This is a genomic window from Mucilaginibacter sp. McL0603, assembly GCF_049992945.1.
Lineage (GTDB): Bacteria > Bacteroidota > Bacteroidia > Sphingobacteriales > Sphingobacteriaceae > Mucilaginibacter.
Map to the genome: position 1 here is coordinate 57,457 of NZ_CP188251.1, position 115,343 is coordinate 172,799.

General features: G+C 40.0%; 106 protein-coding genes, 1 tRNA gene and 1 pseudogene (2 of these 108 only partly in view). 46 read left to right on the forward strand and 62 right to left on the reverse strand.

The window, feature by feature from the left end:
- The 4 genes from ACPPVU_RS00300 to ACPPVU_RS00315 form a co-directional block, all read right to left on the reverse strand.
- A protein-coding gene (locus ACPPVU_RS00300) for a carboxy terminal-processing peptidase (RefSeq protein WP_426669688.1) crosses the window boundary here: on the reverse strand, nucleotides 1-969 show its beginning. The gene continues 1,179 nt to the left of window position 1, outside the view; 969 of the gene's 2,148 nt are visible here — the first part of the coding sequence; the start codon lies at nucleotides 967-969; the stop codon falls past the left edge of the window.
- A gap of 180 nt (nucleotides 970-1,149) precedes the next feature.
- On the reverse strand, nucleotides 1,150-1,776 hold the full coding sequence (locus ACPPVU_RS00305; protein ID WP_426669689.1) for a hypothetical protein: 627 nt from the start codon (nucleotides 1,774-1,776) through the stop codon (nucleotides 1,150-1,152).
- A gap of 68 nt (nucleotides 1,777-1,844) precedes the next feature.
- Nucleotides 1,845-2,687 (reverse strand): isoaspartyl peptidase/L-asparaginase, encoded by an 843-nt coding sequence (locus ACPPVU_RS00310; protein ID WP_426669690.1) that lies wholly within the window; start codon nucleotides 2,685-2,687, stop codon nucleotides 1,845-1,847.
- Between the two features lie 143 nt (nucleotides 2,688-2,830).
- Nucleotides 2,831-3,751 (reverse strand): cyanophycinase, encoded by a 921-nt coding sequence (locus ACPPVU_RS00315; RefSeq protein WP_426669691.1) that lies wholly within the window; start codon nucleotides 3,749-3,751, stop codon nucleotides 2,831-2,833.
- 555 nt (nucleotides 3,752-4,306) lie between these two features.
- Here ACPPVU_RS00315 and ACPPVU_RS00320 point away from each other — a divergent pair.
- Nucleotides 4,307-5,359 (forward strand): NHL repeat-containing protein, encoded by a 1,053-nt coding sequence (locus ACPPVU_RS00320; RefSeq protein WP_426669692.1) that lies wholly within the window; start codon nucleotides 4,307-4,309, stop codon nucleotides 5,357-5,359.
- Between the two features lie 117 nt (nucleotides 5,360-5,476).
- Here the strand turns inward: ACPPVU_RS00320 and ACPPVU_RS00325 are convergent, their stop codons facing one another.
- From ACPPVU_RS00325 to ACPPVU_RS00350, 6 genes are all read right to left on the reverse strand, one after another.
- Nucleotides 5,477-6,289: a hypothetical protein gene (locus ACPPVU_RS00325; RefSeq protein WP_426669693.1), complete on the reverse strand. Its 813-nt coding sequence runs from the start codon at nucleotides 6,287-6,289 to the stop codon at nucleotides 5,477-5,479.
- Nucleotides 6,290-6,612: 323 nt separating this feature from the next.
- Nucleotides 6,613-7,617: a 23S rRNA (adenine(1618)-N(6))-methyltransferase RlmF gene (gene rlmF, locus ACPPVU_RS00330; RefSeq protein ID WP_426669694.1), complete on the reverse strand. Its 1,005-nt coding sequence runs from the start codon at nucleotides 7,615-7,617 to the stop codon at nucleotides 6,613-6,615.
- A gap of 32 nt (nucleotides 7,618-7,649) precedes the next feature.
- The gene (locus tag ACPPVU_RS00335; protein ID WP_426669695.1) at nucleotides 7,650-8,597 is read right to left on the reverse strand and encodes a class I SAM-dependent methyltransferase; all 948 of its coding nucleotides are present in this window, start codon (nucleotides 8,595-8,597) and stop codon (nucleotides 7,650-7,652) included.
- Between the two features lie 38 nt (nucleotides 8,598-8,635).
- Complete coding sequence (locus ACPPVU_RS00340; RefSeq protein WP_426669696.1) at nucleotides 8,636-10,225, reverse strand: ABC-F family ATP-binding cassette domain-containing protein; 1,590 nt, start codon at nucleotides 10,223-10,225, stop codon at nucleotides 8,636-8,638.
- A 235-nt stretch (nucleotides 10,226-10,460) separates the two neighbouring features.
- Nucleotides 10,461-11,324, reverse strand: coding sequence for a DUF808 family protein (locus ACPPVU_RS00345; protein ID WP_426669697.1), 864 nt, complete (start codon nucleotides 11,322-11,324; stop codon nucleotides 10,461-10,463).
- A 474-nt stretch (nucleotides 11,325-11,798) separates the two neighbouring features.
- The gene (locus tag ACPPVU_RS00350) at nucleotides 11,799-12,506 is read right to left on the reverse strand and encodes an MBL fold metallo-hydrolase (protein WP_426669698.1); all 708 of its coding nucleotides are present in this window, start codon (nucleotides 12,504-12,506) and stop codon (nucleotides 11,799-11,801) included.
- A 465-nt stretch (nucleotides 12,507-12,971) separates the two neighbouring features.
- Between ACPPVU_RS00350 and ACPPVU_RS00355 the strand changes: the two are divergent.
- Nucleotides 12,972-13,636: pseudogene (locus ACPPVU_RS00355) on the forward strand (sialate O-acetylesterase).
- Between the two features lie 204 nt (nucleotides 13,637-13,840).
- Here the strand turns inward: ACPPVU_RS00355 and ACPPVU_RS00360 are convergent.
- Both ACPPVU_RS00360 and ACPPVU_RS00365 read right to left on the reverse strand, forming a co-directional pair.
- Nucleotides 13,841-15,100: a condensation domain-containing protein gene (locus ACPPVU_RS00360; protein WP_426669699.1), complete on the reverse strand. Its 1,260-nt coding sequence runs from the start codon at nucleotides 15,098-15,100 to the stop codon at nucleotides 13,841-13,843.
- Nucleotides 15,101-15,309: 209 nt separating this feature from the next.
- Nucleotides 15,310-16,161: an SDR family NAD(P)-dependent oxidoreductase gene (locus ACPPVU_RS00365; RefSeq protein ID WP_426669700.1), complete on the reverse strand. Its 852-nt coding sequence runs from the start codon at nucleotides 16,159-16,161 to the stop codon at nucleotides 15,310-15,312.
- 201 nt (nucleotides 16,162-16,362) lie between these two features.
- Here ACPPVU_RS00365 and ACPPVU_RS00370 point away from each other — a divergent pair, with 201 nt between their 5' ends.
- The gene (locus tag ACPPVU_RS00370; protein ID WP_426669701.1) at nucleotides 16,363-16,731 is read left to right on the forward strand and encodes a winged helix-turn-helix transcriptional regulator; all 369 of its coding nucleotides are present in this window, start codon (nucleotides 16,363-16,365) and stop codon (nucleotides 16,729-16,731) included.
- A gap of 245 nt (nucleotides 16,732-16,976) precedes the next feature.
- Here the strand turns inward: ACPPVU_RS00370 and ACPPVU_RS00375 are convergent, their stop codons facing one another.
- Nucleotides 16,977-17,453 carry a hypothetical protein gene (locus tag ACPPVU_RS00375; protein WP_426669702.1) on the reverse strand — a complete coding sequence of 159 codons (477 nt, stop codon included), beginning with the start codon at nucleotides 17,451-17,453 and terminating at the stop codon, nucleotides 16,977-16,979.
- Between the two features lie 249 nt (nucleotides 17,454-17,702).
- Here ACPPVU_RS00375 and ACPPVU_RS00380 point away from each other — a divergent pair, with 249 nt between their 5' ends.
- Both ACPPVU_RS00380 and ACPPVU_RS00385 read left to right on the forward strand, forming a co-directional pair.
- A complete protein-coding gene (locus tag ACPPVU_RS00380) occupies nucleotides 17,703-17,897 on the forward strand; it encodes a DUF2683 family protein (RefSeq protein WP_426669703.1) in 195 nt (64 codons plus the stop codon).
- The gene (locus tag ACPPVU_RS00385) at nucleotides 17,888-18,070 is read left to right on the forward strand and encodes a type II toxin-antitoxin system YoeB family toxin (RefSeq protein WP_426669704.1); all 183 of its coding nucleotides are present in this window, start codon (nucleotides 17,888-17,890) and stop codon (nucleotides 18,068-18,070) included. The genes ACPPVU_RS00380 and ACPPVU_RS00385 overlap by 10 nt, the downstream gene beginning before the upstream one ends.
- A gap of 227 nt (nucleotides 18,071-18,297) precedes the next feature.
- Here ACPPVU_RS00385 and ACPPVU_RS00390 read toward each other — a convergent pair whose 3' ends face one another.
- The 4 genes from ACPPVU_RS00390 to metG all read right to left on the reverse strand — a co-directional run bounded on the left by ACPPVU_RS00390 (nucleotide 18,298) and on the right by metG (nucleotide 21,548).
- Nucleotides 18,298-18,753: a hypothetical protein gene (locus tag ACPPVU_RS00390; protein WP_426669705.1), complete on the reverse strand. Its 456-nt coding sequence runs from the start codon at nucleotides 18,751-18,753 to the stop codon at nucleotides 18,298-18,300.
- Nucleotides 18,754-18,788: 35 nt separating this feature from the next.
- A complete protein-coding gene (locus tag ACPPVU_RS00395; protein WP_426669706.1) occupies nucleotides 18,789-19,190 on the reverse strand; it encodes a hypothetical protein in 402 nt (133 codons plus the stop codon).
- 84 nt (nucleotides 19,191-19,274) lie between these two features.
- Nucleotides 19,275-19,346, reverse strand: a tRNA-Arg gene (locus ACPPVU_RS00400).
- 126 nt (nucleotides 19,347-19,472) lie between these two features.
- Nucleotides 19,473-21,548 (reverse strand): methionine--tRNA ligase, encoded by a 2,076-nt coding sequence (gene metG, locus ACPPVU_RS00405; RefSeq protein ID WP_426669707.1) that lies wholly within the window; start codon nucleotides 21,546-21,548, stop codon nucleotides 19,473-19,475.
- A gap of 126 nt (nucleotides 21,549-21,674) precedes the next feature.
- Here metG and ACPPVU_RS00410 point away from each other — a divergent pair, with 126 nt between their 5' ends.
- Nucleotides 21,675-22,622, forward strand: a complete 948-nt coding sequence (locus tag ACPPVU_RS00410; protein ID WP_426669708.1) for a S66 peptidase family protein — start codon at nucleotides 21,675-21,677, stop codon at nucleotides 22,620-22,622.
- Nucleotides 22,623-22,746: 124 nt separating this feature from the next.
- Entirely contained in the window at nucleotides 22,747-23,163 is a 417-nt protein-coding gene (locus ACPPVU_RS00415) for a DoxX family protein (RefSeq protein WP_426669709.1), read from the forward strand.
- 68 nt (nucleotides 23,164-23,231) lie between these two features.
- Here ACPPVU_RS00415 and ACPPVU_RS00420 read toward each other — a convergent pair whose 3' ends face one another.
- The 4 genes from ACPPVU_RS00420 to ACPPVU_RS00435 all read right to left on the reverse strand — a co-directional run bounded on the left by ACPPVU_RS00420 (nucleotide 23,232) and on the right by ACPPVU_RS00435 (nucleotide 30,178).
- Nucleotides 23,232-24,185, reverse strand: coding sequence for a carboxypeptidase-like regulatory domain-containing protein (locus ACPPVU_RS00420; protein WP_426669710.1), 954 nt, complete (start codon nucleotides 24,183-24,185; stop codon nucleotides 23,232-23,234).
- A 175-nt stretch (nucleotides 24,186-24,360) separates the two neighbouring features.
- Nucleotides 24,361-25,263, reverse strand: coding sequence for a DUF1735 domain-containing protein (locus ACPPVU_RS00425; RefSeq protein ID WP_426669711.1), 903 nt, complete (start codon nucleotides 25,261-25,263; stop codon nucleotides 24,361-24,363).
- A gap of 31 nt (nucleotides 25,264-25,294) precedes the next feature.
- Nucleotides 25,295-26,884, reverse strand: a complete 1,590-nt coding sequence (locus tag ACPPVU_RS00430; protein ID WP_426669712.1) for a SusD/RagB family nutrient-binding outer membrane lipoprotein — start codon at nucleotides 26,882-26,884, stop codon at nucleotides 25,295-25,297.
- 9 nt (nucleotides 26,885-26,893) lie between these two features.
- Nucleotides 26,894-30,178, reverse strand: a complete 3,285-nt coding sequence (locus tag ACPPVU_RS00435; RefSeq protein ID WP_426669713.1) for a SusC/RagA family TonB-linked outer membrane protein — start codon at nucleotides 30,176-30,178, stop codon at nucleotides 26,894-26,896.
- Nucleotides 30,179-30,362: 184 nt separating this feature from the next.
- Here ACPPVU_RS00435 and ACPPVU_RS00440 point away from each other — a divergent pair, with 184 nt between their 5' ends.
- The 3 genes from ACPPVU_RS00440 to ACPPVU_RS00450 all read left to right on the forward strand — a co-directional run bounded on the left by ACPPVU_RS00440 (nucleotide 30,363) and on the right by ACPPVU_RS00450 (nucleotide 35,515).
- A complete protein-coding gene (locus tag ACPPVU_RS00440; RefSeq protein ID WP_426669714.1) occupies nucleotides 30,363-30,701 on the forward strand; it encodes a PadR family transcriptional regulator in 339 nt (112 codons plus the stop codon).
- Between the two features lie 19 nt (nucleotides 30,702-30,720).
- A complete protein-coding gene (locus ACPPVU_RS00445) occupies nucleotides 30,721-32,370 on the forward strand; it encodes a PspC domain-containing protein (RefSeq protein ID WP_426669715.1) in 1,650 nt (549 codons plus the stop codon).
- 691 nt (nucleotides 32,371-33,061) lie between these two features.
- Nucleotides 33,062-35,515, forward strand: coding sequence for a TonB-dependent receptor domain-containing protein (locus ACPPVU_RS00450; RefSeq protein ID WP_426669716.1), 2,454 nt, complete (start codon nucleotides 33,062-33,064; stop codon nucleotides 35,513-35,515).
- Between the two features lie 96 nt (nucleotides 35,516-35,611).
- Here the strand turns inward: ACPPVU_RS00450 and ACPPVU_RS00455 are convergent, their stop codons facing one another.
- Nucleotides 35,612-38,122, reverse strand: coding sequence for a M14 family metallopeptidase (locus tag ACPPVU_RS00455; RefSeq protein WP_426669717.1), 2,511 nt, complete (start codon nucleotides 38,120-38,122; stop codon nucleotides 35,612-35,614).
- Between the two features lie 169 nt (nucleotides 38,123-38,291).
- Between ACPPVU_RS00455 and ACPPVU_RS00460 the strand changes: the two genes are divergently transcribed.
- The 7 genes from ACPPVU_RS00460 (at nucleotide 38,292) to ACPPVU_RS00490 (ending at nucleotide 49,530) form a co-directional block, all read left to right on the forward strand.
- Nucleotides 38,292-41,402 carry a SusC/RagA family TonB-linked outer membrane protein gene (locus ACPPVU_RS00460; protein WP_426669718.1) on the forward strand — a complete coding sequence of 1,037 codons (3,111 nt, stop codon included), beginning with the start codon at nucleotides 38,292-38,294 and terminating at the stop codon, nucleotides 41,400-41,402.
- A gap of 15 nt (nucleotides 41,403-41,417) precedes the next feature.
- Nucleotides 41,418-42,809, forward strand: coding sequence for a RagB/SusD family nutrient uptake outer membrane protein (locus ACPPVU_RS00465; protein ID WP_426669719.1), 1,392 nt, complete (start codon nucleotides 41,418-41,420; stop codon nucleotides 42,807-42,809).
- 107 nt (nucleotides 42,810-42,916) lie between these two features.
- The gene (locus ACPPVU_RS00470; protein WP_426669720.1) at nucleotides 42,917-44,884 is read left to right on the forward strand and encodes a prolyl oligopeptidase family serine peptidase; all 1,968 of its coding nucleotides are present in this window, start codon (nucleotides 42,917-42,919) and stop codon (nucleotides 44,882-44,884) included.
- A gap of 194 nt (nucleotides 44,885-45,078) precedes the next feature.
- Nucleotides 45,079-47,235, forward strand: coding sequence for a DNA helicase RecQ (gene recQ, locus ACPPVU_RS00475; RefSeq protein WP_426669721.1), 2,157 nt, complete (start codon nucleotides 45,079-45,081; stop codon nucleotides 47,233-47,235).
- 53 nt (nucleotides 47,236-47,288) lie between these two features.
- Nucleotides 47,289-48,644 carry a UDP-N-acetylmuramoyl-tripeptide--D-alanyl-D-alanine ligase gene (locus ACPPVU_RS00480; RefSeq protein ID WP_426669722.1) on the forward strand — a complete coding sequence of 452 codons (1,356 nt, stop codon included), beginning with the start codon at nucleotides 47,289-47,291 and terminating at the stop codon, nucleotides 48,642-48,644.
- A gap of 8 nt (nucleotides 48,645-48,652) precedes the next feature.
- Nucleotides 48,653-49,168: a hypothetical protein gene (locus ACPPVU_RS00485; protein ID WP_426669723.1), complete on the forward strand. Its 516-nt coding sequence runs from the start codon at nucleotides 48,653-48,655 to the stop codon at nucleotides 49,166-49,168.
- A 14-nt stretch (nucleotides 49,169-49,182) separates the two neighbouring features.
- On the forward strand, nucleotides 49,183-49,530 hold the full coding sequence (locus ACPPVU_RS00490; RefSeq protein ID WP_426669724.1) for an MmcQ/YjbR family DNA-binding protein: 348 nt from the start codon (nucleotides 49,183-49,185) through the stop codon (nucleotides 49,528-49,530).
- 189 nt (nucleotides 49,531-49,719) lie between these two features.
- Here the strand turns inward: ACPPVU_RS00490 and ACPPVU_RS00495 are convergent, their stop codons facing one another.
- Nucleotides 49,720-50,856, reverse strand: a complete 1,137-nt coding sequence (locus ACPPVU_RS00495) for an NAD(P)/FAD-dependent oxidoreductase (protein WP_426669725.1) — start codon at nucleotides 50,854-50,856, stop codon at nucleotides 49,720-49,722.
- A gap of 60 nt (nucleotides 50,857-50,916) precedes the next feature.
- Here ACPPVU_RS00495 and ACPPVU_RS00500 point away from each other — a divergent pair, with 60 nt between their 5' ends.
- A complete protein-coding gene (locus ACPPVU_RS00500; protein WP_426669726.1) occupies nucleotides 50,917-51,636 on the forward strand; it encodes a zinc metallopeptidase in 720 nt (239 codons plus the stop codon).
- 163 nt (nucleotides 51,637-51,799) lie between these two features.
- Nucleotides 51,800-52,894 carry a YXWGXW repeat-containing protein gene (locus ACPPVU_RS00505; RefSeq protein WP_426669727.1) on the forward strand — a complete coding sequence of 365 codons (1,095 nt, stop codon included), beginning with the start codon at nucleotides 51,800-51,802 and terminating at the stop codon, nucleotides 52,892-52,894.
- 70 nt (nucleotides 52,895-52,964) lie between these two features.
- On the opposite strand, the gene ACPPVU_RS00510 is transcribed toward ACPPVU_RS00505, so the two are convergent.
- The 3 genes from ACPPVU_RS00510 to dusB form a co-directional block, all read right to left on the reverse strand.
- Nucleotides 52,965-53,720 (reverse strand): hypothetical protein, encoded by a 756-nt coding sequence (locus ACPPVU_RS00510; RefSeq protein WP_426669728.1) that lies wholly within the window; start codon nucleotides 53,718-53,720, stop codon nucleotides 52,965-52,967.
- A 77-nt stretch (nucleotides 53,721-53,797) separates the two neighbouring features.
- The gene (apaG, locus tag ACPPVU_RS00515) at nucleotides 53,798-54,184 is read right to left on the reverse strand and encodes a Co2+/Mg2+ efflux protein ApaG (RefSeq protein WP_426669729.1); all 387 of its coding nucleotides are present in this window, start codon (nucleotides 54,182-54,184) and stop codon (nucleotides 53,798-53,800) included.
- Between the two features lie 47 nt (nucleotides 54,185-54,231).
- Nucleotides 54,232-55,224, reverse strand: coding sequence for a tRNA dihydrouridine synthase DusB (dusB, locus tag ACPPVU_RS00520; RefSeq protein WP_426669730.1), 993 nt, complete (start codon nucleotides 55,222-55,224; stop codon nucleotides 54,232-54,234).
- 45 nt (nucleotides 55,225-55,269) lie between these two features.
- Between dusB and ACPPVU_RS00525 the strand changes: the two genes are divergently transcribed.
- The 4 genes from ACPPVU_RS00525 to ACPPVU_RS00540 are packed head-to-tail and all read left to right on the forward strand — an operon-like array spanning nucleotide 55,270 to nucleotide 57,980.
- The gene (locus tag ACPPVU_RS00525; protein ID WP_426669731.1) at nucleotides 55,270-56,205 is read left to right on the forward strand and encodes a CPBP family intramembrane glutamic endopeptidase; all 936 of its coding nucleotides are present in this window, start codon (nucleotides 55,270-55,272) and stop codon (nucleotides 56,203-56,205) included.
- On the forward strand, nucleotides 56,186-56,398 hold the full coding sequence (locus ACPPVU_RS00530; RefSeq protein ID WP_426669732.1) for a hypothetical protein: 213 nt from the start codon (nucleotides 56,186-56,188) through the stop codon (nucleotides 56,396-56,398). Before ACPPVU_RS00525 ends, ACPPVU_RS00530 begins: the two co-directional genes overlap by 20 nt.
- Complete coding sequence (locus tag ACPPVU_RS00535) at nucleotides 56,395-57,216, forward strand: phosphatidate cytidylyltransferase (RefSeq protein ID WP_426669733.1); 822 nt, start codon at nucleotides 56,395-56,397, stop codon at nucleotides 57,214-57,216. Before ACPPVU_RS00530 ends, ACPPVU_RS00535 begins: the two co-directional genes overlap by 4 nt.
- A 23-nt stretch (nucleotides 57,217-57,239) precedes the next feature.
- On the forward strand, nucleotides 57,240-57,980 hold the full coding sequence (locus tag ACPPVU_RS00540) for a phosphatidylserine decarboxylase family protein (protein ID WP_426669734.1): 741 nt from the start codon (nucleotides 57,240-57,242) through the stop codon (nucleotides 57,978-57,980).
- A gap of 150 nt (nucleotides 57,981-58,130) precedes the next feature.
- Here the strand turns inward: ACPPVU_RS00540 and rplS are convergent, their stop codons facing one another.
- The gene (gene rplS, locus ACPPVU_RS00545; protein WP_426669735.1) at nucleotides 58,131-58,478 is read right to left on the reverse strand and encodes a 50S ribosomal protein L19; all 348 of its coding nucleotides are present in this window, start codon (nucleotides 58,476-58,478) and stop codon (nucleotides 58,131-58,133) included.
- Nucleotides 58,479-58,702: 224 nt separating this feature from the next.
- On the opposite strand from rplS, the gene ACPPVU_RS00550 reads away from it, so the two are divergent.
- Nucleotides 58,703-59,482, forward strand: coding sequence for a MerR family transcriptional regulator (locus ACPPVU_RS00550; protein ID WP_426669736.1), 780 nt, complete (start codon nucleotides 58,703-58,705; stop codon nucleotides 59,480-59,482).
- Between the two features lie 12 nt (nucleotides 59,483-59,494).
- Here the strand turns inward: ACPPVU_RS00550 and trmD are convergent, their stop codons facing one another.
- The 9 genes from trmD to ACPPVU_RS00595 form a co-directional block, all read right to left on the reverse strand.
- Nucleotides 59,495-60,172, reverse strand: a complete 678-nt coding sequence (gene trmD, locus ACPPVU_RS00555) for a tRNA (guanosine(37)-N1)-methyltransferase TrmD (protein ID WP_426669737.1) — start codon at nucleotides 60,170-60,172, stop codon at nucleotides 59,495-59,497.
- Nucleotides 60,173-60,305: 133 nt separating this feature from the next.
- Nucleotides 60,306-61,034 (reverse strand): VOC family protein, encoded by a 729-nt coding sequence (locus tag ACPPVU_RS00560; RefSeq protein WP_426669738.1) that lies wholly within the window; start codon nucleotides 61,032-61,034, stop codon nucleotides 60,306-60,308.
- Between the two features lie 10 nt (nucleotides 61,035-61,044).
- Nucleotides 61,045-61,437 (reverse strand): VOC family protein, encoded by a 393-nt coding sequence (locus ACPPVU_RS00565; protein ID WP_426669739.1) that lies wholly within the window; start codon nucleotides 61,435-61,437, stop codon nucleotides 61,045-61,047.
- 50 nt (nucleotides 61,438-61,487) lie between these two features.
- On the reverse strand, nucleotides 61,488-61,688 hold the full coding sequence (locus ACPPVU_RS00570; protein WP_426669740.1) for a helix-turn-helix transcriptional regulator: 201 nt from the start codon (nucleotides 61,686-61,688) through the stop codon (nucleotides 61,488-61,490).
- The gene (locus ACPPVU_RS00575) at nucleotides 61,678-62,124 is read right to left on the reverse strand and encodes a hypothetical protein (protein ID WP_426669741.1); all 447 of its coding nucleotides are present in this window, start codon (nucleotides 62,122-62,124) and stop codon (nucleotides 61,678-61,680) included. Before ACPPVU_RS00575 ends, ACPPVU_RS00570 begins: the two co-directional genes overlap by 11 nt.
- Nucleotides 62,121-63,035: a hypothetical protein gene (locus ACPPVU_RS00580; RefSeq protein ID WP_426669742.1), complete on the reverse strand. Its 915-nt coding sequence runs from the start codon at nucleotides 63,033-63,035 to the stop codon at nucleotides 62,121-62,123. The genes ACPPVU_RS00575 and ACPPVU_RS00580 overlap by 4 nt, the downstream gene beginning before the upstream one ends.
- 74 nt (nucleotides 63,036-63,109) lie before the next feature.
- Nucleotides 63,110-64,417, reverse strand: coding sequence for a hypothetical protein (locus ACPPVU_RS00585; RefSeq protein WP_426669743.1), 1,308 nt, complete (start codon nucleotides 64,415-64,417; stop codon nucleotides 63,110-63,112).
- Nucleotides 64,418-64,539: 122 nt separating this feature from the next.
- Nucleotides 64,540-65,064 carry a ribosome maturation factor RimM gene (gene rimM / locus ACPPVU_RS00590; RefSeq protein WP_426669744.1) on the reverse strand — a complete coding sequence of 175 codons (525 nt, stop codon included), beginning with the start codon at nucleotides 65,062-65,064 and terminating at the stop codon, nucleotides 64,540-64,542.
- Between the two features lie 453 nt (nucleotides 65,065-65,517).
- Entirely contained in the window at nucleotides 65,518-66,066 is a 549-nt protein-coding gene (locus tag ACPPVU_RS00595) for a 30S ribosomal protein S16 (protein WP_426669745.1), read from the reverse strand.
- Nucleotides 66,067-66,215: 149 nt separating this feature from the next.
- Here ACPPVU_RS00595 and ACPPVU_RS00600 point away from each other — a divergent pair, with 149 nt between their 5' ends.
- Together ACPPVU_RS00600 and ACPPVU_RS00605 are read left to right on the forward strand one after the other, a co-directional pair.
- Entirely contained in the window at nucleotides 66,216-66,746 is a 531-nt protein-coding gene (locus ACPPVU_RS00600) for a 5' nucleotidase, NT5C type (protein WP_426669746.1), read from the forward strand.
- A 174-nt stretch (nucleotides 66,747-66,920) separates the two neighbouring features.
- Nucleotides 66,921-69,032, forward strand: coding sequence for a PAS domain S-box protein (locus ACPPVU_RS00605; protein WP_426669747.1), 2,112 nt, complete (start codon nucleotides 66,921-66,923; stop codon nucleotides 69,030-69,032).
- Here the strand turns inward: ACPPVU_RS00605 and ACPPVU_RS00610 are convergent.
- The 5 genes from ACPPVU_RS00610 to ACPPVU_RS00630 form a co-directional block, all read right to left on the reverse strand.
- Nucleotides 69,027-70,079, reverse strand: coding sequence for a hypothetical protein (locus tag ACPPVU_RS00610; protein ID WP_426669748.1), 1,053 nt, complete (start codon nucleotides 70,077-70,079; stop codon nucleotides 69,027-69,029). The genes ACPPVU_RS00605 and ACPPVU_RS00610 overlap by 6 nt on opposite strands.
- Before the next feature lie 55 nt (nucleotides 70,080-70,134).
- Entirely contained in the window at nucleotides 70,135-71,115 is a 981-nt protein-coding gene (pfkA, locus tag ACPPVU_RS00615) for a 6-phosphofructokinase (RefSeq protein WP_426669749.1), read from the reverse strand.
- A 125-nt stretch (nucleotides 71,116-71,240) separates the two neighbouring features.
- Nucleotides 71,241-72,941 (reverse strand): protein-disulfide reductase DsbD family protein, encoded by a 1,701-nt coding sequence (locus ACPPVU_RS00620; protein WP_426669750.1) that lies wholly within the window; start codon nucleotides 72,939-72,941, stop codon nucleotides 71,241-71,243.
- A 39-nt stretch (nucleotides 72,942-72,980) separates the two neighbouring features.
- Nucleotides 72,981-73,433: a protein-disulfide reductase DsbD domain-containing protein gene (locus ACPPVU_RS00625; RefSeq protein ID WP_426669751.1), complete on the reverse strand. Its 453-nt coding sequence runs from the start codon at nucleotides 73,431-73,433 to the stop codon at nucleotides 72,981-72,983.
- A gap of 71 nt (nucleotides 73,434-73,504) precedes the next feature.
- Complete coding sequence (locus ACPPVU_RS00630; protein WP_426669752.1) at nucleotides 73,505-74,305, reverse strand: biotin--[acetyl-CoA-carboxylase] ligase; 801 nt, start codon at nucleotides 74,303-74,305, stop codon at nucleotides 73,505-73,507.
- 15 nt (nucleotides 74,306-74,320) lie between these two features.
- Between ACPPVU_RS00630 and rsfS the strand changes: the two genes are divergently transcribed.
- From rsfS to ACPPVU_RS00675, 9 genes are all read left to right on the forward strand, one after another.
- Nucleotides 74,321-74,695 (forward strand): ribosome silencing factor, encoded by a 375-nt coding sequence (rsfS, locus tag ACPPVU_RS00635; protein WP_426669753.1) that lies wholly within the window; start codon nucleotides 74,321-74,323, stop codon nucleotides 74,693-74,695.
- A gap of 94 nt (nucleotides 74,696-74,789) precedes the next feature.
- Nucleotides 74,790-76,907 (forward strand): ATP-dependent zinc metalloprotease FtsH, encoded by a 2,118-nt coding sequence (gene ftsH / locus ACPPVU_RS00640; RefSeq protein WP_426669754.1) that lies wholly within the window; start codon nucleotides 74,790-74,792, stop codon nucleotides 76,905-76,907.
- A gap of 81 nt (nucleotides 76,908-76,988) precedes the next feature.
- Nucleotides 76,989-77,627: a LutC/YkgG family protein gene (locus ACPPVU_RS00645; RefSeq protein ID WP_426669755.1), complete on the forward strand. Its 639-nt coding sequence runs from the start codon at nucleotides 76,989-76,991 to the stop codon at nucleotides 77,625-77,627.
- 129 nt (nucleotides 77,628-77,756) lie between these two features.
- Complete coding sequence (locus ACPPVU_RS00650; RefSeq protein WP_426669756.1) at nucleotides 77,757-78,104, forward strand: hypothetical protein; 348 nt, start codon at nucleotides 77,757-77,759, stop codon at nucleotides 78,102-78,104.
- Between the two features lie 25 nt (nucleotides 78,105-78,129).
- The gene (locus ACPPVU_RS00655) at nucleotides 78,130-78,798 is read left to right on the forward strand and encodes a hypothetical protein (RefSeq protein ID WP_426669757.1); all 669 of its coding nucleotides are present in this window, start codon (nucleotides 78,130-78,132) and stop codon (nucleotides 78,796-78,798) included.
- The gene (locus ACPPVU_RS00660; RefSeq protein WP_426669758.1) at nucleotides 78,764-79,615 is read left to right on the forward strand and encodes a sensor histidine kinase; all 852 of its coding nucleotides are present in this window, start codon (nucleotides 78,764-78,766) and stop codon (nucleotides 79,613-79,615) included. Before ACPPVU_RS00655 ends, ACPPVU_RS00660 begins: the two co-directional genes overlap by 35 nt.
- Nucleotides 79,584-80,222: a response regulator gene (locus ACPPVU_RS00665; RefSeq protein ID WP_426669759.1), complete on the forward strand. Its 639-nt coding sequence runs from the start codon at nucleotides 79,584-79,586 to the stop codon at nucleotides 80,220-80,222. The genes ACPPVU_RS00660 and ACPPVU_RS00665 overlap by 32 nt, the downstream gene beginning before the upstream one ends.
- Nucleotides 80,223-80,251: 29 nt before the next feature.
- Nucleotides 80,252-81,322 carry a PA0069 family radical SAM protein gene (locus ACPPVU_RS00670; RefSeq protein ID WP_426669760.1) on the forward strand — a complete coding sequence of 357 codons (1,071 nt, stop codon included), beginning with the start codon at nucleotides 80,252-80,254 and terminating at the stop codon, nucleotides 81,320-81,322.
- 449 nt (nucleotides 81,323-81,771) lie between these two features.
- The gene (locus ACPPVU_RS00675; RefSeq protein WP_426669761.1) at nucleotides 81,772-82,083 is read left to right on the forward strand and encodes a hypothetical protein; all 312 of its coding nucleotides are present in this window, start codon (nucleotides 81,772-81,774) and stop codon (nucleotides 82,081-82,083) included.
- A gap of 23 nt (nucleotides 82,084-82,106) precedes the next feature.
- On the opposite strand, the gene ACPPVU_RS00680 is transcribed toward ACPPVU_RS00675, so the two are convergent.
- The 7 genes from ACPPVU_RS00680 to ACPPVU_RS00710 all read right to left on the reverse strand — a co-directional run bounded on the left by ACPPVU_RS00680 (nucleotide 82,107) and on the right by ACPPVU_RS00710 (nucleotide 86,658).
- Nucleotides 82,107-82,442 carry a DUF2809 domain-containing protein gene (locus tag ACPPVU_RS00680; protein WP_426669762.1) on the reverse strand — a complete coding sequence of 112 codons (336 nt, stop codon included), beginning with the start codon at nucleotides 82,440-82,442 and terminating at the stop codon, nucleotides 82,107-82,109.
- Nucleotides 82,443-82,566: 124 nt separating this feature from the next.
- Nucleotides 82,567-83,310: a zinc ribbon domain-containing protein gene (locus ACPPVU_RS00685; RefSeq protein WP_426669763.1), complete on the reverse strand. Its 744-nt coding sequence runs from the start codon at nucleotides 83,308-83,310 to the stop codon at nucleotides 82,567-82,569.
- Complete coding sequence (locus ACPPVU_RS00690) at nucleotides 83,310-84,407, reverse strand: Nif3-like dinuclear metal center hexameric protein (RefSeq protein ID WP_426669764.1); 1,098 nt, start codon at nucleotides 84,405-84,407, stop codon at nucleotides 83,310-83,312. Before ACPPVU_RS00690 ends, ACPPVU_RS00685 begins: the two co-directional genes overlap by 1 nt.
- Before the next feature lie 95 nt (nucleotides 84,408-84,502).
- Nucleotides 84,503-85,453: a nitrilase family protein gene (locus ACPPVU_RS00695; protein WP_426669765.1), complete on the reverse strand. Its 951-nt coding sequence runs from the start codon at nucleotides 85,451-85,453 to the stop codon at nucleotides 84,503-84,505.
- Nucleotides 85,454-85,482: 29 nt separating this feature from the next.
- The gene (locus ACPPVU_RS00700; protein WP_426669766.1) at nucleotides 85,483-85,845 is read right to left on the reverse strand and encodes a TM2 domain-containing protein; all 363 of its coding nucleotides are present in this window, start codon (nucleotides 85,843-85,845) and stop codon (nucleotides 85,483-85,485) included.
- A 98-nt stretch (nucleotides 85,846-85,943) separates the two neighbouring features.
- The gene (locus tag ACPPVU_RS00705; RefSeq protein WP_426669767.1) at nucleotides 85,944-86,252 is read right to left on the reverse strand and encodes a DUF2752 domain-containing protein; all 309 of its coding nucleotides are present in this window, start codon (nucleotides 86,250-86,252) and stop codon (nucleotides 85,944-85,946) included.
- On the reverse strand, nucleotides 86,245-86,658 hold the full coding sequence (locus ACPPVU_RS00710; protein ID WP_426669768.1) for a DUF4199 domain-containing protein: 414 nt from the start codon (nucleotides 86,656-86,658) through the stop codon (nucleotides 86,245-86,247). Before ACPPVU_RS00710 ends, ACPPVU_RS00705 begins: the two co-directional genes overlap by 8 nt.
- 241 nt (nucleotides 86,659-86,899) lie before the next feature.
- Between ACPPVU_RS00710 and mfd the strand changes: the two genes are divergently transcribed.
- The gene (mfd, locus tag ACPPVU_RS00715) at nucleotides 86,900-90,253 is read left to right on the forward strand and encodes a transcription-repair coupling factor (RefSeq protein WP_426669769.1); all 3,354 of its coding nucleotides are present in this window, start codon (nucleotides 86,900-86,902) and stop codon (nucleotides 90,251-90,253) included.
- Between the two features lie 13 nt (nucleotides 90,254-90,266).
- Here the strand turns inward: mfd and ACPPVU_RS00720 are convergent, their stop codons facing one another.
- From ACPPVU_RS00720 to ACPPVU_RS00745, 6 genes are all read right to left on the reverse strand, one after another.
- Complete coding sequence (locus ACPPVU_RS00720; protein WP_426669770.1) at nucleotides 90,267-91,400, reverse strand: glycerate kinase; 1,134 nt, start codon at nucleotides 91,398-91,400, stop codon at nucleotides 90,267-90,269.
- A 2-nt stretch (nucleotides 91,401-91,402) separates the two neighbouring features.
- On the reverse strand, nucleotides 91,403-92,728 hold the full coding sequence (locus ACPPVU_RS00725; RefSeq protein ID WP_426669771.1) for a GntP family permease: 1,326 nt from the start codon (nucleotides 92,726-92,728) through the stop codon (nucleotides 91,403-91,405).
- Nucleotides 92,729-92,794: 66 nt separating this feature from the next.
- Nucleotides 92,795-93,334 (reverse strand): hypoxanthine phosphoribosyltransferase, encoded by a 540-nt coding sequence (gene hpt / locus ACPPVU_RS00730; protein WP_426669772.1) that lies wholly within the window; start codon nucleotides 93,332-93,334, stop codon nucleotides 92,795-92,797.
- A 135-nt stretch (nucleotides 93,335-93,469) separates the two neighbouring features.
- Nucleotides 93,470-93,838 (reverse strand): ASCH domain-containing protein, encoded by a 369-nt coding sequence (locus ACPPVU_RS00735; RefSeq protein ID WP_426669773.1) that lies wholly within the window; start codon nucleotides 93,836-93,838, stop codon nucleotides 93,470-93,472.
- Entirely contained in the window at nucleotides 93,816-95,324 is a 1,509-nt protein-coding gene (locus tag ACPPVU_RS00740; protein WP_426669774.1) for a PIN domain-containing protein, read from the reverse strand. Before ACPPVU_RS00740 ends, ACPPVU_RS00735 begins: the two co-directional genes overlap by 23 nt.
- The gene (locus ACPPVU_RS00745; protein ID WP_426669775.1) at nucleotides 95,324-96,304 is read right to left on the reverse strand and encodes a hypothetical protein; all 981 of its coding nucleotides are present in this window, start codon (nucleotides 96,302-96,304) and stop codon (nucleotides 95,324-95,326) included. Before ACPPVU_RS00745 ends, ACPPVU_RS00740 begins: the two co-directional genes overlap by 1 nt.
- A gap of 281 nt (nucleotides 96,305-96,585) precedes the next feature.
- Here ACPPVU_RS00745 and ACPPVU_RS00750 point away from each other — a divergent pair, with 281 nt between their 5' ends.
- Nucleotides 96,586-97,812 (forward strand): M16 family metallopeptidase, encoded by a 1,227-nt coding sequence (locus tag ACPPVU_RS00750; RefSeq protein ID WP_426672233.1) that lies wholly within the window; start codon nucleotides 96,586-96,588, stop codon nucleotides 97,810-97,812.
- 227 nt (nucleotides 97,813-98,039) lie between these two features.
- A complete protein-coding gene (def, locus tag ACPPVU_RS00755) occupies nucleotides 98,040-98,612 on the forward strand; it encodes a peptide deformylase (RefSeq protein WP_426672234.1) in 573 nt (190 codons plus the stop codon).
- A 102-nt stretch (nucleotides 98,613-98,714) separates the two neighbouring features.
- On the opposite strand, the gene ACPPVU_RS00760 is transcribed toward def, so the two are convergent.
- From ACPPVU_RS00760 to ACPPVU_RS00770, 3 genes are all read right to left on the reverse strand, one after another.
- Nucleotides 98,715-99,362, reverse strand: a complete 648-nt coding sequence (locus tag ACPPVU_RS00760; protein ID WP_426669776.1) for a hypothetical protein — start codon at nucleotides 99,360-99,362, stop codon at nucleotides 98,715-98,717.
- A 112-nt stretch (nucleotides 99,363-99,474) separates the two neighbouring features.
- A complete protein-coding gene (locus tag ACPPVU_RS00765; protein WP_426669777.1) occupies nucleotides 99,475-99,753 on the reverse strand; it encodes a NifU family protein in 279 nt (92 codons plus the stop codon).
- Between the two features lie 30 nt (nucleotides 99,754-99,783).
- Nucleotides 99,784-100,869 (reverse strand): Mrp/NBP35 family ATP-binding protein, encoded by a 1,086-nt coding sequence (locus ACPPVU_RS00770; RefSeq protein WP_426669778.1) that lies wholly within the window; start codon nucleotides 100,867-100,869, stop codon nucleotides 99,784-99,786.
- Between the two features lie 200 nt (nucleotides 100,870-101,069).
- Between ACPPVU_RS00770 and ACPPVU_RS00775 the strand changes: the two genes are divergently transcribed.
- The 5 genes from ACPPVU_RS00775 to ACPPVU_RS00795 all read left to right on the forward strand — a co-directional run bounded on the left by ACPPVU_RS00775 (nucleotide 101,070) and on the right by ACPPVU_RS00795 (nucleotide 105,113).
- The gene (locus tag ACPPVU_RS00775) at nucleotides 101,070-103,244 is read left to right on the forward strand and encodes a transglycosylase domain-containing protein (protein WP_426669779.1); all 2,175 of its coding nucleotides are present in this window, start codon (nucleotides 101,070-101,072) and stop codon (nucleotides 103,242-103,244) included.
- Between the two features lie 64 nt (nucleotides 103,245-103,308).
- Entirely contained in the window at nucleotides 103,309-103,938 is a 630-nt protein-coding gene (locus ACPPVU_RS00780) for an NAD(P)H-dependent oxidoreductase (protein ID WP_426669780.1), read from the forward strand.
- Between the two features lie 202 nt (nucleotides 103,939-104,140).
- A complete protein-coding gene (locus ACPPVU_RS00785; protein WP_426669781.1) occupies nucleotides 104,141-104,629 on the forward strand; it encodes a hypothetical protein in 489 nt (162 codons plus the stop codon).
- A 15-nt stretch (nucleotides 104,630-104,644) separates the two neighbouring features.
- A complete protein-coding gene (locus tag ACPPVU_RS00790; protein WP_426669782.1) occupies nucleotides 104,645-104,884 on the forward strand; it encodes an RrF2 family transcriptional regulator in 240 nt (79 codons plus the stop codon).
- The gene (locus ACPPVU_RS00795; protein WP_426669783.1) at nucleotides 104,877-105,113 is read left to right on the forward strand and encodes a hypothetical protein; all 237 of its coding nucleotides are present in this window, start codon (nucleotides 104,877-104,879) and stop codon (nucleotides 105,111-105,113) included. Before ACPPVU_RS00790 ends, ACPPVU_RS00795 begins: the two co-directional genes overlap by 8 nt.
- A 42-nt stretch (nucleotides 105,114-105,155) precedes the next feature.
- Here ACPPVU_RS00795 and ACPPVU_RS00800 read toward each other — a convergent pair whose 3' ends face one another.
- The 3 genes from ACPPVU_RS00800 to pulA all read right to left on the reverse strand — a co-directional run bounded on the left by ACPPVU_RS00800 (nucleotide 105,156) and on the right by pulA (nucleotide 109,658).
- Entirely contained in the window at nucleotides 105,156-106,085 is a 930-nt protein-coding gene (locus ACPPVU_RS00800) for a hypothetical protein (protein WP_426669784.1), read from the reverse strand.
- Between the two features lie 464 nt (nucleotides 106,086-106,549).
- On the reverse strand, nucleotides 106,550-107,563 hold the full coding sequence (locus tag ACPPVU_RS00805; RefSeq protein ID WP_426669785.1) for a LacI family DNA-binding transcriptional regulator: 1,014 nt from the start codon (nucleotides 107,561-107,563) through the stop codon (nucleotides 106,550-106,552).
- Between the two features lie 100 nt (nucleotides 107,564-107,663).
- Entirely contained in the window at nucleotides 107,664-109,658 is a 1,995-nt protein-coding gene (gene pulA, locus ACPPVU_RS00810; RefSeq protein WP_426669786.1) for a type I pullulanase, read from the reverse strand.
- 90 nt (nucleotides 109,659-109,748) lie between these two features.
- Between pulA and ACPPVU_RS00815 the strand changes: the two genes are divergently transcribed.
- From ACPPVU_RS00815 to ACPPVU_RS00825, 3 genes are read left to right on the forward strand one after another with little or no spacing between them, the layout of a single operon-like run.
- Entirely contained in the window at nucleotides 109,749-111,098 is a 1,350-nt protein-coding gene (locus ACPPVU_RS00815; protein WP_426669787.1) for a zinc dependent phospholipase C family protein, read from the forward strand.
- 40 nt (nucleotides 111,099-111,138) lie between these two features.
- Nucleotides 111,139-112,173 carry a hypothetical protein gene (locus ACPPVU_RS00820; protein ID WP_426669788.1) on the forward strand — a complete coding sequence of 345 codons (1,035 nt, stop codon included), beginning with the start codon at nucleotides 111,139-111,141 and terminating at the stop codon, nucleotides 112,171-112,173.
- A gap of 41 nt (nucleotides 112,174-112,214) precedes the next feature.
- Nucleotides 112,215-113,105, forward strand: coding sequence for a hypothetical protein (locus tag ACPPVU_RS00825; protein ID WP_426669789.1), 891 nt, complete (start codon nucleotides 112,215-112,217; stop codon nucleotides 113,103-113,105).
- Nucleotide 113,106: 1 nt separating this feature from the next.
- On the opposite strand, the gene ACPPVU_RS00830 is transcribed toward ACPPVU_RS00825, so the two are convergent.
- On the reverse strand, nucleotides 113,107-114,864 hold the full coding sequence (locus ACPPVU_RS00830; RefSeq protein ID WP_426669790.1) for an ATP-binding protein: 1,758 nt from the start codon (nucleotides 114,862-114,864) through the stop codon (nucleotides 113,107-113,109).
- A 210-nt stretch (nucleotides 114,865-115,074) separates the two neighbouring features.
- Nucleotides 115,075-115,343, reverse strand: partial view of a class I SAM-dependent methyltransferase gene (locus tag ACPPVU_RS00835; RefSeq protein ID WP_426669791.1) — the final stretch only. The gene runs 544 nt beyond the window's last position; 269 of the gene's 813 nt are visible here — the last part of the coding sequence; the start codon falls outside the window, past its right edge; its stop codon occupies nucleotides 115,075-115,077.

Consider the following 115,343-nt stretch of genomic DNA (forward strand, 5'->3'; position numbering starts at 1 on the left):
GGTACCTTTAGCTAATACTTCCAGCCGAACCAGGGTGCCTTTCGTTCCGCGGATAAGGGCAATCGCATTCTCTATACGCCAACCCACGATATTCTGAAATTCTCCTTCTTTACCTTGTGCTACGCCCACAATGCGGTCTTCAGCGGATAATTGTTTGCCTTTATCAGCAGGGCCGCCCGGCACAATCGATGCTATAGTTACATATTCGTCTTTTGATTGCAGTGTAGCACCAATACCCTCTAATGAACGCGACATCTCAATATTGAAATTGGCGGCGTTTGATGGATTAAAATAATTAGTGTGCGGATCAATAGCATTGGTGAATGCATCCATAAATATCTGGAACACATCCTGGTTATTTAGCTTGTTAGATTGAGACAATAAGTTTTCATATCGTTTTCTCAAAGTCTCCTTATTTTTAGCCATATCTGCATTGGCCAGCTTCAGGTTAAGCATATCATACTTAACACGTTTTGACCAGACATCATTCATCTCCGTTTCAGAAGCAGCATATGGCAAACTGTCTCTGTCGAATGTAAATTTTTCGTTCGTATTAAAATCGTAGTTCTTATCCAGCTGCGCTATTGAATATTTAATGCGTTCGTTGTACCTCTTTTGATACACATTAAATATGTAGAATATATCCGTGAGATTTCCGTCTTTCACATCATCATCCAATACGGTTTTATACTTATCGAAATCTTTTATATCAGATGCCAGCAAATAATTATGGTTTTCATCAAGTGCTTTAATGTAACGATCATAAACTACCTGCGATATAGAATCATTAAGTGTAACCTTTTTATAATTATACTCGGTAATTAAACCGGCAATGTATTTACATACCACTGTTTGTTGTGCATCCGGCTGCAAATCGTTTGATCCGGCAACTTTAATTGGGTGTGATGGGGATGCTTTGCAAGCCAGCGCTGCACCAAGCACCAATAGAATATATAGCTTCTTAAACATATCTTTTACTCTCCTTAAATCTGAATTCCTATAAAACATCAATACTCGTGCCTATAATAAGTTTGCTAATGTAAATAAAAAGAGACAGTGTAAATACTGTCTCCATGTCATAGAAATAACAATATTACAAATAATGTTTTATTTGATTAATATTAACGCCAATAGTTTAAGTGGCGTATGTTATAATGCCTTTTTTTCGCTCCCTGCTGATTCAGCATACTTTACGTCCGGCTTAACGGTAGTCGTATTGTTCTGCGCCAGTAGTAATATCTTCTTTTCTATTTCAGCAGTTTCCGCTTGCATCACCTTTGCGCGTGCCATGTCCCTTGCTTCCAGCAAATCCGCTTTTGCTGACGGCATATCGCCAATGTCTACTTTTACGGCTGCAAGGTTTATTAGGTTTGAGATTGTATGCTTATCGTCATTTTCCTGGCGTGATATATTATTGCTCTGCAACAAGTACCATTTAGCTTCCGAAAGGCGATGTAGTTTGATATAAATCTGAGCCAGGTCACTAAAATTATAGCTGGCATCATTATATATCCTGAAACGCATATTGTGTTTCGCCATTTCCATTACTGTTACCGAAGCCACTTCCAGGCTGAATTCACATTGTTCAAGCACTAATGGCTGCACCTGCAAACCGTTAAGCTTCAATGTATTGGATATATGGCTAATGGAATTGTTTTTTGATAATTGAAGTTCGGGTAAAATGTCGTGCTTTTTTTTGAAACCTATTTTTTGCCAGAATTGAGCTGACGCCGGGAAGCTGATGGCACAAAAGAAAATAATTAATCTTAAACGCATTAAATCTGTCCTGCTAATTTTACGTTAACTAATATACTTATAAAATTGACTAACAATTAATTGCAAAGTTAATTAAAAACTTCCACTTGTCCATCATGCAATGCCCAAATCATATAGGGGTGGGTATCTGCATGGTAGGTTTCGCCATTTGCAGCTATACCTATTACACCGGCAAAACCGTCAAACGGCTTTAATTCATTTAAGGTTTTCATAGTTGCCAATTGCAGGCTCATACCGTCAGTCACCCTTGTTACAATTTTAGGTGCCACGGCACCACTCACAATATCTTCTCCTATACCGGTGCAGGATATACCGGCATATTCGTTTACATAATTACCGGCCGCAGTAGCCGAATCGCTTACCCGGCCCGGTATTTGAAATCCTTTACCTCCCGTGGAAGTGCCTGCGGCCAGGTCACCATAAATATCCAATGCCACGCAACCAACAGTACCCTGGCGGATAGAATCGCTTAACTTTTTTTCATACTCTTGACGCCGTTGTGGAGTAGCGGGATCGTATAAGGCAAAGTCATTGTTCCGTGCAAATTCAATAGCCCCTTTACCGGCCAAAACTTTATCCTCCATGGTTAATAGCTTTTCGGCTACGCGAATTGGGTTTTTTACACCCTCAATATTGATAACACCCGAAAATTGCATGGTTTTGCCATTCATTAATGAAGCGCTCATTCTTATTTTACCGTCATTTTGAATTTGTGAGCCTGTACCGGCGTTGAAAAGGTCGCAATCTTCCAACAGGCTAACGGTATAAACCGTTGTTTCAATGGCATTATGTGTTTCCAGGTATTTATATCCTGACTGAACAATTTCCCCTAACGCGTGCTGCTTGGCATACTTCAGCTCCCGGTTTGTATTTGACTCACTAAAAAATCCCCCGTGAATAATCAGTTTCATCCGCAATTAATTTTGTTAGTCCGTAAGTCGGCAAGTCCGCATAGGTCGGTAAGCTCTAAAACACCACCTCCAAAGTCATCCAGGAAAACATCTTTCCGATTTCCGGTCTTTCTGACTTTCCGACTTAACTTATAAGTAACGGTTTATTGCATGAAATCATTGTCCGGGCCTTTAATAAAAACGCCCTCCTCTACCTTTACGATCTTTTTTATAGATAATCTATGCTGTAGCAGATCATATTTATCAAATATAGACATTACATGCAGCCTCAGGTTTTCAATAGATACTGGTGAGCCCAATTCCACATCATAAATATTGGTTTCAACCATGTTTTTACCATCAACCAATATGACAAGGCCCGGCCCTATTGCTTCCATTATGATCCCGTCTGTAATCAGCAAAGCTGTGTCTTCGCCCATCCCTATACCCAACATACCCGGATTACTCGCCACAGCGTACATTAGTCGGCCAACGCGTCCACGTTGTACAAAATGGGTATCGATAATAATAGCATCAATAAATCCCAATCCGGCAGTGATCTGTACTTCCCCTTTTATCAACGCTTCGTTGTTTTGCCCGCGATAGATCATATGGGCAGAAAGTGCTGCTGCCCCTGCAGATGTACCTGCGATCATGAAATTTTCCTTTTGATAACGGGCTTTTAATATTTGCAAAAACTCTGTCCCGCCGAATATTGAACTAAGTTTTAATTGATCGCCTCCGGTAAATATTACGATATCGGCTTTTCGAACCCTGTCAAGATAACTCTTGTTAGCGGCATCTTCACGCGATTGAATATCCAGTGTATTAATTTTGGGTACATTAAGCTGTTTGAAAGCCTTGTTGTATTCAGCACCTACCAATTCGGGTATCGGGGATGCAGTAGTGATCACTTCTACTACGGAGCCTTCATGCCTAGCCGACTCGTTTATCATCCTTCTGACTATGCCCAGGTCAAAAAACTTGAGGTGATCCTGGGGCACAATACGTTCCTGCGAGCTGACGTTGCTACCTAAATCTACAGCGCCGCCAATAATTACCAGTTTACCTTTTGGAGCAATCATATCTAATTGGTTTAAAATGGTTAAATCTCTGGTTTATAAGCTGACTACCGGGGCATTGAATCAGCTGGTATTACAAATTTAAAATAAAAAGAAGCAGAAAGCTACGGATTTTAAGATAAAATATCGGGATAAAGAAATGACTGACAAGCTTCGTTCACTCAAGAATATAAATCCATTTTCCTTGTAGCGAAAAAGCCAACTATGCCGTATAATAAGTGAGATTGGGGTAAAGCCAGGTTATGTTAAAGATGGAACAAACAAGAACAATTGCAAAACATGCTGTTAAAAGTATTTAAAATTCCCATTTCATTTTTCAGTACAATTGTGATAAATAGAACATGATAGTTGAATGAGCGTTCCTGACAATCAAATGAATGGTCAAATATCTTCAAGCTATTCAAAATATTATTTACACCATAGCGTTTTTATGTATGTTCGTAAAAGCGATAAAACATTTCGCATCCAATTAATAACCCAATAAACCAATTAATATTTTTTTATCTCTGATTGTAAAAGAGATTAAATTGTAAATAATTAATATCCAACAAATAAATTATGAAAAGATATTCTACATTACTTTTAGCATCTACATTGTTTGTAGCGGCTTGCAGCAAAAAAACTCCGATAGCCCCTGGTCCTCCGCCCCCTGCTCAAAGTACACCAACAGTAAAAACCTTTGCAGGCAGCGGTACTCAGGGCTTTGCCGACGGCACTAAAACATTAGCATCGTTTAATTATCCTACGGGTATAGCTATAGCTTCTTCAGGCTTTTTGTTTATAGCTGATAAACAAAACAACAGAATAAGGATCATATCACCACAAGGTGTTGTTAATACCATTGCCGGTACCGGTAAACAGGGATTTTCCAATACAGCCGGCGCTACTGCCTTTAATTTTCCTAATGGTGTGGGTATAGATTTTGCAGGTAATGTTTATGTAGCCGATATGGGGAATGCTGCAATTCGTGCAATAAATACAAATGGTGTTGTAACTACTTTTCCAGTCAACACCACTGGTGCTCCGGTTATAGTTTATACACCAGCGGGGATAGTTTCAGATGCCAGTGGCAATGTTTATGTATCCGATAATAGCACCAGCCTGATAAAAAAAATTACGTCTAAAGGTGTAATAACTACCGTTGCAGGCAGCGGTTCACGTGGCAATGCAAATGGAATTGGCACAGCCGCTTCCTTTAATCAACCCAGCGCATTAGCAATTGACTCTACCGGCAATTTATATGTAGCCGACCAGGGCAATAACCTGATACGTAAAATAACCCCTGATGGATCAGTAAGCACACTTGCAGGTAGCGGCAATGCCGGTGCGACTAACGGTGTTGGAACTGCAGCATCATTTAATGCCCCTGCCGGGGTAACAGTGGATGCGAAGGGTAATGTATATGTAGGTGATTCGAATAATAACCTGATACGCAAAATAGCACGAGATGGAACAGTAACTACACTTGCAGGTACAGGCAAGCCGGGTACAAACGATGGTGCATTAGCCACAGCCACCTTCAATAACCCGCAAGGTGTAGCAGTAGATCAATATAATAGAGTATTTGTTGCAGACACAGGTAACGGACTTATCCGAATGATACAACAATAAGCGCAATCTGTTCGATCAGCAAATTAGCGGATTATAATATCTGCATAAAAATAAAAGGGCTCTCCACTATTTAAATTAAAGTGGAGAGCCCTTTCTGGTTAAATCAAATATGAATTTTTACTGAGTCATTTTACCGGTGAGCAGGTTAACATGGTATAGCTGGTTTTTAATGGTAAAATCAGCCATGTGGTTTCCAAGGAACGTAATAGAACCCTGTGCACTCCAGTTACTGCCATATGCATGGAAAACTGCAGTACCGCTTAAAATATCCTTGTTGATTACGTCAATACTCAAATCTGTAAATTCATAGAAAACACCTCCAACTACCGGAGTATGATTCCCATTATAAGTTACTGTAGTAATTAAATTATTACTCCCGTTTACGCCAATAAATTGGTGGTCATTATCCAGAGCTTTAATAGTGTAAAACTGTTCAACTCTATACTCAGATACCGAAGTGGCGTTGGTTCTGAAAGTGCTTAAAGAGTCATTAGCAGTATAACCTGACAATTTGTTATTAGCATCGCAATTAAAGTAAAATTTTAACTCACCGCCTGTATGTATTTTCACTGAGTCACCTTCCGTAGTATTATAATTCACCAATGAATCAGTAAAAAATCCGCAAAGTGGATTGCTGCTGCCACAACCACAAGCGTGGTGAGGCCCAAGGTGATCTGCTACTGATACAGAATCAACACCATCATTCAGGTTTACACCACCAAATGAACCGGCTAATGATTTTGACAAGTTTACAGCGATCTGGCTGCTCAATGCTTCATTAGAAGGCGGCTGAGTTGTTGTTGAAGGTTTAGACGACGAGCTGTCTTTGCGACATGAAGTGTATACTAATAGCATACAAGCTATGATCAAAACCAGGGGTTTTGTGTAGCTTTTTATAACATTTTGCTTTTTGTAAAATTTTGGTTCCATCTTTTTAAATTATTTAGGGCTATCAATTAATCATTAGATAAACAAACACTGGTGTGTGATAGCCAATTACCAGACCATTAAATGTTTATGTGCGAACTAAAGATGGATTTTCAGTAAACCCGTATAACTTAACCTATATATAACTCAGATAATAAACATCGAAAAACCAGCAGGTTACGAATACAACCTGATGTAAAAAAAATCATTGAAATTTTGTTCTAATAGCTTAATCGCGTAATACAATTAACCCTTATATAAAATGTTTTATAAAATATCCTAAGGGAATTTAGGGGAAATAATTCCACATGACCCCACAAAATATATCAGGAGCCCGGCCAGAATTTACTTCTCCAATCTGTTTGTTCTGCCTGGTTTAAAAATGTCCATGCAACTATGCGGCTCACCTTTTGTCCGTGTGTCATGCTGATGGTTTTAACATCCAGTGCATTAACTTTCTTCAGCGCTCTATAGATGATTGGAAGGGTGTCTTTTTTTGAAACCAATGTAGAGAACCATAAGCATTGGTGTGCCACCATTGCACTTTGCTCAACCATGCGGCGTATAAATCCAGCTTCCCCACCATAACACCACAGTTCTGTTTTTTGCCCCCCGAAATTTAGTGAGGTAGGTTGTTTATTGATCCCTAATTTCTTCCACTTGGCAGCTGTAGAAGCCTGCGCTTCCTGTAGCGATGCATGGAAAGGAGGATTACAGATCGTGATGTCAAAACCCTCGCCCTGTTTAATAATGCCCTTGAAAATATTGGCCTTATTACTTTGTAAGCGAAGTATGATCTTATCCTGAAAACCTTGGTTTAATGAAACGATATCCTTTGCCGTCCGGATGGCGACAGGGTCGATATCGGTACCTACAAATCGCCAGTCGTAAACAGCAGCGCCAATTAGGGGATAAACACAGTTTGCGCCCATGCCAATATCCAAAACATTTATTTTATTGCCACGGGGAATAGTTCCATTGTTAATTTCGCTTAACAGATCTGCTACATAGTGGATATAATCCGCTCTCCCTGGTATTGGCGGACAAAGATATCCTTCCGGGATATCCCAATGATCAACTCCGTAATAATGTTTCAGAAGTGCTTTGTTTAAGGCTTTTACAGCATTGGGATCACTAAAGTCTATCGATTGATCATTATATTGGTTAACAGATACAAACTTTTTTAACTCCGGACTACCCTTACAAAGTAGTTTAAAATCATACCCGGCCCGGTGGCTGTTCCGTGGGTGCAAATTTTCCTTTTCCGCAGGTTTTTGTTTTGGATCTGAAGTCATTTTAATAATGATAATCTTTTCTGCGAAGGTCGGCATTCTTATCTACAATAAAACACTTAGAATTCTCCTCAATTCTGCAAACTGGTAAAAACAGCCAGTTTATAAATATTATCATCTTTCGAAACAGCAGAATCCAGCCAGCTTTGGGAGGCGATTTTGGGAGTGCATGGCCCATAAGTAATGATCTTAATTTTCCTCAACAGCGATTCTTTCCTCAAAATCTCTAAAACCTCTTGCAGAATTTCGCCATTGAAGGGCGTATACATAAAAAATATAGTTCCGTCGGAATAGTCTGCTTGCCGGGCGTCGGCGTTTATAAACGTTATGTGAGATAGATTAAGTTTCTTTACGCAATCCTGTGAATAATCGCAAAAAGCAGGCTCGAATTCTACACCTTTTGCTGTAACTCCGGTAAGGAGATTTACCAGAATTCCTGCCTGACCCAAGCCGGAACCCAAATCGAAAAAAACATCTTCTTTAGCGAATTTGATTTTGTCTGCCAGTTCGAAAATGATCCTTGCAGGCGTTTTTTGATAAAAAACCATTTCTGGTTCTAAATCCTTAGTCTGTTCCGGCATAGTCTTTGGAGACAATAACCCATTAATAAAGATATCCAGATTATCGTACCCCGGTTCTTCCTGGTGTTCGTTATCGTCTAAATTAAAATCGACGTGTTTATTAACCAGGCTTTTGAACTCTTTTCCTGTATACCCCACATTTCGGATATCTTTCTGAAGCTTTCGAAACAGGATAATGTTGATTTTCTCCAGTTCAGACTTTACTTTTTCAGCACGATGTTTCAGCAAAAGCAATTTATCTGATTGATTAGTTTCTCCCAGGAGTCCTTCAATCTGATCAATAATCTGAAATTCGATGAAGTCTATAGCCTCAGTACGCTGATCAAAGTTCTTCTCTTCAAACAGTAATGGATCGTTCTCTATTGCCCCTATATCTGATTGCATTTCAAAGATGGCTTTCTCTGCGGCTAGATTATAATTAATAATTCTTGATTTCATTTTTGTACTAACAAATGAATTTCAATATAGTAAGCAAATTATTCTAAGGCGATAGAACGCTCCACGTTTATCTGTTTCAAAAAATATTTATCGTGCGATACAACTATGAGTGTTCCTTTATATTCATTTATCGCGGTTGTCAAAATTTCAATGTTTTGAATATCCAGGTTATTTGTCGGCTCATCCAATATAATAATGTCAGGGGCTTTATGATCTATTGTTAAAGAACAAAGCATTAACCGCATTTTTTCTCCGCCACTAAGCGCTGTACAAGATTTGTCCCAATATTCCCTGGTAAACAAAAAGCGGTTTAACCGGATCTTTATATCATGCTCTTGTAATACACCGGAATTAAACTGTTGTGCCTGTTCATAAACACTAATACTGTTGTCTATCAATGAATAGTCCTGGTCAATATAAATGGCTTTAAATTCAGCCTTGTCAATTGTTCCTGACTGAAGCTCAAGTTCTCCCAAAATTATTTTTATCAGGGTCGTTTTTCCGGAGCCATTCAGGCCATTAATAACAATGTGTTCGCCACTTGTAATTTGAAAATTCAGGGACTGTTTCCAAAGTAACTGATCGTTATATTTCCAGTTTATGTCTTTTGTAGTCATCAGTATCTTTCCTTTGTGAAGTCGGGAATTGTCAAAACCCATTTTCATTTTGTCTATATCCGGCAATGACGCCCGCAGTTGAGTTAATTCCTGCGAAATAATTCCCACTTTTTCAGCATGCACGCCTTTTGTGCGCGAAGTGCTTTTCTCAGCATTATTTCTAAATGTGTTCATAGAAATTGTAGGAAGTCCTGCCTTTAGCTGCTTTTTCTTTCCACGGGCATCAAGCTTTTGTTGGCGTTCTAAAGACTCCCTTTCCGCATCTTTCGCTTTACGAAGCGCCTTTTCATTATTTTTTACATCCCTGCTCAATGCATCATTTTCAATCATTTTCTGAGCGGCATAGAAATCGTAATTACCCCCATAAATGGTTATTCCATGCTTATCGAGTTCGTAAACAGTATTAAGAAGATTTAATAAAGTTCTGTCGTGGCTTACCACCATCAATGTGTTCGTAGTGGACGTGATAAAATCATAAAGAATATCCCTGCCTTTTGTATCCAGGTGATTACTCGGTTCATCCATTAAAATTATTTTGGGACTGTGGATTATGATCCCCGCCAGGAAAGCTTTTGTTTTTTGCCCGCCACTTAAAGTCCCCATTTTTTGAGATAATTCCAATCCATCAAGACCCCAATGGGCGAATGCTTCTTTACATCGCTCCTCAATTGTCCAATCATCATCAAGCAATTCCATATTTTCATCGGTTACATTGCCCGCGATAATTTCTGTTAATGCTTTTAACTTTCCCTCAACCCCAAGAGCCCCGGCAATACTATAATTATTATACTGGCCAAAAAGCTGCGGCACATAATAAGGCTTCGCTGTCGTTTTTACGAGTCCGTTTGAAGGTTGTAAGGTCCCGGCTAAGATTTTAAGAAGGGTGGATTTCCCCGTACCATTATTGCCAATTAAGGCAATTTTATCTTGTTTATTGATAACGAGATTAATATCATTAAACAATAAATCCCTGTTGGGATGTATGTATGTAACATCTTGTAGAATAAGCATAATTTCTTTTTAAAGAGTTAATAATTACAGGAGCCGCATAGCAGCTTTGTTTATTTTCCCGGAAAGAAATTATTTATTACATAAAGTTTGTTTTGATTACGTTGACAAAAATAAAAAATCTGATGAATATTATATAGGTCAAAACAAAAGCCTTTAAACTTTATCTAACGGCTTTCATCTTAAACGTGCCCTTTCGCAACAAAACTCGTTGCCTTTGTAAAGATTACTCTGAAGATTATCGCTTTAATAATGAAAGTATCTTCTTGCCACCTGTTAGCGTACCTAACACAATTAACCCGGCCGTCAATCCAATCGCAAACTCCTTGATTAACAATGATAAGGTTGGAAATATATGATGCAAATATTCAATATTATGCATGAAAATTCCCCCTGAAACCAAAATCAATGCAACTGTTCCGGTGACGGCCAGAATTTTAATAATAACGGGTAACGATTTAACCAGTAAAAGGCCAAACACCGAAAAAAAACCTTTAGGAAAACGTTGGATCAGTTTATAGCCGGTATCATCCATTCTGACAATAATTGCTACTATGCCATAAACGCCGATTGTTGCCAGAACGGCAACAGCCGAAACAGTTACTATCTGTATCATCAGACTCTTTTCTAAGACAGTTCCCAGCGCAATAATTACTATCTCTATGGATAGGATGAAGTCGGTCATTATAGCAGATTTAACTTTTGCTTTTTCGGCATCGCTATCATTTTTTTTACTTTCTGTAATTACCTGATGTGCTGCTTTTGAGCGATGAAAAAAATATTCAATTATTTTTTCAACTCCCTCATAAGCCAGATAAAATCCTCCTAAAACTAAGATGACCTTAATAACCACCGGGAAAAATACATTTAATAGTAAAGCGATGGGAACAATAATAACCTTATTAAGTAAAGAGCCTTTTGTAATAGACCACAGCACAGGCAATTCCCGTGAAGATAAAAAACCGGTAGATTTTTCTGCGTTCACAGCTAAATCATCGCCTAATATGCCTGCAGTTTTACCCGCTGCAACTTTAGTTGTCACCGCGACATCATCCATCAAAGCACCTATATCATCCAAAATCGCAAAAAAACCTGATGCCATGTTTAATTAGTTATTGCTTTATGCGTGGAATTTTAAATACACACTTTGTCTGCAATAAATATACAAATCTCTAACGCTTTTATGGTTGATTTGCATCGCGCTGCGACGTTGGAAGACAATTTGTACCCGGCAACCGGGCAGCTCTAATTAGAGGTTTTACTACAAAGCCGGCATCAAAATACTGGCTTTGTTTTGCTGTGACAAGTTGACCCGGCCTATTTTGCGCCTTCACGATAATTTGCCTAAACCGGGTAATTTTAAATAAAACAGGACTGCTCTTCACTGCCAATAGTAAAGTGCTTTGATACGCTCTTAGCAACTGCATAACCTTTGATATACAGAGATTCATTAAAGAGGCAAACAAGGTTGGCCCGCAATATTCCGCATATATACATATCAGTTTAAGACCTAAGGTGTAAAGTTTCCGGCCCAGGTTCTTCAGCATTTGACTCACTTTCATATTTTGTGTGCGGATTAAACGAGTGCATAATCATAATTATCGAAAGCCTGCCGCATGATGCTGCCCGCATCCTTCAAAATGGGTCTGCCATGCCCGAAAACCATTTTATCAAAGTCCAGGTTCGTCACTTTCAGGATGCTGCTGATGCCTTCCGCCATATTTTCATAGATGACGCTCAGGCCCAACCCTGTGCTGTTCGACAACAGGTCGCCTGCTATCAGTATTTCTTCGTTTTCCGCAAGCAGGGAGATATGGCCCTTGCTGTGTCCTGGTGTATGGATAACCCGAATCCCGCCCAGCAAGGACAGCAGGTCATGGTCATTTAACTGTTCGTCTATAGTTACAGGCTCGATATTGATGCCGCAACGCTTGATGCCCAGCTCGTAGATCAGCCAGTTTTTCAGCCCTGGCGTCAGGCAGATCTCCTTACGGAAACCAATGCCATATTGCATGATCTTCGCATCTTCGCGGTGTGCCAATACTGGTATCCTTAACAACCTCTTGATCTCTTCGGCACTTCCGGCATGATCCGGATGCGCATGGGTCAGGATGATCCGTTTGATATCATAAGGGTTCTTACCCGCGTTCTTAATTGCGTTGAAAATTTTTCCTGCACTCCCTTTAGTACCGGTATCAATCAGGGTGAGGCCATTATCTTCGATGACAAAAACGTTGACCCGACCTAAGCTGATCTGGTATATATTATTGCTGATCCTTTTCATACGATTATTCATGTTTTATTTTTAATAAAAAACTTATTGATTAATGCGTAAAAAATGAGTTCATATATTTTGCTTTCGGATTTAAGTATTTATTTAACGGTCATCGTTTGTCTTCGCTGAATACCTAAACGTTGTTTTATGATGCAAACGTTCAAAATGTCCATGTTAAACAATGTTAAAATCGACAGTCCGGCATATTTTACCTATTAAAACCCAAATGAAATCGACGGTATCAAGTTGATTTTTAGAAGAAGCCGGGTATCTCAGAAGAATCCCGGCAGCGGGAAATAAACGGGCAGCCATTCCCGTTAAGACTATTAATATTTGTAAATACCATAGCTATAAATGATAAAAATTAAGACTTTGCTTACAATGGTTTGCCTCGCAACTGCCTTATCATTGGCACACGCACAGCAACAACCCGACCCGCATTTTCAGTTGTACATATTGGCAGGTCAATCAAACATGTCAGGCAGGGGATATATAACCGACGAGTTTAAAAACGAAGGAGACAGCAGGGTATTTATGCTCGATAAAGACAATAAATGGGTTTTAGCCAAAAATCCGCTGCATTTTGATCAGCCGTCTATTGCTGGTGTTGGTCCAGGACTGGCTTTTGGGATTGCCATGGCAAAAGCCGCCAGGGATCCAAAGATCAGGATTGGCCTTATCCCCTGCGGGTGGGCGGAACGCCTATTGAGCATTGGCTGCCCGGCGCCTATGATGCGGCTACAAACACTCATCCATATGACGATGCAGTGCTGCGTATAAAAACAGCAATGCAATACGGCGTTATAAAAGGTATAATATGGCATCAGGGCGAAGCCGATAAAACGCCCGAAAAAACAAAGCTTTATCTTGCCCGGTTAAAGGAGCTGATTGAGCGGTTTCGCACATTGGTTAATGACCCCAAACTTCCTTTTATAGCAGGCGAACTGGGCCGGTTTCGCCCGGAATTTTCAGGTATTAATGATGAATTGACCAAATTGCCGGCAATGGTGCCCTACACCGCCGTAGCTACGGCCGAAGCACTCACACACAGGGGCGATACCGTGCATTTTGACAGTCCGTCTGCTGATGAATTAGGAAAACGATATGCTAAAAAGATGCTCAAAGTGCAAAAGAACTGATAGGGTGATTGCAGCCCGTTCCTAAAAAAGAAAAGCCTTCAATCTTCCGACTAAAGGCTTTTCGCTTATCAGTGGTACTGAGACCACAAAACCCAAACTTTTTATAGGCTGATTTGCATTTTGCGGCGGGGGCGGTAATACACCAAGATAAGCTGAATGGCGGCACTTTTTAAATGCCGCCATTGTGGCTATAAATGGTTGTTATTAAAAACTTTGTTCCTGCGATAAACTGTTCAACGGGATGCATTCCATACTTAAAATCTGCTCCATAAATTCAAGAACCGGTTTAACCTGCATATGGCTGGGTGATGTGAGCGCCATATTTATAGAGCCGTTGATGCTTGTAATGCCAACCGTTTGGCTGCACTCATAGCCGGTTATGGTGATAGGCCCCCATACGGCATCTAATTTTAGCTTTCCAATGGTACTTTCAAATGGTAAAGCACCAACATTGGTTATCATATATTCATTGGCCAGGGCGGTATCTGCAAACTGTACTGTACCTTCGGCATTTATACCACTCGTTATAAGTCCGAATACGGCCTTGGCAAATCCGAAAATTTCTTCTTTCGAACTGACGCCGGCTAAGCTTTCTTTGGCATACCGGGCAATATCCCAAAAGTCGCTAATCCTCTCCATATCAAAAGGAACTATACGACCACCACCAATGGATAGACAGATGGTTTCACCGGCACCCAAAGTTTCGCGGGCTGATGAGGGACTAAATAAACGAATTGGCTGCGATTTCCAGGCTTTACCAGCCAGGGCCAGGGCAGCCATCAAAGCGCCTTGAACCGTAGTGCCTTCCTGTTTGGAACGTTTGATGACCTGGCTGGAAAGCTCTGGCGACAGTTGCAAAAGCTGGATCTGCGGGGTTGTCTTAACGGCTTGCGGCTGTTGGCTGAATAAGGCAACGTCCGCATCGCTTGCCGGGAACTGGCTAAGCGTGTTTTTAGGCAGGTCGGTATAATCATCAAGCGATGGCGGCATGGCATAAGGTTCGGCATGTTTTCCGTTCGTGGCATTCAGCAGATCGCGGATAACGAAAGACAAAGACCGGCCATCGGCAATGGAGTGATGGGCAATCAGAGCAATAACGGATTTGTTTTGATATTCATACAAAACGGCCCTTATAAGCGGTGCAGAGGCAGCATGGAACCTATTAATCGCCTCATGCTCTAAGTCTGCTACCCATTCCGTTTCGGATGTGGCTTTCACAATCCTTAACGGGATAGTAGCGCCGGGTTGGCTTACAAATTCAGGGGAGTTATTTTCATTAAGATTAATGCTTACAGAAAGCAAAGGATGCAGTTGCTGCACATCTGCCAGTGCATTTTCCCAGGCCGTAACCGGTAAAGTGCCTGTAATTTCTGCTACCATAGTAAAATGTACTGGTCTTTGCTGATCCAACAACCAAAAAAATCTTTCAAATCCACCAAGCGGACGACGAGTTTGTGTTTTCATAGAAATATCATGTAGGGATGATGAGTTAAACATGATACAATATTATTGACTGGCACATTGGGTTCATATCCCCAATACAGGTGAGACTTATACCCGGATTTAACACATGCTTTCATAATGAGTGATTAGCAACCATTCAATTAAGGCCCGTATTTGGTCCGTCAAACTAAAAAAGCCACCTTACATTAGAAAGATGGCTTTTTCAGCTTCTAGTTTTTCAAGGTATGGTGTAAGTCCGGCGGGTAGCCCAGTGTTTCCCGATAAGAAACAGGTTTACTACCATCTATGTCGAGAATGCCAAACCGTTCGCCAAGCTCTGCACCTATCAGGGCCTGGCCCGAAAGATTTAACAGTTCATCAGACTCATAAAGTGCCGCGATTACCCGCCCTGTAAACTGTGGCGACTCCCGTTTTGTCTTCGGCTTTTTATCTTCAGGTAATGATGATATATAAGCACGCGCTCTTTCTGTATCCAGAAACCCCATCCATACCGACACTGCTGCTACGTTATGAGATCTTAGCTCTTTGGCCATATCTGCAATCATTTTATCGGATCCTGCTTTTTGAGCCCCGTAGGCAGGACCATGATAATACCCAACCGCAGCATATTGCCCGGTATTAACAATAAGGCCTTTCCCGTTAGCGAAAAGCAAAGGAACCGCGTAATAACTGGAGACGTAATGAGAACGCAAGCCAACATTAAGCAGGTCCAGGGGTTTCAGTGAATTTTCCCAGAAAGGGATTGTTTTGGCCACGTCATCATTTGCATTGGCGGCATTATTTACTAAAATATCCAACCTGCCATATTCCCTTTTAACCTGTTCGAATAAGGCGATCACTGAACTATCATCCGCATGATCGACGATTACCGCGATCCCTTTTCCACCGGCGGCAGTTACCGCTTTTGCGGTGTCAATTATTGAGCCTGAGATTTCATCTCCTTCACCGGAACTTCTTCCAGTTACGTATACGACTGCACCTTTTTCGCCAAGAGCAATCGCGATTCCTTTTCCAGCGCCTCTGCTGGCACCGGTTACAACGGCTATAATTTGTTTGTTCATTTTTTTTTCAATTATTAATTAGTACAAAAATCGGTAACCTGCTCCGTACATTTCCGTCACTAACAAAAAGGTAAGCACTAACCTGAATGTTATTGTTTTTACATTCCTGTCACAGTAATGATGACGACGATGCAGGATAATGATTAATTTTGCATTGTAAGACAGACTGTTACCCGCCGACAGCATTAGAGACCCGATAACATGAAAGATTTAGCTAACCAGGATGAAGATACTCCAGCTTCCAATTGCCGGCCGAGCCTAAAGGCTATCGATGATGCACTTTATGTCATCGGGGGTAAATGGAAACTTAAAATCATCGTTATGCTATTCGATGGAAGTAAGCGGTTTAATGATCTGCAGAAAAGCATCCCCGGAATATCAGCCCGTATCCTTTCCAATGAACTGAAAGCATTAGAACTTAACTGCTTTGTATCCCGCACCGTCCATGACGGAGCACCGCTGGCCGTCGAATACTCTTTAACTTCCTACAGTCGCTCACTCAGGACCGTCGTTCATGCTTTAGATGAGTGGGGCACCCAGCATCGGGAAATGATCCGGTTTAACCCGTAATCGGCTGTAACTTTACTGAAGATTTGCGCCCTGTTATAAGGCAAGAAAAAACTGGTGAGTCACACGGCGAGTCAATTCAGCCCGTGGCCGCTGTTTTCACCGCACTACTAATCTGAAATACTTAAAAAACCTCAAGACTTTTGACTTAAATTATAGTGGCCTTAGACTCCAAAACCCGAACTCTTTTATGGGGGATTTGTATTGTGCAGCGTGCTTGACAATTAAACGCTATTTAATAATCATAATCACTTAATAGCTTTCCAATCTATAGTATCGTGATCGTCATAATAATTGGCAATATGCTCAATATTATAAAGTATAGGTTCAGATTTTATCCCAAGCACATTTAAATAATCTCGATACTCTTGATAGCTTACAAAGCCCTTTTCAATGTGTTTTCCAGGAATTATAATATGCCACGATTGCTTAATATCAACGCCGTGAAAGATGCTGTTTATACTATATATCAACATTACTCCACCTACCACATTAGCTTTTTTTATATTAAAAAATCCTGTATCGCCATCCTTTCCATCTAAATTCATGCCCCAGCCAAGTTCTTTACTTGTAATTATAGCCTCGTAAGGTTTTATAAACGGTATTCTACCGGAATCCCATTCCCCTTTCTCCGTATAAAACTTATCAACTGTCGAGATACTGGTGCATGATAATAAGCAAGTAATAACAGATGTCAGAATAATTAATCTTTTAAATATTTTCATGTTATTCGGTAATGATGTTATTGAGTAACTAAAATAGAAAAGAAATCCAACAAAAAAAGCCTCCAGATTTCCATCTAAAGGCTTTCAAAACAATTATTTCCCATGCTATTCCCATGGATGGGTGTAAATGTGGTCCCGACGAGAATCGAACTCATATCTAAAGTTTAGGAAACTTCTATTCGTTGAATTATATATGCAAACCCAAGTGTCCCTTTTATAGTTGCGTTTAAATAATATGTATTTTTGTGTATGGAAACACTAATTGTTCACCCAAAAGATAAAAAACAATTGATGGCCATTACAGCTATTTTGAAAGCTTTAGATGTGGATTTCAAAAAAGAAAGCCCGTACGACCCTGAATTTGTTGCCATGATACACAAGGGGACAGAGGATATAAAGAACGGGAAAGGGACTAAAATAAAACTGGAAGACCTTTGGAAATAAACTTTTCTCCAAAGGCCCTGGAACATCTTAATTTCTGGAAAAAATCAGGAAATAAGGCAGTTCAAAAGAAAATTTATGAACTGATTAAAAGTTTACAAACCACACCATTTGAAGGTATCGGCCAACCGAGGCACTTAAGCACAATCTTTCAGGCTATTCGTCAAGGCGTATAAATAAAGGCATCGTTTAGTTTACCAGGTAAAAGACGAAGCAATAGAAATAACGTCTTTGAAAGGACACTACTAAATTTTAAAACAGAAAGCCTTCCGACTAAAGGCTTTTTATTTAAAAGTAATTCCTTAGATTACAAGACCCGAACTCTTTTATGGCTGATTTGCATTAGTTATAGACATCACAACACCGGTATTTTATTGATAACCGGGAGAAAGAATGTATATTTTCAACTCCCAACAGAATCTATTACAATGCCCCTGGCCCCTTTCATAACGGTCAAATAAATAACCACTTTTTCTTCAATCGGCTTATTAGACGGGTTAGTAGTGGGAGCGATATAAGACACTATGTAAGAATTTCCTTTAGTTGGGGCCTTTGAAACTATTAGCGTTTTTAAATGTCGGACGTCTGTATATTGGTCATTGATTAGCACATCATGATCTAAATCCCCTTTTAGGCAAATCATTAGCGTTATCGCACAATACTTCATTTTTAAAGAGTCTAATTTTTGATCAAGTACCTTGGGTGCAATATTAGCCGACCAAGCGGTATTATATGCGATGTAAAATTCTTTAATGATTTGTATCGCCTGTTTAGACTCAACTTCGTTTTGAGCCTGTACGAAATTGTTTGAACTTAAGATAATTGTACAACTTATTGAAAAAAACTTTATCAGCTTCATCTTACAGATGTTATTTATTAGAATGTTTTAATTGATTATTTACGGAGCCACCTGAAAATCTGATAACTCGGATGATACTTTTTATATTTGGCGCTCGGCCAAAAATTAGCCTCCTTGAAATCTGAAACCCATTGGCGTCCATCGTACATATCTACGTGACCGACAGGCTCTCCGCCTGGATAAGGTTGAAATACTCTTATGTCACCTTTTTGGGGAAGATAATTCGCAGGGGTAATCAAACTAAACCCCAGCTTGGATAAAAAAGGACCATAATTTTTTGAAAGCAAAGGATATCCTTTAGTATTCAATCCACCGGCTTCCAATGCTAACCTTATAGCCCTAGCATGAGAATCTTCAACATTATCCGTGACATTGGCAAAACCAGAGCAAATTAGAATTACTATAACTGGGATCAAAAAATATTTCAAAGCTTTCATTTGTTGTTTTATGGAAATAAAGTTAAAAGAAATCCCACAAAAAAAGCCTTCAATCTTCCGACCAAAGGCTTTTAACTTATTCTGTGGTCCCGACGAGAATCGAACTCATATCTAAAGTTTAGGAAACTTCTATTCTATCCGTTGAACTACGGGACCGTTTTTTGAATGTGCAAATGCGTGGATGTTCAGATGTGCAAATTCTAAGGTGCAAATGTGCAAATTATCAGCGAGTTCGTCAAACACATTTGCATATCTGCATATTTGCACATCTGCACATCAAAATCATCTGACAACTGAACCGTCATGAAGATCGTCATTAGGTGATACAAAAGTTAGTTTGCCATCCCCATCCTCTGCCATCAGGATCATTCCTTGCGATAGGATGCCTTTTATTTCTCTTGGTTCAAGGTTGACTAATATGCTTACTTTTTGACCTACAATGGCGTCCGGCTCGTAATGTTCGGCAATGCCTGATACTACTGTACGCTCGTCAATTCCCGTATCAATGGTCAATTTCAGAAGCTTCTTGGTTTTGGCTACTTTCTCCGCCACTAATATGGTACCGATGCGGATATCCATCTCAGCGAAAGCTTCGTAATTGATATTTGCTTTGGCGGGTATTACTTCAACATTTTTCGCAGGGGCAGTAGCTGCTTCCTTCTTTAAACGCAGTTTTTCTATTTGTTTATCAATAACTTCATCTTCCACCTTTTCAAATAATAACGAAGATGGATTTAGCTGATGCCCGTTTTTGAAAATAACCTCGTCCTCAAACCCAATCTGTTCGCCCGGCCAATTAAGCATGCCTAATATTTTCTTAGCTGTAGCAGGTAAAAACGGCTGTAAACAAGCTGCCAGATGACCGATTAGGATCAAACAATTATGCAGAGCAATTTTAGCATCTTCCGGATCTGTTTTGATAGTTTTCCAGGGCTCTTTCTCAGTAAGGTAACGGTTACCCAGTCGGGCTATCTCCATTACCGTTTGCATACCCTGCCTGAATTTGTAAGTCTCTAAACTGCGTTCCAGCTCATCATAAAAGCGGCCGAGATCCGCATTTATGCCATCATTATTTAATGCAATTATGCCACTGTCGCTTTCCAATTTGCCGTCGTAAAACTTGTGCATCAGTATCATCACCCGGTTCACAAAGTTTCCTAAAATGGCTACCAGCTCATTATTCACCCGCGCCTGGTAATCTTTCCAGGTAAATTCGCTGTCGCTGGTCTCAGGTAATATAGAAGTAAGCACATAACGCAACTCATCCTGCTTGCCGGGGAATTCTTCCAAATACTCATGAAGCCAAACAGCATGATTACGCGAGGTAGAAAGTTTATCACCCTCCAGGTTTAAAAACTCATTCGCCGGCACATTTTGCGGCAGCACATATTCGCCATGGGCTTTCAAAATAGCCGGGAAAATAATACAATGGAAAACTATGTTATCCTTACCAATAAAGTGTATCAGGCAGGTTTCATCTTCTTCTTTCTCTTGTTTTTTCCAGTAAAGCTTCCAGTCTTTACCATGGTCAAGCGCCCACTGTTTGGTTGCCGATATGTACCCTATCGGAGCATCCATCCAAACATATAGCTTTTTCCCTTTTGCTTCCTCCAATGGCACATCAATACCCCAATCCAGGTCGCGTGTCATTGAACGGGGCTGCAAGCCAGATTTAAGCCATGATTTACACTGCCCAAATACGTTTACCTTCCAGTCATTCTCCTTGGTATCTATCCATTTCTCCAACCATGGCTGATATTTATCCAGCGGTAAATACCAATGTTTGGTAGGCCTTAAAACAGGTGGCTTCCCACTCAGGGTTGATACCGGGTTGATCAGATCAGTAGGATTAAGCGACGTACCGCAGTTTTCACACTGATCGCCGTAGGCATTTGGGTTGCTGCAATTAGGGCAGGTTCCTATAATATATCTGTCGGCTAAAAACTGCTGAAAATCCTCGTCAAAATATTGCTCGGAGTATTTCTCAACAAACTCCCCTTTCTCATACAGGTTTAAAAAAAACTCTTTAGAAAGATCGTGGTGAATCGGTGAGGAAGTGCGGTGATATATATCGAAGGCTATACCAAAATCCTCAAAGCTTTGCTTTATCTGGTTGTGGTATTTGTCAATAATAGCTTGTGGGGTAGTACCTTCTTTTTTTGCTTTAATAGTAATGGCTGCACCATGTTCGTCTGAACCGCAGATGTATACCACATCCTGTTTTTTAAGACGAAGGTATCGTACAAAAATATCTGCGGGCAAATAAGCGCCCGCAAGGTGACCAATATGCAAAGGGCCATTGGCATAAGGCAGCGCAGAGGTAATGGTGTATCGTTTAAATTTATTAAGTTGTGACATTAAATGTGCATCCTTAGTAATAATTTGGCAAAGATAATTTATTTTAGTCGGAAAGACGGGAAGACCGAAAGTCCGAAAGTTTTTCTGATTATGTTTTTACAAACAGGGAGTTTTTTACAATAGATCATGAATAAATCTGCACCTAACTCCGGACTTACCGACTTTCGGACTTCCGGACAAAAAGAAATTCCCTATCTAAAAAAAGGAGATAAAATAGCGATCACCTGTCCCGCTAAAAAACTGCCCAATCCGATGGGTGATGCTGTGGCGTTGTTACAAAAATGGGGGTTGGAAGTTGTATTGGGCGAAACCATTAATGCCTCTTACCACCAGTTTGCAGGTGATGATGAATTGCGTGCCAAAGACCTCCAACGTTTTATTGATGACGATAGTATAAAAGCAATTATAGCTGCACGCGGTGGGTACGGTACTATACGCATAATTGATCAAGTTGATTTCAGCCGATTTGCCACCCATCCCAAATGGCTGGTTGGTTTTAGCGATATTACTGTGCTTCATGCACATCTATTTGCCAATTATAATGCGCAAACCATACACGGGCAAATGCCGATAAACATTCCCGATGCATCAGCCTATTCTTTAGAAACACTGAGAAGGGCATTATTTGGAGAGGAGATAAGCTACTCTTTTACCTCACATGGCCTCAATCGTAGCGGTAAAGCTACAGGTACATTGATAGGCGGTAATCTGAGCCTGCTGGTTGCTGTATTAGGTTCCGTGTCTGATTATAACTATGATGGTAAAATACTTTTTATTGAGGATGTAGGCGAATACCTGTATTCTATCGATCGTATGATACGTGCGCTTGACCGGGCAGGTAAATTAAAAAACCTCGCGGGCCTGATCGTTGGCGGATTTACAGAAACAAAGGATAATGATATCCCTTTCGGTCAAACTGTGCTGGAGATCATTATGGAAGTAGTTAAAAACTATAACTATCCCGTATGCTTTGACTTCCCGGCAGGTCATATTCCCGATAATCAGTCCCTGGTGCTTGGAAAATCTTTTAATCTATCAGTAATTGATAATCAGGTAGTAGCAGGCTACAATTAAAGTGGATTAAATCGATTGGGGTGCAAAAAGCACTATTCTATCAATTCTGATAATTAAATTTGAATTAATCAATACGCAATTATTCACTAATTCACTCATTCATTAATTCAATAATTATATACACATGGCAATCTTAGACAATTTAGGCAATTACAAAAATTTCGGGCTATTAATTATCCGCATCGGGCTGGGTATTATGTTCATCTATCATGGGTTCCCAAAATTGGAAGGCGGCGTAAAAACCTGGACAATGTTAGGTAGCGCAACCAACAATGTGGGCATACATTTCTGGCCGGTGGTATGGGGTTTATTATCAGCCTCGGTTGAAACCTTCGGAGGCTTTTTACTAATTATAGGCCTTATATTCAGACCAGTGTGTTTACTGCTGGTGATCGATCTTATAGTAGCCGCTTTATTTCATTTGCATCAACACGGGCCCGAGGGCGGTTTGGGTGCAGCATCACATGCTATTGAAGACGCTATCATGTTTGCCGGCTTGCTGTTTGTAGGGCCTGGAAAATATAGTGCAGATAAAAAATAGCTGCCTTATTACATAAAAAATGGCCTGAGTATTTCTACTGAGGCCATTTTTTAGGCAACTGATAGTTCTTACTGATTCATATAATCGCCCAGACTTTTCAAGTAATCGTCATCAATATCCCTGTCGTTATCAGATAGAAATTTATTCGCTTTATCTGCATCGGCAGCAAATACAGTTTTAATCGACTTCTTTTTAAGCAGCACTTTTTGCGGTTGGCCGCCAGGTAACTTTACAACATAATAAACACTTTCGTCTTTAAACTCATCGTAGTTATTACCGCTTGAGGTCATTCCGTTGCTAACATAATTATTTGGAAGATACTTAGTGCCCAACTGCTTATAAATTTTGTATTTACTGCCTGTCGAAATTACCTGCACAAAATGAAGCGGATCAATTTCAGGCCTGTTTTCAAAAACATAGGTTTGCCCCTGGTCATCTACTAACGTAAACATTTTTATGGAGTGCCTGTTAATGCCGGTCATCGTTTTTCCGTCATCTGTAAATATCAAATTGCCAGCCATCTTTTCATAATTGAAAAGGTAATTATCATTTTGTTTAACAGAATCTTCCGTAGTTAAGGCATAACCATGTACCCAGTTTTCAAAAAGATAACGGCTTCCATGTATGGTATTTTCATGCACGATATAACCGCTAGACACATCTTTGGTCATACCCTCTGTGCTGAGTTTTTCCTTAAAATCACCAGTGGATTTGGTTAATTTAGCACCTGCAGCATCATCGCCGGTCAATACCACATTTACATTATTAGGATCACCAATTTTTATTACTGTTTTTTTAAAATTCTGGGCAGATACAATGAGCCTATCTACAGAATCAACTTTAAGGTTAAACGCCCCATTTAGATCTGTAAATGTAGCGTAACTGCGTTGAGCGTCTTTAATAAATGCAAAAGGGATAGGTTTACCTTGTTTATCATTAACAGTACCAACAACTGTGTTTTTTTGAGCAAAAGTAAAAGTGGTAATTAAAGCGACCCAAGAGGTCAATATTATTTTTTTCATGTTAGACATTAAAATGCAGTACTATATATGCTAAAATATGAATTAAAGTAAATCCTGCTGTATAATCATTGTAACAATAATAATATACAATGTTGACTCTAATACAGTCAAGCGTAAATGAAAAAAACCGCCTCATAACCAAATATGAGGCGGTTTGCAATTCAGAAAAGTTTTATTATGGTTTGTAATATTTATCAACAACTGCTCTACCTGCTCCTGCTGAATTAGTAACAGAATAAGTAAATGAAAGTAAACCATGTGTTACTTCTGTTAAAGTATATGGATGGGTTGCATCATAGCTAACAAATGCAGGTGCATTTATTACAGTGATACCATTACCGGTGAATCCAGATTTTACATCATCAGGATTAAAAGCAACTGTAAAATTAGAGTAAGTTGCCGATGCACCTGATCCAGTCTTTGTGAAATTTACGACATACCTTACTCCAAGAGCGGCATAACCACTAGGCATCTCAATTTGTGTAGGCGAATCAGGAATAAGAGTTACTGCAGTTCCTGCAAAATCCCCTCCAGGCGGTGTTCTGATAAAATCCTGAAGATATGCACCTGCAAAGTCATTACCAATGATATGGAAGTAATGAACATTTAGGTTTGCGGCAATAGGCAAACTTGGTGTAGAGCTCACAATTTTAACCGGAAGCAAATAGCTTAAAGTAGGATCCAATTTCGTTATGTTAATAATTACTGTTGTAGTGGCATTATTTTTACCTGCGGGTATAGTTACTTTAGTAGGTAAAACGTATGCGTCTGCCGGTATTGGAATGTAATTTATTCCATTGATAGTAGTAACAAGCGTATTATCAACACCAATGGTAACTGTTGTTGCCGCTGACGGCGGATTAGCCGCAGTAACACCTACTGCAAATGTTATAGTATCTAACCCCGATCCGGTTACGGCATCATGGCCAAAGTTTTGCATGTTGCTATTGAAGAATTGAACAACGTTAGGCGTCGTTGCCTCCGGGTTAAAAACCCGGGCAGAATCCTTCAGACATGAGCTGAATAACAGCGCCGAAATACTTAGCGCCATGATCCTTTTTATATATTTTGCTTTCATCTTTTCTTTAGATTAAATTTTATTTATGAGCTTACTTGGCCCAGAATATCTTTGACTTGAATATATCTATTGTGCCCTCTGCCGCAACATTAGCCGCATTTGTTGAATATTCAATAAACGGATAAGGGATTCTGGTTATTTGGTTTGGAGCATTGGCACCCGAATAAATAGACAACGGAATATCATCAGGATATCCTGTTCTGCGATACTCGTTAAATGCTTCAAATGCACCATAAAGATTTAAAGCTGCCCATTTCTGAACGATGATGGCCTTTATTTGTGCTTGCAATGTGCCGCCTGTTGGATAAGCTATTGCAGGCCGTGCAGCATAAGTTGCCGCTGCCGTTGCCGGGTTGGTAACAAGGTCATCAGTAAATGATGCTACAATACCAGCATTATAAAGAGCTGCTGCGTTTCCAGTTGGTAGATATCCCCGTACAACACCTTCGGCTTGCAAAAATAAAGCTTCAGCCGAGGATAATAAATTAGCTCCTGCACCTGGGGTTTTTAATACACCAGGGCCAAACTTACTTGGGCCCATGTTAGCAACTTTTGTAGCCGGAGGCACAAGTCCCTGTGGTGGCGAGTTGCTGCCAAAAGGTGATGAAACAACTACCCAGGAAGAATTATAGGTAACAGAGTCAACACTTGCATTGGCAAGTGAAGTTGCATTTGCTGCATTAGCTGTGGAGGTTGCGCTGTAAATCTGAGCAAGCCTTGGATCATTATTTTTACCATAGAAATGAGCACCATAAGCATTAGCCTGGTAAGTAGCATTGTTGCCTGATGAACCGCCTGAGGCTGTAAGGCCGTAAGCTATAACCATCGGAGTTTGCTGGCCGCCATTCGCATCAGAGTTAAAATAACCAGGATTGGCTACGGCACCGTTAGTAGCATCTATATAACCTAAAGCCTGTGTAGCTTTAACTGCAGTTATCGCAGCAGCATTCCCTAAACCACCATTTAAATTTGACTGCCGAATTGCCAACTTTAATTTTAAGGTATTGGCAAATTTTAACCAATTTCCCATATTGCCACCGTAAACAATATCAGCAGCTTTGGTTGGTATAAGTGCAGTTGCACTGCCTTGTGCACCCTGAATTAAAACAATAGCTGCATCCAGTTGCTTCATCAGATCTATATATATATCTGATCCTTTATCATAAGCAGGCGTGAAATCTCCTGTACCCTGCTCAGCTTTAGAATAAGGTACGTTATTGTAATTATCAACTAAGGCCTCATAATTATATGCCTCCATGATCTTGGCGATAGCAGTATAGTTTGGACCAGAATTGGTAGCTATAAGCGCCTGATAGTTGGCAATGTTAATATAATAATCACTCCATACATCATAAGTACCAGATGTAATAACATACTGCTCTAAGGCGGTGTTAGCCTGGTAACCAGTACTCCAGCTTAGATAACCTATCCATCCTGCATACATGGTGTATTTAGTACTATTTGGGAATTGGGCCGACATTTTCAACGCACCGGCCAATATTAAGTCTGGCGATGCTGCGGACGGAGTATTGGGGTTTTTCTCCAAACTCAGAAAGTCCTTTTTACAACTGCTCCCGGCAATTGTAAGGGTTAATAAAATAACTGATATATACTTTTTCATTATCTTTTCTTAAAAAGTTAAACTTAAGTTAGCACCAAAGAAACGGGTTGGCGGCAGTTGGTTTGTTGAAAACCCAATAGCGTTACCACCACCTGTACTAGATGAAAATTCAGGATCTGACCAGTTGTTTGATTTTGGCCTCAACATGATCAAGTTTCTGCCTATTAAAGAAAAAGTGGCTCCTTTAATAAATCCTGATTGCTTAACAAACTGGTTCAGGTTAAAGGCCAGGTCTGCTTCTCTTAATTTCCAGAATGCAGCACTTGTTACATAAGTGCTACCTGCAGTGTAGAAAGCTCCTGAATCAAAGAAGTTTATACCGCCATCACTGGTCAAAGTGCTGGTGTTTTTCGCATAAACTCCAGGTGATGTCTGAATTACTGAATTAGGGAATACAAATTGCTGGCGCCCGCTTGATGCAGATAACAGGGAAGTACCAGCTGCAGTAGCCTGCAATAGTCCCTGGTTATAAATTACGTTGCCAGTGCGGAATTCGCTGGTTATAGACAAGGTAACAAACTTATAACTTACTGTTTGTGTTAAACCCAAAAGATACTTAGGGGTTGTACGACCCAAATTGGTTAAATTAGGGTTCAGCGATGGATTACCTGTAACAGCATCTACTATAGGATTTCCTTTTGGATCGCGAACCAAATCAGTAGCCACTAAACTTGGGTAAGGCTGGCCTACTACTGCCTGAATTGCTGCGTTACCGTTAACAGTAGCTAAAGTAATTGAAGATAAGCCATTAGTTAACGAAATTACTTTTGAGTTTTGTATAGTAAAGTTACCACCCAGGGTTAAACCAACTTTATTTTCCGCTTTAGTAAGCACCTGGATATCTAACTTGGTTTCAAGACCGGTATTTTGTACCTCACCTATATTAACCAGTGAGTTGTTATATCCTGTTTCTGGCGCAACTGTAATGGGAAGCGTCTGGTTTGTAGTATTACTTTTATAATAAGTTATGCTACCATTGATACGGTTATTTAAGAAACCTAAATCAGCACCAAATTCAATTTCCTTAGTGAACTCTGGTTTCAATTCGGGGTTATTTAAAGTAGTGCTCAAGCTTAGACCACCGGTATTTCCATAAGGAAAACCACTTGTTACACCAAAGGTAGGAAGCGTACTGTAAGGAGCTACGTTTACATCACCCACTTTGGAGAATGAGGCACGTAATTTAGCATAGCTTAAAATTTTATTATCCTTTAAAACAGGTATCGCATCCGTTAATACAAGTGAACCTTTTACTGAAGGGTACCAGAATGAACGGTTTGCAGCAGAAAGTCTTGAATCATGATCATTACGATCTGAAGCTTCTAAGAAAGCGAAATCCTTGTAGCTAACTGTCAAATCACCAAGCCAGGCTATCTGGCGGATAGTACCTTGCAATTGACCAGTTGATGGTACACCCAAAATTGAACCGATGTTATAAAATCCGTCTACCAATAACTGGGTGCTGCTGTTTGATACCTGGTTGAACTGTTCTTGCCAAACTGTACTACCTAACAATAAGTTAGTTTTAAAGTCATTAAAGAAGGTATGGTGGAAATTCGCGAAAACATCTTGTGTTAAACGTGAATATCCCTGAGGGCCTGCTGGTGCAGCTAATGGATTAGGAGCCACAGGGAGCGGAGTTATTGATCCGTCACCAAATTGTGTAATGTTTTGAACCTGGCCCGGAATGCTGCCCGGAGTATTTGCAGCGCCACCTAACGCGCCATAAGCTTGGTTTTGCGTGCCTCCCGGATCTGAGTGGTAATAAGCGCTGAAATTAACTTGCGCACGTGTATATTGTTGTTGACCTACACCGTAGTTATCGGCAAGGCGGTATTGCATATTAAACCATTTTGTAGGTGTTAACGTACCGCTAAAGCTGCCATTGAAATTATCACTGCGTGTATTAATGCGTGAATTGGCAATTACCCAGTAAGGGTTAACACTATAAGAGTTATAAAAACTGTTTACATCAGAAAACTGGGCATTGATGTCCTTATAGTTTTCTAAAGGAGCCCATGATGGTGAATTTAACAAGCTTGACAATAATGTACGGCCACCGTTAAGTGATGATCCGTCAAAACCGGCACCGTAAGTGCTTGTTTGTTGATTTGAATAACTTGCAGTGAAATCGGCTTTAAATATTCCGTATGTTTTTGTAGCAGAAACACGTACAACAGTTCTGTCTTTTCTGTCATTAGGTGTAACGCCTTTCTGCGCAAGGTTATTTACTGATAAGTTAAAACTGTTAGCAGCATCACCCGCAGCATACGAAAGATTGTTTTGGTCAGACCATCCGGTTTGGAAGAAACCTAAACGGGGATCTTTACTTGGGGTTGAATAAGGAACCATCTGCACAGGGCCGTTAGCCGCGTAAGCAGGTAAACCCAATTGTTGTATGTGACCATCGTAACGGGGACCATATGATTGATTTTCATAAGGAACCGGACTTGTTACCTGGTTAGTCAATGGATCAAGATAAGGCGCGCCTTCACCACCATAGCTACCAAAGGTTGTTTGCAATCCCGGGAAATAAGATACTTTTTCAGACAATAGCGTATTTGAATACGATATCTGTGGAGCACCCGAAGACGATCCATGTTTGGTAGTGATACTTAATGCACCATTTGATGCTTCAGAACCATAAAGTGCAGCTGCACCAGCACCGTTCAAGATATCAACAGATTCGATATCGTCCGGATTGATGGTATTAACATCATTTGGTGAAATAGGCACACCATTTAAAAGCACCAATGCATAGTTATTGCCAATAATGTGACGATTACCACGCAGTGTGAAACGTGTTTGCGGGTCAATACCGTTATCAAGAGTATTGATAACAAGGCCTGGTGCCTTAGCGGTTAACCCATTTGTAAAGTTTGTTGGGTGGGTCGCGGTAATCTGTTTGGCGCTAATATTGGTAGCAGCATAGCCAACCTCTTTAGATTGGCGCTTAATACCTAATGCGCCTGTTACAACAACTTCGCCAAGCTGACTGCTGCTTGCAACCAAAGCTACATTTAGTGTGCTTTGAGTCCCGACAGCAATGTCTTGAGCGGCGTAACCTACGAAGGAAACTACGATGGTAGCTCCGTTTGGTACGCTTAGGGTAAATTTACCGGCCGTGTTGGTCTGGGTACCAACAGTCGAACCTTTTACCTTTACTGTGGCTCCCGGTATGGGTAGGCCATCCTCTTTGGCCGTAACCGTACCAGTAACAGTACGGTTTTGTGCAAACACCTGCGTTACGCATAACATCAGAAAGCACAAACTTACTAGTAGAAGTTTTTTCATTTCGTTAATAATAAGATCAGTTAATAGTTAATTAGTGCTAAAAGTAGTATTAGATTATTAAAAAGTCAAATAAAATATTACAAAAAGATGAAAAATCTTTAAAAAAGAGACTTTCTGAACTTAAATATAATAATTTTAGTACTATGTATTGCATAATACAATTTAAAACATATATCTTTGTGGTATGATTGTTGAAAATACACAAACCCAGATGAGGAAGGGTGTTTTGGAATATTGCATTCTTTCCACCATAGCCAAGGGCGAGATCTATGCTTCGGACATAATTGCCGAGTTAAAGAAAGCCCAACTGCTTGTAGTTGAGGGTACTTTGTATCCTCTGTTAACCCGTTTAAAGAACAATGGACTCCTCAGTTATAACTGGGTTGAGTCAACTTCGGGCCCACCCAGAAAATATTATGTCCTATCGGAGGAAGGCACAAAAGTATTGGAACAGCTCGACAAAACCTGGCAGGAGCTGGCTTATGCCGTGCAAACATCCATCGGAGACAGGAAAGTAAAATAATTAGAAAAAAACCAAGATCATGAACAAAACAATTATCATCAATATAAACGGCATCGTATTTCATATAGAAGAGGATGCCTACGAGGTACTAAAAAATTACATGACGGATGTAAAACGTCATTTTATGAATTCGGCCGATAGCCTGGAGATTACTACGGATATTGAAAACCGCATCGCCGAAATGTTTAACGAGTTACTGGCAAAAGAAAATAAACAGGTTATTGTTGAACAGGATGTTAGATCAGTAATTGAGCAGATGGGCACAGTTGAAGATTTTGAACACGCCGAAGAGGATACTAAAGCATCTTTTAGCAATACCTATTATAATGCAGAAGCACGCAGACTGTTTCGTGACCCTGACGATCACTTGATAGGCGGTGTATGTGCAGGTATAGCTAACTACTTTGATATGAGTGCCGTTTGGATAAGACTAGTATTTGCGGTGTGTATTCTTTTTGGAGGTTCCGGCCTTATCTTATATATCATATTGTGGATAGTGATCCCCAAAGCCGTTACCCGTGCAGACCGGATGACAATGAAAGGCGAAAAATTAAACTTGCAGGGCTTTAAAAAGAATTTTGAAGAGGAATTGGGCTCTATGCGTGACAACATATCAAATTTCAGACATGAGGCTAAACCTTTTGTTTACAAAACCCGCGATTTTATAGGCGATTTCTTTTATCACCTGGGTATATTCCTTAATGGTGCCGGTAAAATACTTGTTAAACTTATAGGGCTCTTTATACTTCTGTGCTGTTTTAGCGGATTGGTATTCTTTATAGTTGCGTTTGTAGCGCTGCTCGGATTTGGAGATTTTGCACCATTTCATGATCTGCCTTATGGCTTATTAAGACATCATCATCCTGAATACCTTTATACTGCGGCTTTTGTGGTTGTTGTTATACCAATTGTAAGTATTATACTCCTTACATTAAAAGGTATATTTAATACAGGCTCGGTAAGCAGATCGGCAGGTACAACTATCTTAGTTATATGGTTATTTGCCATCGCAGTATTTGTATATGATGTCACCAAAATAGCGTCAGACTTTAGCTCATCTGCAAGTTATAGCGAAACTATCAATTTGAAGGCGGCGAAGAATAATACTTATCACCTTAAATTAAATGATCTTAAATATTTCACTGCAGAGGACAGCGCTCGTTTAAATATTAAAAACCTGTCACCTAATATGAAAATAACAGATGACGAGGATAATGATTTTAACCATTTCCATCAGCGCATCGGTCTATCCATTGAAAGAAGCGATATCGACCAGCCTGTTTTGATTGAATCATATCATGCAAGAGGCAGGAATTATGACAATGCATTAGCTAATTCGCGGAATATAAAATACATATTCACGCAACAGGATAGTTTATTAAAGTTTGATGAAAGATTTTATCCCAAAAATGACGAGCTATGGCATGATGAGGATGTTTACCTTACTTTGAAGCTCCCCCTGAATGCTAAAATTATTATTGACCGCGATCTCGATAGAATATCTAACATAAATGTTTACGGGTGCAATGAGATCAACAAGCGGGATGGCGGTAAATTAAACGAAGCCACATTTATAATGACTGATAACGGCCTGCAATGCAAGGTGGATACTTTGGTAACCGATACCGTTATAAGAAAGCACCTGCCCTTGGACAGTACAAAAAAATAAAAATGAAACACTCAATCAAATACATAAGCTTGCTATTACTTGGCGGGCTTATGTTATTTTTTTATCCTGATAAGACATCCAATACAGGTAGGATTGATACTCCCTGCTCCCATTTGGCAAAAAGCCAGTCGACTAAACAGTGCCGGAGCAAAGAAAACAGTTTTTCATTTTTTAAGGATGTTATCGCAAACATATTACCTGAATTGAAAAAATTGAACTAGTGTCAAGTCAACAGTCTTTAGTCGCAAGTCTTAAGTCAGTTTTGTGCGTTTCTGACTCCAGACTTTCGACTGAGGACTAAACGTCAATCCATAATTGATACGACACTGGCCCTTCATCAATAAAATGGGGCTAATGAACAGCCTATTATTACTTTTTGTCAAAATCTTTAAAAATATCTGTAACCAAACACCCCCTTATTGCATCTTATATAAAACAACATAAAACGCCGGATAATACCAGCAAGCCCATTCTTATTACGTATGCAAAAAAGAGGAGTACCCTTTTATAGGATGGTATTGCCGCCAAAAAAAACGAAAACAACAACACCTATGAGAATACATTTTTAATCCCGGTACCTGAATGAACAATAGATAACCGGTAAGCCAAAACAATTTTATTAACTATTTAAAAAAGAGAGTAATCTCTCTGAGGACATTTTTTGCCAAAACTTTTACAACAACTACAACTCATGAAATTAATTATCCTTAAAATATATTATACGTTACTACTAATGGTCGTCGCGGCAGGCGTCGCGTTAGCGCAGACAAACTCACAATCGGCCAGTGTTTCAGGTTCATTATTAGATGAACAGGGAAAACCCATGATGTATGCAACCGCCAGCCTGTTAAATGCACAAGACTCATCTATAGTAAAAGGCGTTATCAGCAATGAACAGGGCGTTTACACTTTTGATCATATTAAAAAAGGACAGTACATTATAAAAGCAAGTACTATTGGATATGTAAAGGCAACCAGCCAGCCTGTTACAGTTGCTGATAACTCAGCCAGGATTACCGTTCCTGAAATAAAAATGAAACCCAACGCACGCAGTTTAAATACAGTAAGCATAACCGCCGCAAAACCATTAATAGAACACAAAGCAGACCGTATAGTGATGAATGTGGAAAACAGCGTACTTGCGGCAGGCAATTCGGCGATGGATATTTTGGAAAGGGCGCCGGGCGTAACCGTTGATAAGGATGATAATGTTAGCCTTAAAGGTAAACAAGGGGTTACCGTGATGATCAATGATAAATTGACCTATCTTTCAGCTGCCCAGCTGGCAACACTTTTACGCTCTACGGATGGTAATACGATCCAGTCGATAGAGATCATTTCTAATCCTTCGGCAAAATATGATGCTGCTGGTAATTCGGGCATCATCAATATCAAGCTAAAGAAAAACAAACAAACAGGTACTAACGGCAGCATTGTTGCCGGTGTAGGATATGGTGCTAATTGGAAAAATAACGAAACGTTTAGTCTGAACCACAAGGAAGGTAACTTAAATGTATTTGGTTCATTTAGCCATAACGATGGCGGGCGTGAGCAAAACATCCAGATAAAACGCGTAGTTACTGATACGTTAGGAAACAAAACTTACTTTGATCAATATTCTCCACTTAGGCAAACGAATCATAACAACAGCTATCGTTTGGGTGCCGATTATGATCTATCTTCAAAGAACACACTTGGTTTTGTTGTAACCGGTTACTTTAATACAGAAGATGATAGTAATGATAACTGGACATATATAGGTTCCACCCCTACTAAGGTTGATTCATCTTTAAGAACTGTATCTACCAACCATCAAACTTATAAGGATTTTGCAGTCAACTTAAATGATACTTATAAATTAGATACAGCAGGGCAACAATTAAGTGCTGATCTTGATTACTCGAAATTCAGAAATACTGCAATTGCAGAATACAACAGTGACTACTTTTTACCCGATGGCAGCATTCAGCACCCCTCAACATTTTTGGGAAACAACACGCCATCGACCATAAGCATACGTACTGGCAAGGTTGATTACGCAAAGCCTATAACCAAATCGTTAAAGTTTGAGTCCGGTTTAAAATTTAGTGATGTAAAAACTGATAACGACCTGATGGAAACGCATTCACCAAATGATCCATATGTAAGCACCAATCATTTTGTTTATGATGAAAAGATTGATGCGGGTTATATAAATTTCAGTCAAAATTTTAAAAAGACTTCTGTACAGCTGGGTTTAAGGGGCGAGTATACCTCATCAAAAGCTGTGGGAGATTCGTCAGGCATTGTGAAAAGTATACCTAATAGTTACTTCGACTTGTTTCCAAGCGTATTTATAAACCAGACCTTGAATGATAAAAATGAGATAGGCATCAATTATAGCCGCCGTATTGATCGTCCGCAGTACGATAATATGAATCCATTTGTATTTTACCTTGACCCTTATACCTATGTAGTAGGTAACCCATACTTAAAACCGCAATACACCAATAATTTTGAACTGAATTACACCTATAATAAGCAGCTTGTAGTAACATTGGGTTACAGCCGCACTACAGATGTTATTACTGAAGTACCCGGAACAGACCCGGTAACCAAAGTTTCATTTATAACTAACGAGAATCTGCAGACACAAAATAGCTATAATATTAATGTCTTCACTCCATACACCATTGCAAAATGGTGGGAGGGTAATGTCAATGCAACGGGTTTCTACCTTGGCTTTAAATCAAATGATTTACAGGGAGCAAACCTGGATCGCGGGCAGGCGGCCTTTCAAATAAGGACGACCCAAACGTTCACGCCGATCAGCGGCTACAAATTTGAGATAACATCTAATTATCAATCAGGATTAACTTATGTACTATATTATGTTAAGCCTCAATACTCAACAGATGCTGGTATAAGCCATTCTTTTGCTAACAAAAGAGCTAACATTAAATTATCTATGAGTGATATATTTAACACACTCACAAATAATGTAACCAGCAATTACCAAACCAATGACCTGGACATTCATCAAAAACGTGAGACCCGCATTACCAGGTTAACATTTACCTACAACTTTGGCAGTACTAAGATTAAAGCACGTGAGCATCAAAGCGGCGCTGACGATCTGAAAGGAAGAGTGAAAGGAAGTAATTAGTTTGCAGTTTTAAGTTTGCAGTTGGCATCGAAAATTATATGCTAACTGCAAACTTATATACTCTGCTAACTGCCCACTGGTAACTGCAAACTGAAACTATTGGTTCCCTACTATAAATACCGCATTACTAAACAACAGTTTACCGTTTTGCCAAAAACTGCGGAACAAGGGATCATCAACCAGATAAACAACTGAGCCACGGCCCAGGGATTGCACACCGAATAAAAGCCCGTCCTTTAATTTATCTTTTGCTTTTTGCCCGACGAAACCTTCTACGTAAGCATTCTTTTTGATTGTGCCCACATTCCATCCATCATCACCCAGGTAACTATATAATTCGTCATTTAATTTGAGTGTGAAGTAATATTTATTAAGCCCATACCCCAGAGGATGTGTATTATCCATATCTACCTTATAAATAGCGCCGGGTACGCTTGATCTTATGGCCTCATGGTCACGGTCCGCAAAGTTTTTTACAAGTCCGGGCGCATTTTTAGTAGTATCACGCTTGTCAGGCGGGTGGTTTTTAATAGAAAAGCCTTTTTTATCAACCAGCAATGATACCGTAGTTTCCATAGCAATCAGTTTTCCGCCATCGTGCACCCAATTCTGAAATTTCTCAACCGGCAGATCTTCATAATAGCCATCCGGAAATATCACTACATCAAAATCATTCAGGCGAACACGGTTCAGGTCGTGATATTTGACCAATGTTACCGGGTAATTGATCTGCTGCTCAAAAAAGTGCCAAACCTCGCCCATAGCCTCTGCCGAAGAACCTTCACCTGTGATCAGCATAACTTTAGGAGGTTGAATAGACCTGATCTCACTCGAACCTAAATCCACGCCTTTGTCTACAAAGCCCGAACTTAATGGAGCTAGCTCAATATTACAGTCTGCAGCTGTTCCGGTTACAACGCTGTCAAAATCTTCCTTATTATTTCCTGCTCTGGCTATGATCAACGAACCAATAGCGAACTTCTTTCCTCCGGATTCCAATGGAACTTCTGTAGACCGCACTTTAATATTCTTTTTGAGTAGTGCTGCCAAAAATTTAACATCGCACACAGAACGCCATGGCGCGATATAAGCATAAACACGTGTTTTATTTACAGTTGTTGGTGCCGGCGATACTATATTGTTTGTTTTTTCGGTTGATGGCTTTACTGATTCTTTAAGCGCATAGGCCTTTAACCCATAAGCATAGGGTAATGCCCATGCTGTAATATCATAGGTATTGGAGTCGGTTATAAACGTTCTGGGCTCAAGCAATACATTCAGCAATACCGATTTGGGTTGATGGGTATTAACTACCATATCATTAGGTTCAATGTTAAACTGCTCGGTCTTGCCGCTAATATAATTATAGCCGATATAACCACCTTTTGCACCATAAGTATACTCTATCCCGTTTCTGCTAAGCAAAGTACCAAGCAAAGCAATATTATCCGGGTTATCGTTTTTAATTACATAAGCTTTGTATTCGCCCGGCGGGTTATTGCGGCTGTTCTCATAATATTTCTTAAATTCATTAAGCGCCTTTGTTGCATTTGCAGAAGTTGTTTCAACTGTGCTTAAGCTATTGGATAAGTGATGTGCCACACGATCAACAAGGGTTAATGTATCGCCACTGCGTGTTATTACCGTTAAGCCCGCACCAATACCTCCCTGTTCGTAAGTCATACCGACAGAACCATTATATATAGGATAGGTATCGCCATAAGAAGGATATAGCAGATCGAATTCCTCTTTGGTAAAATACATCCAGCCATTCTGGTCAAAATACTTCGCGTTGTTTTTACCGATGATTGTTTGAAACTCCCTTTGCCAGGGTGTGATATCCCTGTGAAAAGGCTCTGCCGCCGGTGCAAAATAATATGGTGCATTATAGCCCTGCTCGTGGAAATCAACATGTACTTGTGGCAGCCACTGATCAAATAACGCTACGCGCGCCTGGGTTTCCTTCTGTGTTTGCCAGGCCCAATCGCGGTTAAGATCAAAATAGTAATGATTGATCCGCCCGCCCGGCCATGGTTCAGAATGCTCGCGTGCTGACGGGTCGGCATCCGGCACCACACCTTTTACAGAATTATAATAATTAATATACCGTTCGCGTCCATCCGGGTTTAAACAGGGATCGATCACAACAACTGTATTTTTTAACCAGGGTTGCGTACGGGTGTTGGTGGTATTAGCCATTTCAAAAAGGGTTTGCATTGCCGCTTCGCTGGAACTTGGCTCATTTCCGTGTACGTTATAACTTAACCATACTATTGCGGGTGTATTAGTTAAAGTAGTATTACTTGCAGTTAATCCGGCAAGCGACAAGTTATGCTGTCTGATCTCTTCCAGCCGGCCTATATTTTCATCCGATGCTATAAACATGGCCATCAATGGGCGGCCCTCATTGGTAGTACCATATTGCTGCAGCTTTACATTTTTTGATATGCCGGCTACATATTTAAAGTAATCGATGATACGAAAGTGTGGCGTAAACTGTGAACCGAGTTTATATCCTAAAAATTCGGACGGAGATTGCAGCCCCTGCGCAAACGCTATACAGGCAAAGCTTAAACAAAGCAGTGATAAAGAGATCCTTTTTAACATATTGAGATAGTCAGCCTAAAAATAATATTCTAAATACAAGTATTGGTAAAAACGAACAATAATACATGTAAAAGCGTATTTTTTTATTAAATAATTAAAAAAATATTAAAATCTTTGCTTTTATCATATCAAATTCCTACTTTATCCTCTTAATCTATAACCACACAATATGAAAAAAAATTTACTCTTATTCTTTCTCTTATTTTCAGGTTATCATTTTGCTTTTGCGCAAACAAAAGTAATAACCGGTAAAGTAATTGATTCGAAAGACGGATCACCCATACCAGGGGTAAGCGTGATCGTAAAAGATGTACCCTCTGTAGGTACACAAACAGATCCAAATGGATCGTACAGCATCTCCGTTCCGGCTGGTACGCATTCATTAGTATTTAAATACATAGGGTATAAAGAATCTATTATACCTATAAAAGGTAACGTACTTAATGTACAATTGGAAGTAGATCCAAAGCAATTGACAGAAGTAGTTGTGGTTGGTTATGGTACGCAAAAACGTGCTAACATCACAGGAGCAATCACTTCTGTAACTGCTAAAGATGTCGCGAACACTCCAGTGACCACCTTTGAACAGGCTTTGCAAGGTAAAACGTCCGGCGTAAACATCCAGGCAAATAATGGCAAGCTTGGCCAGGGTGTGAGCATTAATATACGCGGTGTAGCAAGTATTTCTGGTACCACACAACCATTGATAGTAATGGATGGAATAGTAATTAACCAGGCAGATCTTTCAAGTAATGGAGCTGCAACCAACCCACTTGCAGACATCAACTTTAACGACATAGAATCTTTTGAAATTTTAAAGGACGCCTCGGCTTCCGCCATATATGGTTCAAGAGCTTCAGCTGGTGTTATCCTTATCACGACCAAAAGGGGTAAGGCCGGGACCGCAAAAATTGATATTAACGCTCAATTTGGTTATGATCAGCCTTCCAGGCATCGCCAGTTTTTAAATTCTCAGCAATGGCTGCAAATAGAAGAGCGTGCCGGAGTGGGAGCTGCCAAGCAAGATTATGCGGCAGGGCTTTACGATTCTCTCTCTACTGCTCTTGCTGACTATAAATCATACGTAGAAGGCGAGTTTACTGCTTTAGCAGCAGGCAATACAAATTGGGCCTCAACTAATACAGATTGGGAAAAGCAAGCTTTTCAAACGGCTCCTCATCAGCAATACGATCTTAATTTTTCGGGCGGCAACGATAAAACAACCTACTATTTTGGTGGACAAGCACTTAATCAAACAGGTATATTAAAAGGAAATGCATTCCAAAGGTATAGCGGAAGGGTTAATGTGGACACAAAGATTTCCAGCACTTTTGATGCCGGGATAAATCTAAACTTTACTCATACTTATAATGAGCGTATAGCTAATGACGATAACTTTAATACGCCTTTGCAAATTGTAGCCTTATCACCGATAACTCCTGTGATAGACCCCCGTTCCGGCTTGATAAGCGGTACGCCTCCGGGAGCAAGCAGCAGTTACCCGCTTTATTATAACCCATTGGTAAGTGTTGACAATGAATATTTCCACACCAATGTCTATCGCACATTGGGCAACATGTATGCGAACTGGGAAATAGTAAAGCACCTGACTTTCCACTCAGATCTGGGTGTCGATCAGCTCAATCAAAACGAAGATAGTTACGCCAACAGCCTTACGGCCCGTAACACCGGCACCAATCACGGATCAGGCACTAACGCTGAAAACATACTAGTGCATTTTACGATAAACAATTATCTGACCTATAAAAATACTTTTAACAAAGATAATACGCTGGACGTAACTGTAGGTACAGGTTATGAAAACAACCACTCGACAGCTAACAGCGTTTCAGGGCAACAATTTCCTTCTGATGCCTACAAAACCATCGCCTCTGCTGCCCTTATCAATGCTGGTACATCAACCCAAAGTGCAAGCACGCTTATATCTTATTTTGCCAGAACAAATTATGCCTATAAAAACAAGTATCTGCTTTCTGCAAGCATACGAGCGGATGGGTCTTCCAATTTCGGTGTAAACAATCGCTACGGTTATTTCCCAGGAGGCTCTTTAGGATGGGTAGCAAGTGAAGAGGATTTTATGAAAAGCTTAACAGCCATAAGCAGTCTGAAAATCAGGGCGAGTTATGGTTTGACAGGTGATAATGGTGTGCCAAACTATTCGGCTTTAGGATTATTTTCTGGATCAACACCAAGCGGATCACCGGCAGGCTACAATGGCGCAGCCGGGCAGCGATATGCGCAGATTGCCAATCCAAACTTAAAATGGGCTACCACTAGCCAACTAAACCTTGGAATTGACTGGGGACTATTTAATAACCGCTTGTCAGGAAGCGTGGATTATTATAAAAAGAACACTAGTAATCTATTCCTGAATGTTAATATTCCTGAAACATCTGGTATTGCTACGCAACTTCAAAACCTGGGTAAGCTTTATAATCAGGGCTTTGAATTCCTGATAACCTCAGAGAACTTTATTGGTAAGTTCCGGTGGTCAACCAGCTTTAACGCCGCTTATAATAAAAACAAAGTTACCTATACTGCTGGTCAGCAAATTGCAGGAGGATCGGATTTAAACTATGTAATTGAAGGTCAGCAGGTGGGTGTTTTCTACGGGCGTCAATATGCAGGGGTTGATCCTGCAAACGGTGATGCATTGTATTACCTGAACACTAAAAATGCCGATGGCTCAGTTAATCACGGTACTACCAACAATTTTAACGATGCCCAAAATGTAGTATTAGGTAACGCGCAACCAGATTGGACCGGAGGAATAACTAATAATTTTTCATATAAAGGATTTGATTTATCCTTTACGTTCTATGGTTCCTTCGGCAATCAAATATACAACGGGGGTGGTCAATACATGAGCGCAGAGGCAAGCAATGGTTTTGATAATCAAACCGTTGATCAGCTCAAGTACTGGAACAAGCCTGGAGATATAACTAATGTTCCGGAGCCGCGACTATTTTATGCCAACGGAACCGGAGCATCCAGCAGGTATTTGTCAAGCGGATCTTATGTCAGGCTAAAGTCAGCTACTATTGGATATAACATTCCCAAGTCAGTACTTTCTAAAATAAAAGTAGATCGAGCAAGGGTTTTTGTGAATGGATATAACCTGTTTCTGATAACCAATTACAAAGGATGGGACCCGGAAGTAAACACAGATTTTTTGGCAAGCAATATCAATTTGGGTAATGATTTTTATTCGGCGCCACAACCGCGTACTATTACTTTCGGACTGAATGTTGGATTATAATTTAAAAATAAGACAATGAAAAAAATGAAAAAAATATATATAGGCGCTGTATCTTCACTGTTGATACTCAGTGCCTGCAATAAGCAACTTGACCTAAAACCTTATCAGTCTATCGATCAGGGATCGGCAATACTAACTGCTCAGGACGTCCAAATAACATTGGTAGGCGCATATAACCGCGCAGGTTTGACCGACCTATACGGCGGTGGGGTCTTTCTGTATCCCGACCTGATGTCCACACAAAGCATTTTGAACTGGCAAGGAACTTTTCAGACCCTTACCGATATGACCAACCAGGCCATAACAATTGATAACTCTGATGTTAATTTAACCTGGCTGGATGGTTACCAGGTAATTAACCAGACGAACAATGTTTTGGCTAACATAAGCAAGGTGGCCAGTGCAGATAAAAATCGTGTGGAAGGGGAAGCGAAATTTTTGAGAGGGATGACCTACTTTGACCTGACAAGGCTTTTTGGAAGAGCCTGGAACGATGGAGATCCGGCAGCCAACCTGGCTGTACCTATAATTTTAACACCAACTACCTCCATTACACCGGCATCCTATGTTGCCAGAAGCACGGTAGCGCAAGTATATGCACAAGCCATTGCAGACCTGACCGATGCGGAGGCAAACTTACCCGCCAGCAACACCTTTTTTGCAAATTCATACTCCGCTTCAGCAATCCTTGCCCGCTTGTATCTTCAACAAGGAGACTTCGCAAACGCGGCAAAGGAAGCTAATACAGTGATCAGCTCCAAAGTGTTTACCCTTAATGCTAATTATGCTGACGAATTCCCATATCCGGGTCAACAGCATGTGGATAACACGCCGGAGGATATTTTTGCAATCCAGGTTACCCCGCAACAGGGCGTAAATTCACTAAATACATTTTACGCATCTTCAGACAATGCAGGCAGGGGTGATATTGTTATAAAGGACAGCTTTGTAGCCGGCTTTGAAACTGGCGATCTGCGTCTATCAATGTACAATGATGACAGCGCAGGTATTTTAAGATGCAACAAATTTGATAACGTAGACGGGAATGTTCATATAATACGTTTGGCTGAGCTTTACCTGATCCGGGCAGAAGCAAATTTAAGGTTAGGCGCAGTTACAGCGGCTCCAAACAGGCCAATTGACGACGTAAACACAATCAGAGCAAGAGCAGGACTAAAGCCTCTTTCAACAGTGACAATAAATGATGTATTAACTGAACGGGTTCATGAACTTGCTTTTGAGGGCGGATTCTTTTTACATGATGCCAAAAGAACCAATAATTTGCCGTCAGCTACATATGCCGGTACTTTACCAAGTTTCTCACCACGGCTGGTGTTCCCTATACCGCAGGTAGAATTAAATGCTAATCCGAAACTGGTGCAAAATCCAGGTTATGGCACTCATTAAAAAATGCTGATTTTAAAAGCCGGAGATCTGAATATCTCCGGCTTTTTTTTCTGCCATAAATGTGCTTATATTTAACAACAGTCTTATTTCAATTCCTCAATAATTTTATGAAAAAAACTTTGCTACTGGCAATTTCAACAAGTATATCAACCCTTATTTTTGCTCAAAATAAATCCACGTTAAAGCCGGCAGATTTCTTAAAAGTAAGAGCTCTTAGTGATGCACAGGTATCGCCGGATGATAAGTGGGTGGCTTACTGTTTATCAGAGGTAGATACAGCCAGGGACAAACGCATTTCAAACTTATGGATGCAAAGTCTTAACGGCCCAGAATCTATCCAGCTAACTCATGGACCCGAACCTGCATCGACACCGCGCTGGAGCCCGGATGGAAAATATCTTTCCTTCCTGTCATCACGCGAATCAAAAAACACCTCACAGGTATGGCTGCTTGACCGTCGCGGAGGCGAAGCAAAAAAATTAACAGATATTAAAGGTGATATGGATTTTTATGCCTGGTCTCCCGATTCAAAAAAACTATTATTGCTGATCCAGGACCCTGAAAATAATGGCAAAGAGGAGCCTAAGACCCCATCGCCGATATTGATCGACCAATATCATTTTAAACAGGATATAGAAGGTTACTTACTCCATCTGCATAAACATCTTTATCTTTTTGATGTTGAAACCAAAAAATTAGATACGCTAACCAAAGGAAAAACTGATGAGAGCGCAGCTGAATGGTCACCGGACGGCAAAAAAATAGTCTTCGTAAGCAATCATACAGCTGATCCTGATAGGGATGATGATTACAACATATATACGATCGACGCCAAAGCGGGCGGTACAGTTAATCAGCTAACTACCTGGAAAGGTCATGATGTTAGTCCCAAATGGAGCCCTGACGGCAAATTCATTGCTTATCTGCGCTCAACAAGTGATGTGGAATACACCATGTATGACCAGGATATATTGTGCATAATGGATGCTGATGGCAGCAACAGCAAGATTTTAACACAACAGTTGGATCGCCCGGTTGCCAGCCCAACCTGGAGCAAAGACAGTAAATCCATTTCATTTATAGTTAGTGATGACCGTAAAGGTTATTTAGCCAAGTATGATGTCGGCTCAAAAAAAATTAGCACAGTTAACACCGGGGATTACGCTTTTCTTAGCGTACGCTCCTTCGGGCCGGATAATTGGGTAACGGAGTTAAGTACGCCCTATTTGCCTACTGAATTATTTGCTATTGAACATGGTAAAATACGCAGACTTACCTATCACCAGGATTGGCTAAACGATGTTAAACTGGCACATGTTGAAGGATTTCAGTCAAAAAGCAAAGACGGTACGCTGGTTTCGGGATTAGTGTATACCCCGGACAGTATAAAAGGTAAAAAAATGCCGTTTATATTATTTATACATGGCGGCCCGGTTGACCAGGACGACTATACTTTTGACGAAACAAGACAAGTTTTAGCAAGTGCCGGTTTTGCTGTTGCGGCAGTAAATTATCGCGGCAGTTATGGCCGCGGACTTGACTATTGCAAAGCAATTAGTGCTGACTGGGGCAATAAAGAGGTTGTTGACCTTTTAGGCGCGGTAGATGAATTAGTGAAAGAAGGCATAGCCGATCCGGACCACCTGGGTATTGGCGGCTGGAGTTACGGCGGCATACTAACAGACTACACTATAGCTTCTGATACGCGTTTCAAAGCGGCATCAAGCGGGGCAGGGAGTGCCTTACAAACCAGTATGTATGGCGTTGACCAGTATGTGCTGCAATATGATAATGAAATAGGCCCGCCATGGAAAAGCCAGGACAAATGGATAAGCCTTTCTTACCCTTTCTTCCATGCCGATAAAATAAAAACCCCGGTAATGTTTATGTCCGGCCTAAAAGATTTTAATGTGCCTACCGCTGGAAGCGAGCAAATGTATGAAGCGTTAAGGTCACTGAATATACCAACTCAGCTGATACTTTATCCCGGTCAATATCATGGCATTACTACACCGAGTTATCAGGTCGACCGCCTGAAAAGGTATATAGATTGGTATAGTAAATACCTCAAATAAGAACTTATTCAAAGCCCGGATAGTAAAAATTCCGGGCTTTTTTTTCGTGTTGTTGCGTACGCTGTCCACAGATAGATTTTGAATTTTAAGGATAATTCTGCTAGTTAATTTGTTATTTAAATTTTACTAACTATATTAGCATTATTCTTAACCTAAATCTTTCACATTAAAAATCTGCACCTTTGTATATCACTATGACACCTATACAAGCCCTGCAAAAATATTTTGGCTACAGCGAATTCAGGCACCAGCAGGAAGCTATTATTCAGCATGTTTTAAACGGACAGGACGTATTGACACTGATGCCCACGGGCGGTGGCAAATCATTATGTTACCAGTTACCCGCTGTACTGATGGATGGCCTTACCATTGTGATCTCGCCGTTGATCGCTTTGATGAAGGACCAGGTAGACAGCCTGAATGTAAATGGCATACCGGCTGCCTTCTTAAATTCATCACAATCACCAAATGAACAGCAGTATATTACAGATCAGCTAAAAAGCAACAAAATAAAACTGCTTTACCTTGCGCCCGAGCGTTTGTTTGGATCGGGAAGCAACCTGATCAATTTTTTAAAATCGTTGCCAGTTTGTTTGATCGCTATTGATGAGGCACATTGTATTTCGCACTGGGGGCATGATTTCAGGCCTGAATATTTGATGTTAGCCGGCTTAAAAACCGAGTTCCCTAAAATACCGGTTATTGCGCTTACAGCCACTGCTGATGAACTGACCCGCAAGGATATCCTTGAGAAATTAAATCTGCATAAACCTGCTGAATTTGTCTCCTCATTCAACCGGGCGAATATTACTTACAGGGTAATCCCTAAAAAGAATAGTTTTAACCAGTTGCTGGCTTTTCTGAATGAAAGGAAAGAGGATTCGGGGATTATTTATTGCTTATCGCGCAAATCAACTGAAGAATTAGCCGCTGATCTGAAAGAAGAAGGATTTTCTGCCGAAGCCTACCATGCCGGAATGGATAATGCCCAAAAGGCCAAAAACCAGGAAGCTTTTTTGCGGGATGATGTAAAGATCATTGTGGCAACCATTGCATTTGGGATGGGGATCAATAAGTCAAATGTGCGGTATGTGGTACACGTTGATCTACCTAAAAATATTGAGGGCTATTACCAGGAAACCGGTCGTGCTGGCAGGGATGGACTGCCATCGGATGCTTTATTGCTATACTCATACGGTGATGCTATTAAGTTACAGCGTTTTGCCAAGGTAGACGGAAATGAGGACCAAAGCGCCATTATGCTCAAAAAGTTGGATGATATGGTGAAATATTCCCAGCTGCAAACCTGCCGGAGGCAATACCTGATGCATTACTTTGATGAAGCGTTTCCGGATAATTGCGGATCTTGTGATATCTGCCTGAGCGAATATGAAAAATTTGATGCAACGCTGATCGCCCAAAAAGCACTTTCGGCAGTGGCGCGTTTAAATGAACGTTTTGGCAGTACTTATGTAATCGATCTTTTGCGCGGCTCGAGGAGCGAAAAGTTAAGGGAGGAGCATAAACAATTAAAAACTTATGGCATAGGCGCCGATATAAGCAAGGCCGATTGGCAGCGTTACCTGCGTGAACTGGTTTCGCTCGGTTACCTGGCCGTTACTGAAGATGGTTACCACGTATTAAAACTAACCGACAAAAGCAACGCCGTTCTAAAAGGCCAGCAAAAAGTTGAACTGATCGCCTCACAAACTATAGAAGAAAGAGAACAAGAGGTTATTCCATATGAAGCAGGCCTATTAAATGAATTAAAAACAATTCGCAGGGATATTGCCGGGAATGAAAATGTTCCGGCTTATATTATTTTGTCTGATGCTGCATTGATGGAAATGGCTACTTATCTGCCACAGACATTGGATGAGTTGCGCCTGATATCCGGTTTTGGTGACGTGAAACTGGCGAGGTATGGACGGGAATTCCTGATCCCGGTTAAAAATTATTGTGGTAAACATAATTTATCATCACGGATAAAACAAAAATCGACGAAACCTGAGCGGAAAGCTAAAAAAGGGAATAGCAATAGTTCAAAATCCTCTAATACTGCTTCTGATAGTTTTAACTTGTTCAGATCAGGTAAAACAATTGCTGAAATAGCTGCTGCGCGCAACCTGGCTACATCTACTATTGAAGGTCATTTAAGTTATTATATTTTTACAGGTGCAATTGATATATTCGAGATGGTAAATGAAGAAAAGAAACTTTTAATACAGAATGCGGTTGAAAGTTATGGAGGGGAAAAATTAGGCCCATTAAAAGAAGTATTAGGAGAAGACCACAGCTATGGCGAAATAAAAGCAGTTTTAGCGTGGATGCGACGTACGGGGACAATTTAAAAAATAGAAAATACAGATACACAATGCATAACGTATCTACTCATTAAATAATAATGACTACTACTGAAAATCTATATCAAATTTATCTAAAGCATCCTGTTATCAGTACGGATACACGTAAGATTGCACCGGGCAGTATATTTTTTGCGTTGAAGGGTGATAAATTTGATGCGAATACCTTTGCGGAACAGGCGATTGCGGCAGGGGCGGCTTATGCGGTAATCGATAATCCGGCTTATAGTTTGGGTGATCAATATATTTTGGTAGACGATGTATTAACCACCTTGCAGGATTTAGCCAGATTTCATCGCAGGCAATTGAATATTCCTGTTGTTGGCTTGACGGGGACCAATGGTAAAACCACAACCAAAGAACTGATCAATTCTGTTTTATCACAGCATTTTAATACTTACGCCACACAGGGTAATCTGAATAATCATATAGGTGTGCCGCTAACAATTTTATCCATTAACAGTACACACGAGGCGGCGGTCATTGAGATGGGCGCCAATCACCAAAAGGAGATTGAACTATTGAGCAATATTGCTCAGCCATCGCACGGATTAATTACCAATGTGGGTAAAGCGCATTTGGAAGGTTTCGGTGGTGTTGAAGGAGTGAAAAAAGGAAAGGGTGAGCTATATGATTATTTGAGTCAGAAAGTCGGAAAGTCCGGGAGTCCGCAAGAAAGTGTTGCTTTCGTTAATAGTGCTGACAAGGTACTGATGGAAATGCAAGAAGCAAGAAATCTAAAAAATGTAGTGCTTTATGGCGATGATGGCAATCTTACTAATTTGGTTTCAGGACAATTAATAGAAAACTCGCCCTATTTGACCCTACAGTGGACCAATAATGAAACCGGAAAAAGCTACGAGGTTAAATCCCAATTGACAGGGGCTTACAACCTCGATAATATATTGGCTGCAATTTGTATCGGAGTTTATTTTAAATTGACGGCAGAAGAAATTAATACAGGCATTAGCGGCTATCAACCTAAAAACAATCGTTCGCAGATAACTACAACTGCTACTAATACACTAATCTGCGATTATTACAATGCAAATCCAAGCAGCATGTTTGTCGCTATTGAAAACCTGGGCAAGCTAAACGCTGAGTATAAAGTATTGGTTTTGGGTGATATGTTCGAAATGGGACAGGAATCTGCTGCGGAGCATGAGGCAGTGATCAGGAAAGCGTTAGCAACGCCGGTGAATGGACGGATATTTATAGGAGCTGAATTTTACAAAGCAAAAGAAGCCATTGACTATAAGCCATCTGTCCTTGACAAATTCTATCCAACAGCCGAAGATGCCATCATAGGATTAAAAATGAACCCCATAAAAAACGCAACCATACTTATTAAAGGCTCCCGCGGGATGGCGCTGGAAAGATTGGTAGAGTTATTTTAATTTCTCAAATGAAAAAATATACTGTATTGATTTTTGTCTCTCTGACACCGCTTATAACATTTGCTCAAAAAAAATTGCCCATATGGGTTACGGAAGAATTTCAAAATAGCAAACTATCTTTAAAATATTCATTTGCCAATTTTGTTAAACCCAACTATTTAATGGCAGATTTTAATGGGGATAAAATTGATGACGTAGCAGTATTAATATCTGAAAATAATACCAATAAGAAAGGAATATTGATATTATTTGGTGAAAATAAGAAATACACTATTCTGGGTGCTGGCATGAGTTTTGGAAATGGCTCTGATAACTTCATGTGGATGAAAGGTTGGAAAGTTTACAATGAAAAAATAGCATTTCAAACTCAAATTAATAGTGACGGTGATCTGATCGGCTCTAAAAAGATGAAATTAAAAAATCACGGTATTTCAGCATGGGATGTAGTAGATGGCGAACCCAATTCGGGTGGAATAATTTATTGGACGGGACTGAAATTCATTTGGATACAGCAAGGTGAATAACAATCATAATAGATATGTCAGATCCCTTCATATATCTCCAGTTTATCCGTCAGCACATGATGGCTTTACCGGGTGTTACCGAAGGGCTAAGCCACGGCACACCTGCATTTTATGTAAATAAAAGAATGCTAACGCGATTGTGGGAGAACGGTGAAGTTTTAGTTGTACGTACCGAAGAAAGAGATAAATGGATGCAAGCCGATCCTGAAACATTTTTCATTACTGATCATTACCGAAATTACCCAACTATGCTTATTAAAATGGACAGGGTACAGCCGGATGATCTGAAACAATTGTTAACCGATGCCTGGCTCGGTCGTGCATCTAAAATGCAGATCAAAGAGTATGAAAAGAACATTTAAAAACTCTTGTCATGTTGAGCAATAACGAAACATCTTCTATGCCTTGCTCTTCGATATGTCGCTTGCTGAAGATCCCTCGCTACGCAATCGGGATGACAAGGAGAAAAACAAATCCGAAATCGAACATTCGAAACGGCAAAGCCCTCTTGAGCACCTTGAAAAAACAAACCCAAAGCGAAAAATCCGAAATTAACGCAGCGCCAGCTTCGCTACTTCCTCTCCTACCAAACTCCCCATCGCTACGCCCATGCCATTGCACCTTACCGCGCAAAATACATTTGACTGCACTTCTTTAATGATCGGACTAATGTCCTCTCCAAAACCCATAATGCCGCTCCACCAGTAATCTATCTCGGCGTTTTGCCCGGGTAATATTATTTCATTAAGGTATTGGGCTAACTGTGTTTTAACTTCTTCGGTATGGCCAAAATCCAGGGTCTCTTCCTGTTTAAAATCGATATTTCGGCCGCCGCCAAAAAGTACCCGGTTATCAATATTCCTGAAATAATAGTAACCTTCATTAAAATGGTAGGTGCCTTTTATTTTTAATCCGGGTATAGGTTTAGTTACCAGCACCTGTCCCCGACCCGGTATTACATCCAGTTCAGGATATAATTTTGCAGCGAAAGCATTGGTCGCTAATATTACTTTAGCTGTTTTAAAATTGCCCTGCGAAGTATTCAAACGGATATGCCCGTCTTCATTATCGATGGAGTTCACACCACAATCGTTAAGTACTAATATACCTAAACTATAAACTTTGTTCAGCAGTGCACGCATCATTTTGCCGGTATGTATCTGTCCCTCAAAAGGGTTATAGATCATATGGCTTATCTTATTGAAGCCAAATTCAGCTATTTTGGCATCAGCAACTGCATAAATGTCAGCGTTACCGATCACCTGCTTCAGCAAATTGTTAAAGTATGTTAATTGATCCAGGCTCTCTTCGGCAGTTTCAGCCTCATCATCCATAAATAATTCATACCCGCCATATTGATGGTACTCAATGCTGCCATCGCCCAGGTTTTCACGAAGCTTTTGCAGGCCGCGCCATTTGTAATCAACCAGGCGAAGCACCTCTTCTTCCGACGACCGTTTTAAGTAAGAGATCTGCTCTGAAAGTGTACCAAAACAGGCAAAACCGGCATTCTTAGTACTGGCGCCGCTGGGCAAAAAACCCCTTTCCAATACGGTTATATTTAAACCAGGTTGTTTGCGTTTTAAATTCAATGCGGCACTAAGGCCCACTATGCCGCTGCCTATGATGATCACATCCGAGTTATTGATAAAAGCGGTGCGTTCCCAGTATGAAAATGAAGGTTCCAAGCTCAAAAGTAAAAATTCCTTGGAATACTTTTTGAAATACCTCTCTTAAATAATATGACCATGAATCATTTAGCATTTATTATAGGATATAATTCCGCCTGGCTCCTGATGATCATCGTAGCGATTGTCAGTTTTATTGTACAGTGGCGTTTTAAAAGCAAGTTTAACAAATATGCTGAGATCGGCTTGCTATCTGGTCTTAGCGGTAAGGATGTTGCCGAACGTATGCTGAAGGACAATCAGATCTATGATGTAGATGTAATATCGGTTGAAGGCCAGCTAACCGACCACTATAATCCTGGGACCAAAACGGTAAACCTTAGTCCCGATGTTTACTATAGCCGCAGTGTGGCCGCCGCCGCAGTGGCCGCCCATGAATGCGGGCACGCAGTACAACACGCAAGATCATATGCCTGGCTGAACCTGCGTTCCTCATTAGTACCGGTTATTAATGTGGCTTCTACCCTAACCCAGTGGACTTTATTTATTGGGGTGATGTTGCTTTTCTTTACCCATAACCCTTTTGTGCTGGCTATTGGTGTTGCCGCATTGGCTTTAGTAACGCTGTTCAGTTTTATTACCTTACCGGTAGAGTTTGATGCTAGCAACCGGGCGCTTATCTGGCTAAATAATAATTACAATGTAATGGAAACTAAAGAAGAGCACGAACAGGCAAAAGATGCCCTTTGGTGGGCAGCTATGACTTATGTAGTTGCTGCTTTAGGCTCACTTGCTACTTTACTCTATTACGCTTCGTTTTTATTTAACAGGAGAAACTAAGCCCCGTTATAAAATAGTTAAAAAAACATTTATCCAATAGAAGTCCCGTCTGGTATATCCTGCGGGGCTTTTTTGTTAGGTCGATCCCCGCTTCTAACTACATTCTAATTTGAATATTCAAACCTATTCATACACTTATTTGTAGTTATACAAAACAACCAAAATGAAAAAGTTAATAAGAATAGGGCTATTTATAGCGGCGATAATATTTGCCAGCCCTAAAATATATGCCCAGGTAAGTGTGGGTTTAAGTATCTCGGCCAATATTGCGCCGCCAGCCATCCCGGATTATGACCAACCGCCATGCCCTGTCGATGGCTATTTATGGCAGCCCGGCTATTGGGCGTATGATAATTACTCAGGTGGCTATTATTGGGTACCCGGTGTTTGGGTTGCCCCGCCAACAGTAGGCTATTTATGGACACCTTGTTACTGGGGATATAGTGGCGGTGTGTACGTATATCACGCCGGATACTGGGGGCCGCACGTAGGTTTCTACGGTGGTATTAATTATGGATACGGTTATTTCGGTTCAGGTTTTGCCGGCGGTGGCTGGCACAGCGGGCATTTCCGTTACAATACTGCCGTGGTGCACGTAAACACCACCGTAATTCGTAATACTTATGTTGATCGCACTGTTATAAGGAATACAAGGGTAAACAATCGCGTAAGTTATAATGGCGGAAGAGGCGGCGTTACTGCGAGGCCAAATTCACAACAGCAACAGGCCATGCGCGAACGCCATGTACAGGCTACATCTGCACAAATAAATCACCAGCAAGCAGCAAGTAAAAACCGCAGTCAGTTTGCTTCAGTAAATCATGGGCGGCCATCGGTTACTGCCACAAGCAGGGTGAATAATCGTGTGCCAAACAGGCAACCAAATAGTACTGCACATACCCGTCCAACTGAGAACAACCGCGCTACACAGCAACATGCTCAGCAGCAAAGAGCACAGACACAACAACATGCCCAGCAACAAGAAAGAGGACAACAGCAAAGGGCACAATCACAGCAGCAGCATGCCCAGCAGCAACGGTCGCAGGTGCAACATCAGCAACGCGCTCAGCAAAACCAGGCGCAACAGCAACAAAGAGCGCAGCAGCAACATGCCCAACAATCACGGGTACAACAACAGCAGCGGGCGCAAATGCAGCAACAGCCAAGATCGCAACCACAACATATGCAGGCACAGCATGCATCCCAGCCACATGCAAATCCAGGAGGCAGGGGCGGAGAACCGCAAAGGCACAGATAAAAATTTAGCATAAAAAAAGCTTTCTGCGAATCTCAGAAGGCTTTTTTTTAATAATCTGAAAAGGATATAATTACATTCCTTTCGCTACTGCGATCTTTTTATTTAGCAAGTACTGATTTTTTGCATCAATACCTTCAAAGGTATAAGTCCAAATCTGATTAGAATCGGTTGTGACTTTAATTTTGTATAAATTATTGGCACTTGTAAATTCACAATCTCGTATACCCGGGGTATCAAACATTGTACACTCATTTTTGGGGTAACCACTATACAGGTTATCAAATAGGGTATTGGCAAAATCAAAATATTCCGTTTTATCAATCGTGTAAGGAGCAAAACCCGGGGAGGTGGCGTTAACTGTATTCATATGAATAAAATGCTGATATGGTATTATAATAACTCCGTTCTTTTTAATTGATGTTTCAACAACTGTTTTAATCCTTTTATCCGAAAAGTTACACATTGACATCTTATCAATCATAAAATCAACTCCTTCGCCTTTAGTATGCCAGTCCAGCAATCCCGATGACTTATCTTGTATACCCGGGCTTAAGCTTTCAAATACTCTTTCCCATTTACCTGTTGATTTATTCTTGTTAATTATTATAATTCCCGGAAATTCACGGTAAGGTATACTCAACACCACAACCTGGATACCATTTACCGGTGGTACTATCTTTTTTATGCTTACATGATATTTATTAGTGATCAGCAGATTATTTGCAATTGCTTGAATCTCTTCTTTATTCAAATTCTGCCCGTAACCATATTGAATTGTCAACAATAAAAATATTAAAATAAAGAACGGAGTAATTGTTTTTTTCATAAGCTTTTGTTGATTTAAATTTCAAAAAAAAACCAGACCGATTTACGATCTGGCTATTCAAATTATAAATAAAAATCTTAATTCATTCTGTATGGTGTGATCAGATAAAACTCGGGGATCTGCACATCAAATATGGCGTTGTCTATCAGGCGCGTCATTTGGTATTCACCTTTCATGCTGCCCATATCGGTTTTAAGGTTACAGCCCGATACATATTCGTGCGTGTTGCCCGGTTCAATAATAGGTTGCTGTCCTACTACGCCTTCTCCCTCCACTTCTCTTTTGGCGCCATTTGAGTCAAAAATTTCCCAGTGTCTGCGTAAAAGCTGCACTGAACTATGTCCCACATTCTCGATGCTTATTTTGTAAGCAAACATATAATGGTCATTTGCGGGGTTAGAATACTCCGGTTGATAGATAGTTTCTACAGAAACCTTAACGCCATCAGTAATAGTAGTAATCATGAGCTAACTGTGAATGATTTCAAATATATATTTTATCAAGACAAATATTAAGCCATTTCTGTACTATAATGTTCGGATACCTCAAATAATATTTCCAGCACTTCTTCCAGGTTGGCGGCGGTCACCAGTTTCATGCGGAATTCTTTAAAATGATCCACACCTTTAAAGTAATTGGAATAATGCCGGCGCATCTCAAAAATGCCTGTTTTTGGCCCTTTCCACTCAATAGATTTCTCTAGGTGGGTTTTACAAACCTCTACGCGTTCGGCAATTGTTGGTTTTTCCAGGTGCTCGCCGGTTTTAAAATAATGTTTTATTTCGCGGAAGATCCATGGGTAACCGATAGCTGCCCGACCGATCATCATGCCGTCAACCTCATACTCCATTCGCCATTCAGCGGCTTTTCGTGGCGAATCGATGTCGCCATTGCCAAAAATGGGGATTTTTATCCTCGGATTTTTTTTAATCTGATGAATTAATGACCAATCGGCTACCCCTTTATACATTTGTGACCGGGTGCGGCCATGTATGGTCAATGCCTTAATACCTACGTCCTGCAGGCGCTCGGCCACTTCATAAACATTTTTTGTATTATCGTCCCAGCCTAATCTTGTTTTAACAGTAACAGGCAGATGGGTGGCTTCAACAACCGCTTTGGTCATGGCTACCATTTTATCGATATCTTGCAATAAACTTGCACCTGCACCACGGCAAGCCACCTGTTTTACCGGACAGCCGTAATTGATATCCATAATATCCGGATTAGCCAGGGTAGCTATCTCGGTAGCCTCACGCATGTGGTCAATATCGCTGCCGAATATTTGTATGCCTATCGGGCGTTCGTACTCAAAAATGTCCAGCTTCTGCCTGCTTTTTGCTGCATCACGTATTAGTCCTTCTGATGAGATAAATTCCGTATACATCATATCCGCTCCGTTCTGTTTACATACATAACGGAACGGCGGATCACTCACATCCTCCATTGGAGCAAGCAATAGCGGAAAATCTCCCAGATCAATATTTCCAATTTGTACAGACATGCCTTATCTTTATCCGCCGCAAAAATAAGAAATTTAAGGCATATTATGACAGACGGTCCCCTTAACCCAATACCCCACAGGCAAATATCTCCATCATTACAGTTTTTGATCCTTTTTGGATTACTTATATCCCTTATAATAATAGGTGCCGAATTGGGCAAAATCATTATTGAGTCATCTTTTGGAGCAGGCTCTTTTGAAGCTGTTATTAAGTCGGATGGATCATCAGAAAAATACCGCAATGCGCTATGGATATTCCAGCTAATAAGTACAACTCTACCCATTTTACTTTGCCCTGTTTTGTTTTCCTATATCATCGTTCGTGAACCTGATAATTATCTTAAAACATCTTTTGAGTTCCCGTGGCTGCTTATTGTTATTGTGTTTTTGATAATGATTTTGTCATCCCCGGTAATGGAGTTTATCAGCAATATAAATGAGAGCTTCAATTTGCCCAAATGGATGCGTGATGAAGAAGATGCCCTGAAAAAGTTATCTGATAACATGATGCAAATGAAAACCATCGGCAACATGATCTTTAACCTGGTATTTATTGGCCTGGTAACAGCCATTGCCGAGGAGCTGCTGTTTAGGGGTGCGCTCCAAACCATATTAATGAGGTGGACTAAAAATAAACACGCCGCCGTTTGGATCACAGCTATTTTATTCAGCGCATTTCATATGGAATTTTTCGGTTTTATACCACGCTTGTTTCTGGGCGTTCTTTTTGGTTATTTCGTAGCCTGGAGCGGGAGTATATGGCCATCCATATGGGCACATTTTATAAACAACGGAACGGTAGTAGTGATCACCTACCTGGCACAGAGTAAAATATGGGATATCAACCCGGATGATCAGCATGTATTTAACGCTGCCGTGTATATCATAAGCTTTATAATTACTATATTTTTGCTGTTTATTTATAGGTATATTGCAGTAAAGCGGCAAATTGCAGACATCAATGGAGAAGAACTGGATTAAAATCTTTTCGTCTAACAATTACTACCAGGCAGAGATAGTAAAACAAATGCTTATTGAGCAGCAGATAGCTACAGTCCTGTTAAACAAGCAAGATTCGCCGCATCGTACATTCGGCCAGATTGAAGTATATATTCACCAGCAGGATTTCAGCAATGCCATCGAGGCCATGATCCTGAACCAGATCAATTTATGAAAACACGCGCCATTACCGGCTTTTTCTTTGTTATTATTATGGTTGGCTCTACTTTACTAGGGCCTCACACCTTTGATATTTTTTACTTGGTTCTTTCCATCTTATGTTTGTTCGAATTTTATAGACTGGTAAAACAAGACGAAATTAAGCCATCCTTGATCTTAGGCCTGATAACTGGCATATTGCTGTATGCGATATTCACCATACTTGCAATAGACAATAGCGATCCACCGAGGAACCATTTGCTGCTTGCACTTGTACCCTGTTTTGCTGGTATATTTATACAAGAACTTTTCAGGAAATCACCCTCGCCTTTTACTAATATCGCTTATACCGTTTTTGGCTTATTGTTTACCATAATACCTTTTTGTTTTTTTAATGCCTTGGCTTACTTGAACATGTACAAAGGTTTCAATTTCCATATACCGCTTGCCTTCCTGATCATGCTTTGGGCCAATGATACCGGCGCTTATTTAAGCGGATACTTTTTCGGGCGGACCAAACTCTTCGAACGCCATTCGCCTAAGAAAACATGGGAGGGCTTTATAGGTGGTGTACTCATCAGCGCTTTAGCCGCCTATATTATAAGTAGATATTACCACGATCTGTCCTGGGATCATTGGGTAACCATCGCTGTACTAATCAGTTGCTTCGGCACATTGGGTGACCTGGTTGAATCGATGTTCAAGCGCAGCATCAATATTAAGGACTCCGGCGGTATATTACCGGGCCATGGCGGCCTGCTCGATCGCTTCGACGGCCTATTATTATCGGCACCAATTGTATATGCCTATCTCTACTTAATTACAAATTCGTAATTTTGAACAAAAATTATATAAAAATGACTATCCACAAAGAAGGATATACTTCCATTGCCCTGTGTGTGTTGCTGATATTTGTAGTAAACGCATTAATACAGTTTTACTACCCCGATGCGCACGTTTTAAAATGGTTCGTATATATTTTATCGTTCGCACTTTTTGTTATTATCCTGCAATTTTTCCGTAGTCCGCATTTTCCTATATCAGTAGATGAAAAAAATGTGATTTGCCCTGCAGATGGTAAAGTAGTAGTGATCGAAGAAACTGACGAAACCGAGTTTCTGAAAGACAGGCGCATACAGATATCAGTATTTATGTCGCCCATCAATGTGCACGTTAACCGTAATCCTATTGCGGGTGTAGTAAAGTATTTCAGATATCATCCGGGAAAATATTTGGTGGCCTGGCATCCAAAATCGTCTACAGAAAATGAGCGTACCACTATTGTGATCGAAAACAGCAAAGGTATCCCGGTATTGTTCAGACAGATTGCCGGTGCAATGGCACGCCGCATTGTATGGTATGTAAAAGAAGGCGACAAGGTAGAACAAGGCCAGCAATTCGGTTTTATCAAATTCGGCTCAAGGGTTGATGTTTTCCTGCCCTTAGGTACCAAGATCAATGTGGCTTTGGGTGAAGTAGTGCAAGGCGGTCGTACCGTATTGGCTGAGCTATCAGAACCTGTTGTGGCAAAGAAAGAGCCTGTGGCTGTTGAAAAAGTTACTATTGCTAAACCAAAGGCGGTAAAGAGTAAGGTATAAATCGTCTGAACCAGAATTTATTGAATTTTCAGAATTCTATTAATTCTACAAATTCCGGTTCCGACAACAAGGACAACGAAAAAAAGTCCTTCTGAAAATTCAGAAGGACTTTTGTATTTTATTAATTCCCCCTTCAGGGGGTTAGGGGGTTTAAACTCTTTTTGATTTGATACGAGCTGCTTTACCGGTCAATTCGCGCAGGTAGAACAATTTAGCACGACGAACCTTACCGTAGCTGTTAACTTCGATCTTATCGATATTAGGTGAGTTGATTGGGAATATACGTTCAACACCTACACCGTTTGAAACTTTACGTACTGTAAATGTTTCGCTAACGCCTACACTGTTACGCTGGATAACTACACCCTGGTAAAGCTGTATACGCTCTTTGTTTCCTTCTCTGATTTTATAGTGAACGCTAACAGTATCACCGGCTTTGAACGCGGGATGTTGCCTTTTTTCTACTGATTGCTCTTCAACAAATTTTACTAAATCCATGATTTTAAGCTCTTAAAAGCGATTTTTAACCCGTAAAAATCGGATTGCAATAATAGGGATTTTATTTTTAAATAAAAAGTCTAATTTAAAAATTTCCACATTTTGTTTCTTCTCCACATTAATTTAAAAAGCTGAATTTGAAATCAGCCGATCAAAAATTATTTAAAAAAAGTTCTTGACTCTTACCCTACGTCATACCATAGCTTTGTAACAAATAATGGGTTATGATAGAAAGAATCAACTATTCTGTTAAGCAAATTGCCAGGCTGGCAGGGGTGAGTGTGCGCACGCTTCATCTATATGACAAGATTGGTTTGCTAAAACCGTCGTTGCGAACACGGGCCGGGTACAGACAATATGGCGAAGCCGAATTATTTCGGCTGCAACAAATACTTTTTTACAGAGAGCTCGATATACCGCTAAAGGAAATTGCCGAAATTTTAAATGATCCGCAGTTTGACCTGATAAAAGCGCTATCGGGTCACAAACAGTCATTGATATCCAGGCGTGACAGATTGAACACCTTATTAAAGACTATTGATAAAACCATCATCAACATAAAAAACAAGACTATGAACAACGTAGAAGAATTATATGAAGGCTTGCCAAAAGAACAAGCTGCGGTTTGGAGAAAAGAAGCAATAGAAAAATGGGGCGAAGATGTAGTCCTCAGATCAGAAACGGGTCTGCTCGAAATGGGTAAGCTCGATCTTGAACAATTGAAAACTGATCAAAAGAACATCGTACAAAAATTAAAATCATTATCTGGTAAAAACCCGGAAAGTGACGAAGTACAGGAGCAGATAGCCCTGCATTACGCCAATATCCGCAGCTTTTGGGGTGTAAGTGATCCTACAGACTTAAAAGCTGAAACCTATAAAGGTCTTGCCGAGCTCTACGCAGCAGATGAAAGATATACTATTATTAATGGAAAGTCCGATCCTGATTATGCTGCATTTATGCATAAAGGCATGTTTTATTTTGCCGATAACAGATTGAAGTAAGGCGCCAGGCAATTAGTCTTTCAGCAGGTCGGGTCTCCGGGTCTTCGTCCGCTCCACAGCTTGCTCAAAACGCCATTTTTCAATTTCGGGGGTATTGCCGCTTAGCAGGATATCCGGCACTTTATGACCGTTCCAATCTGCAGGACGGGTATAAACCGGCGCATCCAGCAGATCATCCTGGAAAGAATCCGACAATGCCGAAGTTTCATCACTTAACACACCTGGGATTAAGCGAACCACAGCATCAACCAATACCGCCGCAGGCAGTTCACCGCCTGAAAGTACGTAGTCGCCTATGGAAATTTCGCGGGTTACGTAGATGTCGCGTATCCGCTGGTCGATACCTTTATAATGCCCGCAAAGAATGATGATATTTTTTTTGATGGATAATTGATTGGCGATCGACTGGTTCAATGTCTCCCCGTCCGGCGACATGAAGATGATCTCGTCATAATCTCTTTCAGCCCTCAGTTTTTCAATGCATTTGGCAAATGGCTCAATCGTCATCACCATTCCGCTGCCGCCACCATAAGGATAATCATCCACGCTTTTTTGCTTGTTGGTAGCATAATCGCGCAGATTATGTACGTGGATCTCCGCTATGCCTTTCTTTTGCGCACGCTGTAAAATAGAATGTGCAAATGGGCTTTCGAGCAAAGCAGGCAAAACGGTTATGAGATCAAAACGCATCCTTATAGAATCAGGGCGCAAGATACAAGATACAAGACATATATGGTATAAAAATGAATTTTGAACTCACATAAACAACCAGCTTGAGTATAAAAATTATAATCCTGGCTCTTGATTCTTGTATCTTGACTCTTTACACCGGGTTCTGATAAAGGCCTAGCACATTCCCAAAAGGGTCACTGAAACGGGCGGTGATCTCGGGTGCATCCATTCCTATAGGCTGAACAATCTTACCGCCGTTGGCGATAACAGCGTCAATCGTTTCTTCCACACTATCCATCATGATATAAATCAGCAAACCCGGTTCCGGAGATGGCTTATATTCCGTTGTCCACATACCGCTTACCACACCTACCCCATCGTCAAATGCAGCACTGCCATGATTATCTTTTCTGATAGGCCAGCCAAATACTGCCTCATAAAAATTTACGGATTGGGGAATATCACCGGCTGGTATCTCCAAATAACATATCTTACCATTGCCACCACCGGGATGCTGGTACAAACCGATCACATTGCCGCCTGGATCATTAAACCAGGCGATGATCTCCGTATCGCTTATCGGCATCTGCTTAATTATTTTGCAGCCGGCAGCAGTTATCTTTTCTATGGTTTCGGCCACACTATCCACCATAATGGAGAGCAATAACCCAGCCTCGGTAGACGGTTTGCGCCCCAACACCCATGTTCCGCTTACTTCGAATATTCCGTCATCAAAGGCAGTACTGCCATTGCCGCGCTTACGAACGTGCCACCCAAAAACTTTATGATAAAAAGAAGATGATTCCTCAATGCTGTTTGCAGGGATCTCGACGTAGCAAATTTTGCCATTGCCAAGGGTGGGTTCTTTTAAGTTTTTCATTTTGATGATCTTATTTCAATATTTTCTCAATTAGCCAATGGTGACCGAAAGGGTCCATAACATCTCCCTGCCTATATCTATAATCGTAATCCGTTACCGGGGAAATCGCTTTGGCACCTGCCGCAACTGCCCTGTCGAATACCGCATGCACATCATCAACCATCAGGCCTACTATCACTGTTGTGCCCGAAGCACTTGCCGGACTTATACTATTGTTCCGCGTTACTTCTTCGTGTAAATGAAACATAGCGCCATCTATTTCCAGTTCTGCAACATGGATGCTTCCGTCGTCATTACTCCACCGCTGTAGTTCCTTAGCTCCAAAAGCCTCAGTATAAAAGCTAATATCGGTAACGCCGTGACCAATGATCAGTTGAGGTACAAAAGTTGTTTTCTGTGTCATTTTGATTGCTATTTTTCTTGTCTCCTGATTCTTACATCTTGATTCTATCTTCAATCCCCTTCTTCCAGCATAAATATCTCTTCCAACGGCTTACCAAATACCCGGGCAATTTTTAATGCTAAGACTGTTGAAGGCACATATTTATTACTCTCAATCGTATTAATTGTTTGCCGGGACACGCCGACCTGCTCGGCCAGATCAGCCTGGGTAATGTCTTTTATGGCACGTTCAACTCGGATGTTATTTTTCATGATCCCCCTCCCGGCTTAATGAACGGTTCAACCGAAAAATCACCCATCTGAAACGAATAACAAAGAATATCAACGGCACCCATAAATTTAACTCCAACATGTGCCCAACATCTTCTATAAATACCAGGCTGATGATCAAAATCAGGTAGTTAATATAAATGGCCCATCGTAATGAGTCCAGCCGGACATGCCATATCTGCTCATCCTCAATTTTTTCTTTGGCGAAAGCCACTAAGAATAAGCCACTCGTCATCAGTAAAGTAGTACCTATAAAAAATAGATGTTCACCTGTAAATGCGCCTTGATTGCCCGGTCCTTGATCCAATATATTAGTCATCCCGTGCGATCTGCCTAATATACTGAGTGGCACATGCAGTATCACAAGTCCCCAGCCCAGGTAGCGGCACCAGTAGGGGAATAAAAAATGGTTTTTCATATAGCAAGATTTCCTTTCAGGTGGTCATTGTTGTATTTCCACAAGATGTAATTAAAACGCAGCACAAAGAAAAATGCAATGGTGCCGAGGTTAAAAAACATCACCACCATAAAATCAGTAAAGAAAAAGAAGAAATTAGCCAGCAATAAAACAGCGTAATTTACATACACCGCTAATTGCATCGATTCCAACCGCAATGTCGAAATAAACTCATCTTCATTTTTTTGCCTACTGTAACCCCATACCAATAAACTTAAGGGCAGAAACAAAAGCATTATGTCCAGTCCAGTGCCTGATAGGTCGCCATTTCCCCTACCAAACCAGTTAACTATAAACAGGAACAGGATAACGCCTAATAACGGAATAGAGATCAGCTTACCAATAAACTTATAGGGTTTTTCGGGCAGATAATATAGCTTGCCTACTATGTATTCCCCGTTTTTGCTGTAACGCAGGTAATAGTAACGAGCAATAAAGATAAGCAACGGAGTAAACAGGTTATAGATCGACATGCCCAATATATCGGCAAAGCCACCAAGCGGATCTTTGTCCAGCCTAAGTAATTCCATGGCGATAGTAACCATTAGCCAAACCAGGTAGGCCAGGTAGTTGATCAGCACGGACCAGTACAAAGCATTTTGCCGCATCCTGGCTGTTAGCTCGTCCTCTTTTTTCTCTTTCGAAAATGCGACAAGGAACAATCCCACAATTACCAGTAGCAAAACCAATGTCTTAGTCAGATCCTGGTAAACCGGGCCGTGGAAAAGCGGACTGCGCGGCCATATAGATACACCAAAGCCGGAGATCTTATAATCCCGGTAAATGGCCATATAACCCAAAACAAAATCGGGAAGAGCTAATATCCATCCTATAGGCTTCAACCAATTCGGAAATAAAAAGCGTGTTTTCATTTTTTGTCAAGTTTGATATACCAAATGTAAAGTTTATTTTACAAATGTCAAATGTTTGACAAAAAAATTAATAATTATTTACTCGTATAAAAATCTATCAAATAAGGTTTTAAAGGTACAGCATCTTTACTACGGAAGCCATCACCGATAACCAATTGATAATGCTGGTTGTGTTTAAGCTCAACTTCAAAAACTGCCGACTTGCCGTCTTCTGAAAATCCGGTGAAACGTTTAATCTTAAGCAGATTATCTTTACCCAAAGGCCCTAATTCGAAGTTTCTTCGCTGCTTGTCCATAGGGGTCGAAAATTCAATGGTTATTTGTGTGACGGCGTGGTCGACATCTAAAGCATTATTCACAAATGGTTTAATATCAACTACCTTGGGCCGGCTTTCTTCGTATTCATATTTAAGGGTTTGGATAGGTTTTGTCAAATACCCCGAGCGATCAACAAATTTGGCCAGGGCATTTTCATTGTTGTAATCCAGTTCGATCATTTCTTTGATGGCCTGCTTTTTATCTTTCGCATCGTTATAGTACTTCTCACATATAGTATAACCTACAGCATAGCCCAAATCCCTTACCCCAAACTCATTTTCGGCATTACTATATAGCCAAAAACCATAAGATGGATTAAACATTTGCGACGCAAAAACCTGCTTAACTCTTTCTTCATTACTTTTCGCGTAGTTTAATGCAGGCAGAGTAGATGGTTGCTCCGTCGCTTTTACAGCAAGATATTCCGCAACGCCCTCCAACACACTCTGTGCAAGCAAACTATTTGCCTCTGTAGTTTTCTGCTGCGTGTGTACGTACTCATGGATATTAGTAAATACAACAATATTTATGGGGTTACTCTTAAAGTAAGTTACTAATGCTCCGTAATTTGAAGGGAACTCTTTTGTTTCTATGTGCTCATCGGCCATTGCAATTTCACTTCCTATAAGCACCATGCTGTCCAATGTGGTTCCACCACTTTTAAAAGCGCCTACAGTAAAGTATATCTTAGCCGGTTTTAGTTCCGGATAAAGTTTTTTCAGCTTAAGCACATTCACAGAAATATCGGCTGCAAATTTTTTTGCCTTAAACATATTTGGCCTGATGGAATTCCAGAACAAAGGATAACTGTTTATTGCATCAATATATGATTTGTTGGTATAGGCCCTTGCCTGCATCATGGCTTTTAGTCCGGGCGTACCCTTTTCAATAAAAAGCCGGTTTATATAGTAATATTGTTTTACACTATCTTTTGTAGTAACAATTTTATCAAAGGCTGTCCAGAAATTGTCAATGTCGGTAGTAATAAAATCGGGGTTCTTTTCCTGTGCAAAGACTGTCTTAAAAACAAACAGAAAAATAAGGATGGTAAGGGCTTTCTTCATATTTGTATAAGATGAGATAAAATACCATCCGTGACACTAAATATAAAAATTCCTCAATAATTTGCAGGTCTGTTGTAAGCTATACAGAAATAATAGAAGTTAAGAAATCAATAGCCAGGGAATCACTCCAAATAAATATCCAGCAACCCCTCCGGCAAATCAACCCTAACAATTCCCTTAACCACATCAATGCCCTTAATAATTTCCTCGTTGAGTGGGAAAAGCACTTCGCAGTCTTTATAGTGAACAGTCGCTATCAGTTGTTGGGGTAATTCCTGTATGTTGGTGATCTTGCCCAGCTCGCCTTCGTCTTCATCTACAGCGGTAAAGCCCAGCAGGTCCATCAGTGTAAAATCGCCGCTTTTCTTTTTAGGTTTTAATTTATTAGGCAGATAGATGTCTTTCTTTACCAGTCTGGATGCTTTTTCAATGGTATCTACATCTTCCAAAAAAAGATAGGCAGTATTATTAGAATGGTATTTGATCGATTCTAAAAAATAAGGAACCAGTTTGCCCTCCATATCAATAAACACGGCATTAAAATCAACCAGGTCCAGGTTTTCAAAATCTACATAAAACTGTATCTCGCCCTTTAAACCCTTGGTTTTGATAACGCTCCCTATTTTGAAACTGTCTTCTATCTTCATTTTGTGTCTTTAACAATAATAACCGCCACTTTAAAAACCCCATCGGGCAATGTCATTAAGTTAGGAAGTCTGGCAATTTAGCCTCACCTAAATCCTCTCCAAAGGAGAGGACTTTAACTTCATTCTTTCTTAGAACCCTCTCCTTTGGAGAGGGCAGGGTGAGGCTGCAAGCTTGGTGAGAAGAATTAGCTTCTCATTTTCCTTAACTTAATGACATTGCCCATCGGGGTTATCGCTTTGTAGAAAACAAACAATCAAAACGATATTTGCGCCGTTAGGTGCAATACAATTCTACAAGGGCAGCCCCTAACAGGGCAAAACCAATATTTTATTATAATACTACAAAGCTATAGCCCTTACAGGGCATCCATCAAAACGTAAATGGATAGTAATTAAACAATAATAGCGAAGTACCCCAGGGCCACTTCGCTATTAAATAAGCTTCTATTAAAATTACTCAGCGCTTTCAGCTTCAGCTGATGCATCAGCTTCAGTTTCAGCAGCTGGTGCTTCAACTTCTTCTTCAGCAACTTCTTCAACAGGAGGAGCATTTTTAGCAGCAATCGCAGCAGCTTTTTCTTCTTTCTTCTTAGCTTCTGCAGCCAGAGCAGCTTTACGCGCATCTTGTTTTGCAGTAGTTAAGCTTTCTTTCTTACCGGTGATCTTGCCGTCTTTGTGATCAAGCCATGCCTGGAATTTAGACTCAACTTGTTCTTCGGTCAAAGCTCCTTTTTTAAGGCCACCCTGTAAGTGTTTTTTGTACATCACTCCTTTGTATGAAAGGATAGCACGACAAGTGTCAGTAGGCTGAGCACCGTTGTTTACCCAATCAAGAGTTTTGTCAAAATTAATGTCAATAGTAGCGGGATTAGTGTTTGGGTTGTATGAACCTAAACGCTCAATGAAGCGGCCATCTCTTGGAGCACGCGCGTCTGCCACTACGATATAGTAAAAAGGTTTTCCTTTTTTACCGTGTCTTTGTAGTCTGATCTTAGTTGCCATTTTTAAATTTTATGTATTCAACATTATCCCCGGAGTCTCCTTCTGCGGGGATGCAAAGGTAGAAAAATTTATTTTAATTTTTAAACCTCATAAACAATTAAATTATAGGCACTTTAAAAAAATTATTGGCAATTTGCCGCCACTTAATTATGACAAACAAAATACGCATCGCCATTGATATGGATGAGGTGATAGCCGACACCATTGACAAGTTTATTGAACTCTACAAACGCGAACACAATACCGTGATCAGGCTTGACCAAATGGATGGAAAAGAGTTTAACGAACTGCTGCCCGAAGAAATAAGAGCAACTTTACGCCAGTATATTCACCAGCCCGGCTTTTTTAGGGATCTTAAAGTGATGGAGGGTAGCCAGGAAGTGGTAAAAGCTTTGTGCGATAAATATGATGTTTACATTGTTTCGGCCGCTATGGAATTCCCAAACTCATTACTCGATAAACACGACTGGCTTGCTGAACATTTCCCATTCATCAGCTGGAAAAACATAATTTTCTGCGGACACAAGATCGTTGACGTACAGATCATGATCGATGACCGGATCAGAAACTTTGTGGGCTTTAACGGTCGTAAGTTGTTATACTCCTCACCCCACAACCATTTAATTACCGAATACGAAAGGGTAAATACCTGGGCCGAAGTGGCTAATAAATTATTATAAAAAGGAAACAAAAGTTAAGAATCAAGAGTCAAGACCTTTGAAGAAGCCGCCGTTAAGCTTTATATCAGCCGGTTTTTAGTTTTATCTTGATTCCTGGCTCTTCATTCTTGATTCAATTAAATAGTGTCGTAAAAAAATTTTAACTTTATAGGGTAGCCAGCTTTGCAATAACATATGCTAAATAATTTTCTTGCGGCATTAAACGATTGCGTTTGGGCCTTTGATGTAAACAAACAAGAATACCTGTTCATTAGCCCGAGTATACACGCTGTTACAGGTTACCACGCTAAAGATTTTCAGCAAAATACTGGGCTCTGGGATGAAATTATAGATCCACGCGACCGCCATGAGGTGCTTTCAGCAAGCCCCAAAACCGATGCTGAGGATTGGCTTGATCTAACCTACCGCATCTTCACCAAGAGCGGAAAAATTAAGTGGGTACACCAAAAAAAACGTTATTACTTTGATGAGCAAACCGGTAAACAGATATTGTTGAGTGTTATTAATGATGTGTCAGATCAACGACAGATCAACTTTAACATGAAAGAGTCGTTGGGCGATTTCAGTATGCTGTTCAATAATAATCCCACCCCAATGTGGATATATGAATTGCCTACGTTACGCATTATGAAAGTGAATAATGCAGCCCTCCATCATTATGGATACAGTGAGGCAGAATTTTTAACAATGACTATCCGCGATATCCGACCAAGGTTCGATCTGGCAAAATTTAACGAATATCTGTACAAAAAGGCTATACCCGAAAGCAGCCTGCATGGTTTCAACAATGCCGGAGTATGGCGACATCAAAACAAAAAGGGTGAAATTGTTTATGCTGAAATAACAGGCCATGAAATTAAGTATGATAATCACAGCTGCCGCATCATTATAGCTACAGATGTTACCGAAAAAGTATTACAGCAGGAAGACCTGAAACGACGCGAACAGTTTTTGACCTCCCTGATAGATTCGCAAACCAATTTCCTGGTACGAATAGATGCTGATTATCTTTTCACATTTGCCAATAAATGGTTCTTTAAAACATTAGGGTGCAAAAAACAGGATATAATAGGACAATCTTTTTCTGACATGGCTTTGCCGGAAGAAAAAGAAGTATGCGAACAGGCATTTAAAAATTGCATCAAAAATCCGGGCAGGGTTATTAGCCTAAGACATCGCAAAGAAGACGATGACTGTAATATCCATTGGATAAAATGGGAGTTTATAGCCATTGCCGATGAGAACGGCGAAGTAAATGAATTGCAAGGCGTGGGGCAGGATTTTACGCAAAACATCGAGATAGAGAAGGAAATTAAAAAAGCCTCAGAAAGACTTAACAGTTTTATCGAAAGCATTTCTGACTCTTTTTTTATTTTGGATAAAGACTGGACATTTGTAAAAATAAATAGCGCTTTTGAAAGGATAACCAGTAGACATAAGGATGAAATTATAGGATCGGTGATATGGGATATTTTCCCCAGCATTGTAGCTACTGAATTTGAAGAAGCTTATCGCAAAGCTATGGACGAGCAGGTAAGCATTCAGTTTACGAAGTATTTTAAATCTGTAAATAAGTGGTTTAATACAACTGTCTACCCTGTATCTGAAGGCCTGGCTGTGTTCGTTCGGGATATTACATACGAAACACAGGCTCAGGAGGAGATCGTATGGACAAAAAACAACCTTGAAGCACTGATCAATAATACCGAGGATCTAACATGGTCTATCGACCGGGATGGTAAGTATGTCTATATGAACAGCGCTTATCGCAAGCGGATAGTTGAAACAGTAGGTATAATGCCAGTAGAGGGAGATGACGCTTATGCACACTCGGGCCATACAGAAGAGATCAACGAGGAATGGCGTTCCTATTACCATCGTGCCTTTTTAGGTGAACGTTATATTACCAGGCACGAAAGCCCTAATCCTGACAGCAAAGAATCATCCTTTTTCGAAGTAAGTTTTAATCCTATCTACAAAGCCAAAAAAGAAGAGATTATAGGTGTGGGATGTTTTGCCCGGGATATAACAGAAAGACTCAAAACAGAGGAGGCCTTAATAGAACAAAATGAGCGTTTAAAAAATATTGCATCACTAAGTTCACATGAATTGCGCAGGCCTGTTGCCAGTATGATGGGCTTACTCAATATCCTGGACACGGTAAACTTCAGCAATCCTGAAAATAAGCAGATCATGGAACATTTGAATACTGTAATTCAGGAGATTGATGGGGTTATCCGCCTTATCGTAAATAAAACCTTTATTGATAGCCGGTTCCCGCTATAATAAATGTTGACATAGGATTTGATATGGTGTCAGGTTGTTATCATCAAAAAAGTTTTCCTTATATGAAATATTCAGTTTATCCATCAACCGTATCATATTAAAACCCGTTGAGTAGAAATATCGGATAGAATTGGATTGGTACATCCATGACTTTTGTTTCAGATTAAAATTTCTGTAAATATTTTTTTTGTAAGCGGTGTCTATTCTTTCTAACCGCTTGTTTCGTGGGATTTTAGAGAAGGTTTTGTATAATTTGAATTCGATATATCGTGAACTGCCCTCCATTTTTTCAAGAAAATCTTCCTGTGGCCCTAAATTGAATTTCATCAATGCTGAAAAATATTTTCTACGGTGCTCTCTTAAATATTTGAAACGCTTAAATAGCTTTTCAACCTGATGGTTATCCGAGGTATTTAAACATGCCAATAAAAGGCTGTTTTCTTTTTCAATGCTTTGTTTAAACCATGCATAGTTATCATAATACGATTGCAGGCGTGAATTACTAACGGTTATTGAGTCATTTGCATACCGTATAAATGCTTTATGCCGAAACTGGAAACCATGAAAATATTCGTGCATAACCATAGTTGCCCAAGTTTGCAAATCATTTACATCCTGTTGCGTTTGATGCGTAGTTTCATAATCACTGCACATCATGACGGGGTGCTGATACCAAAATAAAGTACTATCCTGTGATTCATATGCTGTTGACATGTGAAATTGGTTTGTATCTAATCTTTCCGTACTGTAAATAGAAATTTGTTCTGTCGAATAGACTTTCTGTAATTTATTTTTTCCTTTTAGTGCGTTTTCAGGATCAATAAGAAAAGTACTTTTTGAGGTGAAATAGGCTAAATCAACATTGTAATCCGACCCATCAAACCCGGGCCACGCTCGTAATGCCAATTGTTTTTTAAGACTATAAAACCAAAGTATCCGAGATATGGTCAGATTAGTTTGATCGGGTTTTGGGGTCTGAAATGATAAGAGTAATAATAAGGACAGGCAAAGCACCAATCCCCCACCAACCTTTTTCTTTATATTCATCTTGAAATAAAAAAAGAGCCGAAGCTCTTTTCGAATATAAGTGAATATTACAATATTATAAAGATAGCATCTCTACTATTCTTGTAATGTTTGGATCAATATCAGTATGGTGCTTAATGGCATGTTCAAATGGTGTAAACATGATCTCATTATTAATTATACCGACCATCTCATTACGATAGCCCAGCTTTAATGCTTCAACCGCAGCAACGCCTGTACGGCTTGCCAATACTCTGTCCATGCAAGTTGGCTTTCCGCCACGCTGTATGTGACCAAGGATAGAAACGCGTGTATCTAAATGTGGGAATTTCTCTTTTACCCTGCGGCCTATCTCAAATGCTCCGCCTTCTTCGTTTTCACCTTCGGCTACAATAACTATACGCGAGGTTTTATCCTTGCGGCCATTTTCGAGCCTGTCGAACAAATTGGCCAGGCCTGATTTGCTTTCAGGGATGATAATATTTTCGGCACCCGATGCAATACCGGTGCGCAAAGCGATCATGCCTGAGTCGCGGCCCATCACTTCAACTATAAATAAGCGGTCATGTGATTCGGCAGTATCCCTGATCTTATCCACTGCGTTGATTACCGTATTTATAGCGGTATCATAACCAATAGTAAAATCAGTACCCATCATATCGTTATCAATCGTACCCGGCAGGCCAATGATCGGCATATCAAACTCGTCGCCAAATTCTTTAGCACCTCTGAAGGTACCATCACCACCAATACCGATCAGCGCATCTATCTCAAACTGTTTAAGATTATCATAGGCTATCTGGCGGCCTTCTTTAGTTTTGAACTGTTCGCTGCGCGCTGTTTTTAGAATGGTCCCACCCTTTTGAATGATATTTGAAACCGACCGGCGGTCCATCGGGAAAAGATCACCGGTGATCATTCCTTCATAGCCCCTGCGTATGCCGGTAACCTTAATATTGTAAAATAAAGATGCACGTACCACTGCCCTGATGGCAGCATTCATCCCCGGCGCATCACCGCCTGAAGTATAAAGTCCGATATTTGTTATGTGAGCCATTTTTGGTATTCCGGCGGTTTACATCGCCTTCAAACTAAGTAAACGCAATAATATTATTGAAAATAATGGTGTTACAATAACACTATCATTTTCACCGCGAATTTACATTAATTTTTGGCTCTGTACTATTTTTTGTAAGCTTTATAGGCGTCTATTCCACTATCCAGGTATGTTATAAATCCGGGTATATCAAAAATTGCACCCTGCGGTGGCACAAGCACCTCACCCTTTTCATTAATGATAACATAAAACGGCTGTGCGTTTGAATTAAACTTAGTGATCTCAAAATCAAGCCATTTTGCACCCAATGTGGTGATCTTTTTACCAGTAAGAGAGGAAGTACCTTGCTCTGCTTCAGGCAATTCTGTTTTATCATCAATTACCAATTGCAGTACTACAAAATCATTTTGTAAGCGCCTCAGTACATCCGGGTTAGGGAGCACATTCGATTCCATTTTACGGCAGTTAACACAGTTCCATCCCGTAAAATCAATCATGATGGGTTTGTGCAGTTGTTTGGATACAGCTATCGCCTGATCATAGTCATACCAATCGTCAATACCCTTTACTTTAGGCAAACGCCTAAATAACTCTTCGTATTTTTTATCTTTTATGCTGCTGTTGTTAACAGGAACAGGACTCGCTCCTACACCGGCAGAAAGATCGAAATCCTGTGTGCTTAGTGGTGGCAAAAACGCGCTTATTGATTTTAATGGTGCACCCCACAAACCTGGGATCATATAAACCACAAAAGCAAAAACAATTATAGAGATGAATAAGCGTGGAACAGATAAGTAAGGTAAGTCACTATCATGAGAAAATTTGATCTTACCAATAAGATACAAGCCCATTAAAATACCCATAGCTATCCATAATGACAGGAAAATTTCCCGATCAAACAAATTCCAGTGATATGCCAGGTCAACGTTTGACAGAAATTTTAAAGCGAATGCGAGTTCGATAAATCCCAGTATCACTTTCACACTGTTTAGCCAACCACCTGATTTTGGCAAGCTTTTTAATGCGGAAGGGAACAATGCAAAAAGTGTGAACGGTAACGCAAGAGCCAGCGAGAAACCAAACATTACAATAACCGGCCCCAATCGCTCACCTTTTGTTGCAGCTCCTACTAATACAGAACCGATGATAGGACCAGTACACGAAAATGACACTACAACAAGTGTAGCGGCCATAAAAAATATACCGATCACGCCACCCCTCTCAGAGTTTGAATCCAGCTTGTTTGATAATGACCCGGGTAATGTTATCTCAAAAACGCCAAAGAAGGATATGGCAAAAACAACCAGCAACAGGAAAAAGAAGAAATTAAATATGCCATTGGTAGCCAATCCATTTAATGCTGATGGACCGAAAAACAAAGTAATAAGCAACCCTAAAGCTACATATATTACAATGATAGATAATCCATATAACAGCGATTGAAAAATTGCATTGGTACGGCCGCCTCCTTTTTTTGTGAAAAAGCTTACTGTTAACGGTAAAAGCGGGTATATACAAGGCATTAAAAATGCAGCAAATCCACCCAAAAAACCGGCAATGAATATTTGCCACAGTGTTTGTTGCTTATCCGGACTTGCAACCTGTGCACCCGATGCTTTGCTTGCCGTTTTTACAGCCTCTTGTGTAGCTTTTATTGCGGCCTTATTCTTTTCAGCTGCACTATCAGCAGCGGTTTTGATATCGGTAAACTGCACATCACTGGTCGAGACCGTATCGGCTGATTTTTTTTGGAAAGCCTGGGCTTTATTTATACCTGCAAACGATAAAAATAAAATTGCAACAAGTGCACACCATATCGTTTTCATACAGCTTTTTGAGATTGAAGATGTCATTTTCAGCGAGGCTTATTTACCTAAAGAAACAGTGAAATCAACATCCTCAGGAGGAAGGCATTTTTTATCATTACAGGTCATATATTCTAACTGACCTTTTATGGCAGATAGGTTGCCTGATTTGAGTTTTATTTTTTGCTGAAAAGTAACCGTTTTTTCAAAGTAGCTCACATTCATTTTGAATGCATCTTCATATTTGGTCAACGGGGTTGGTTCGCTTGTTGTGCCAACCAAAGCATATTCTTTTGACGGGGTGAATTTGAAAGATGTTTTTATCGGGCCGCCATCTTTTACGTTTAGTGAATAAATATGCCAGCCATCCTGTATGGTGGCGCGTAAAAATATTACAGCTTCGTTATTATTTAACTTTTTAGCCGCATACGACCATTTTACAGGCGTCTCGATCTGGGCAAAAGCACCCGCACTGATCATTAAGACGGCCACTAAAAGCAATAGTTTTTTCATTTTTAATTTATTGGTTCAATTATTTACAGGTCTGATACTATCTTATTTTTAAAATAGATTTCGGACGCTAATCATTTATTCAAAAATTCAATTTCTTTCTGATTATATTCTGAAGTTACATCTCCATCAAATACGGTTAGCAAGCCATTATCTTTAACCTCTTTTATTAGTCCTTCAAATATCCTTCCCCCGGCTTTAAACATTTTATGCTCATTTAACCAATATAGTCGTTCCAGGTAGGCATTCCTTACAAACTCTAAACGGCCTGCTTTAAGATTAAGATAGGCCGCCTCAATATTTTTACAAATGTCTGATAATAATAATTTCAAATCGTAATCCTTGCGTAAGATTTGTTTTAATGACACTGCATTAGGCACATCCGCCGGAAAAGTATCCTGGTTAATATTTAAACCGATACCAACCACCGAATTTTTTATTTGATTGCCTTGTACAATGTTTTCTATCAATATACCGCCAAGTTTGCCGTTTTCAAAATAAATATCGTTTGGCCACTTTATTTTTAATTGTGCTCCTAAATGAGGCTCTAACGCATTAATTATTCCCAGGCTTACTGCTCTTGTCAAATCAAATTGTTGGGTAACAGGTAAGAAAATTGGTTTTAATAAGATGCTAAACGTCAGATTTTTGCCATCCTCGCTATGCCAGCGGTTTTGTTGCTGACCACGGCCCGCATACTGGCTTTCTGCCATAATGACCGTTCCTTCGCTTACTGGCTTGGAATTTGACAGTAAATCTTTTAGATAATTATTTGTAGAATCAACTTTATTAATTGTGATTAAATTTTGTCCAACAAATAATCCTGAAAATATGTTATTTTGCAAAGTAATAATGTGTAACTCCAGATCGTTCAAAACTAATTCTTTTTGATGGTAAAAAACAAGGTATTAAATGAATCCGCTTATGTTTCTGAATTGGCTATATTCGGCATTCAGGAAAAGAAGGGAAATGATATTGTTAGGTTAGACCTTCGTAATATATTTAGTTCGGTGTCTGATTATTTTGTGATTTGTCACGCCGACTCGACCACACAGGTGAAAGCTATTGCCAATAGCGTTGAAGATGAGATTTTTAAAGCAACTCAACAAGAACCCTGGCGTAAAGAGGGTCTTGAATATGGCGAATGGATACTACTGGATTATGTTGATGTAGTAGTACACATTTTCAGAACCGATAAGCGCGAATTTTATGGTGTAGAGGACTTGTGGGGCGATGCGGAAATTAAATTTTATAAAAGCGCTTAAAAAAATCCGTCACAGAAGCGTCAAGACAAGCGTCTTGTGCTGAGTCCCCCTAAATTGTTTAAAAATAATGATCGTAAGTTTGATCTAGAAAGAAATGAAAGATAATAAATCAGAGAATCCAAAACCTATCCGAAAAATTCCTAATAAAAAAATTGCGCCCAAACCGCCCAAGTTTAATATTATGTGGCTTTATGCTGTTGTTATATTGGTGTTGCTTGGGGTTGGTTATTTGTCCAGCAACAATGTTGTAAAAACTATCAGCTATCAGTTTTTTGATACCAACATATTAAAAAACCATGATGCTGAAAAACTGGTCGCCTACAAAAATGGTGACCTTGTAGTTGTAGAAGTTTACATTAAGAAAGATGCACTCGGAAAACCACAATATTCAGATGTTCGCGAACAAAAGTCGATTACGGGCTCTACAAATAATGGTCCGCAGTATCAATTTACGGATGCATCTTATGAAAGCTTGAAGCAAACGGTAACTAATGCAGAAAAGGATCTTCCTGATTCGCAAAAGACGCCAATCGAGTTTACCCAGCACGAAAGTATTTTAGGAAACTGGCTGGTGCAAGGCATTATCATGGTGGTTTTATTTGCTGCTGTGTGGATATTTATTATGCGCCGTATGTCAGGCGGAAGCGGTGGCGGCCCGGGCGGACAAATATTTAACATAGGTAAATCCAAAGCTACCTTGTTTGATAAAGAAGCACAGGTATCAGTTACTTTTAATGATGTGGCTGGTCTAGAAGAAGCCAAACAGGAAGTGATGGAAATTGTAGATTTCCTAAAAAATCCTAAAAAATACACTAATCTGGGTGGTAAGATACCTAAAGGCGCTTTGCTTATCGGTTCGCCGGGTACAGGTAAAACCCTGTTGGCAAAAGCTGTAGCAGGCGAGGCACAAGTACCATTCTTCTCGCTGTCAGGTTCTGATTTTGTAGAAATGTTTGTGGGTGTAGGTGCTTCACGTGTGCGCGACTTGTTCCGCCAGGCAAAAGACAAGGCCCCATGTATCATATTTATTGATGAAATCGATGCAATCGGTCGTGCCCGCGGTAAAAACAACATTGTAGGCGGTAATGACGAACGCGAAAATACATTGAACCAGTTATTGGTTGAGATGGATGGTTTTGGTACCGACTCAGGTATCATCATTCTTGCAGCAACTAACCGTCCTGATGTATTGGACTCTGCTCTATTGCGTCCGGGCCGTTTTGACAGGCAGGTATCTATTGATAAACCAGATTTGATTGGTCGTGAACAGATATTTAAGGTACACTTAAAACCGGTTAAATTGGCCGAAGGCGTTGATGCCAAAAAACTATCTGCACAAACACCTGGTTTTGCCGGTGCCGAAATTGCCAACGTTTGTAACGAAGCCGCTTTGATAGCAGCCCGTAAAAACAAAGAAGCTGTTGATATGCAGGATTTCCAGGATGCTATTGACCGTGTGATCGGTGGCCTTGAGAAAAAGAACAAGATCATATCTCCTGAAGAGAAACGCATTGTGGCTTACCACGAAGCAGGCCACGCAATTGCTGGCTGGTACCTTGAACATGCTGATCCGCTGGTAAAGGTTTCTATCGTTCCGCGTGGAGTTGCTGCTTTAGGATACGCACAATATTTACCAAAAGAACAATTCCTGTATACTACAGAACAGTTGGAAGACGGTATGTGTATGACTATGGGCGGACGTGTTGCTGAGGATATTACCTTTGGTAAAATCTCTACCGGTGCACAAAACGACCTGGAAAGAATCACCAAACTGGCTTATGCTATGGTTACCATTTATGGTATGAACGAGAAGGTAGGTAATGTTTCCTTCAACGATACTCAGGGTGAATACCAGTTTAATAAACCTTATTCAGAAAAAACATCTGAATTGATAGATCAGGAAGTTCGCAACCAGATCAACGATGTTTATGCCCGCACTAAAAAATTGCTTATCGATAAACGTGATGGCCTGATTAAATTAGCTGATAAGCTATTAGAAAAAGAAATCCTGTTCCAGTCAGATCTGGAAGAGATTTTAGGCAAGCGTCCATTTGAGACCCGCACCACTTACGATGAGTTTGTAAATGGCGCAGAAGGTGGTAACCAGGAGGCGGTAGCCGACAACCTTGTCCATGAAGGAGTTGCCGACCATTCAGGAACCTTTAAGAGGAACCCGGAAGAAAAAGAAGCAAAAAAAAGCGATAAAGAATAAAAATCTAGCTGAAAGCTAAAAGCAGAAAGACCAAAGCTAAATTGTCTTTTTGCTTTTAGCTTTTGGCTTTTAGCTTCAGAAATGAGGGATATTACAACATCAAAGGAAAAGCTGCTTAAAAAGATCCGCAAAGCTTTGCTTGAGAAAAGGGATAATCCCTATCCCAATCTCGAAGACCTGCCTCATTACCCTCAAAATGATGAAATACTTGAAGTAGTATTTGCCCAGGAGTTTACGGCAATATCCGGTCAATTTGTTTTTTGCGAAGATGAGGTGCAGTTTATTGAAAATCTATTGAATCTCGCCGATCAGCACCAATGGCATAAAATATACTGTTGGGAACCCGCTTTGCAGGATATACTAACCCGTTACGATTATCCCTTTTTTGAAACAGATAAGGACTTTGACCAGGCCGAAGTAGGACTTACACTATGCGAAGCACTAATTGCGCGTAACGGAAGTATTCTGTTATCAAACGCCAACATGGCGGGTCGCCGTCTTAGTATTTATCCTCCTGTACATATTGTTTTAGCCTATACCTCGCAGTTAGTAACCGACCTCAAAGACGGCTTCAAACATATAAAAAGTAAATATGGCAATCAGCTACCTTCTATGATCACTACGGTAAGCGGCCCAAGCCGTACTGCTGACATCGAAAAAACGCTTGTTTTAGGCGCTCATGGCCCAAAAGAGCTTTTTGTATTTCTGCTGGACGGGTAAATTGCCCCATTTTTTCTCCTTATTATTTTCTCACTATCATATATGAAAATACCGTTAAAAAACGGTGTGTTTTATTCAAAATAAGCTTGTATATTTCCTGCATATATTCACCCTAACTTTAATACAATCATGGCTTCAAAAATTGACCCCCAAGTAGCTCAAAATTTAATTAAAGAATTTCGCGATCAAAACAAAGGCGCCGGTGAGCACGCTTTAAAAACCCCGGAAGGGCAACATCTGCATGGCTTTTTCGTAGACAGAGAAACCATGGAAAAGATCCTGGCCGACAAGGATAATGCTGGCATGCACGTTCTTTTGGCAAAACACCCGGATTTTACCGGTAAGGCCGACAAGGTGCACACGGCCATGGTGACAGGATCAAAACCGAATACGGAACCTGGTGCTGCAACGCCGTTTGTAAGCCATGGAGAGGTATATCGCACTCCGGTATGCCCACCTACCTGCACCAGCATCTAAATTTGAACATCTCACGATTTGAATAATGCTCAATTTACTTTTAGTATTATCTTTTATAGTAGCCGTTACAGGCATGGTCCGTTATAAAAGATTGACCATGCCTTTTAAAATATTAAGTTTATATTTCGTATTTGAAATATTAATAATCTTGTTTGACGAGTGGGAAATTGCCAGGTATAAAACCAATGTAATTCAACTTCATATTGAAACTTCGGGTACTTATATTTTCTTTAGTTTCATCTATTACTTTCTGTTTAAAAGCAAATACATTAAGGTATTAATATTAGCATCAGTTATTTTAGTTATTGTCTTTTCCCTTATAAATTCATTTTTCTTACAACCCTATAGCACAACGTTCCCTACTAATACAACTCTTATTACAGAAATATTATATCTAATATTTGCTGTATTGTTGTTTAACAAAATGCTGCTTTATCCCACAGAAATAAACATTATAAAACAAAGTACCTTTTGGTACAATTCGGCTATTATTCTGTTTTATTCATCAGTCTTCCTCTACATGACCCTTGCAAATTATTACCAGGCCCACAAGGTAAGTAGCTATATTATAGATTATTTTGCATACGGCTCTATTATTATATTTGATGTGTTGCTGGGAATTGCTATTTTGACAGACAATAAAGAAATTCCAACCGCAAATGATGCTCAACTATCGTTTAGAGATACAGAATGATGATATATTTCAAATTGTAGTATTAACAGGGATATTGTTTGCCTTTCTTGCCAGCTTTATTGTATACTTTGTGGTATTATACCGCAATAGGCAGCTTAAAAACCAGCGTGAACAGGAACAATTGCAGGCCTCTTTCAGACAAGAATTGCTAAAAACACAGATAGAGGTGCAGGACCAAACTCTGGATCATATAAGCACCGAAATACACGATAACATCACCCAGGTACTCTCTTTTGTAAAATTGTCGCTGGCCAATGTAGCTTCTACGGCCGATGGCGAAAAAAAATCGAAGATAAACGAGGCACGCGAACTGGTTGCCCAAACCATTACCGACCTGCGCGACCTTTCAAAAAGCCTGAGCCTTGAGCAGATAAACTCACTTGGCCTGGTAAAAACGATAGAAAAAGAGGCGGAAAGAGTCAATAAAAGCGGGCTGTTGGAGGTAATTATAATAAAAAACGGACAGGCATATTCCCTTGGCCAACAGCGCGAACTGGTGCTCTTCCGCATATTTCAGGAAACGCTGAACAATACACTTAAACACGCTAACGCAAAGCATTTAAAAATCATATTGCAATATCATCCTGATTTGTTTAATTTAACACTCGAAGATGACGGGTCGGGTTTTTCAGTCAAAATGATTGATAATAAGCTCGGTTCAGGATTAAAAAATATTGAAAACAGGGCGTCTTTGATTGGTGGAACAGCTAATATAGTCAGTGCCCCGCATAAAGGCTGTTGTACGAAGATCTCCCTAGACCCACTAAAAACACAATTTTATACTGATGGAGGAACCCATCCGGATCGCATTAGTTGACGATCATCGCTTATTCAGAAGCGGTATAGCTTCTCTCGTTGAAAATTTTGATAGTTATACTATTATTTTCGAGGCAGGGGATGGCGAGGAAATGATCCATAAACTCAATGCTAAAATAAAGCCCAACATAATATTGCTGGATATTAGTATGCCTAAAATGAATGGCATTTCCTCTGCCCGCTGGCTTAGGGATAACCATCCTGATATAAATATCATCGTGTTATCCATGTTTGAAGATGCCGAAAAAGTACTCACGATGGTTAGGATGGGTGTAAAGGGTTACTTATTAAAGGATGCTGAACCAAATGAATTTGAAGAAGCACTCCACAGAGTTTCACAAGATGAAGTATACTATCCCGAGTTTGTTACCCGCCATTTAGTAGATAGCATTAACATAGATTTCAATATAGCTAAGCTAAATAGCCGCGAAATAGAGTTTCTAAAATTAGCCGCAACTGAACTTACTTACAAAGAAATTGCCGATCACATGTGCATCAGCTCGCGCACCGTCGATGGTTACCGCGATCAGCTTTTTGAAAAATTGCACCTGAAAAGCAGGATCGGTCTGGTACTTTATGCCATAAAACATAAGTTAATTGATTTGTAAATTGCTAATATTTTTAGCAATTTTGTTTTATGTCACATGAAGAAAATGAGGAGTTTTTAAAGGGTCGGGGTGCACAGGTAAATACCCACAACAAGTTTCTGAAAAACAAATATGTGCTGGAGCACATCGAGGGCCTTGACGAGCCATTGCTCGAAAACTCTGCTACGCAATTGTTTGAAGAAAACCCAAAAAAGATAGTCAGCGAGTCCAACAGTCCTGATCTGAGCCATATGTACTCTATCAATCCTTACCAGGGTTGTGAGCATGGCTGTATCTATTGTTATGCCCGCAATACGCATGAGTATTATGGTTTCAGTGCCGGGCTTGATTTTGAGCGTAAGATCATCGTCAAAAAAAATGCGGCGGAACTACTGGAGCAATACTTTAATAAAAAGAATTATCAACCAGTTTGTATCCTGCTTTCGGGTAATACGGATTGCTATCAGCCTATAGAGCGGAAATTGAAAATAACACGGTCATTGCTGCAGATCTTTCTACGCTATAGAAATCCGGTAAGCATCATCACTAAAAATAACGTTATCCTGCGCGATCTGGACATATTGGGCGAACTGGGTAAAATGAAACTGGTGCACGTAAATGTTTCCATCACTTCATTAAATGAACAACTTCGCCAAAAACTGGAACCAAGAACAGTCACTGCATCTGGTCGGCTTTCAGTCATTCAAAAATTGACCGAGATAGGCGTACCTGTGCGCGTAATGGCAGCGCCTATAATCCCGGGATTAAACAGTGAAGAGATACCTGCCATCATCAAAGCAGCGGCAGACCGTGGCGCCCTTGCTGCGGGTTTTACCATTGTACGCCTGAATGGCAGCATCAGCGAGATATTTACTGATTGGGTACATAAAGCTTTCCCGGACAGGGCAGATAAAGTATTAAACATGATCAAAGCCTGCCATGATGGTAAACTAAACGATAGCGATTTTGGCCGAAGAATGAGCGGAGATGGTAACATTGCACAATCTATACACCAGCTGTTCCGTATGTCGGTAAATCGCTTTATGAATGACAGGGTGATGCCGGAGTTTGACTATAGTTTATTTGTGCCAAAAGGCGGCAGGCAGACGAGTATGTTTTGACCGTCCTAATATTTAATTGCCTGACTTCTTAGGGATTGTTACCACGGTAATGATGATTCCCAACAATAAGACTGTATACACTGACCACATTGGAGCCGTGTGACTTATCCAGCCGATTAAGCCAAGAATAAGGAAAACATATCCGGCATAATTTATCGATTTGTAATTCACCACCTGTTCATATTACAACTAATACAATAAAGATATAAAGAATATTTTGAGCTTAGTTATACTTTATTTGTGCCGATGAGAGGCGGCAGACGAGTATGTTTTAATGTTTTTACTATATTAGGATTAAAATTAACCTAATGCTTTATCTTAAAAAGAAATCCTCCCTGCTACTGTTTACAGTAATTTTTAGCGTGACATTCACAAGCTGCCATTTATTTGATGACGCTCAACATGCACTCAAGTATTTTTGTCCAAAACTTAACATAAGCTTAAACAGTGTGCACGAATCCACTAATAAATCAAGTACCCTTGCTGTTAAAAGTTATGTGTTGCAATATCCTAACGATAATGTAAAGACAGTTGAAGCATATTTCCTGAATAATGAAAATGGTTACACACCTGTAAAAAACAGCGATTTTTTAAGGCTGAATTCGGACGAGAACACATTTATAGAAGATAATGATACTACTGTAGGAAAAACATTCAAGGCATCGGGTGACAGTGCAGTAGTTGTATTTAATCAATCAAGGCAAGAAATTATTATAGTCGAATATCTTAAAAATCATAAAAAAGGGAAGGATCCCAAATAAAAGTATTTGAATAAAGTCCAGACTTACGAAGTTTTTGAAACTTCGTAAGTCTTATCAAGGCGACATATTAGCTTTTCAACAAACACACCTATAATTATCCCAACCGTATAAGACAAAAGATCACCCCAAAGAAATGTCTCTCCTAATACCAATCTGCCGAAAAGCGTGTGCCGTAAACTATCTATCCATGGCGCTTTATAAAGCTGACTAAACTCTATAGCATAGCAAAACAGCAAACTTATTAGTGCAACGATTTTTATCTTTTTTCTGATAAACAGAAATCGGACTATAAAGTAAACCATTGTGGCCCATAAAATATCGCCGATAAATAAAGGGATAGCAGTGAAATGTCGTGACAATAGTCCGATGATTATTGTAAAAACAATAAGGCTGAAGTATAAGATTCTTTTGCGAAGCATAATTTGTGTTCCATAAAAAAAGCGCCCCAAAAGAGCGCTTCTCATTATAAGATCTGTGTTGCAATTAGGCAGTTTCTGCTTCCAGCGCCATTTGCTCGTCAACCAAAATACGGCCGCAGTGCTCGCAAACGATAATCTTTTTGCGTTGGCGAATGTCCGACTGGCGTTGAGGAGGGATCTGGTTAAAGCATCCTGAGCATGAGTCACGTTGAATAGTTACCACAGCTAAACCGTTTTTCGCGTTACCACGAAGACGGTTATAAGCGATCAATAAACGTTCTTCAATGTTTTTTGAAGCGTTATCGGCTTCAGCATTCAGTTCGTTTTCTTCCTTTTCAGTTTCAGAAGTGATGGTACCTAATTCTGCTTTCTTAGCATCAAGGTCTGCGCGACGGCCTTCAAGGTCAGCAAGCGCTTTTTCGTAGATCTGGGTTTTGGTTGTGATCTCATAACCATACTCTTTGATCTTCTTTTCGCTTACCTGTATGTCAAGGCCCTGTATTTCAATTTCTTTTGAAATAGCCTCATACTCGCGGTTATTTTTTACTTCGTTAAGCTGGGTTTCGTACTTTTTGATATTCGACTGCGCTTCCTTTATCAGGTTTTTGCGGGTTACGATATCATCTTCCAAATCATCCAGCTCACTTTTTATTTTCTGAATACGGGTTTCCAATCCTTCAACATCATCTTCCAGATCGGCAACTTCCATAGGAAGCTCGCCTCTTACCTGGCGTATCTTATCAATCTTGGTGTGGATGGTTTGTAGTTCGTATAAAGCTTTAAGCTTTTGTTCTACGGTTTGTTCCATTAAATAAAATATTTGACGGGGTTTGTATTAATTTCTGTTAAACGGACGGCAAAGTTAGTAAATTTTTTTCTAATTATTTCATACAATAGTTGTTGCGTAAATTGCTCACTCTCAAAATGTCCGATATCTGCAATCACTATCTTTCCTTCGGCATCAAAAAACTCATGATATTTATAGTCAGCGGTCACAAAAACATCAGCTCCGGCAGCAATTGCATGTTTCAATAAAAATCCACCGGCACCACCGCAAACTGCCACTCTTTTAACGCTTTTTCCGGTGAACGCAGTATGCCGGATCACTTGAGCCTGCATTTTTTCTTTTATTTCGAATAAAAACTCCCCTTCATCCATCACTTCATCTAACTCCCCGATCATTCCCGAGCCTACTTGCTGGTGCTGATTGGTCAGGCTATACAGGTCATAAGCTACTTCTTCGTAAGGGTGAGCAAGAAATAAAGCCATCAGCAGTTTACTTTCCAAATTAGCAGGGTAAACTGTCTCTATCCGCACCTCATTTTCATAGTGACGTGTGCCGGGCTCGCCAACATAAGGATTGGTATCTTCACCACCTTTAAATGTACCCGTGCCTTCGGCACTAAAACTACACTCGCTGTAATCACCAATATTACCTGCCCCTGCATGGAATAATGCATTGCGGACCTGTTCGGCTTTTTCTGTCGGCACGTAAGTAACCAATTTTTTAAGCAGACCATTTTTAGGATTTAGTATCCGGCAGTTTGTTAAACCCAGTGTTTCGCAGATGCGTTCATTCACCCCGTTCATCACATTATCCAGGTTAGTGTGGATGGCATAAATGGCAATGTGATTACGAATAGCTTTCTCTACCACGCGTTCCACGTATGTCTTCCCATTAAATTTCTTTAGCCCCCGAAAAACTATAGGATGATGCGAAATGATCACCTGGCAGCCTTTGGCAATAGCTTCATCAACCACCGCTTCGGTACAATCCAATGAGATCAATGCCTGATTTACCTCCTGTTCAGGATTGCCCACAATTAAACCGGAGTTATCATAATCTTCCTGGTAAGCCAGCGGAGCAAGACTTTCAAGATAGGTGGTAAGCAGTGACAATTTCATAATTGAGCACTAATTTCACGAATTGATACGGATTACACTAATATTCACTAATAAATTCGTGTAATTCGTGATTATTCCATTTGTGTAATTCGTGATTATTCGTCTTTCATCCAAACCACTTTCTGTTCTGATTCATGGGGCTTAGCAATAATACCACCATACAAATCCGGCCTACGGGCTTTTATATAACGGTATCCGCCTGCATCGGTTAGCTTATCCGGCGTTAGGGTAGCCATCACGATCTCATTATCAAAACTCCTGCATTCTGCAATAATATCCCCAAAAGGATCAAGTATCATGGAGCAACCATTCTTCACCTGGTCGTCATCCATGCCGATGGGGTTAGAGAACACCGCATAAATGGCATTATCATAAGCACGGGCAGGCAGCCATTTCATTAACCAGGCGCGGCCTTTTAACCCGTCAAATTCCTGTCTCAGTGTGGTCGGATCAAATTCCCGGTTCTTCCATAACTCAGGATCAACAAACCCAGCCCCGGGTCGGGTAGATGGGGTACACATGGTTACATGTGGCATAAATATAATATCGGCGCCCAAGAGCTTTACAGCACGCACATTCTCTATAATGTTATTGTCGTAACAGATAAGGATACTGCATTTCCAGCCAAAGAGATTAAAAATTACATATTTGTCGCCCGGTGTAAGATGTGGGTTGATGAACGGATGCAGTTTATGGTATTTAGCAACTAAGCCGTTTTTATCTACGCATACCTGTGTTTTGTACAGTTTATCATCAGCATCCTTTTCAAATAATCCCGCAAGGATAACTATATCCAACTCTTTTGCAATAGTTATCAGCTGCTTCACACTTGGGCCATCCGGAACAAACTCAGCTACATCAAGCATTTGTTGTTTAGACAAATGCCGGGCAAAGCTGTACCCGGTAACAGAACACTCATGAAAAGCGATAACCTGCGCACCATTCGTAGCAGCTTTTGCAGCAAGCTGGCGTATGATACCCAGGTTATACTCTTTATCGCCGCTGCGGTTCTCAAACTGGGCAGTGGCAATTTTTAAATTTTGCATGGTTAAATGTAAGTGGTTTTATTCACTTATTAGCTGCCCATTTTTGCTATCTGATGGCTATCAAATGCGGCTTTACGATTGAAATCCATAGCCAGGTCTTTATGATTTACCAGGTCAACAATGGTTCCGATAAAACAAAGTCCTGCAGTAAAAAAATACAAAATGCCCATACCTATCTGCCCAATTATAAACCTTTGCAAACCGGGCACAAATAACCCAACGATGCAAAAGATCAGCATGTCCTGTGGGCTTTTACGCTGGTTAGTGTAATTCATATAAAAATATTTTTGCTGATTTTCAGTCAGCTCGGCTGTAGCTTGTTGTATAAAGTTCAGCTCTTCAGGTGTTATACCTGCTAACCCCATATAAGGATTATTTTGAAAAGGTTCCATAGCGATTGTTTTAAGTTGAGTCAAAACTAATATAGAACTAAATTTATTGAAACACAAAATTGGCAGGTGATTGTGCCGGGTCGGTGAAATGCAGTTTCTTATCGGTAGCCAGAAAATGTATCGGGATGTATAACACGTTGTATAAACAATGTATATATCCTATATAGAATAATGCACAATGCAGGAATACCCAGCCAATGTGCATGAAATGAATTACGGATATTACCACGAAACAACCATGAAATAGAATGCCCCAAACCACAACCCGGGCACCAGGTAAAACCCATTGCCTTCAACGGGCAAAGGCTAAAATGAGCCGGGCCAGCAGGATTTGTAAAAGCCAGCGCAACCAGGGCTGCAACCCAGAAAACCAATTCGAAGTATTTTGAAAAAAGACGTTTAATCAACTTTTTTTGATTTGCTCATTAAAAGCAAAGTTACAGCAAGTGCCGATAAAACACCAATAAGCAGCGCAGCAAAAATACGACCTGAAAAATCTGACCAGTTAGCTTTTTCGCTGTTTGATATCCAGTTAATATAAATAATACCTATGAAAACGACGAAGATTCCGCCTACGATCAATATTTTAAAACCTTCTACCAGGCCTTCAAGAAAATTCATTTTACCATCCAAATCATTATCCCTGTAGCGTTTAACGCCATAATATAACCCTATTATAGGAATTAATATTGATACAAACTCAATTGCTGCAGGGTTATTATCGCTAAATTTTAAACCCATGCTAAGCATAATAAATAACCAAACTCCACTTAATATTCCGATGATCAGTCCGGGTAAGATTGCGCTTTTCATATTGTTGTGTTTAAAGGGTTCAATGCAACAGTTCAATCAAAGATATTTGACTAATTTGTGCAGGTTGATTAGGTGATTAAATGGTTGTATAAATATAAATGTTAAAAGTGTTATTTAAACTTATTTTTCAATATACTTAAAAAGTAATTTTAGGCGGACTTTGTTTTAATGTTTACTTGTTTTTAATGCGGGCTGTTGCCCATGCCATTAAAAACCACCTTTTTGCTATATTTGCGACAGTTTGAACATCCGTGATATTTTAGAGCGTTATAAGACTGATGAGCGGGTAAAAACGTTGGCACAAGCGCTCAACGTTGGTAAAGATCCCAGGGTTCAGTTACGAGGTTTAGTCGGTTCGGGAGATGCGGCTGTGGCGGTAGCATTGTATTTTTTGCAGCATCCGCACATGATATTCGTACTTCCAGACAGGGAAGAGGCCGCTTACTTCCAGGCTGATATTGAAAATCTGACCGGCAAAGAGGTTCTTCTTTTTCCATCCTCCTATCGCAAAGCATTTGAATTTACCCAGCCCGACAGCAGCAATGTCTTGGCGCGTGCCGAAGTATTGAATGAACTGAACCACTCGTCAGAATTTGGCCAGTTGATCGTTACCTATCCTGAGGCTTTGGCTGAAAAGGTGATAGACCGTGCTTCGCTTGCAAAAAATACGCTCGAGATCGCTGTAACTAATAAGCTAAGCATCGATTTCATCAACGAATTTTTGATAGAATATGATTTTGATCGGGTTGATTTTGTTTATGAACCTGGTCAGTTCTCTATTCGTGGTGGTATCGTCGACATATTTTCTTTCTCACATGACTTGCCTTACCGGGTAGAATTCTTTGGTGATTTTATTGAATCGATACGCACATTTGAGGTAGAAAGTCAGCTATCGGTTGAGCAGGTAAAAACGATCACCATCGTACCGAATGTTCAGTCTAAATTTTTAACAGAACATAATATTTCTCTGCTTGAATATGTTGATTCCGGTTCGCATGTCTGGATAAAGGATGTGCAGTTTACCCTCGATATTATCAAAAGCGGCCATAAAAAAGCGAATGAATTGTGGAGGGCACTATCATCCGAAGAAAAACAAAAAAACCCGGATTGGATAGACCCGAAATTTGGTTTTACTGATGAGAAATTAATCGCGGACCAGCTTCATGATTTCCCGGTGGTAGAATTTGGCAAGCAATTCTTTTATCAAAACGCTACTGAGATCAATTTTGATATGCGACCCCAGCCTTCATTCAATAAAGATTTCAGTCTGCTTATTCATAATTTTAAAAATAATGATGCCGAGGATATCGAAAATATTATCCTGACAGACTCGGCCCGGCAGGTAGAACGTTTATATGCCATTTTAGAAGATCTCGATAAGACCGTTAAATTTACCCCGATCAGCATTTCGATACGCGAAGGCTTTGTGGACCGTGAGCAAAAGCTGGCTTGCTATACCGATCACCAGATATTTGACCGTTACTATAAATACAAACTCAAAAAAGGCTACCAGCGCTCACAGGCCATCACGCTTAAGGAACTGCGCGAGTTGAAGCCAGGTGATTTTGTAACGCATATCGACCACGGCATCGGTAAATACGCAGGCCTGGAGAAAGTGGAAGTTAACGGCAAGATGCAGGAGATGATCCGGCTTATTTATGCTGACAATGACTTGCTGTATGTAAATATTAACTCGCTCAACCGCATTTCCAAATACAGTGGTAAGGAAGGTTCTGTTCCAAGAATGAACAAACTTGGTACCGATACCTGGGAGCGTTTAAAAAAAACCACAAAAAAAAAAGTTAAGGACATAGCCCGCGACCTGATCAAGCTTTATGCAGTACGTAAAGCTAAAGAGGGTAACGCCTTCTCGCCCGATAGCTATTTGCAAACCGAACTGGAAGCTTCATTTATTTATGAGGATACACCAGACCAGGAAAAAGCCACAGCCGATCTGAAAAAAGACATGGAGTCGCCGCACCCAATGGACAGGCTTATTTGCGGCGATGTAGGCTTTGGTAAAACAGAAGTGGCCATCCGCGCGGCGTTTAAGGCTGTTGCTGATAGCAAACAGGTGGCTATATTGGTGCCAACCACCATTCTTGCCGCCCAGCATTATAAAACCTTCTCCGACCGACTTAAGGGCTTTCCCTGTAACATTGATTATGTGAACCGGTTTAAATCGAGCAAGCAGATCAAGGATACGCTTGAAAAATTAAAGGATGGTAAAGTTGATATCATCATCGGCACACACCGCCTGGTAAGTAAGGACGTTAAGTTTAAGGACCTCGGCTTGATGATCATTGATGAGGAACAAAAATTCGGCGTATCAACCAAAGAGAAGCTAAAACAGATGCGTGCGAATGTGGATACGCTCACACTCACTGCGACACCGATACCGCGCACACTGCATTTTTCGCTAATGGGTGCACGCGATTTGTCTATTATATCCACCCCACCACCTAACCGCCAGCCAGTAGTTACGGAGTTGCATGTGTTTAATGACACCCTGATCAAAGAGGCTGTTGAACATGAAATAGACCGTGGCGGACAAATATTTTTTATCCATAACCGCGTAGCCGACCTGCCTCAATTAGGCGGACTGATCCATAAATTAGTACCCAAAGCACGAATTGGTATTGCTCACGGACAATTAGAAGGAGATGACCTGGAAGATGTGATGCTGAAATTTGTGAGCGGCGAATACGATGTGTTGGTGGCAACAACGATTATCGAGGCCGGTTTGGATATACCCAACGCCAATACCATCATCATCAACCATGCACACATGTTTGGTTTGAGCGACCTGCACCAGATGCGTGGCCGCGTGGGCCGGAGTAATAAAAAGGCTTATTGTTATTTGTTGAGCCCACCCCTGTCCACCCTTACACCTGAAGCACGCAAACGTTTGAGTGCTATAGAAGAGTTCTCTGACCTTGGCAGTGGCTTTAACGTAGCTATGCGCGATCTTGATATCCGTGGAAGCGGTAACCTGCTGGGAGCTGAACAAAGCGGATTTATAGCCGAGATAGGATTCGAGATGTACCATAAAATATTGGATGAAGCTATACAGGAATTAAAGGAAGACGAATTTAAAGGCGTTTTCCCTGATGATAAACCGCGGCCTTATATTTCATTTACACAGATAGATACGGATATGGAAATACTCATCCCGGATGAGTACGTGACCAGCATTGCCGAGCGTTATAATCTTTATACCGAACTTTCAAAGCTCGAAAATGAGGTTGAGCTGCAAGCTTTTGAGCAACAACTTTACGACCGCTTCGGTCCTATCCCTTCTCAGGTAAAAGATATGCTGAATACCGTCCGCCTGCAATGGCTCGGCAAGGCAATTGGCTTTGAAAAGATTTCATTAAAGAAGAATGTTTTGCGGGGTTATTTTATTGGCAGTCAACAATCTCCTTATTTTGAAAGCGGCGCCTTCAAACAGGTATTGATGTATGTACAGGGAAATCCCCGTCGTACTAATCTGAAGGAAGTGAAAAATACGCTGCGTTTAAGTATTGATGGAATCAATAGTATCAATGAGGCGGTTGATCTGCTTAGTGAGATTGCAGAGCCGGTAGGGGTTTAATGTTATACAACCTCTATTCCTTTAATGCGATCAGATCACCAACAGATTTCGCAACCAGTATCAAATTCTTCTCCGTATTAGTCATCGCTTCGGCCATTTCCACAGGTTCATTATTGATAGATAACAATACATCAAAGTATCGTTTCAATTCAGCATCTTGTTCCAAAGGGATTTTCCCGGCCAGACCTATCACGGGGATGTTTTTGTTCTTGGCTTTCAAAGCAACACCATAAGGGCCTTTTCCCTGCAAGGTTTGATTGTCGATACTGCCCTCGCCGGTTATAACCAGGTTGCTTCGCTCTAATGCTTCATCAAAATTAGTGAGCGATAAAAAATAGTCGATCCCATTTACCAGCTTTGCATTTAGCCAGGTGTATAAGCCGGCTGTGGCCCCTCCTGCGGTGCCGCCATGTTTGATATCGGCCATATCAATACCTGTTTGCGCTAAGGATATTGCCGCAAACTTCTTAAGAAAAGTCTCCAGTACCTGCACATCGTCTGCTGAAGCCCCTTTTTGCGGACCAAAAACGCTTGCTGCCCCCTCTGGTCCCAAAAGCTTATTATGCACATCGCACAGGATAATTATTTCACAATCCAAAATTCTTGGATCGAGTTTGGAGTTGTCTATCCTGGCAAGATTGACTAGTCCTTCCGGTGTTGCCAGTAAATTCTCTCCATCAGCATCCAAAAAGGCAATCCCCAATGCCCTCAATATGCCGCAGCCGCCATCGACCGTAGCAGAACCACCCATTGCTATGATGATCTTACTAACACCATTATCCAGTGCCGATTTGATCAGTTCGCCGGTGCCGAAAGAAGATGCTTTCAGTGGATTTAATTCATCTTTATTTAACAATCGCAAACCCGAAGCATCCGCCATTTCAATAACAGCAGTTTTGCCGTTTTCGATCAAGCCGAAGGATGACTTTATTTTTCTCCCAAGCGGATCATGAACTTCTTTTTCTATTGCGCGCCCATTGCATTTTTCAATGATCAAACCTCCCGTGCCATCGCCTCCGTCAGCAATCGGGAAACGTTCTGTAGTGCATTCTAATTTGCTCAATTTTAACCCCTGCTCAATAGCCTCTGCTACCTTTGTGGCAGCAAGGCTGTTCTTAAAAGCATTTGGAGCGATCAGGATATGCATTGTTATAATATTTTTGATAAAATATAGACCATCATCAGCGTAGTAATGCCCATGAAAATGGTGGCAACCGAATATACTTTTAGCATGGTTTTCATTTCCAGTCCCGAAAATTTTGCGATCACCCAAAAATAAGCATCATTTGCGTGTGATATCATCATTGATCCTGCCCCCATAGCTAACACGCAAAGTAGTTTTCCTGTTTCAGTGCCTAAACCCAAAGCGGGCAATAAAGGAAGAACAAGCGAAGATGCAGTTATAATAGCGACGGTAGATGAACCCTGCGCCGTTTTTAAAACCGATGTCAGCAAAAAAGGAAAGAAGATACCCATGCTGCCCAAGGCTACTGACTGACTAAAATGATCCCCTATTTTAGCGGCCGTTAAAATAGCCCCAAAGGCACCACCCATTCCTATGATCACCAATATCCCGCCGGCTTTTTCCACCGAATCCTGCAAAATTTTACTGAGCTCACTTTTACTCCATCCACGTTTACAATTCAATGCCAATAACACACCGATTAGTAAGGCAATAACGGGATCGCCTAAAGAAAACAATACGGATACCCATCCCGGATAACCGGCTATACCTTTATTCAAAAAAGATTTGATCGCAATTAGTATTATCGGTACAAAAACTGGTAGGCATGCTTTGATTAATGACGGTCCGCCATTGCTCTCGGCCTCTATATCATCTTCTATTATCTTATCGGGTGATTTGCGTCCGGCATAGTTTGCCCATAAATTACCGACGATCATGGCGGGTATTGCGACTATGGTACCGATCAATATCAATTTCCCAAAATCAACTCCTATAGTCGCGGCAGCAGCAGAAGCACCAGGATGCGGAGGCACCATGCAATGAATAGCCAATAAACCCGTAGCAAGCGAAACCGACATAGTAGCTATTGAAATACCTGTACGTTTTGCCATCGATCGGTTTAAACCACTCAATACAATATATCCCGAATCGCAAAATATGGGCAGACCTACAATAAAGCCTGTAATGCTCATGGCCAATGGCGCATATTTTTTGCCCAGCTTTTTTAACAGGAAAGATGCCATTACGGAAGTACTGCCTGTATACTCCAGCAGTAAACCTAAGGTAGTCCCAAATACAATGATGAGGCCTATGTTTTTTAAGATGTTTCCGAAGCCATCCTTTACAGTACCAATCACATCGGTTAAAGGCAGCCTTATACCTAAACCAACCACTAAACACGCCAGGAACAACGAGAAGAACGCCGGAACTTTATACCGCGTTGAAAGAATAACAATAAGGGCAATGCTGACTACTAATAAGGCGAGGATATAGGTTAAAGAATTGGTCATTGGTTAATTGGTGAACCTGCTACCGCAAATTACAAAACTTAATCAACTAATATAACCCAATCAAATTTAACTCACCTTCTTATATATTCCCTTCAAATTCCGGCCCAGCTCTTTGTAGTCCAGCCCGTAGCCTACCACAAATTCATTTTCTATTTCGAAGCCGATATATTTTAGCTCCGGAACAGCGCTTTCCAAAGCTTTGGGTTTTAAGAGCAGGGTACAAACCGTAATGGAAGCCGGTTCGCGGACTTTCAATTTGTCAATCAGGTAATGGATAGTGTTACCTGTATCTACAATATCTTCAACAAGGATAATATCGCGGCCTTTGATGTTGATGGTCAGGTCGAAATCATCCCTGATCTTGCGGGTTGTTGATGTGCCGCCATAGTAAGAAGCCAGCTTGGTGAAGGTCACTTCAACCGGTATTTCGATATTTTTTATCAGGTCAGCAGTGAACAAAAAACTGCCGTTCAGCACACCCACCAGTACGGGAGTGCGGTCTTTATAGTCTGCATTGATCTGTTTGGCTATCTCTGTCGTTCTCTTATCTATCGCTTCCGCCCCGATCAATGGCTCGAAGTATAAGTCGGCTATATTGGTTTTCACGTGTTAAATGTAAAAATTATCCGTCAAAATCAACCGTAAACCGCAATTCTTTTAAAAGGATGATTTTGGGGTTAGATTTATAACTGGTCAAATCGGTTTTGGCTAAGATGAAGAATGTGGCGGCGGATCTACGGGTTATATGTATAAAAATGATTGCGGTGGATTGACTTTAAAATCCTCTTTTAGACAAAGTGGTTTATTATATTTTATGAACTTTTTAATCTTTATAGCATAACCACTTACTTTTTCAGAAAAATATTGATAGAAGTAATCCTCACTTATACCTGAAAAATCTTTGGTATCATCCCATAGTTTATTAAGATCATCATTTAATATAAAATCAATTTCAAATTCACCAATAACTTTTTGCATAGGAGATGATGCATATACTAAAACTGTTTTTATTTGTTGATTTTTGAAGATAGATCGGCGGTATTCATATTTTTTAGTTCCATCAAAAATTTTATTCGCATATTCTGGTTTAATCGATAATAAAACTCGCATTTGTGTCAGTTAATTTTATAATTGTTTTAAATTGTTCTGTCGTTATTTGTTTAAAGCCACGTGGGACATCTTCAATACTAGCTATCACATCGTTTTCGATTAAAGTTTTCAAATTACTTCTTTTAGGAAATGAATAAACATAAAGCATCGAAACTATAAAAGGCTTACTTGTTGAACTATACCGCCATTGATTTCTAAGACTCTTTTCAGAATATACACTTCTTTTTTTGCAAATGTTTACAAAATCGTCTTCATCTTTGAAATTCTGAATCACTTCTTCGGCAATGCAAATCGTACTTATTACCCCCTTATATATTCCACCAGTCCTATAAAATACTAATGTATCTCCTTTGTGAATATTCCTCTCCCACGACCTAGAAACATATACCTTAATAATAGCATTACGATGTGGTTCATTTTCTATAAAATCTAATGGTGACTCTGTTCTCAAAATAGAATCCGGGAATAAGTCTGTATGATATTCAGGATAAATAGGCACCAAAAAAATCTTATTATTCGTGGATAAATATGGATATGTTAATCTCGGATTTTTTATATCAAATTTTCTCTCAAAGTTCCGAACATATACACATTCGTCATTTTCTTTTTGCCCCCAGTATTGGAAACCCCAAATTTCCAGAAGTTCTATAAGTCTTAATTGCTCATCTCTTTTATTAAAAATTGTTAGGTAAATTTCCTCAACCTTGTTAGCCAATGCATTATCAAAGATTATTTTTAAAAACCTTTCACCGATTCTAAACCCATTACCGACCACTTTGAAAGTTCCAACTTTCAACCTTTTCTTAGGTTTGAATATTGGTTCAATATCAGAGTACACTTCATTTTCATCTTCTCTTTTTAAAAAAAGAAATGAAAGTAAATGGCCATTGTCTTTATTAATAGTTATATACGCTTTGTCATTAAACTTTTTATTAAACCATCTTTCAAACCCAACATAATCTTCTTTTAAAGAATCAAAAAACGGATCATTCAAATTTATATTAGCAAATAATTGTTGCCGAACGCTTAATACCTTGTAGTCAACTAATTCAGGATATTCAGCGGTTACTTTTTCTAAAAATGAATTGATTTTGAATACCTTATCTTGGATACCAAGTTCATTAGCTTTAAAATGAATTTTTTTATCTTCAGAAATGAGTAAATCTACCCGTTCGCAATACACTTCATTTAAAAGAATACTATCATTGAAATCATTTGGATAGACGTCATATTTTTGGGATATCACTGCTACCTCATTGGTCATTGGAGCGGTCGTTTGCAGGACTTCATAACTATCCAATTTTATTGTAAAGCTCTCTACAATTACTTTATTAGGATTTTTACTAATTTCTTGTAAGGTAATAGGGTGTATACACTTTTGAAAATGTGCTTTATCCAACCATTTAAAGAGAATACCAATATCTTGATTTACGACTCTACTAGCCTCACGATGAATAACAATGTTAGTATCTAAAAGAGCCTTCATTATTTTACAAAATTTACTATACTGGCACCTAATTGCCTAATATATGGCCATGAAAAATAAAGTATTGATATTAATAATATCGCAGATGCAAAATATACCTCACCAGGCAGTTCAATTAATATTTTAAAAAAAGCCGTGTCGGGTTTGGGAGATGATCGATACGAAGCAATGAAGAAAAGCATTCCACAAAAAATATTCAATAATATCGCCAAAGTGAATTGAGCCTTTCCTATCCGCTCTTTAGAGTACATTGAAAAGAAAGAATAGGAATTTGATGATTGTTTAGTTGCATTGGTCTTTTTATTAAAAACTACAACTAATTCATCTTTTTTAAACATATCATCTCCTAAATATCTACGGAAAGATTCATATTCTAATGTGCGGACGCTTTTAAGTGATGCATTATCCAAAAAAACAAAATCGTATTTATTCGGTAGAATATTAAAGCAAAAGCAACTTTTAATATTGCATAATTCTTTTTCTCTCTTATCTAACAAAAGTTGGTCTGGCATATTCCTTCTTTCGTTAACCTTGAAATCATAAATTATAGTAGTCTTTGTGATTCCTTTCTTTCTAGTTGAGATAAAATGATTATTGGGTTTGATTAAAAAGCGACAATAAATATTAGGGCTATTTTCTGAAATAGAATTGTAATGTTTAAGGTCTATTTCCATATTAACCCACGCTTCCTCCGAGTTTTTAAATTCAATAGGTAACAAGCATAATTTTTCGCGTTCAACAAAACTATGAATTATACCAAAGTTATTATTTCCACCATCTAATGAATGTGTATCAGTTACTGAATCATTGAAAATAAATTTACTGTTTGATGTGTCTTTAAGATTTTTATAAAGATCCCTTACTTCATATTGTGGAGTATACCAAGGGATGTATAAAAACAAAGTAATATGATTGTCTATATTAAATGCTGAGTCGGCGGATATTTCAAAACCAAATTCAATCATTGGTTTATCATTCATAAACTCCCAGCTACAAATATGAAATCTCTCGATGCTTATCTTTTTGCCTTGACAAGAATATAGGTAATAGGAATTTTCCACATGTGATTAAGTAAGGTTTAGTAATATCTTAGAAGTCAATCAAAAATAATAATTTTAATATCAATAAGTATAAAATCAATAATTTAAACCAATAGCAGAAAACAACACCCCGAACTACTCTAAACAAAACCCCACCCCCAATTGCTTTTACCTTACGATTATACTTTCCGATACTAAAAAGCATATATTCGTCCCTCATGATTGATTACCAGGTCCATACCTTATCTAACGGCATACGTATTTTACTTAAACACTCTACATCGGCTATAACACATTGCTGTTTTGTGGTGAATGCAGGTTCGCGCGATGAACCGGATAATAAAGAGGGCCTGGCGCATTTTATTGAACATCTGCTTTTTAAGGAAACCGAAACGCGCAGCACCAACCAAATACTGAACCGCCTGGAACTTGTGGGCGCCGATCTGAATGCCTATACCACCAAAGAATATACCTGTATTCACGCCTCCTTGCTAAAGCAGCATTTGGAGCGCACAGTCGACCTGTTCCAGGATATCTTATTCCATTCCACTTTTCCGCGGGAAGAACTGGAAAAAGAGCGCGGTGTGATACTGGACGAGATCGCATCGTACCTCGATCAGCCCGAAGAAGCTATCCAGGATGATTTTGAGGAGTTGTTGTTTAAAGGCCATCCGCTTGGTAAAAATATATTGGGTACTCCCGAAACAGTTGGCGCTATGGATAAGGCGGACATAAAACATTTCATGGAGGCAAATTATAATACCTCTGAAATGGTCTTTGCCGTTTTTGGTGATCATGATTTTAAAAAGCTGGTTAAACTGGCCGAGAAATATTTTGGCGTTATTCCCGCTAATCATTCAAAAAAGACTCGCCTCAAACCCCACGATAGCAAAGGCGAAAAGCTAAGTATAGAAAGGCCCATTACCCAAACGCATTGCATCATTGGCAACCGGGCTTATCCTGCGGAACATCATCATAAAACTGGACTGTTATTATTGAATAATTTGCTCGGCGGCATGGGCATGAGCAACCGCCTTAACCTGGAGATACGTGAAAAATACGGTATTGCCTATACTATTGAATCAAACTATACCCCGCTGACGGATACCGGCATATTTAGCATCTACTTCGGCACCGATGTCGAAAAGGCCGAAAAAGCACTACGACTCGTACACAAAGAATTAAAAAAATTACGTGACCAAAAACTGGGGAGCCTGCAAATGCAACAGGCCAAACAGAAGTTTATTGGTCAGATCGCGCTAGCAGAAGAGAACCGTATGGGATTGATCATTTCGATGGCAAAAAGCCTGCTGGATTTTGATCATGTGGATACGCTGGACCAAATATTTGAGAAGATCAATGCCTGCACTGCAGAACAGTTGCTGGAAATAAGCAACGAGGTTTTTGATGATAGCATGACTACTCTGATGTTTGTTCCGAAAGAATAACCACCGCGTCAACTCACCCCGACATTGCTGTGCCTGTCGACCCGCTCTTCGCTGCGCGGAAAGAGGGCAAAAAACGAACCCTGTTTCCGGCTGCCGGAGGGTGGGTGGTCGAGCATGGCGAAGACCGGGTGAGTCAACTCTTATTAATTTGCTGATCTTGATCTTTTTAAGGTAAAATTGTCAGGCTCCCCATTTTCCATTAAAATTTTAAACCTTATTTTTGTATGATGAAAATGCCCATAATAGCTTACGGAGATCCTGTTTTAAGAAAAAAAGCAACTGCCATTGAGCCCGACGAATATCCCAACATTAAACAATTGATTGAGGATATGTTCGAGACCATGTACGGTGCCCGGGGCGTGGGTCTGGCTGCTCCGCAGGTGGGTATTTCTATGCGCTTATTTGTTGTTGATGCTACTCCTTTTGATGAGGATGAGCCTGAATTAAAGGATTTTAAAAAGTGCTTTATCAACGCGCAGATACTAGAGGAAACCGGTGAAGAATGGGCTTTTAATGAAGGCTGCCTGAGCATACCTGATATCCGCGAAGATGTATCGCGCAAGCCAGTTATCAAAATATCCTACTACGACGAGGACTGGAAGCACCATGAAGAGACCTTTAAAGGTATGGCTGCCCGCATTATCCAGCACGAGTACGACCACATCGAAGGCAAGCTATTCACCGATAAGCTTAGCCCATTACGCAAGCGTCTGATCGAAAAGAAACTAAACGAAATCTCTAAAGGTATCGTTGATGTGGACTATAAAATGAAATTTCCTGCTGCAAAGAAAGGACGTTGATTTAGAGTCAGGATTTGAGAATCAGGAATCAAGACAATTTGGATTGTCCGGAGATTCTTTTGAGACAATCCTGATTCATGAATCTTTACTCTTGATTCTAACCTAATTCCCGCTGCTTGACGTTGCTGCGCGGCTTTTATCACCGTCAGAAATTTCTTTGATCAGGCTGCCCCATGCAAATGGATTCAGCAATGGGTTGGGTGTCAGCGAATGCTGGTTCATGATGGTGGTATTCTCGTTCTGCGCCCAGTAAGATTGTATTTCTTGTCCGTCACGCGCTAAACTATTACCGGTTGCCCTGTTTGTTGCACGTTCCAGGTTCTTTCTTGCTATCTCCAGATCGTCATCAGCCAATTTCATGGATAAGAAATCTTTCCTGAATTCATCCGTAGTAGCCCAAGGGAATACACGAAAAGTTGGCAAATTGATGATCTGTGGTTTTATTCCAATGCGGGTGGTATAGCTCTTATTGGTATTGGCCGGGATAACCATTTTTACAGGTGCATAGCCAATACTTGTAAAAAGTAAAGTATCCTGCTCATGCGCTACAAAAGAAAAATAACCCCTGTAGTCGCTCACAAAAACCTGGTTGTGATAAGAAGAATTGGTAATAGTTACATAAGGCACAATTACCTTTACACTGTCGGAGTTAAATACCACACCCGAAAACTGTACTAATGGCTTTTCCTGCTGCTGGGCATAAGCGCCGGCAGTAATGAACAATAATAATATGCCGAAAAGATATTTCACTTAATGATTGGCTTTTTCTATTTATACCTGACTTTCTTGAAATGGTTTCAAAAATCCAGACAAAAATAACTGATTGTTATAACATTTAATGCAATTTAACAATAGTTAACAATTATCTCAAATTCTCGGGAAGTACCGCGTTGGGGTCGTCTATATCGGTTAGATTGATGGCTTCCACGCCTGTGATCTCAGGAACAGCCTTTTTTATCGCTTCTTCAATGCCCGCTTTCAGGGTCATGATACTCATCGGGCATGATCCGCATGAGCCAAGTAACTTTAATTTTACAATTTTATCCGGAGTGATCTCATCAACCGATACATTCCCGCCATCAGTTTCCAAATACGGACGAATCGTATTTAAAGCTGCTTCCACCTGATCTAATAAAGTCATTTTAACTAAATTATTTATAACGTAAAGTTACTAATTATTTACCAAATTTTTGTTGTTCGCATTGGCATTGCTAATAGCCACCTGCTGAGCCACCCGTTTTGCCATGTCGATAAAGGCTTTGCTCATAGGGTTCTGCTCGTCCAGTATTACAGGTTTTCCGGCATCGCCCGAGTCGCTGATACTTTTAAACAAAGGTATTTCACCCAAAAAAGGAACCTCAAGCTGGTCTGCCAGTTTTTTACCTCCACCCTGTCCAAAAATATAATACTTGTTCTCCGGCAGTTCAGCAGGAGTAAAATACGACATATTTTCTACTATCCCCAGCAAAGGCACATTAATGGCAGGCATCAAAAACATACCAATACCTTTTTTGGCATCTGAAAGTGCTACATTCTGTGGAGTGGTTACAATAACCGCACCGGTAACAGGGAAAGTTTGTGTTACGGTAATGTGTATATCGCCTGTTCCTGGCGGTAGGTCAACTACAAGATAATCCAATTCGCCCCAATCGGCATCGTTAAATAATTGTTTTACAGCGGTAGATACCATTGGCCCACGCCATGGCACAGGTTGATTAGGATCTGTAAAGAAACCGATGGATAATAACTTAATTCCGTATTTTTCAATCGGTTCAATGCGGGTTTTGCCATCCACCTGGCTGGCCTTTGGTCTCACCCCTTCCAAGCCGAACATCATTGGTAATGACGGACCATAAATATCTGCGTCGATCAGCCCAACTTTAGCTCCTGCTTGTGCAAGACCCAACGCCAGGTTAACCGCTACGGTTGATTTACCTACACCACCCTTACCTGATGCTACTGCAATAATATTTTTAACACCAGGTACACCCGTATTCTTTTGAGTAGTAACATGCGAGGTCATATTGATACTCACTTCAATATCCTTGCTGATAAAATAGCTGATCGCATTGCGACACGCATTTTCGATCATAGCCTTTAAAGGGCATGCCGGAGTGGTCAAAATAACTGAAAAACTTAAACGATTGCCTTCTATCCTGATATCCTGTATCATGTTAAGGGTAACCAGGTCTTTTTTCAGATCGGGTTCCTCAACATTACCCAGGGCTTGCAAAACTTGTTCTTTGGTGATGGTCATAATATGAATACAAACTTAATAAAAACAGGGGGTTAATAATGTCATTTGAATGATAAAATGAGGGCTGTAGGAATCTTAGGCTTAAGGGTTTTACCTTCAGGCTTGTAAAATAAAACTTACAAAACCCACATAGAAACATTTTCGTATTCCCTGCGTTTGTAACGCATAAGATTTAGTTTAGTTTTGGATAAAATTATTTGATGCATCGTCTTAATCCCAAATATATCCGCATAGCCGGAATTGTTATTATTTCATTGATTATATTGTTTTTAATAGGCGGATATATTGCCTATACCAAACGTGAGGCTCTGCTTCAAAAAGCGATAACGAGGGCTAAAGAAAAAGCAAAAAAAGATTATAATTTAAACGTAAACATCGGTTCAGCGCGCTTTACCGGGCTTAGTACAGTCTCTCTTTCGGATATTACGGTTGTGCCCGATCAGCGCGATAGTTTACTGAGCATAAAGAAATTTGAAATCAGCATAAAGATCATCCCGCTCATTTTCGGAAATATTAAATTGGCCGACGTGGTATTAGACAATGGCCACCTAAACCTAACTGATATCAAAGGCGTAAAAAATTTCGATTTCCTGTTTAAAAAGAAAAAGGATACTACGGAGAAAAAGGAACGGGCCGATCTTTCGGTACTAGCTAATAACTTGATTAAACAGGTATTGTATAAGATACCTGACGACCTTGACCTGAAGAACTTTCTCATCACTTTTAAAAATGACAGTTCTGGAATAAAATTACTTGCCCAAACCGCAATTATAAAGGGCGGAAAACTGAGTTCGACAATAAAAGTGGACGACGGCGTGGCAACCTGGCATTTTGCGGGTAAAATGCATCCGTCAGACAAAGACATTGATGTAAGTTTATATGCTGATGGTAAGAAGGTAGAGATACCTATGATTGAAAAAAGATATCACCTTAAAGTTAATTTCGATACGGTTAACACCCGGCTCCAAAGGGTTGAGAATAGTGATGGTGTTACTAGAATATATGGCTCCTGGTCGGTACGTAATTTATTGATAAATCATCCGGGCTTGTCGTCGAGTGATATTGTTGTGCCTAACGGGTCTATTGATGCTAACGTATTTGTTGGCAAAAATTATGTTTCGCTGGATAGTTCATCTATGGTTCATCTTAAAAAGATCGCTATCAAACCCTATTTAAAGTACCAGCTATACCCGGTAAAAATTTATACAGTTAAGGTAAATACCGACTGGCTCAACGCTCAGGATGTGTTTGACTCATTCCCTGATGGCTTATTTGATTCATTTACCGGAATACAGGTAACAGGCAAGTTAAAATATCACCTGCATGTATTTTTAGATTCTTCAAATCCCGACCAGGTACAGTTTGAATCAGCATTGGCAAAAGATAATCTGAACATTGTTAAATATGGCAAAACCGATCTTGACAAATTAAATAAGGTATTTGTTTATACGCCGTATGAGAAAGGCAAACCGATGCCAGCACGTATCATCGGTCCTCAAAATCCGTATTTTACACCATTGGAGGATATTTCAATCAATGCGCGCAATGCCATAATGACATCTGAAGACCCTTCGTTTTATAGCAACCATGGGTTTGTAGAAGAGTCCATCAGGAAATCAATCGCCACCGACTTTAAAGAAAAGAAGTTCAAGCGCGGCGGAAGTACCATTTCTATGCAGCTTATTAAAAATGCTTTCCTGAGCAGGGAAAAAACCCTGGCACGTAAAGTAGAAGAAATATTGATCGTGTGGATGATCGAGAACAACAATGTGATGTCGAAAAACAGGATGCTGGAGGTATATTTTAATATTGTTGAATGGGGACGTAATATTTATGGCATCGGCGAAGCATCCCATTATTATTTCGGTAAATCACCTTCAGAACTTACACTGGGCGAAAGTATATACTTAGCAAGTATTCTTCCACATCCAAAAACGGGACTGTATTCCTTTTTGCCTGATGGTAGTTTGCGGCCAAGCTTGACGGGCTATTTTAACCTCATAGGTAAAATGATGGCGATCAAGGGCTGGACCCAGCCCGACAGCTCTGGGTATGGTTATTATTCCGTTCGGTTGAAAGAAAGTCTGAGACAAGAGATCGCACCTGTACCCGCTGCTGTTGCTGATAGCCTGATGAAACAAAATAATGATGATGACGAGGATAACGCGACTTTACTAGCGCCCACCGTTCCTGAGAAAAAGCCAAATTTTTTTCAGCGTTTATTTGGTAAAAAAGATACCACGGCCAAAAAGCACGAAGAACTAGAGGTGGATACCGTAGGCAAAACCAAAAAACAAATACGCCAGGAAAAGCGTGCGCTCAAAAAACAGGAAAAAGAGCGCGAAAAAGAACTTCGTGACAAAGGGCTGATGTAGCGTTTACCCTGACATGACCAAATTAAATGTTTAAACATCTATTTTTGTATAAACATTTAAAATTATGTCACTCATAGATAAATTAAACTGGCGCTACGCTACTAAGAAATTCGATCATACTAAAAAATTGAGCCCTGCTCAACTGGATGAGTTATTGAAAGCGGTGCATTTGTCACCCTCATCTGCGGGCTTGCAATCATACAAGGTAATTGTTGTTGAGGATCACGCCACCAGGGAAAAATTGCGCGAGGCAGCTAACGGACAATCACAGATCACTGACGCCTCACAGTTAATCATATTAGCTTCAGAAACTAATCTAGACGAGGCTTATGTGAAAAACTATATTGACCATGTTGCCAAAACACGCCAGATCGGTCGTGAAAACCTGGAAGGCTTTGAGCAAATGATCAATAGCAACGTAAGCAAGCTTACTGAAGAACAAAAACTAAACTGGTCAAACAAACAAGCTTATATTGCATTGGGTGTATTGTTAACCTCAGCGGCCGAATTAGGTATTGACGCCTGCCCTATGGAGGGGTTCAACGCTGCTAAATTCGATGAGATCCTGGGATTAAAAGAAAAGGGATTGTCTACCACCGTGATTGCCACTATAGGTTTCCGCTCAGAAGATGACGGATACAGCAAACTTGCTAAAGTGCGCAAACCTGAAGAAGAAATGTTTATCCATATATAATTCAGAAATTGAACTGACTGAAAAAGCCTCCTTTACGGTGGCTTTTTTGTTGGTATGCGTATAGCTACTCTTTCATTCTAAGTCCAAACGGAATTATCGCCATTCTTAATTAAGAAAACTTAGTTACAGGCTTGCAATTTCACAACATAAATCTTACTTTCGAATAATATCTATAAAATCTACAGATTTAATATATATTACGATGAAAACTTCACCAAATACACATTCTACCCCCGACCAGCCCAAATCAGGTCGCCCGGAAAAAGAAAGGTGCCTTGAAGAATTGATCACCGCATTACTGAGCTGTCACGAAAACTATAATGCATTATCTATGATCACGCAAAGCGGTGAAGGTAAAGCAACTTGCAAGCGCTATGCTGATGAACGTACGAATTATGCGTACACATTGTATAGCAGCCTGGGCTCATACAATCAAATCTTTGTGGATGAAACGGGCACTGTCAGAGGCTTTGTTAACCCGGTATGGAGTAATGTGGAAAACGCTATTGTCATAGAAGCTGTCGATATTTTTCCTGCTGTCATCACAAGTGAACTTGAAGCCATAAAGAAATACGATACTTATTTACGAAATCATATTCCCATTATTCCGCATTTAAGGTTACTGACTAGCCAAAAAAATTCAATTAAGCAAACTGTAAAATACCTCTCTGAATCAATTAATTTATGTTGATATCCTACACATCACATGTTATCAAAAAAAACTAAATATGCAATTAAAGCACTTGTTCTCTTAGGTAAAAATAAGCCTGATTCACCTATGCATATTGCAGAAATTGCAGAAAGAGAAAATATCCCGAAAAAATATCTTGAAAGCATACTCGGCGAATTGCGAAATGCCGGTTTATTATATAGCAGAAAAAGAAGCGGAGGAGGCTATGTTTTGGGCAAACCGCCAGAGGAGATTCTGCTGGGTTCATGTGCTTAGGCTTACAGACGGTCCGATAGCGATGGTATCCTGTGCAAGCCTGAACTATTATCATAAATGTGATGAATGCCTTGATGAAGCAACTTGTGGTATAAAGCAAACTTTTATTGGCATACGCGATGCCAGTTTGAAAATTTTAACCGAAAAAAGTATCGCCGATCTGATCAAAAAAGACGGAGCATTGGAAAGGGACTTATTATTTCAGGCATCTGAGGTTGGACCTGTATAAAAACCATAACCGGGAAAAGCTGGTCAAGTATGTTCAATTTATTCAATTAATAGTCTTCCCGGCATCTTTTGCATCCGGCACTTTATAGGTTGATCTGCCATATTCCCCGGAAAATTCCAGGTGTTTTAAAAACGAAAAAAAGAACATAGCAAGGCTCCCGCCAAATCTTGGGTTGATCTCGAATATATAAGGTTTTCCGTCAATCTCCTTATAATTAAAACAACAAAGGCCTTCAAAATCTACAGCCGCCAGCATGCTTGCGAAAAGTTCCTTGTGAGGGCATCTTCCTAATTTATTGCAAACAAATTTGTCTCTCCCTTTCACATAAGTTGGAGTCGAAAAAATATAGATTACATTTAATGCATATACTACCCTGCCGTTTTTAAATAATAAGTGAGTTGCGTATTCTTTTGGGCCCGGTACAATTTCCTGACAAAAGTAATCCGGGTCGTTAATCTCATTTTTATGTTTTTCTGCATTTTCCTCAGAGTCAATTACATAGCAGTCCTTGCCCATGTGCGCAATTTTTTTCTTCACCATGAAAGGTATTTTCAGATTTTTCCCCACCGTCGGCATATCTTTTGCAAATCCTTTTTGAGCCAAAGTGGTGTAAAACAAATATTTGTCGTCACATATATCCATCGATTCATTGGTGGGAATAGGAATAGGATTTCTAACAGCTAGTTCAGGGTGCAGATTGATACGCCGGATGTCATTTAAACTTAGTGGGACCACGAGATCTTTGTTTTCGAGTTTTTCATAGGTGAATTCATCAAAGCTGATGGTGTGCTTTAGTAAGCGAAAACTTTTTTTAATATCTTCTTCGCGTTCATTATTTAATGAAAACAATATGTTAACCTTTTTTCCTGAAAAAAGCGCTATTACAGTTTCATATGCGAAATACACAAATTTGTTTATGCGTGCTTCCCATCGAAGCAGCGTATGCCTGATAGCGTTATGGGTGCCGGACATGATTGTTTATAATTTACTGGAAGCGCAATTGTGTAAAGTTGTTTAAACGGTCAGGTTGTTTATATACTAAAATAGTATATAAATACCAAAGTTTAGAATATTTATATTTTTTATGTAACAAACATGTTATAAACTTTGGAAAGCCAATGAATTGAGACATCTGGCAAAGCCCTTTGCCGGATTAGACTTTCCTTTGGCGACAAGCGATCCGATACAAGCGAACCAAATGGTTTGCCAGGGAAATATTGTGTAAACGCGTTTCTCAGAATGTAAGAACTGCTTAGCCAGGTATTCGACAGGACGGTTTATAGTTGCTTAATGAATCAACCCGCGGTTAGTGATGATGACTGATCGCACGCCAGATTATCCAAATGAGCAGGACGGCGATGACCAGCAAAGCTTCGTAAATTGCCTTTATTTATGGTAAGGCCAATTGTCTCTTTATAGACTGGAACCCGGTATTATTAAATAGCAGACGAGGATTTACGAATAAAGAGTTTCGCGTCTAACACATGGTTTTTTTTAACCGTATGATGATTCTTATTCTCCAGTTCATCAAATAAAAGCGTAGCAGCCTTTATGCCCATTTCGTAGGCGGGTTGTGTAATTGTTGATAGTGCAGGGCATAACAACGGTGCAATAGCCAGGCTCGAAAAACTGATTACTTTTAAATCCTTTGGGATGGAAATATTCAAATCATTGCAGACATAATAGGTTGCAATAGCCAAACGCTCTACCGAACTGAATATGCCATCTGGCTTAATTTCTTCGAGCACATTTTTGATGATGGAATAATTTATTTTTTCCTCCTGGCTGCAATCGATCACCAATTCATCGTTAAAAGGCATCCCATGTTTCGCCAGCGCGTCGACATAACCCTGTCCACGCACTTTACCGATGGATATACTTTTATTAACCACCAGGTAGGCTATCCTTTTGCAACCCTGTTCTATCAAGTGTTCTGTTGCGCCAAAGCTGCTCTCATAGTCATTAGTAGTAACTTTTGATACATCAATATCCTCATATACACGGTCAAAAAACACAACGGGTACATTCTTTTGACCTAATTTTCTTAAATAATTGTGATCATTCGCCTCACCTGATACCGACATGATGATGCCATCAGCTTTCCCGTTGTTCAGGTAATTTACAAAGGATACTTCTTTTTCAAAAATATCATCAGTACGGTAAAGCAGAATATAAAATCCTTTTTTACGCGCTACCTCCTCTATCCCATTAATAGCCTGGGCAAAAAATTCGTTAACTATCTCAGGGACTATTACTGCAATTGTCTTGCTCTTTTTATCTCTTAAATTACTGGCATAATGATTAGGCAAAAAATTGTGCTCTTTGGCATATGCCAATATTCTTTCCCTGGTGTCTTTATTAATATCGGAGCTTCCGTTAAATGCCCTTGAAACCGTAGAGGTAGACACCTTAAGCTTCTTAGCCAGTATTTTAAGATTAATATTATCCATTAATGATCAGGTAAATAATTAGCGTATTCAAATGTAACAATTTCATTACACGTGCCATAAGTAATTTAATATCAATTGTATTATTGACAATATTTAAATATCATTTTTCATATAATATATAAGTGGTTGTGGCCGGAATAGTCGTTTCAACTGCACTTACCAGCTTTATTCCATTTTCGTTAATTGTATTTCCATCTGCCGCCAATGTCCAGTTTCCCGGGGGTATGCTGATCTTCTTATCTGAGGTATTCCCATTAAAAACAACCAGGATATTTTTCCAGCTATCGCCGTTAGCGTTGCCGCTTATCTGGTAAGCAATTATATTCGGGTCTTTTATATCTAAAAAGTTCAAATGAGATTGAATCATTTGGGTCGATGGCATCCTGAACGCGGGATGGTTTTTTCTTAATTCGATGAATCCTTTATAATAATCAACTACCGCTTTATATTTTGTTTTCCGGCTCCAGTCGATCTGGTTAATAGAATCAGGACTGCTATATGAATTAGCAACGCCTTGCTTAGTGCGGAGCATTTCGGCTCCTGCATGTAAAAAAGGCACGCCCTGCGAAGTAAGCACTATCGCATTACTCAGCTTATCCATTTTTATCAGGTCGGCCTCAGAAGCATCCGGATTAGATATCTTAAGCCTGTCGAACAATGTATTATCATCATGACACGACACATAATTAATGGTTTGATAAGGTTCTGCCGCCCATGGCGCTTTGGAGTAGTTTACTTTGGTATAGTCGATCTGCGCATGCTGTGTAGATCCTACAATACCAAATTTTACACTTTCAGCATTCCCTACAGCCCCGCTCACAAAGCCTTTTGACTTTACATCGCTCCATCCGCCTTTTATACCATCACGCATATCATCATTAAACACAGCTATTTTATCCAGTTTACTGGCATTCTTTTTCACTGCACGCATATCTTCGGCAAAAGGGCTATTTCCTGCTGCCCATCCTTCGCCATAAATAAAAATAGTGGGATCTATTTTATGCAAAGCCGCACTGATATCGTTCATGGTTTCTATATCATGCACTCCCATCAGATCAAATCTAAAACCATCCAGGTGGTATTCTTTGGCCCAGTAAACCACCGATTCGATCATGTATTTCCGCATCATGGCACTTTCAGACGCGGTTTCATTACCACAACCGGTTGCATTTGAATAGGCTCCTTTTGCCGTATGCCTGTAAAAATAGCCCGGCGCAAACTGGTTAAAGTTCGATGAGGTATCGCTGGTATGATTATACACCACATCCAGTATCACACGTAAACCATTCGCATGCAGGGCCTGTACCATTTGCTTAAACTCATGTATGCGCACATTACCATTGTATGGATCAGTGGCATAATTGCCTTCCGGAACATTGTAGTTTAAAGGATCATAACCCCAGTTATATTTTTCGCTTGGCTTAGTCTCATCGATCGAGTTAAAATCAAACGAAGGCAGCAAGTGAACATGTGTTACCCCAAGCGATTTAATATGATCCAGCCCGGTTGATTCGCCATCCGGGCTTTTTGTGCCAGTTTCTGTCAACCCTAAAAATTGACCCTTATGCTGTACACCAGAGTTTGGACTGATGGATAGATCACGGATATGCAATTCATAAATGAGGATATCCGTGAAATTTTTTAAAGCGGGCTTTTTATCATTATTCCAATTTTTTGGATTGGTTGATGGTAAATCCACCACCATCCCACGCTTGCCGTTTACACCAACTGCTCTGGCATAAATATCCGGCCGCTCCTGCAACCACCGGCCATTAATATTAGCCTGTAAAGTGTAATATTGATTTTTGAGATCTTGCTTAAGCGTTAGTTCCCAAACAGCCTGATCGCCCTTATTTAGTTGAATGGTTTGGGTAGGAACACCACCCTCTCCAGCTGCGTATAGTCTCAGTTTTACCGCACTGGCTGTGGGCGCCCAAATTTTAAATAGTGTTTTTGATGGTGAGTATGTAACCCCCAGATCATTCCCGTTATAAACCGGGTAATCATCAAATGAATAGGTTGTTTTGATAGATTTAAATGAAAGTAGTACGATAGATAAAATAGTTAACGCTAAAATAGTTTTTAGATATTTCATTTTAATAAATCCTTTGTGTGTAATGTTTTTCAGTTTGAAACAATTTTATGGTTTTTTTTCTTAAGCTACATACCTAATACAATTAATTCAGTGAAGAAACTCCTAACTAATAAATTCTTACCCATCTTATTCATTTTATTTGTTTTGAGTCCATCGTCAACAAAAGCCTATTCTGTTTTTGCGCACCTTGCTGTTGTTGACGCCTGCTGGCAAAAATCTATACTGCCACTACTTAAACAAAAATATCCCTTAGCTGCCGATTCAGATATTCGGGTAGCGCGCTCCTACGCTTATGGAGGATCTCTGATTGCCGATATGGGTTATTTTCCTTTTGGTAATCCGTATTTTACAAATTTACTGCATTATGTACGTAGCGGTGATTTTGTTGAAAATCTGATTAACCAGTCTCAGAATTTAAATGAATACGCTTTTTCATTGGGTGCGCTTTCACATTATGTAACTGATCAATATGGCCATTCATTAGGAACGAATGTAGCAGTGCCTGTTATTTATCCCGAAATCAGGAAAAAATTTGGGAACGTCGTAACTTATGACGAGGATAATACTTCACATAAACGGATGGAGTTTGCTTTTGACGTTTTGCAAACAGCAAGGGGCAATTATTTACCACAATCCTATCATGATTTTATTGGTTTTAATGTTGCCCGACCAGTGCTGGAAAGAGCATTTTTGAAAACTTACGGGGAGGATATTAATGAGGTATTTGGTGATTTATCGTTAACTATATCCACTTTCAGGTGGTCAATTAAAAGTTTATTGCCAGGGCTTACACGTACTGCATGGGCAATAAAAAAGAACGATATTCTTAAAACCAATCCAACACTTACCAGTAAAAAGTTTCATTACAGGATCAATAGAAAAGAATACTATAAAGAATTTGGTAAGGAGCGTGAAAAACCGAAATTTAAAGAAAGAGTATTTGCGTTCATAATAGAAATTCTGCCAAAGGTCGGTCCTTTAAAGTCGTTAAAATTCAAAGACCCTGGACCCGAAGGAGAAAAGTTGTTTATTAAAAGTTTTGATACAACCACATTTCACTACACTATTGCATTAAATACACTCCAGCAAACAGATCATATAGAATTAACTAATATTGATTTCGACACTGGTAAAATAACCGCACCGGGCGAATACGGCCTGGTTGATCAGACTTACAGTTTACTGGTTATTAAACTGCAGGACGAAAAATTTAAAACACTGACACTTCCGTTGAAAGACAATATACTCAATTTTTACAGCAAGGCTGACACAACTACAAAATCTAACGCACATAAAAAGGATAAAATAGATTGGCAAAAAACCTATATCGCATTACAACAAATGCGAGTTACCAACCCTATTTCTGTAGATAGTTTAAAATATACAATGGATAGCCTCACAAATATTCATGCAAATCAAATACCTAAACACAAGTCCTGATATTATATACTGGCATTACTCTTGATATAAAACTGTCTGTATGCTTTTACGCGGAATAAATTATGATATCGGCACACCTTTTAGAAAAGATGAATTAAGCAGGCCTGATTTTGATGAATTTATCATTAGAAAAGAAATAGAAATAATTAATAATGAGCTGAAGTGTAATGCCGTCAGGATTTCAGGATATGATATACAACGCCTGTCAAAAGCTTCGGAATTTGCGTTAGAGCAAGGTATGCAAGTTTGGTTTTCACCGGCTTATCCGGATGCGACCAAACAGGAAGCTATTGACTATCTAATTGATTGTGCTATTGCTGCTGAGAGGCTCAGGGAAAAATACGATGACATAATTTTTATAGTGGGCTGCGAGTATTCGCTTTTTTTGAAAGGGTTTGTTAAGGGCGAGACGATATATGACAGGTTCGAAAAGATGTTCAGTCCGTTAGCGATCATTTTAAATATGATCGGGCTAAAAAATAATATGCACAAAAAGCTGAAGCAGTTTTTAAAAGATGCTACAGAAAAAATTAAAGCGCATTTTAAAGGTAAACTAACTTATGCCTCCGGTACGTGGGAAAAAGTAGACTGGAGTTTATTTGATATTGTGGGTATCGATCATTACCGTGCCTCCTATAATAAATCGTTTTATACTAAACAATTAGCAGGATATTATAAATTTAACAAACCGGTTGCCGTATTAGAGTTTGGCTGCTGTGCTTACAAAGGCGCCGAAGATAAAGGACCAACCGGATGGGCAATTACCACAGTAGTAAATGGCCTGCGTGTAATAAAAAGCCACTATCTGAGAGACGAAACCATACAAGCCAACTACATTACCGACTTGCTGGATATTTTAACACAGGAAAAAGTATATGCCGCTTTTGTATTTACTTTTATTAATCCCTTGTATAAATATAACAATGATCCTAAACTGGATTTAGATATGGCTAGCTATGGGATTGTAAAACCGGTTGATGAATCAGCTTATAAAGAATTACCCTGGATACCCAAAGAGGCATTTTATCGCTTAGCAGATTACTATGGAAGATTAAGTAAAAATTCCTCCCATTAAAACCCTGCTATTTCTATCTTTAAGCTTTTGATGATCTGACTATGAAACTACTTTTTCCCCGCCTTGTGCTAATAGTGTTATCGTTAACCGCCTATAAAGGCACTTATGCACAGGATGTAAGTGGTGCAGTTATCTTTCACATCCAATCATCACATACCTCCTTCCCGGATACCGGCCGGGTAAATGGCCATACTTATGATAAGGTTTTGTATACAGCTGCCGAACATTACCATGATAGTACAGTGCTCATTATTGCACCTAAAAATTTAGATGTAAAAGAAAAGGTCGACCTGATTTTCTGGTTTCACGGCTGGCACAACAGTGTGGATAATGCTGCCTCTTATTATGATCTTACCAAACAATTTATTGCTTCAAAACGAAATGCTGTATTGATTTTAGCAGAAACCGCAAAAGATTCGCCCGACAGTTATGGGGGTAAACTTGAAAATCCGGGTGTATTTAAGGCCCTGGTTGCCGATGTAATGACCGGGCTAAAAAGCCAGCATTTAATAACCGCAGATTGTGTGCCCGGACATATCATGCTCGCCGGCCACAGCGGCGCTTATCGGGTTATGGCACGCATTATCAAAAACGGACAAATGCCCATTGACGAAACAATATTGTTTGATGCGCTTTATGCCGAAACCGAAATATTTATGGATTGGATAAAGACTGATCAAAGTCACCGCTTCATTGATCTATATACCGATCACGGTGGCACGGATGGTGAAAGCCACACGATGCTTAAATTGTTAGCACAAGACCAAATTCCTTATCTTGAAACTGAAGAAGTAAATGTGACTCCACAATTGTTAAACAGTAACAGGCTGATCTATATCCACAGCGCGAGAGAGCATAATGATATCATTAACAAACCAGATAATTTCAGGTTGTTTCTGGAGAACAACCCCTTTTTGCGAAGTTTAAAGTAAGTTAAACTACCGCCTTTAATGGCCTGGAAAGATATTTTTTAATATTTGATAAAAGATGAAGGGGTTGGAATGGTTTGAGTATACAATCCACAAAACCACTTTCTATCAGATCTGACAGCATTTTTTGGTCAACCAGCGAGGCGGTAAAGGCAATCACCGGAATATCGGGATATAGTTTTTTAACTTCGAGAATTGCGGTATAACCATTCATCACCGGCATCTCCAGATCCATTAAAATTATATCGAAATTGGGGTTGGCTTCCAGCTTATCAAGTGCTTCTTTGCCATCATAGGCAGATGTAACCTCGGCTTTGAAGCCTGTCAGTACTTTTTTGGCCACCATCATATTGATCTGGTTGTCCTCAACTAATAATATCTTTATTCCTGACAGGTTATCATCCGTTAAAGCTTTAGCAGGTGTAGTAGCTGTTTGTTGCAAAACTACCGGGTAATCCATGTTAAGTTTGAAACTAAACTTACTTCCTTTACCTTTTTCACTTTCCAGTATAAGGCTACTGCCCATTAGTTTTAATAGGCGCACACAAATGGTAAGGCCCAGGCCGGTACCTACAAATTTTTTGGTATCCTCGTCATACACTTGCCAAAAACTCTCAAATATTTTCTTTTGATCATTTTCCGCTATCCCTATACCTGTGTCTTGAATACTAAAATCCACTTCTACAGAATTTTTATGTTTTTTCCGGCATGACACATCCAATTTCACATATCCCTCATCTGTAAATTTCAGGGCGTTTGACAGCAGGTTATTAAATATCTGTATCAACCGCACATCATCGGCCATTACCTGCATATCCAGTTTTGGGTCGATATTGATCCTCAGTTCCAATCCCTTCTCATCAAAAAGCGTAGTAAAGGGTTTACCTACATTCAGCAAAAATTGTTTTAAATCCAATGCAACGGGATGTATATCCAGTTTATCAGCTTCAATCTTATTAAAATCAAGGATATTATTTACCTGCTGCAGCATATGGTCTGAGCAATATTTCAATATCTGGAAATATTCTTCCTGTTGGGCATCACGGTTTTGTTCTTTCAATAAGTTAACCACACCAATGATCCCGTTTAAGGGTGTACGCAACTCGTGACCCATAGTAGCCAGGAACTTAGTTCGTGAGTCGATCACCTTTTTGCTTCTTTCCATCAACTCATTAATGTATTTTTTCTCAAAGAAAATATAGGCTACCGCAAATACTATGGTTGATGAAATAGCTATAACATTATTTACAAATGAGAGCCTTCCTATCTGGGTTGGCGTGAAATCTTCCAGAGGATGTACATTTCGGCCAATAATGATACTGGCAAGAAATGAAATAATGATCATCCCGATATAAATGAAAGATTCTTTATACTGTGTGTGTTTAAGATCGACAATGATCGGCACCGAGACCATTAGCGGAAAAAAATATAAATACTGGCTCGATCGTAATCCTTCTATCGCCGCTGTAGAGATGAGCATCGCACAAACAATGCCTACAATAAATATAGTAAGGTTCTCAATATCGCCATGATATTTTAAGAGTATCACCATTAATATAGCGAAGCAAAAACAAGCGCTTACAAAGGATGATACGTATAAGCCTATATAAGAGGTGTAAATGGAAAGACAGATGCCGGTAAACAACATAGCAAGCCCAAGCTGATAGGTTCTTTTTTGAACATCTTTTATATCAAAATGCGCATTAAGATACCAGTCGTCCTTTTGCTTTAGCCTGTGATATTTCTCTGTGATTTCCTTCATTATTGGTAATTGGGGCTAACTACCATTTTCACTTTACGTTAATATTATTGAAAGCATTCCTATTAAACGTAACTTAACAGATATTCGTTCAGTTTGTGAGATAAAAAATATAATATAATGCAATAATGTCCCAATACGGCAAATATACGCCTAAAATGCGATTTTCATATCCATAGGTAATTTGCATAAATAGAGCAGGGCGGCCAATATCTATTTTATACCTGAAGTTAAAAAAGCGGATAAATCAATCACAGGGTTCTTAGCGCCGGATTTTATTTCGATTTCCCGTTCAAATTTCATAGCAACCGGTTCGAATGCAGCCGGATTTTTGGCTGAAATTTCCCTGCCGAGCGGATGTTTACGAAATAACCCATCAGCTATATTTTTTGCCGATGGCGAGCCTGACTTCAAAACCACGTTATTTGTTTCGATGTTTTTAAACCCTGCACTTTTCATCCAATCCGTAAGCACTTTAGGTT

What these genes read in the sequence shown, in the direction of transcription:
- ACPPVU_RS00305 (WP_426669689.1), bottom strand. Translation starts at nt 1,776, where the DNA reads ATGCGTTTAAGATTAATTATTTTCTTTTGTGCCATCAGCTTCCCGGCG.
- ACPPVU_RS00310 (WP_426669690.1), bottom strand. Translation starts at nt 2,687, where the DNA reads ATGAAACTGATTATTCACGGGGGATTTTTTAGTGAGTCAAATACAAAC.
- ACPPVU_RS00315 (WP_426669691.1), bottom strand. Translation starts at nt 3,751, where the DNA reads ATGATTGCTCCAAAAGGTAAACTGGTAATTATTGGCGGCGCTGTAGAT.
- ACPPVU_RS00320 (WP_426669692.1), top strand. Translation starts at nt 4,307, where the DNA reads ATGAAAAGATATTCTACATTACTTTTAGCATCTACATTGTTTGTAGCG.
- ACPPVU_RS00325 (WP_426669693.1), bottom strand. Translation starts at nt 6,289, where the DNA reads ATGGAACCAAAATTTTACAAAAAGCAAAATGTTATAAAAAGCTACACA.
- rlmF (WP_426669694.1), bottom strand. Translation starts at nt 7,617, where the DNA reads ATGCCGACCTTCGCAGAAAAGATTATCATTATTAAAATGACTTCAGAT.
- ACPPVU_RS00335 (WP_426669695.1), bottom strand. Translation starts at nt 8,597, where the DNA reads ATGAAATCAAGAATTATTAATTATAATCTAGCCGCAGAGAAAGCCATC.
- ACPPVU_RS00340 (WP_426669696.1), bottom strand. Translation starts at nt 10,225, where the DNA reads ATGCTTATTCTACAAGATGTTACATACATACATCCCAACAGGGATTTA.
- ACPPVU_RS00345 (WP_426669697.1), bottom strand. Translation starts at nt 11,324, where the DNA reads ATGGCATCAGGTTTTTTTGCGATTTTGGATGATATAGGTGCTTTGATG.
- ACPPVU_RS00350 (WP_426669698.1), bottom strand. Translation starts at nt 12,506, where the DNA reads ATGAAAAGGATCAGCAATAATATATACCAGATCAGCTTAGGTCGGGTC.
- ACPPVU_RS00360 (WP_426669699.1), bottom strand. Translation starts at nt 15,100, where the DNA reads ATGAAAACACAAACTCGTCGTCCGCTTGGTGGATTTGAAAGATTTTTT.
- ACPPVU_RS00365 (WP_426669700.1), bottom strand. Translation starts at nt 16,161, where the DNA reads ATGAACAAACAAATTATAGCCGTTGTAACCGGTGCCAGCAGAGGCGCT.
- ACPPVU_RS00370 (WP_426669701.1), top strand. Translation starts at nt 16,363, where the DNA reads ATGAAAGATTTAGCTAACCAGGATGAAGATACTCCAGCTTCCAATTGC.
- ACPPVU_RS00375 (WP_426669702.1), bottom strand. Translation starts at nt 17,453, where the DNA reads ATGAAAATATTTAAAAGATTAATTATTCTGACATCTGTTATTACTTGC.
- ACPPVU_RS00380 (WP_426669703.1), top strand. Translation starts at nt 17,703, where the DNA reads ATGGAAACACTAATTGTTCACCCAAAAGATAAAAAACAATTGATGGCC.
- ACPPVU_RS00390 (WP_426669705.1), bottom strand. Translation starts at nt 18,753, where the DNA reads ATGAAGCTGATAAAGTTTTTTTCAATAAGTTGTACAATTATCTTAAGT.
- ACPPVU_RS00395 (WP_426669706.1), bottom strand. Translation starts at nt 19,190, where the DNA reads ATGAAAGCTTTGAAATATTTTTTGATCCCAGTTATAGTAATTCTAATT.
- metG (WP_426669707.1), bottom strand. Translation starts at nt 21,548, where the DNA reads ATGTCACAACTTAATAAATTTAAACGATACACCATTACCTCTGCGCTG.
- ACPPVU_RS00410 (WP_426669708.1), top strand. Translation starts at nt 21,675, where the DNA reads ATGAATAAATCTGCACCTAACTCCGGACTTACCGACTTTCGGACTTCC.
- ACPPVU_RS00415 (WP_426669709.1), top strand. Translation starts at nt 22,747, where the DNA reads ATGGCAATCTTAGACAATTTAGGCAATTACAAAAATTTCGGGCTATTA.
- ACPPVU_RS00420 (WP_426669710.1), bottom strand. Translation starts at nt 24,185, where the DNA reads ATGAAAAAAATAATATTGACCTCTTGGGTCGCTTTAATTACCACTTTT.
- ACPPVU_RS00425 (WP_426669711.1), bottom strand. Translation starts at nt 25,263, where the DNA reads ATGAAAGCAAAATATATAAAAAGGATCATGGCGCTAAGTATTTCGGCG.
- ACPPVU_RS00430 (WP_426669712.1), bottom strand. Translation starts at nt 26,884, where the DNA reads ATGAAAAAGTATATATCAGTTATTTTATTAACCCTTACAATTGCCGGG.
- ACPPVU_RS00435 (WP_426669713.1), bottom strand. Translation starts at nt 30,178, where the DNA reads ATGAAAAAACTTCTACTAGTAAGTTTGTGCTTTCTGATGTTATGCGTA.
- ACPPVU_RS00440 (WP_426669714.1), top strand. Translation starts at nt 30,363, where the DNA reads ATGATTGTTGAAAATACACAAACCCAGATGAGGAAGGGTGTTTTGGAA.
- ACPPVU_RS00445 (WP_426669715.1), top strand. Translation starts at nt 30,721, where the DNA reads ATGAACAAAACAATTATCATCAATATAAACGGCATCGTATTTCATATA.
- ACPPVU_RS00450 (WP_426669716.1), top strand. Translation starts at nt 33,062, where the DNA reads ATGAAATTAATTATCCTTAAAATATATTATACGTTACTACTAATGGTC.
- ACPPVU_RS00455 (WP_426669717.1), bottom strand. Translation starts at nt 38,122, where the DNA reads ATGTTAAAAAGGATCTCTTTATCACTGCTTTGTTTAAGCTTTGCCTGT.
- ACPPVU_RS00460 (WP_426669718.1), top strand. Translation starts at nt 38,292, where the DNA reads ATGAAAAAAAATTTACTCTTATTCTTTCTCTTATTTTCAGGTTATCAT.
- ACPPVU_RS00465 (WP_426669719.1), top strand. Translation starts at nt 41,418, where the DNA reads ATGAAAAAAATGAAAAAAATATATATAGGCGCTGTATCTTCACTGTTG.
- ACPPVU_RS00470 (WP_426669720.1), top strand. Translation starts at nt 42,917, where the DNA reads ATGAAAAAAACTTTGCTACTGGCAATTTCAACAAGTATATCAACCCTT.
- recQ (WP_426669721.1), top strand. Translation starts at nt 45,079, where the DNA reads ATGACACCTATACAAGCCCTGCAAAAATATTTTGGCTACAGCGAATTC.
- ACPPVU_RS00480 (WP_426669722.1), top strand. Translation starts at nt 47,289, where the DNA reads ATGACTACTACTGAAAATCTATATCAAATTTATCTAAAGCATCCTGTT.
- ACPPVU_RS00485 (WP_426669723.1), top strand. Translation starts at nt 48,653, where the DNA reads ATGAAAAAATATACTGTATTGATTTTTGTCTCTCTGACACCGCTTATA.
- ACPPVU_RS00490 (WP_426669724.1), top strand. Translation starts at nt 49,183, where the DNA reads ATGTCAGATCCCTTCATATATCTCCAGTTTATCCGTCAGCACATGATG.
- ACPPVU_RS00500 (WP_426669726.1), top strand. Translation starts at nt 50,917, where the DNA reads ATGAATCATTTAGCATTTATTATAGGATATAATTCCGCCTGGCTCCTG.
- ACPPVU_RS00505 (WP_426669727.1), top strand. Translation starts at nt 51,800, where the DNA reads ATGAAAAAGTTAATAAGAATAGGGCTATTTATAGCGGCGATAATATTT.
- ACPPVU_RS00510 (WP_426669728.1), bottom strand. Translation starts at nt 53,720, where the DNA reads ATGAAAAAAACAATTACTCCGTTCTTTATTTTAATATTTTTATTGTTG.
- apaG (WP_426669729.1), bottom strand. Translation starts at nt 54,184, where the DNA reads ATGATTACTACTATTACTGATGGCGTTAAGGTTTCTGTAGAAACTATC.
- dusB (WP_426669730.1), bottom strand. Translation starts at nt 55,224, where the DNA reads ATGTCTGTACAAATTGGAAATATTGATCTGGGAGATTTTCCGCTATTG.
- ACPPVU_RS00525 (WP_426669731.1), top strand. Translation starts at nt 55,270, where the DNA reads ATGACAGACGGTCCCCTTAACCCAATACCCCACAGGCAAATATCTCCA.
- ACPPVU_RS00530 (WP_426669732.1), top strand. Translation starts at nt 56,186, where the DNA reads ATGGAGAAGAACTGGATTAAAATCTTTTCGTCTAACAATTACTACCAG.
- ACPPVU_RS00535 (WP_426669733.1), top strand. Translation starts at nt 56,395, where the DNA reads ATGAAAACACGCGCCATTACCGGCTTTTTCTTTGTTATTATTATGGTT.
- ACPPVU_RS00540 (WP_426669734.1), top strand. Translation starts at nt 57,240, where the DNA reads ATGACTATCCACAAAGAAGGATATACTTCCATTGCCCTGTGTGTGTTG.
- rplS (WP_426669735.1), bottom strand. Translation starts at nt 58,478, where the DNA reads ATGGATTTAGTAAAATTTGTTGAAGAGCAATCAGTAGAAAAAAGGCAA.
- ACPPVU_RS00550 (WP_426669736.1), top strand. Translation starts at nt 58,703, where the DNA reads ATGATAGAAAGAATCAACTATTCTGTTAAGCAAATTGCCAGGCTGGCA.
- trmD (WP_426669737.1), bottom strand. Translation starts at nt 60,172, where the DNA reads ATGCGTTTTGATCTCATAACCGTTTTGCCTGCTTTGCTCGAAAGCCCA.
- ACPPVU_RS00560 (WP_426669738.1), bottom strand. Translation starts at nt 61,034, where the DNA reads ATGAAAAACTTAAAAGAACCCACCCTTGGCAATGGCAAAATTTGCTAC.
- ACPPVU_RS00565 (WP_426669739.1), bottom strand. Translation starts at nt 61,437, where the DNA reads ATGACACAGAAAACAACTTTTGTACCTCAACTGATCATTGGTCACGGC.
- ACPPVU_RS00570 (WP_426669740.1), bottom strand. Translation starts at nt 61,688, where the DNA reads ATGAAAAATAACATCCGAGTTGAACGTGCCATAAAAGACATTACCCAG.
- ACPPVU_RS00575 (WP_426669741.1), bottom strand. Translation starts at nt 62,124, where the DNA reads ATGAAAAACCATTTTTTATTCCCCTACTGGTGCCGCTACCTGGGCTGG.
- ACPPVU_RS00580 (WP_426669742.1), bottom strand. Translation starts at nt 63,035, where the DNA reads ATGAAAACACGCTTTTTATTTCCGAATTGGTTGAAGCCTATAGGATGG.
- ACPPVU_RS00585 (WP_426669743.1), bottom strand. Translation starts at nt 64,417, where the DNA reads ATGAAGAAAGCCCTTACCATCCTTATTTTTCTGTTTGTTTTTAAGACA.
- rimM (WP_426669744.1), bottom strand. Translation starts at nt 65,064, where the DNA reads ATGAAGATAGAAGACAGTTTCAAAATAGGGAGCGTTATCAAAACCAAG.
- ACPPVU_RS00595 (WP_426669745.1), bottom strand. Translation starts at nt 66,066, where the DNA reads ATGGCAACTAAGATCAGACTACAAAGACACGGTAAAAAAGGAAAACCT.
- ACPPVU_RS00600 (WP_426669746.1), top strand. Translation starts at nt 66,216, where the DNA reads ATGACAAACAAAATACGCATCGCCATTGATATGGATGAGGTGATAGCC.
- ACPPVU_RS00605 (WP_426669747.1), top strand. Translation starts at nt 66,921, where the DNA reads ATGCTAAATAATTTTCTTGCGGCATTAAACGATTGCGTTTGGGCCTTT.
- ACPPVU_RS00610 (WP_426669748.1), bottom strand. Translation starts at nt 70,079, where the DNA reads ATGAATATAAAGAAAAAGGTTGGTGGGGGATTGGTGCTTTGCCTGTCC.
- pfkA (WP_426669749.1), bottom strand. Translation starts at nt 71,115, where the DNA reads ATGGCTCACATAACAAATATCGGACTTTATACTTCAGGCGGTGATGCG.
- ACPPVU_RS00620 (WP_426669750.1), bottom strand. Translation starts at nt 72,941, where the DNA reads ATGAAAACGATATGGTGTGCACTTGTTGCAATTTTATTTTTATCGTTT.
- ACPPVU_RS00625 (WP_426669751.1), bottom strand. Translation starts at nt 73,433, where the DNA reads ATGAAAAAACTATTGCTTTTAGTGGCCGTCTTAATGATCAGTGCGGGT.
- rsfS (WP_426669753.1), top strand. Translation starts at nt 74,321, where the DNA reads ATGGTAAAAAACAAGGTATTAAATGAATCCGCTTATGTTTCTGAATTG.
- ftsH (WP_426669754.1), top strand. Translation starts at nt 74,790, where the DNA reads ATGAAAGATAATAAATCAGAGAATCCAAAACCTATCCGAAAAATTCCT.
- ACPPVU_RS00645 (WP_426669755.1), top strand. Translation starts at nt 76,989, where the DNA reads ATGAGGGATATTACAACATCAAAGGAAAAGCTGCTTAAAAAGATCCGC.
- ACPPVU_RS00650 (WP_426669756.1), top strand. Translation starts at nt 77,757, where the DNA reads ATGGCTTCAAAAATTGACCCCCAAGTAGCTCAAAATTTAATTAAAGAA.
- ACPPVU_RS00655 (WP_426669757.1), top strand. Translation starts at nt 78,130, where the DNA reads ATGCTCAATTTACTTTTAGTATTATCTTTTATAGTAGCCGTTACAGGC.
- ACPPVU_RS00660 (WP_426669758.1), top strand. Translation starts at nt 78,764, where the DNA reads ATGATGCTCAACTATCGTTTAGAGATACAGAATGATGATATATTTCAA.
- ACPPVU_RS00665 (WP_426669759.1), top strand. Translation starts at nt 79,584, where the DNA reads ATGGAGGAACCCATCCGGATCGCATTAGTTGACGATCATCGCTTATTC.
- ACPPVU_RS00670 (WP_426669760.1), top strand. Translation starts at nt 80,252, where the DNA reads ATGTCACATGAAGAAAATGAGGAGTTTTTAAAGGGTCGGGGTGCACAG.
- ACPPVU_RS00685 (WP_426669763.1), bottom strand. Translation starts at nt 83,310, where the DNA reads ATGGAACAAACCGTAGAACAAAAGCTTAAAGCTTTATACGAACTACAA.
- ACPPVU_RS00690 (WP_426669764.1), bottom strand. Translation starts at nt 84,407, where the DNA reads ATGAAATTGTCACTGCTTACCACCTATCTTGAAAGTCTTGCTCCGCTG.
- ACPPVU_RS00695 (WP_426669765.1), bottom strand. Translation starts at nt 85,453, where the DNA reads ATGCAAAATTTAAAAATTGCCACTGCCCAGTTTGAGAACCGCAGCGGC.
- ACPPVU_RS00700 (WP_426669766.1), bottom strand. Translation starts at nt 85,845, where the DNA reads ATGGAACCTTTTCAAAATAATCCTTATATGGGGTTAGCAGGTATAACA.
- ACPPVU_RS00710 (WP_426669768.1), bottom strand. Translation starts at nt 86,658, where the DNA reads ATGAAAAGCGCAATCTTACCCGGACTGATCATCGGAATATTAAGTGGA.
- ACPPVU_RS00720 (WP_426669770.1), bottom strand. Translation starts at nt 91,400, where the DNA reads ATGCATATCCTGATCGCTCCAAATGCTTTTAAGAACAGCCTTGCTGCC.
- ACPPVU_RS00725 (WP_426669771.1), bottom strand. Translation starts at nt 92,728, where the DNA reads ATGACCAATTCTTTAACCTATATCCTCGCCTTATTAGTAGTCAGCATT.
- ACPPVU_RS00735 (WP_426669773.1), bottom strand. Translation starts at nt 93,838, where the DNA reads ATGCGAGTTTTATTATCGATTAAACCAGAATATGCGAATAAAATTTTT.
- ACPPVU_RS00740 (WP_426669774.1), bottom strand. Translation starts at nt 95,324, where the DNA reads ATGAAGGCTCTTTTAGATACTAACATTGTTATTCATCGTGAGGCTAGT.
- ACPPVU_RS00745 (WP_426669775.1), bottom strand. Translation starts at nt 96,304, where the DNA reads ATGAATGATAAACCAATGATTGAATTTGGTTTTGAAATATCCGCCGAC.
- def (WP_426672234.1), top strand. Translation starts at nt 98,040, where the DNA reads ATGAAAATGCCCATAATAGCTTACGGAGATCCTGTTTTAAGAAAAAAA.
- ACPPVU_RS00765 (WP_426669777.1), bottom strand. Translation starts at nt 99,753, where the DNA reads ATGACTTTATTAGATCAGGTGGAAGCAGCTTTAAATACGATTCGTCCG.
- ACPPVU_RS00770 (WP_426669778.1), bottom strand. Translation starts at nt 100,869, where the DNA reads ATGACCATCACCAAAGAACAAGTTTTGCAAGCCCTGGGTAATGTTGAG.
- ACPPVU_RS00775 (WP_426669779.1), top strand. Translation starts at nt 101,070, where the DNA reads ATGCATCGTCTTAATCCCAAATATATCCGCATAGCCGGAATTGTTATT.
- ACPPVU_RS00780 (WP_426669780.1), top strand. Translation starts at nt 103,309, where the DNA reads ATGTCACTCATAGATAAATTAAACTGGCGCTACGCTACTAAGAAATTC.
- ACPPVU_RS00785 (WP_426669781.1), top strand. Translation starts at nt 104,141, where the DNA reads ATGAAAACTTCACCAAATACACATTCTACCCCCGACCAGCCCAAATCA.
- ACPPVU_RS00790 (WP_426669782.1), top strand. Translation starts at nt 104,645, where the DNA reads ATGTTATCAAAAAAAACTAAATATGCAATTAAAGCACTTGTTCTCTTA.
- ACPPVU_RS00800 (WP_426669784.1), bottom strand. Translation starts at nt 106,085, where the DNA reads ATGTCCGGCACCCATAACGCTATCAGGCATACGCTGCTTCGATGGGAA.
- ACPPVU_RS00805 (WP_426669785.1), bottom strand. Translation starts at nt 107,563, where the DNA reads ATGGATAATATTAATCTTAAAATACTGGCTAAGAAGCTTAAGGTGTCT.
- pulA (WP_426669786.1), bottom strand. Translation starts at nt 109,658, where the DNA reads ATGAAATATCTAAAAACTATTTTAGCGTTAACTATTTTATCTATCGTA.
- ACPPVU_RS00820 (WP_426669788.1), top strand. Translation starts at nt 111,139, where the DNA reads ATGCTTTTACGCGGAATAAATTATGATATCGGCACACCTTTTAGAAAA.
- ACPPVU_RS00825 (WP_426669789.1), top strand. Translation starts at nt 112,215, where the DNA reads ATGAAACTACTTTTTCCCCGCCTTGTGCTAATAGTGTTATCGTTAACC.
- ACPPVU_RS00830 (WP_426669790.1), bottom strand. Translation starts at nt 114,864, where the DNA reads ATGAAGGAAATCACAGAGAAATATCACAGGCTAAAGCAAAAGGACGAC.